Below are 115,343 nucleotides of genomic sequence, written 5' to 3'. Positions count from 1 at the left end.
CTTCATATCGTTTGCCTGATCAACTTCAAATTTGCAAATATGTGTGTACCATTGATTGATTTTTACACCTACTTCGGAAGATGGTATTTTGTGTGCCATCCACTTCAGCCCCATTCTATCATATCAAACTGATAACTATTATTTTACATAATTTATGATTTTAAGGCAAATTGTCATTTATTTCATATTTTATGTTGATTTTGCACATTTCTATCTTTTTTACCAAGTTTAAAGAGAGTACTTTTGCCCATCAAAACCTTTTTTCTACGAAGAAGGGTCGAATTCTCTAAGCACTTCTTTTAAACCACTGACATAGCGACTAAATGCTTTTTTCTTTCCTTTTCTCGTATCAAAGTTGTCAAAAAAGGCTTTTCTCTGCGCCGTACTAATTTCTAATTGGACACTTTCGCCACTTGCATTTTGATTATTAATGTTGTTTGGATCCGTACCAGAGAGGCGCTCACCTTTTTGCACGAGCTCTGCAGAGAAGCCCCGGTCTTTTAGTTCTCGCACAACCGCTTCTTGCATTTTTTCGTTTGTCCCGCCCACAAGTGTATGTCTTCTATCACTTTTATAGCCGTGGATTGATATAGAAAAGGGATATGTTTTAATCATTTGAACCAAAATCGGTTCATCGAATTTTGTACTAGTGATATGCAAGTCACGATTGTTATCTTGTTTTGTCCCTTCAAATAAATACGTAGAGTACTTCTTTTCAAATGCTTCTACAATTTCACTTGTTCCTGGTTCAATTTCGCCGCCGTGAGGAGAAAAGACAAGTAAGTCACTTCCCCCTTTTTCATGAAACTCTATCTCATAGCCGTCTCTTTCATGCCGTATAAGCTGTTTAAAACTTTCATATTGATCCCCTTTTTTTCGCTCTTTCTTATACTTTTCTACTTCTTCATGATGTTGTTTTTGCTCTTTATTTTCTTGGATAGAATGGCTGCATTTCACCATTAAAAGAGCACACAGGATGAGAAAGATGAATCCACTTATGAGTAGTCTTTTCATTTCACCGCTCCTTTTCATTCTCTTCGATGTCATCTTATCGCATTATTTTACTATCAATCGCTAAAAGAATTCAAAGAATGTCCGGCTCCTTTTCATGAATCAGGAGAACTTACCTGTTTTATTATGTTGCCCTAGGTATTTTCGGCTTCTTTAAAACGGTTCTTGTGCAAGTAAAAACTAAATCCTATGACCTCATTTTAGTTTTAGTCAAAAACACCTACAAAATTGGGAATTTTCAGCTTTTTTCAAATAAAAAAGCTGTAAACAAAAGGAATATCTCCTTCTGTTTACAGCCAGTCTCTGTATATCCAGCATTAAACTCTTAATTCATTCTCTAATGCTGTCAGCACTTCATCTTGCGACATGCCTTGTGCAAGTGAAATTTCGCTCACTAACATGCCCCGTGCATCTTCAAGCATCTTCTTTTCACTAGAATTTAAGGCTTTTTTCTGATTACGTCTCATCAGATCTTTGACAACGTCTGCGCCATCTTCAATCGAACCTGTTTTTAGCTTTTTCAGATTTTCATCATATCTTTGCTTCCAAGTAAGCGTGTCGTCGTTTGTTTCTTCTGCAAAATTGTTCATCACAACTTTCAGCGTAGCTTGATCAGCTACCGGACGTATACCTAGTTGATTGATTCTGCCTTTTGGGACCATCATCTGCATATTCGGCATTTGAATCAGAAAATATTCCTGCGTCTTACCTAAAATCTCTTTTTCTTCCATTCCTTCAATCACACCGGCTCCATGCATTGGATAAACAATTTTATCACCTATTTGAAACAAATCCGCCACCTCCGAAAGTATTCACAATATCATTATAACACATTTCAGCAGAGGATAAAAATTTATATTTTATCATGTTAATTTAGCACTAGTCAATTCTTTTTATTTGAGTTTTTAAAGAATTAGCCTTTTTTTACAAAAGGAGCGCCACCATCCAGTCCTCGTACACCTTTCTTGCATATACTAGCATTGAGTCACATTTAGGAGGGATGACAATGTGCAAATGCAAGAGCAAACATTCCCACTCAAAATGCTATAAAAAGCATGACGATCATCACCATATTGATCCGTGTGAAAAAAAGAAGTTTTATCATAAAAAAGATGATTGGTTTGAGAGCGATTTTTGGGATACTTCAAGAAGCTACGATCCCCATTATTTTCCTAAAAGTGTCTGCAGCAGATGTAAGAAGCGTCGCAGAAAAAGACATAGCTTCTCATTTTAGTGTTTGACGCTACACCTGCTTTTTGTTTTCCCGGCTGAAAAGCCGGTTTTTTTTGTTACATGTTGTTCTTTTCTTTCATATGGATAGGCTCATGAAACAGGTGCAGCTCATAAGATATGGCAACCTGAAAAAAAGGATGAGATACAAAATGAATAATATGAATAACCAAACAAACCATTACCATCAAGAAAATCCCTATCACACGTTTGAAAATGTGTATACAGCCAATCATGAGCATATGATCGCACCAAACATGCATGACCCTATGAATATGCCAAATCATTATCATACCGGTAAAAAAGATGCTTATAGCGGACACCACCCGCATCATCATTCAGCCTATTCTCCTTTTACGAAGCAGTATGATCCCTATTCAAATGTACAGATGAACGATCACCATCACTTCGGTCACTACGGCGGTTATGGTATGGCTCCCCACCAGCCATACGGCTATCATGATATGCAAATGATGATGCCGGCAAATCATCATTTGACAGGAAATGCTTACGGAATAAACCAACCAAATGCATTCCTACCTCGTTATTACTAAAAAACAAGCAAAATAAGGGTATAAAATACCATTTAATGACATATAGAAATATGGTAACCTTATAGGTAAATAATGGATGTAATCATCTATTATTTACCTATAATCAACCAAGGGGGAAGGAAGAAATGAAGAAAACATGGACAATCATTATGATGGGGATGCTGACATTGGTCATGGCACTCTCAGTACCGCTAGCCGCATCAGCTGAAGGGGCTAAAACAGAGGAAAGCAAAGCTTCAACGAATGCAAGGCCAGCTGCACTTTATGCAAAAATCACAGGAGCAAGTAAACAGGAATGGTCTTTTTCTGACATTGACCTGACTTACCGTCCAAATTCTGTTCTAAGTATTGGTGCAGTTGAATTTACTTTACCAGCAGGTTTTCAAGCCACAACAAAGGATATTATCAACGGAAAAGCTTTAAAAGACAGTTACATTTTGAACAATGGAAAAACTGTTCGCATTCCAGCTCGTTTCGATTTATTCGGAAGTTCCCAATATACATTACAACTTTCTCATAAAGTACTTCCTGCTGCAGGTACATATACGTTCCGCGCAGAAAATCGTGCGATCAGCATCGGTTCCACATTTTATGCAGAGGATACGATTGATATTAATAAACGGCCAGTTGTCGTCACACCGCCAAATCCTTGCGGATGCTAAACAAAAAAGCGCTCTTAGAGCGCTTTTTCTCATTTATCACAACTATTGCCGCTGTGCTTACTGCACTTTATATAATTGTTACACCATATCTCATGATGGACTGTCATCATTTAGTTGGCAAACCCATATATGGCGTTTTTTATTGTTATTTTTGCTCTTTTAGTTTTTTAAAAATCACAAATTGATATACGCCAAATAGTAAGGTTAGGATCATCATTGCGGTAAATAGTTGGTCGACTGGAAGCAAAAAATATACGACAAAAAAAGATAAGAGCAAAACAAAGTAACCTATATTGAACGCTTTTTTGAATGTCATCATATTCCCTCCTTTTTACAATCATATCACGCTTCACCTAATCGTATAACCAAATAACAAAAACCCCTATCCATTTGAGGAAAGGGGTTATCCTTACAACATGACAGCGGATGTTTATCTTCACATCACAACAACACGAAACAGACTATCGGATTGAAAAATTAATTGGTGGGCAAACCGATTCACCCACCAGCTAAAATCCTGCTACATCACCCGTTTAAACATTTTTTCCATTTCGTATGTAGAATGATGAATCATAATCGGCCGGCCATGCGGACATGTAAATGGGTCTTGTGTTTGCCGGAGTTCATCTAATAAGGCTTTGATTTCATCGTGACGCAAATGACGATTTGCTTTAATTGAGCCTTTACAGCTCATCATAATCGCCGCTTCTTCTCTCAGTTTCTTGATATCCACACGCTTTTCATCAAGTACTTGCTGAATGATTTCTTCGATGAGTTCAGCCTCTTCCCCTTTAGGAAACCACTGCGGATGTGATCGAACGATATAGCTACCTGATCCAAATGGCTCTAAGAAGACCCCTACTTTTGCTAAAATATCGATATGCTCTTCAATAATCAACATATCATTTTTTGAGTAGTGAAAGGTTAATGGAACAAGCATTTCTTGCACTTCCTGTTCAATGTCTCCTACCTTTTCACGAAAGTACTCATACTTGATTCGCTCTTGGGCAGCGTGCTGATCGATGATATAAAGACCGCGTTCATTTTGGGCCAAAATATATGTTCCATGCATTTGTCCAATCGGATACATCACAGGGACACGTTCACTTTCAGCCTGATGCTGGGCTGCACTCTCTTCCAGTATCACTTCGTCATGTTGTTCATGCGAAGCTGCAGATTCCTCTACATATACATGGTCAAACGTTTCTTCAGACGATGCTGGTAAAGGCGCTTCCGTACTTTCCGGTTCACGCACCCCGTATGTGTCGTTCTGACTAGTCTCGTATACAGCCGATGCGAGTGAGTCCGGCTCATAGGAAACAGGTGTTTCCATTCGGCTTTTCATTGTTTGTTTAGAATCAAAAGATAAGGACTGTTGCTCATTTTTCACTGCTGGCATTGGTGCTTTTTTTGACACTGAAGCACTTGGAATGAGCTGTTGCTTTTGAAAGACGTCCTTAATCCCTTGTTTGATCAACTCATGAAGTTCTTGCTCTTTACTTAGTCTGACTTCAAGTTTAGAAGGATGTACGTTCACATCGACTAAAATGGGGTCCATCTTCATCTCAATAAATGTAATTGGATGGCGTCCGATCGGGAGCAGTGTATGGTATCCTTCATGAATGGCTTTCACCAGCGGGAAATGCTTGACATATCTACCGTTGACAACAGAAGACATATAATTACGTGATGCCCTTGTCACTTCTGGTAAGGAAATATAGCCTTTCACTTCAAAATCAAGTGATTGTACATGTAGTGGCAGCATTTTTTTGGCCACTGCCGTTCCATAAATGGCCGCAAGCACATGCCGCACATCTCCGTTTCCATTTGTTTGAAGCAGCACTTTTCCTTGATGTCGCAAACGAATCGACACTTCTGGATGAGCAAGTGCAATTCGGTTCACAACATCAGAAATGTTGCCAAGCTCCGTATGAACAGTTTTCATGTATTTTAGACGGGCTGGCGTATTATAAAATAAGTTGGTGACCACAATTTCGGTGCCGCGACGGCCAGAGGTTTTTTTCTCCGAAATGATCTTCCCGCCTTGGAGAGCTAAGTGTGTTCCAGCACCTTCACCGGTACTTGTCTTCATTTCTAAGTGAGAGACAGAGGCAATACTTGGCAGCGCCTCCCCCCTGAAACCGAGCGTCCTGACACGAAACAGATCATTTTCATCTTTGATTTTACTCGTCGCATGACGCTGAAAGGCGAGCTTACAATCTTCAGCATCGATTCCCACCCCATTATCAATAATTCTAATAGAAGAAAGTCCTGCTTCTTCTACATCGATTTCAATGACAGTACTACTAGCATCGATCGCATTTTCCACGAGCTCCTTCACAACAGAAGCCGGACGTTCGACCACTTCACCAGCTGCAATTTTATTTGATAGGTCATCGGATAACTGAATAATCTTTGCCATTTCTTGCTCACCTCACCTTACATTATAATTTCTTTTGCAATTCATATAGCTTTGTCATCGCTTCAAGCGGTGTCATATCCATTAAATTAAATGACTTCAATTCTTCGATCACTGCTTGATCTTTGTTTTTCAGCACAGGTTTTGTTTGCGGTTTTTCTTCCACTTCAAAGAAAGAAAGCTGCTGTTTTTCCTCAGCCATTTCTTTTTTCGGGGCTTTAGAGACGCGCGGAATCACTTCATGTGATCCGCTCTCAAGCTCCGTTAAGATGGTCTGGGCTCGATCAATGATCGCATCAGGCAGTTCAGCAAGCTGCGCTACATGGATGCCGTAGCTTTTATCCGCTGCACCTTCTTTGATTTGATGTAAGAAAACAACTGTTCCTTCATGCTCTTCAGCTCGCACGTGGACATTTTTCAGTTCGCTTAATTGGGATTCCAGTACCGTCAGTTCATGATAATGAGTGGAGAAAAGGGTTTTGGCACCAATATGATCATGCACAAATTCAATGATTGCCTGTGCAAGAGCCATTCCATCATAAGTGCTTGTCCCGCGTCCAATTTCATCAAATAAAATCAAGCTGTTCTTTGTCGCATGTACCATCGCATTTTTTGCTTCGAGCATCTCTACCATAAAAGTACTTTGACCAGAAATCAAATCATCTGCCGCCCCAATACGTGTAAAGATTTGATCAAAAATCGGAAGGGTTGCCTTTGATGCTGGCACAAAACAGCCAATTTGCGCAAGAATCGATATCAATGCCATTTGTCTCATATATGTGCTTTTCCCTGACATATTCGGACCAGTAATGAGCAAGGTTTGTCTCCCTTTGCCCATTTGGCAGTCATTCGGCACATACTCTTGATGATCCATCACTTTTTCAACAACAGGATGACGACCATCAATGACTTCCACTTCATCTGATGAAAATTCAGGGCGAACATAACGCCGTTTTTCACTCACAGTGGCAAAGCATTGCAGCGCATCAAGCTCACTCATTTGTTTTGCGAGCAACTGTAATCTAGGAATATAGGCTTTTACTTGTTCCCGAAGCGCAGAAAATAGTTCATATTCCAATTCACTAATATTTGATTCCGCCTCAAGAATAAGGGCTTCTTTTTCTTTCAATTCAGGTGTAATATACCGCTCTGCATTGGCAAGGGTTTGTTTTCTTTCATAACGGCCTTCTTCTAATAAATGCGTATTTGCACGGGTCACTTCGATATAGTAGCCAAACACTTTATTAAAGCCGACTTTCAACGATCGAATGCCTGTATATTCTCTTTCTTGCTGTTCAAGACGAGCGATCCAGTCTTTCCCGTTTCGGCTCGCATCACGATATTCATCTAATTTTGCATTGTAGCCGTCTTTAATCAAATTGCCTTCTTTTAACGTCATCGGCGGATTCTCATAAAGAGCATCTTCTAATAAATTAAGTAAATCACCGCATGGGTCAATGTCATTTGCTCTAGATTTCGCCATTTCCTCCGGGAGAGAATGGACAAGCTCTTTAATAGCCGGCACTTGCTTGAGAGATTCTTTCAATTGAATAAGATCACGAGCATTCACATTTCCAAATGCCACACGGCCTGCTAGACGTTCAAGATCATACACTTGCTTTAAACGTTCTCGCAGATCCTCTCGCTCAAAGAAATGTTCCATCAGAATTTGCACCATTTCCTGGCGTTCTTTGATTTGTGAAAGGCGGATGAGCGGACGATCAATCCATTGCTTCAGCAATCTTCCACCCATTGCCGTTTTTGTTTCATCTAAGAGCCATAATAAAGAACCCTTCTTGCTTTTTGAACGGATGGTTTCTGTTAATTCAAGGTTTCTTTTTGAGTAAAGATCAATTTTCATCGTTTGTTCAAGCTCAAATACTTGAACTTGCTGAAGATGATCAAGACTCCTTTTTTGCGTTCTTCTTAAGTATGCATAGAGTGTTAAAAATGCTATTTTCAGATGCTCGTCAAGATGAGAAACGAGTCGTTCCGCTTCATCTATTAATTCATCGCTATCTTCGTATGAGATGGTCGCTTGGCAGCGTTCCTTCAGGGTTTTTACCGTTTCTTCATCGAGCTGCTTTGATACCACAATCTCTTTTGCACCGACAGAATAAATTTCAGACACAACTTCCTCTAACCGTTCAATGAAAGCCGCCATGTTTTCACCTGTTGATAAATCGGAAAGCGCAAGACCGTAGCCATTTTGAAAGCTGGAAACAGACGCAATAAAGTTATTTTCGTTTTCATTCAGTCCTTTGCCATCCATGACCGTACCTGGTGTAATCAGTTGAACGACCTCTCTTTTGACCACACCTTTTGCTGTTTTAGGGTCTTCCACCTGCTCACAAATGGCGACTTTATAGCCTTTTTCTATCAGTTGTTCTATGTATGCAGACGCAGAATGATATGGAACACCACACATTGGAATCGTGCCGCCATCCCTGCTTGTTAACGTAATTTCTAATTCTTGTGCTGCTTCTTTTGCATCATCAAAAAACATTTCATAAAAATCGCCTAAGCGAAAAAATAAAAAGGCATCTTGGTAATCTGCCTTGATCTTTAAATATTGCTGTATCATGGGCGTATAACTTGCCATATTTCTAATCCCTCACTATATTACTTTCGAATTCATACCATCTTTCATTATAGCATAAAAATTCACCTTTTTTCCCTAGATCAAGGCACAAAAAAACTAGGGGGATATGCGCCCTAGTCATCAATTACTCTTCTGGATCACCCGCGAGGAATTCTGGATGAATATCTTCTAATTCCTCATCCACTTCTTCTTCCCATTCGTGATCATCTTTTTCTTTCCAGCTTGAATTGACTTCTACAACAATTTTGGTTTCCCCTACTACTTCAGCAATGAATTCACGCTCTGCTTGAACGACAATTTTATTGCCATTTGGAGAAATGGTGACTTCTAAGCAATTGGGCTGCTGTAAGACTTTCGCAATCACTTCGTGCTCATCATCAAGAAAGTTTTTATCTTTATATCTCAGTTTGATGATATCTACATATTTTACACGTTCTGTGACCACTTCGGTTTTCGTGTTGTCTGCGTAAGAATACCACACGTTAATATCAAATGTACCTTCAATCTCAACTGTTTTACCGACCTTTTCAGCATCATACTTATGATTAATGATCCAACCGCCTAGGATGCTGGTTGGTTTTTGCGATGGAGAAATGGTGTGTGTGCTTTGGGTAAATTTCCTCCCTTTTGCAACCACCGCTTTTGTAATAATTTCTCTGTATTCAGACATTCCGGCATGCCTCCTTGTTCTTGATCGTTTTATCTTATGCTGGGCATTCGTCTAGTGTGTCACGATTTTGAGTCTCATGTTCAATTAAATTCATTTCTGTTTCAGTGTATGCATGGTCGCCCATAAACTTGCCTTGAAAATTGGAAAAGTTGGAGAGTGAGAGATTGAGGTTGATGGAAGCTGAAAGATGTGATTTAATAATGAAGTCACAGTCCCTTTAGGAGTGGCTATATATAAAAATTAATATAAATTTTCGTTTAGAATTAAAGATTAAAATGAATATCAAAAAATTTTTACTTTTTTTAACTCGTATTAGGTATTTCATAAAGAAATAAACTAACCATATAAAATAAAATAGGGGCTGTGGCGTCAACAAATTGTTGATGTCACAGCCTTTAAACTACAAATAACAAATATAGATAAGAATACACAAACAAAAAACCCCGCATCTGCGGGGTTTTCTCATTTAATGGAGCAACTTGGGGATGAGTTTTTCACTTTTGAACCGGTTTCTCCTAATAAGAGGTCACCGCCGGTTGAAAGAATGATTTCATCCGTTACTTGATTAGAAATTGTGTGCGCTACAAGCTGAAGCAGGGAATTAACCTCTGTTTGTGATTCTTTGAATTCTTGAATCACTGGGATCTCATCCAGTTCTTCTTGCAGGGCATCAATTTTTTCTTCCACTTGTTTTAAGGCTTCATGTTTGCCATAATGCTTTAAATTCACAGCTTGCTTTTGAAGCGCCTTAATTTGATTAATGATCGCGGCAATTTTTGTATTTTCATTGATTTGCGCTTCTGCTTTTTTGAAGAAATCAACTTCTTCTGTTTCAGAAATCATTTTCGCGAGCTCTCTTGCGCGCTCGACAATCTCTTTCTTTGAATAAAGCGTCATTTTAATTCACCTCGATAGCTTCTCCAACCATTTCTCCGTCAAGAGACCAAGTTTTGGCTTGTGTGATTTTCACTTTGACGATGTTGCCAACCGCTTCTTTTGGTGCTTTAAAATTCACAAGCTTGCTTTTACTTGTATATCCGGCTAGGATCTCAGGGTTGTTTTTACTTTCACCCTCTACTAATACTTCGACAGTCTGCCCTTCATATTCCTTCATTTTTTTCGCAGAAATTTCATTTACGAGTGCATTCAGGCGCTGCAGACGTTCTTTTTTTACACGCATTGGCACGTTGTCTTTCATATTGGCTGCTGGTGTTCCTTCTCTTGGAGAGTAAATGAACGTATAAGCCGCATCAAACTCAACCTCACGATAGAGGGAAAGCGTCTCTTCAAACTGCTCATCTGTTTCATTTGGGAACCCAACGATAATGTCCGTTGTTAATGAAGCATTTGGCATTGCCTCTTTGATTTTGCGCACTAGGTCAAGGTAACGTTCACGATCGTATTTTCTTGCCATGAGTTTCAGCACAGAAGAACTTCCTGATTGAACCGGCAAATGAATATGGTCGAGAAGGTTTCCGCCTTTGGCAAGCACTTCAATTAAGTGATCATCAAAGTCACGCGGGTGGCTTGTTGTAAAACGGATACGTGGAATATCGATTTTACGCAGCTCATCCATTAGATGACCAAGACCATATTCCATGTCTTCAAAATCTTTTCCATACGCATTCACGTTTTGACCAAGAAGGGTAATTTCTTTATATCCTTCTGCTGCTAAGCGTCTGACCTCTTGAATAATTTCATCCGGACGGCGGCTTCTTTCCTTCCCGCGCGTGTACGGGACGATACAGTATGTACAGAATTTATCACAGCCGTACATAATATTCACCCAGCCCTTAATTTTTCCTTGGCGGGCTCTCGGAAGATTTTCAATCACATCGCCTTCTTTAGACCAAACCTCAATGACCATTTCTTTTGAAAGGTAGCATTCAGATAATAGTTCTGGCAGGCGGTGAATGTTGTGGGTACCGAAAATCAAGTCAACAAATGGGTGTTTCTTTAAAATACGGTTAACGACAGATTCTTCTTGCGACATGCATCCGCAGACGCCTAAGATTAAATCTGGCTTTTCACGCTTTAATGCTTTTAAATGACCAAGCTCTCCAAACACTTTGTTTTCTGCATTCTCACGAATGGCACAAGTGTTTAATAAGATGACATTCGCATCTTCAGTCGAATTTGTTGGTTCATAACCAAGCGCCATAAAAATACCAGCCATCACTTCTGTGTCATGCTCATTCATTTGACAGCCATATGTGCGAATATAAAACTTGCGGCCGTTCCCTAACCCTTGAAACCGCTCGTCAATTTGAAATTGATTGTATTCGACTTCTTCTTTACCCCGTTTTTTTGCATCTTTTAAGGAAGGCGGAATGTACACAGCTTCAAAATATTGGCTGTAGTCCTTCTCGGATTTTTTGTCCGATGAACTTACTTGTCCGCTCGCTTTTCTCTGCTCTTCATTCATGAATTTGTACTCCTTTCAAACCAAGCTCCACCCTACAGTATAGACTATTTTGTCGTGAATTGAAAATAAATTCATATGTGTTTTTTCTATGAAAAATGTCTATTCATCTGGACAGTCATCAATACTCTTGATCAAAAGAAAAGAGAGCCTCAGCTCTCTCAATCAAGTATATTCAGTTTTTTTGCTTCTTCTTCGATGATTGTCAGTGCACGGTCAAGCTCTTCTTTTGTGTGCTCTGCTGTGATGATGGCTCTAATTCTCGCTTTTCCTTTCGCTACAGTTGGGAAAGCAATGCCTTGAGCGAAAACGCCGCGCTCGATTAATGCTTTTGAAAAACGGAAAGTAAGTGCCTCGTCTCCAATCATCATTGGAATAATAGGCGTTTCTGTTGGTGCCACCTCAAATCCAAGACCGATGACTTTTTCTTTAAAATAGGCAGCGTTCTCCCAAAGAGTTTCAATTCGCTCCGGTTCGTCTAACAGCACTTCAATAGCTTCTTCACAGGCTCTTGTGACAGCCGGCGGATGTGAGGTGCTGAATAAAAATGGTCTTGCTTTATGCTTTAAGTAGTCGATTAAAACGGCAGAACCAGCGACGTAACCGCCTAGCACACCAACTGCCTTACTAAGTGTGCCAACCTGAATATGCACTCTGCCGTCAAGTTGAAAATGATTCACTGTTCCGCGGCCATTTTCACCAAGTACTCCAGACGCATGGGCATCGTCTACCATCACAAAGGCATCATATGCTTCTGCAAGTCTTACAATCTCAGGAAGGGGTGCAATATCTCCATCCATTGAGAACACACCATCTGTCACGATAAGACGGACGCGGTAATTCATCGATTTCTTTAAAATTTTCTCAAGCTCTTCCATATTAGAATGAGCATATACTTTTTTATCTGCCTTTGTTAAGCGAATCCCATCGATGATTGATGCATGGTTCAGCTCATCTGAAATGACAATATCATCTTTTGTGAGAATACTAGATAAGACGCCTTGGTTGGTCGTAAAGCCTGATTGGAATACGAGGGCTGCCTCTGTCTTTTTAAAAGCTGCGAGCTTTTTTTCAAGCCGTTCATGCATTGTCATCGTTCCAGCAATGGTTCGTACAGATCCTGTTCCAGCACCGAATTCATCAATCGCCTCTTTTGCCGCTTTCATCAGCCTTGGATGTGAGGTGAGACCTAAGTAGTTATTTGAAGAGAGTTGTATGACGGATTGTTCATTTAATGTCACCGTAGATGATTGTTTGGAATCGATTTCTTTCAGTGTTTGATGGGTGCCTTGCTGCTTCATTGTGTCTAATTCATCTTGTAAATACGTAAATTCTTTCATCATTTCGTCCCCCTTTGATATGATGGCATGATCAGTACGACCTTCCCGCACATACCATTTCTCATGAGTTCAAATCCCTTTTCAAAATCTTCAAACGGCAGCGAGTGAGTGATAACCGGCTGTACATCAATGGTATTCGTTCTTAAAAGTTCAGATACTTGACGCCACGTCTCAAACATTTTTCTCCCCGTGATCCCTTGCACGGTTAATCCCCTAAAAACAATTTGATTCGTAATGTCAATGGTTACCCGCCGCTCTGGCAAACTTAGTATATTCACTTTCCCTCCATTTGCACAAGCTTCGAGTGCTTGATTAATCGCAACGGGATGTCCTGACATCTCACACATCACGTCTGCCCCTTCCATCCGCGTGAGCTGCTTGATCATGGCAACAGGATCATCTTTTCCGATATCCACGATATGATCTGCACCCATTTTACGGGCAAGATCCAGTCTGTATTCATTTTTATCAACAGCGAACACTTGGACAGCCCCGGAGGCTTTTGCAACCGCAATCGCCATTAAACCAATGGGCCCGCAGCCAAAAACCGCCACTGACTTTCCTGAAACAGGTGTATGCAGAACTGTATGAACAGCATTTCCAAGCGGTTCTTGAATAGATGCAAGTTCCACTGGCATTTGAGCTGGATTATGCCACACATTTTGTTCTGGTACTTTGACATATTCAGCAAAACAGCCATCAATGTCGACCCCTAAAATTTTCGTTTCGCTACACAAATGCTGCTGACCCGTTAAACACATGTAACACTGATTACAGACAATATGCGTCTCAGCCGATACAAAATCCCCTACTTTTGCTCGAGAGACTTGGTTCCCCGTTTTGACAACTTCCCCTGTGAATTCATGACCAAAAATGTACGGTGCTTTGACTCTCCGCTTCGCCCAATCATCCCAATTATAAATATGCACATCCGTTCCGCATATTGATGTAGCCTTTACCTGGATGAGCACTTCATGATCACTTATTTCTGGAATCGGCATTTGCATCATCGTTGCTCCGTAAGCGCTTTCTTTTTTAACAATCGCTTTCATCGTTCCACACATGACGTACAACCCCTTTGTTAAAAAACTTCTCCCAATCCGATCTTATCATGTCTTATTTTAGACGTAAATACCGATGTCTTTCAGGAGAAGACAAATGAACACTCCACATATTTTTTCAGATATTTTTCTAAAAAAAAAGCAAATCTCCTTTTATTCGGAGATTTGCTTTTAAGTTGTCAGCGTTTTTTTGAAACGGCCACATATAAAGCCGGCACAATCAGTAGTGTCAGAATCGTTGAGAAAAAGACACCTGATACGATGCAGATCGCTAGCGGCTTAAAGAGTGGGTCATTACTTAAAGCAACGGGCATAAGAGCGACAAGTGCTGTAAATGCTGTCAGCAAAATAGGTCTAATCCTTGCTCTCCCCGCTTCAATCACAGCTGCCTGTTGATCGAGACCTTGCTTGCGCCGCTGTTCAATAAATTCAAACAAAACGACTGCATTTCGGACAACAATACCTGCCAATGATACAATCCCCATTGTGGCCATAAAGCTAAACGGCGTTTGAGTGACAAATAGTCCAATAATGGCGCCGGATATCGCTAAGTAAACCGTTCCAAGAACTAAAAGCGGAAGCAGGAGTGAATTGAACTGGAAAGCGATGGTCACATAAATGAGCAGAAGGACTACCCCAAATAAGAGACTAATTTCAATAAAGAATTGAGTTTGATCTTCATTTTCTCCGCCCTGAGAAATGGTCAAATTCTTCGCCGCATCGCTTTTCCCAACTTCATTTACGACTTCCGTCATATCGTCTTTAAACGTATCTGATGCACCAGGATATGCCTTTAACGTGATCGTCGGCATCCCGTTTTCATGAGGAATGCTTTCAAATTGCTCTGTTTCTTTTTCTTTTACGTATCGGCTAAGCGGCTCAAGCTGAGGCATGCCCTCCTCATTTGCACTCACAGGCACCTTGATGTCTTTTAGCTTCAGTCCGTTTTGATGTGTGCTCATGTCTTGTTTCACTACGAGGTCGATGTCATCTGTTCCTTGTTTAAAGGTGCCTAATGGAATTCCTTCTGTAACAAGGCCGAGCTGTCTGCTGACAAACTGAGCAGTGAGCCCATCCTCTGCCATTCGGTCACGATTTAATTCAAATGAGATGGTTTTCACCGGCTGATTGACATCGTCTGTGATCAGGCTCGCTCCGCTTTCTTTCATTTCTTTTGTGAGCTTCTCTTTCACATCAACGAGTTTTGAAAATTGTTCTCCTGCAACAGTGACGGTCACAGGCGCTCCCGTTGGTGGTCCTTGAACAATGGTTTTCATAAAGATATCAGCATCTTTAAATTTCTTTCGCAATGGCTCTGTCATACGATCGATCAATGCCTTGCTTGTCATCTGCTCATTGTCTACTCTGACAACAACCTGACCCGTATGATCACTTGCGTTTGAGATACTTTCATTAAACAAGTTCGGCACTCCGCCGCCTGCAAAAATGGCCGTCTCTTCAATGCCTTTTTGCTGTTTGATCTCTTGTTCAATTTTCTCTAATGTTTCATTCGTTTTATCTAAGGTTATTTCACTTGGCAGTGTCACAGTGACAACCACCTCTTTCTTATTCGCCGCAGGGAAAAACTCAAATGGTGTGGCGAAAATAAGCAAAAAGGCAAGTGTGGCAACGAGCAAACCACTTAATCCAATGAGAAGTGGTCGCTTCACGATGTTTGTCAGTATTCGATCTGCATAAAAATCGGCTAATCTTTTTAATGGTTTGCCTAAAAAGCCCGGTTCTTTTTGAATCTTCTTGTTCTTTCTTTTTCGGTTTGCTGTATATTGATACACGGGCACAAGTGTCAATGAAATGACCATTGACGCAAGTACAGTTGTGACTAGAACAGACGGTAACGCTCGAATAAATGAACCGTTCGCACCAGAAAGGAAAACAAGCGGCAAGAAGGCAAAGACAACAGCCAGTGTTGACGTCAAAATGGATCCAGCCACTTCTTTTACACCTGCAATTGTTCCTTTAAGCGGACTTTCGTATTTTTTCATCTGCCTCAAAATATTATCGTTGACGACAATGGCGTCATCTACAAGTATCCCTAGCGCAATGATAAAGCCAATAATTGAAATTTGATTAAGGTCCACTTGTAAAAACGGTAGCGGGATGGTTCCGATCGTTATGGATAGCGGAATCGCAAGTGAAACGATAAACGCACCACCAATGGTTAGACCAAGTGTGGTGACGACAATGACGGCGATGACGGCCACGATCGCTTCTTTGATTAAATCGTTAAAAATAGCATCTACTTCACTTTTTTGTGAATAGTAGTCTATCCAATCCACACCATTTGGCAGCTCTTTCTCTTTTTCAATGACCGCACTGACTTTGTCATACATTTTAGGAATATCCAGTCCCGGCTTGATATTGACTGTAAATGAATAGGCTGGCTTTCCGTTATATGAAACGATATCACTTTTCTCTTTTTCTACTTCTTTTAAACGACCAAGCTCACCGATTGTAACAGGCTCTCGGCTCGTTTTTGAGAAAATCTCAATCTTTTTCATTTGATCTAAACGATCATAAGCATCAATGGACAGCTTGACCTTTTCTCCATCTGCCTGGACGTCACCTAGAGGAGATGTGTCAAATTCTTGATTGATGGCATTTGTGACATCAGTCACGTTTAACCCGTTATCCTCCAGTTTACTTGAATCCAAGTTCAATATTGCTTGTTTGTCATTGAACCCTTTGATGACGACACCATCAACACCTTTGATGTCCTCCACTTTTTCTTTTAACGCACGCAGCGATTCCTGACTTTTTGCTAAATCAGATGAGTTACTTGCTACAATCATATAAGAACCAACTGGCACATTGCCAAACTCATCCTTTACATCTGGCTCCATCACACCATCTGGAAAAGAAGAGGCGGCATTTGTGGTTTCACTCTTGATTTGACTTGCCACCTTTTGAAAATCGGCTTGATCATCAATTTCAAGCACAATATTTGAGAAACCAATAGCAGAAACAGAGCTTGTCTTCTCTACACCATTGATATCAGAAATGGCCGACTCGAGCTTATTGGTGACATCACTTTCTACCTGTTTTGCATCAGCACCAGGGAAAACAGTCGAAATGGTTACAATATTTGCTTGAAACTCTGGCAGTTCTCGTTTAGGAAGCTGTGTAAACAAATAACCTCCAGCAATGAGAACGATAAAAAATAAAATAAAAACAAGCTTTCCCCTTTTTAAAAAAGCTTCAATCATTATTTCACCTACTTAAATATTTATTTTTGATGAAGTATTTTCAACTTAATCTTAATTTATCATCATGGTGAAAAAATGCAAGCTCTAATATGTCATTTTCTATCTATTTTGTGAAAGAAATATGTTATATGAGAAATGTATAGCGGTAAACAAAAACAACCTGCTTACATGATGTAAGCAGGTTGAAAATAATAAAATTAGAATTATCGTGGTTCAACAATCAGTTTGATTGCTGTTCTTTCTTCTCCATCGATAAGAATGTCAGTAAAGGCTGGTATGCATATCAAATCCACTCCGCTAGGCGCAACAAATCCCCTTGCAATGGCGACAGCCTTGACCGCCTGATTCAGTGCTCCAGCGCCGATAGCCTGTATTTCCGCTGCACCGCGTTCACGTAAAACGCCGGCTAATGCTCCTGCTACTGAATTTGGATTTGACTTTGCTGAAACTTTTAAAATTTCCATTTTTGCTCCCCCTTAAATTTACAATGGATAAGTGAGTGTTCATTAGAACAATCTTTGTTAGATGTTGCTATTTTTTTGAAAATCCATCCCCAAAATGTTTTTCAAAAATAGCAGGCTACCTACCATTTTTACTATATTCACGATAGAGGGCGCATATTCCTTCTTTCTGATTAATATTTTTCTGAAATAAATATGTGAACATTTATTCAAAGAAAATATGGTCATCATTTATCAAAATTCGATCAATTTTGACAGCTTTTTTCGACGGTTCGTCAATTTCTACGATCACTGCACTTAATGTCGTGCGGCCTTCTGCAATTTCAAAACGGACAGGGAGGCTCGTTTTAAATCGTTTAATAATCGTTTCCCGATCAACACCTAAAATACCGTCATAAGGACCAGTCATGCCAACATCCGAAATATAAGCAGTTCCTTTTGGCAAGACGCGGTTATCTGCTGTTTGAACATGTGTATGCGTTCCAACGACACATGATGCACGGCCGTCTGTATACCAGCCCATTGCTTGCTTTTCACTTGTGGCTTCACCATGAAAATCAATAAAAATAAATGGTGTACGTTTTGAAGCTTCTGCTATGAGCTCATCTACTTTTTGAAATGGGCAGTCAATCGGAGGTAAAAATGTGCGGCCTTGCAAGTTGATGACAGCTAGTTCTTTACCTTGTTTTTTAATAAAAGTGAGACCTTTCCCTGGTGTACCTTGCGGGAAGTTTGCCGGACGAACAATATGGGGTGCATCATCGATGAAATCGAAAATGTCTCTTTTATCCCATGTATGGTTCCCCATCGTGAGCACATCAGCCCCAGCTTGAAGCAGCTCGTGATAGATTTTCTCTGTGAGTCCTTTCCCATGAGCCGCATTTTCTCCATTGACAATCGTAAAGTGTGGCTGGTATTTTTTCTTTAGCTTTGGCAAATATTCTTTCAGTGTATCTCTGCCAGGTGAACCAACGATATCTCCAACAAATAATATTTTCATACAATTTTGAACCCTTTCTCTTATAAAATGATCTTCTTATCAGTGTTGCATATTTACACAAAAAAATAAAGCGGCGCTAAGCGCACCGCTCTATTTTGCATACTCTACTGCGCGAGTTTCTCGAATAACTGTCACTTTAATGTGACCAGGGTAATCGAGCTCGTCCTCAATCCGCTTACGAATATCCCTTGCTAGACGGTGAGCTTCAAGATCATTAATTGAATCTGGCTTCACCATAATACGCACTTCACGTCCAGCTTGTATCGCAAACGATTTTTCAACACCTTCATAAGATTCAGAGATATCTTCTAATTTCTCAAGTCTCCGAATGTAATTTTCAAGCGTCTCACTTCTTGCACCAGGGCGTGCTGCAGATAATGCATCGGCTGCCGCAACAAGAACAGCGATAATAGATGTCGGTTCTTGGTCACCATGGTGAGATGCAATACTGTTGATGACAACAGGATGCTCTTTATATTTCGTCGCAAGCTCAACGCCAATTTCCACGTGGCTTCCTTCTACTTCATGATCAATGGCTTTTCCAATGTCATGCAGAAGACCTGCTCGTTTTGCAAGCTTTGCATCTTCTCCAAGCTCTGAAGCCATGAGACCTGCAAGATGTGCAACCTCAATTGAATGCTTCAGGACATTTTGTCCATAACTTGTACGGAATTTTAAGCGACCGAGAATTTTGATGAGATCCGGATGCAAACCGTGAACTCCGACTTCAAATGTCGTTTGCTCACCCATCTCGCGGATATAATCATCGACTTCACGGCGTGATTTTTCCACCATTTCTTCAATTCGTGCAGGATGAATACGTCCATCCTGGACTAGCTTGTCCAGAGCTATCCTCGCTGTTTCACGTCTTATCGGATCAAAGCCCGATAAGATGACAGCTTCAGGTGTATCATCAATGATCAGGTCAATACCTGTTAACGTTTCTAACGTACGGATATTTCGTCCTTCACGTCCGATAATACGACCTTTCATCTCATCATTTGGAAGATTGACTACAGATACCGTTGTTTCAGCTACATGATCAGCTGCGCAACGCTGTAACGCAAGTGAAAGAATGTTTTTCGCTTTTTTATCAGCCTCTTCTTTCGCCCGGTTTTCAGATTCTTTCGTCATGACTGCAATGTCGTGGGAAAGCTCATTTTCAACTTGATCCAGAATGATTTGTTTCGCTTCATCTCGAGTTAGACTAGAAATACGCTCCAACTCAGCTTTCTGCAAACGAATCATATCATCCACTTTGCTTTCCATCTCTTCAATATGTTGTTGTCGTTCATTCAGAGAATGATCTCTCTTCTCCAACAGGGACTCCCGTTTATCTAAAGATTCGTCCTTGCGATCAAGGTTTTCCTCTTTTTGAAGTAAACGGTTTTCTTGTCTTTGAAGCTCATTACGTCTTTCACGAACTTCTTGCTCCGCCTCTACACGAAACGAATGAATTTCATCTTTCGCTTCTAAGAGTGCTTCTTTCTTCAATGCTTCCGCATCACGCTTTGCATCCTCAACAATTTGTTCGGCCATGTTTCTTGCGCCGGATATTTTTGCTTCTGCAATGGTTTTACGAACAAAGTAGCCAACAACTAAACAGATTAGGCTCAGCAAAATGGAGATGATCGTAAACATCGTAGGCGACATATTTTCACCTCCTCTTGCTATGAACTTGGTTTTACAAATAAAGTGTCGGCATGTACATTGTTTTGTGTCTCAACATACAGGGCCTTCACAGGGAATGAGATCCTCACTGCCCTTGTCAAGTTTAAATTAGTTATCAATCATGTTAAGAAAAACAAGTGATACATTCCCATTGTAATTGTGTCGGAAATACTTGTCAAGCTAGTCAGACTAAGGCGTAAGTCGTTATTTCAAGCAAAGACAGAACTTTTGACCCGCTAGCTGTCATGTAATTGTAAAAAAAAGACGCTTTTCAGCGTCTTTTTAGTCATTCAATTCCAATTCTTCTTGTCCTTCTTCGTCAGTTGATTTCACTCCGTTTGTATCCAAACCGTAGTGCTCCCTGATCTGCTCTTGAATCATAAGAAGAATGTCTTTATTCTCTTTTAGGAATTGCTTCGCATTTTCACGTCCTTGTCCAAGACGTTCCTCTTGATAAGAATACCAAGCCCCGCTCTTTTGTACGATATCTAGTTCGCTTCCAAGGTCGATGATTTCTCCCTCTTTCGAGATACCTTCACCGTACATAATGTCTACTTCGGCAATACGGAATGGCGGTGCCACTTTGTTTTTCACAACTTTAATTCTCGTTTTGTTCCCCATAATGTCGTTCCCTTGTTTCAACTGTTCAGCACGGCGTACTTCTAAACGAACAGATGAATAGAACTTAAGTGCACGTCCACCAGGCGTTGTTTCAGGATTACCAAACATAACCCCTACTTTTTCACGAATTTGGTTAATAAAGATCGCAATTGTTTTTGATTTGTTGATAGCACCAGATAGTTTACGAAGTGCTTGAGACATCAAACGTGCTTGAAGACCAACGTGTGAATCTCCCATGTCTCCTTCGATCTCTGCTTTTGGTACAAGAGCAGCTACTGAGTCAATGACAACAATATCAACTGCACCACTACGAACAAGTGCTTCTGCAATTTCAAGTGCTTGTTCTCCTGTATCCGGCTGAGAAAGCAATAACTCATCAATGTTGACACCTAATTTTTGAGCGTAAACTGGATCTAGCGCATGCTCCGCATCGATAAATGCAGCTTGTCCTCCCTGCTGCTGAACCTCAGCAATCGCATGAAGCGCTACTGTCGTTTTACCAGAACTCTCTGGACCATATACTTCAATAATACGGCCGCGAGGGTATCCACCTATTCCAAGCGCAGTATCAAGTGCTAACGAACCACTAGGTACTGTTGAAATACGTGTATCTGTTTGCTCTCCTAGTTTCATAATAGAGCCTTTACCAAACTGTTTTTCTATTTGTTTAAGAGCCATATCTAAGGCTGCTTGACGATCACTCATTCTATTGTTTCCTCCTTTATCAATTCCACTATCTATACTATACCTTGTTTTACGTCATTTGCCAAGAAAAAAACGAACACATATTCGATTTTTTCTTGGCAGATTATTTAAGAAAAGAGCTGTTTCTATTAGAAAAAACGCTCTTTTATAAAGGAGTAAACCTCATAAAAACCAAAATTAACTTTCTTTTAATAATTTGAGAAGGTGGTGCAAACCATATTTCACAGCACGCTTGCGAATGCCTGATCGACTGCCAGTAAACATCCATTCAAACACGTCTGTCTGATCTTTTGTCGATAGCCCGATAAATACTTTTCCAACCGGCTGTCCTTCATGTGGTTCAGGACCTGCCACACCTGTAAAGCTAATACCGATATCGCTTCCCGTCAGTTTTCTAACGCCTTCTGCGAGCTCTAACGCACACTCTTTGCTGACAGCACCATGAGAAGACAATGTTTCTTCACGGCAGCCCAGCACTTGCTGCTTGACTTGATTTGTGTAACAAACCACACTACCGTTTAAAATGGATGATGCCCCTTCGAGATCTGTCAGCCACTCTGAAAACATACCACCAGTCAGGCTTTCAGCTGCTGCTACTGTTTTCCCGTGTTCATGCAAGGCCTTTGAAGCTTCAAAGGCAAGAGATGTATCACCATATCCGTAGAAGTACTCGCCGACCCGTTCTAAAATTTGTGCTTCTGTTTCTTTTAACAGACGCTCTGTTTCTTTTTCATCCTCATGCTTGGCTGTCAGCCTTAGCGTCACTTCCCCGTCAGCTGCAAGCGGTGCAATCGTCGGATTGGTCTGTGCATCAATTAAATCTTCAAGATCTGTTTCCAGCTGAGATTCACCGATGCCAAAGAAACGCAAGACAACAGACACGATTTTTTCCTTTAGGCCGAGTTTTTCAGAAATAAGCGGCTTCGCTTCGTTTTCAAACATCGGATGCAATTCACTTGGCGGTCCAGGGAGCAGAATGTAAAACGTATCTCCCTCTTGTATAAACATACCAGGTGCCATTCCGAAACGGTTTACGAGCACATCAGATCCCTCTAGAACGAGCGCCTGTTTACGGTTGTTCGGTGACATATCACGTCCGGTTTTACGGAAGTATTCTTGAATAGACTCAAATGCTTCTTCATTTAGCACAAGCTCTTTACCGAGCGTACTCGCAATGGTTTCTTTTGTTAAATCATCTTTCGTTGGTCCAAGACCCCCTGAGAAGATAATAAAATTCGATCTTTCCTGTGCCACTTGAATGGCCCTTTTTAAACGCTCTGGATTGTCACCAACTGCTGTGTGGTAATAAACATTCACACCAATTTCAGCTAGTTGTTTGCTGATGAATTGTGCATTCGTATTCGTAATTTGCCCTAGCAAAAGTTCGGAACCGACTGCAATAATTTCTGCTTTTCTCTCTGACTTCAAAGCGTACACGTCCTTTTTAGTTAGAATTCTTTAAGGCTTCCCAGTTTTTCGCAAAGTAATCCCAGCCTGAGACAACAGTGAAGAACACCGCTACCCACATAGCAAGATCACCAAATGGGAATGATACAAGTTCAAACGGCAGGTTATGCAAAAGAAGTGCCGAAATCGCAATGATTTGCGCCCACGTCTTCACTTTTCCAAGCATATTGGCTGCGACCACTTCACCGCCTCCAGCTAAGACAAGCCTTAGACCTGTTACAGCAAATTCACGGCTAATGATTACAATTGCCATCCATGCCGGTGTGAGATTGTATTGAACAAGTATAATTAAAGCCGCTGAAACAAGCAATTTATCTGCAAGCGGATCTAAAAACTTACCAAAGTTTGTGACTAAATTGAGCTTACGTGCATAGTAACCATCAATCCAGTCGGTTGTCGAAGCGACAATAAACAAGATCGCTCCAACAAGGTGAGTGACTTCGATGCTGACGTCACCAAAGCGCGCAACACCCCAATCTAATGGAGCAAGCATAATCAACATAAACACAGGAATCAAGGCGATCCTAGAAAGAGTAATTTTATTCGGTAAGTTAAACATGAATTCCAATCCTCCAATAAAGCATTTTTTTATGTATATAATAGTAGGAACAAAAGAAAAGTCATCTACTTGCTTAAGATGACTTTTCCTTTCCTTTATTCACAATCACAATGTTTTGTGTCATGGTGTTTTTAGGGTCTAATTCGTACTTCAGCGTTTCGTCATTGACTTTAATATCGATTCCCGATGCATTTCCTAAGCGGATATCGACTTGGGAAAGATCAGTCAAGTCTGTTTTAAACGATTCGCCATCTTTCAATTCACCCATCTTCAGCACTTTTCCAGATTCGTCTCTCACACGAAGCCATGAAGCTTGTGAGGCAGAAATGGTTAGCTCCATCTCTTCTGCACCTGATACTTCATACGTTGTCGTAGAACCCTCTGTATTCGTCGCCTTCAAAGAAACATCTTTATCGTCTTTAGATGAATCCTTTGAGGAATCGTCTTTTTCAGATGATTTTTCTTGATCATCTGACGAAGCTTTTTCCTTTTTCTTTTGATCCTTTGCAAGCGATGAATCCTTAGACACTTCGTATTTTGATTCTGATTGCTGAGGAGCCGCCTGATTATTTTTCTGTCCGCTATCATGATTAACCGCTTGAACGATCACATAAATGATAGCGATCACCACAAGGATCCCTCCAATGATTAAAATCGTCGGAAGCAGCTCCAGTACCTTTGAGGCAGGCTTTGGCAGCTCTCGTTGCGGTTTAATATTTGATAATTTATCAGACACTTCATCGTTATACGTGCTTGGTACATCTTTACGAAACTCTTCGAACAATTGTTCAGGATTCAGTCCAACGGCTTCAGCATATTGTTTAATAAACGCTCTGACGTAAAATTTACCTGGAATGATATCATAGTTTCCTTGTTCTATTGCTAGCAAATAGCGCTTTTGGATTTTGGTAGCCGCCATCAAATCCTCCAGCGACATCCCTTTTTCCTCTCTGGCCTCAACGAGCCGTTTTCCCAATTCAGTCAAAACAAACACCTACCATTACCATATTAAAAATCGAAGCCAGAAAAACCAGAATGATCAAACACTTGTGGTTCTTCAGCGTGCTCGTATGTAATTTCTTCGTCTGCACTATTACGCAATTCAATGATGTAGTCGAAATCATCCATTGTATATTCTGAATTTTGAATAAAGATATCTGGATGCTCTACCACCTTTGTAGCAGGCAGTCTCATAATTTCTCTTAAAAGCTGCAAGTGCTTTTCAGAACCTCTTCTTGTCGACACAATCCCATCAATAATAAAGACGTTATCTGGGCTGTATTCATCTGCAATCAGCTGACTGCGAATGGTCTGTTTCAAAAGAGTCGACGATACAAACAGCCATCTCTTACTGGCACATACACTTGAAGCAACAATTGATTCTGTTTTTCCAACCCGCGGCATTCCGCGAATTCCAATCAATTTATGTCCTTCTTTTTTAAATAATTCAGCCATAAAATCGACAAGTAGACCAAGCTCGTCCCTTTCAAAACGGAACGTCTTTTTGTCATCCGCATCACGCTGAATGTATCTTCCATGACGAACAGCTAAACGGTCACGAAGTTTTGGCTGTCTTAGTTTCGTTACTTTTATCGTTTCCATTGTATTTAAAATTGATTCAAGCCGCTTAATTTGATCTGTGTGGTCACATCGAAGAAGCATGCCGCGTCTTGATACATCAACACCATTAATTGTCACAATATTAATTGAAAGCATCCCCATTAAAGAAGAAATGTCTCCTAAAAGTCCGGGACGGTTCACCTGTATCTCATATTCAAAATACCATTCGAGCTTTGCCAAATGATATTACCCCCTTCATTGTGGCAAATTTTTACCTTCCTTTATCATAAAGCATTTTCACATTTTTAGAAAGCACAATGTTGTGAAACGGTTAAAATAAAAAGAGAGGCACAAACGACCTCTCTTTTTGTTTAGTGCGAGCTATTATTTTCAACTAGCTTGACCATCATGTTTGCAATGGCACGCTGTTCATCTTCTGATGCAACGCTCCAAAGGTCAGAAAGTACTCTTTCTTGCTCATTCTTTGCTTCAACTTCATTAGCCAGGTATCCGCCAATTTCATACGCAAGGTTATTGATGGTATCATCTGATAAACCTTTATCCTGTGCATGATTTAAACGGTCACCTAAAAAGTTTTTCCAATGGTCCCAGCTCTCAAGTACAGACATGTCGATTCCTCCATTCGAAAAGATGAATTACAGCCATAGCTTTTGTCATGGAGAGACGAATTATACACGTTTTTTAACAGTACCAGCCGCCATTCACAGATAAAATTTGACCTGTGATATAACTTGACTGCTTGGAGGCAAGAAACCAAATGGCATCGGCTATCTCTTCAGGTGCGGCAAGACGGCCGAGTGGAATCTCCTCTTCCATCATCGCAAGGTCTTCTTGTGTGAAGCTTTTCATCATATCAGTCTGAACCGCACCTGGTGAGACTGCATTTGCTCTAATTCCACTTGGGGCAAGCTCTTTGGCAAGCCCCTTAATGAAGGCATTTTGAGCACCCTTGACCATACTGTACAGTACTTCACACGAGGCACCCGTTTCCCCCCATATTGAGCTAACCGCAATAATATGTCCTGACTTTTTTTGGATCATGGCAGGCAAAATGGATTGGGTAAGCTCATATGGACTTGTCACATGAAGCTGCACCATGCTGGCTAGAACTTCTTTTTCAGTATCTGTCACTAAACCAACATGACTCTTTCCGCTATTTAAAACAAGAATATCTGGATCAAGCGGCAGGCGGCTGACAAGCTCTGCTGCTCCGCCTGTTTTCGCTAAATCAGCTTGAACGACGTACGTTTCTACTTGATATGTTTCTTTGAGATCGGCGGAAAGACGACTAGCCGCTTCTTCATTTTGATGATAATGGAGCATCAGATGGCAGCCTTCTTGGGCAAGCTTTTTGGCTGTCGCCTGCCCAATTCCGCCACTGGCACCAGTAATCAGTGCCCAACGACTCATACTTTGTTCCTACTTTCTTTATGGAATCCTTATTCTTTTCGTTTAAATGGGAACCAATTCGCTGATCCGAACAATTTGACCATCACAGGTACGAACAATGGTAGCACAACGAGTGCATACAATAAAAGTCCAGTTAGAACAAGTGTTGCAATTTGTAAGAGTGACAATACACCTGATGGCAGCATCGCTGCAAATGTTCCTGCCAAAATGACGGCAGCAGACATAATAACAGATCCCATATTTTTCATTGATTCAGTCATGGCAAACTGGATGTCTTTTGTTTTGTATTCATTGAACCGTTCCATTAAGAAAATCGAATAATCGACTCCAAGCGCCATTAAGATGACAAAGCCAAAGAATGGAACAGCCCAGTTGATGCCTGGATATCCAAAGAAATGGGTAAAAATAAATTCTGTTACACCAATGGCGGTAAAGTACGTTAAAATCAGCGAGCCTACTAAGTAAAGCGGCATCACGAGAGAACGGAACAGAATCACTAGTATCAGGAAAATACCGATCATCATGTAAAGAACCGTCTTATTGAAGTCTTGGTCTGACAGCTGTTTTAAATCAGCGTTCATACTTGAAACACCAGATACGCCAAATGAAACATCTTTTAGGTTTGTTTCAGGAAGTGCACGTTTGACCGAAGCTTCTACTTGTTTAATTGTTTTCATGGCTTCGTTTCCATATGGATTGTCTTCTAAAATGACATCAATCTTTGTCATCTTGCGGTCATCCGACATATAGGAATCGAACACTTGCTTGAATGCTTTATTTTTTAGGACATCTTTTGGAATAAACCAACCGGCCATGTCTTGATCTGGCGCGTTTTTCAGTTCATCTAAGTAGTCTCCTGCACCCATTAAGCCGTTTGAAATTTTCTCAAGGCCGTCTACACTTTTGTTTAGACCATCCGTCAGCTTGGTCAGATCGTCACCAAAGCCGCCAATTTTTTCTTTCATTTGTTTTTGACCATTAATGATGTCGCCGGCTCCATTTGCAAGTTTAGGCATACTATCAGCTAACTTTCCTTGGCCTTTAGACGTTTGATCTAGCCCGTTTTCAATGGCTTCTAAGCCAGCAATCAGCTCATCAATTTGATTTGTAAACACTTTTTGCTGCTCTGAAGCTTTTGCGATAAAAGCATCTGCTGCTTCAAGCTGTTTTTTTGCTTCTTTTGCTTGTTTTGCATAGCTGTCAGCCTGTTTGGCTCCTTCTTGCAAGGTAGTAGAAAGTTCCTTATATGAAGCTTTGATGGCTTGATATGATTGATTTTCTTTCACTTGCGGAATTTGCTGCTCAAGTGTACTGAATTGTTTATTCGCTTGACTGATCAAAGCTTTCACATCCGCTGCGGCAGAGGATGACGTATCGACTTGTGCCAATGCGGCTTTTAATTCTTTGGAAATGCTTTTATACAGTGCCACTTGCTGATTCACTTGTGCGACTTGATCTGTTAATTCCTTTTTCGCACCCTTTATTCTTTCTTTAATTTCAGAAACGCCTTTTTTGTTTTGATCGATATAGGTTTGCAGTTCTCTCATCGTTTTTTCGACGTTTTGAATACCTGATTTTACGGATTCGGTTCCAGAAATCAATTTGTTAATGCCTTTTCCTGATGCTTTAATTTGTGGTGTTTGATCCTCGATGGATTTACTCATGGTTGTAAGAGCATCTTGGATCTTTTTCAACCCTTCGTTACTTTTATCAAGCCCGCTATTTAGCTCTTTGGCTTGAGATTTCACGTACAGATCATTCAGCCCTTTACCAACAGGACGAGTGGCACTTCTCACTTTACTCACGCCATCTGTTTGTTCAATGGCGCGGCTTAGTTTTTCAACAGCAATCAGACCTTCGTTATTGTCTAAAAGATCGGATGATTTCACGACAACGGTTGCTGGAAGAGCTTCACCTGGTCCAAATTTGTCAGAGATCGTATTAAATGCATTGACGGATTCGTATTTATTGCCGATTTCGTCTAGGTTGTTATATGAAAGTGTTCCTTTATACATAAGAATCGCTGGAAGGGTAATAATTGCAACGATTAGCAAGCTGAGAAGTGGTTTCTTAAATGAAAAACGACCGGCTGTTTCCCACATTTTCGATTGTGGGTGGGCAATATCGCCTTTGATCGGCCAAAATAACACTTTTCCTAAAACCGCCATAAAGAATGGAACGACAGTGAGCAGTGCCACAATTAACACGGCAACACCAACCGCCACGGCGACAGCTGATTTATACAGTTGGAATTCAGCTAAACCGATACATGTAAAACCAATGAGGACAGCAATTCCGCTGAATAAAACGGTTTTACCTGCCGTCTTATATGTTGTAATAATCGCCTCAATCTTATCTTTTCCGTGAGATAGTTCTTCTTTAAACCGGCTTAGCAACAGGATGCAGTAGTCGGTTCCAATCCCAAACATGATGGCGACCATAAAAATTTGGGTAAAGGTCGAGAGCGGAAAATCAACATACTTTACTAGGTAAGCCACAATGGATTGACTGACCAAATAGGAAAGCGCCACGGCCACTAAAGGAACGAACGGTGCCACTGCGGATCTAAAGACAAGCACAAGAACAATTAAAATAAACCCAATTGTAATGAATTCTGTTTTTTTCAGACCTTCTTGTGAGCTTGTGATGACATCATCGTCGATTAGCGGCTGCCCTGTCATTTCAAATTTCAGGTTCAGGCTCTTAAGCTTTTCATTGACTCTTTCTTTAAAATCGGATGCTTTGATTTTGTTCGAGTCGTATGTAACTGGAACAAGAAGTGTTGTTTGATCTTTAGAGAGCATCTGTTTTTTAATATCTTTGTTTGCATCAAAATAAGAAGTGATGTCTTCAACATGGAGATCTTGATCCTTTTCTAAAATCTCCATCGCTTTCTTTAAAGAGGCTTCTCTTTCTTTGACGATATCCTTACCTTGAAAGACAATGACGATCGATTTTTCCGTATCCCCATTTTCAGACATGTTCTTTAATAATTGATCGGCGTAGGAAGAAGGATAACCATCAGGAACAGAAATCTGCCCTTTTTCTTTTGTTAATTGCGCCATATTAGGAGCGGTGATTAATAATACAGCCGCTAGTACGACCCAAAGGATCGTGATCAGCCATCTACCCTTTATGATTGCTCTCATTACTATGTTGTGCCTCCTCTTCGATGATAATTTGATAAATCTTTTCATATGTTTGAATAAATGATTCGATTTCTTTTTCATCAAATTTTTCTAAATATGACCGAACAAGATCCTGAAGCTGCTTTTCCATTCGGCTGACTACATCTTTTCCTTCGGGCGTTACATAGAGATGAACGTTTCTTCGGTCAGCTTGATCATGCTCACGATAAATATAATCTTTATTAAAAAGACGATTGGTCATGGATGTCACAGCACTTTTGTTGACATTACATTCGATGGCAAGGTCTGTTGATGTACATCCTGGGTGTAAATTGATGTATCGAAGCGAGTAATATTGATCAAGTGTCAGTTCTTTATCGAGCTTTTCCGTGATCATACTCGATACTTTTTTCTCCATCATGAGATAGACGTCCGCATATCTCTGGATGAGCTGGGCAATTTTATTTTGTACCATATGCTGCTCCTTTAGTTTGATTGTTTAACTATTAAAGAGTTTAACTAATACCCAAAACAATTGTCAATCAATATCTTCGCATATAAAGCGCTTTCTTTAGCTGGACACAAAAAAGACAAACTCTTATACGTTGAGTTTGTCTTTTTTTCATTTATTTTGCTTTCGGTACGACTTTAAAAACTGACATTCTTTCTTCATCAATTTCTTCGTCTAAGATTTGCTGAATATCTGTTAATTGGATTTGCTCCAGTACTGGCACGACATCAAATAAGCTCATTTCTAAGAATGCGTATCGAGTGAATTGATTGGCGATGTACTCCGGGGAGTTCATCGCTTTTAAAAAGCTGCCAATTTTTTTCTTGCGAGCAAGTTCAATCTTTTCTTCTGTGATCAGGCTTTTTGCTTGAAGAAGCGTTTCTTTTAATTCATCTGCGAGTTGATCAGGGTCATTTGTGTCTCCGCCAACTGAAGTGAAGCCAAAACCGCCTTCTTCCGTATAATCGTAACTGAATGTCTCATCAATCAAGCCTTTTTCATACATACGCTCATATTGCAGAGAACTTTTACCAAACAATGTCTCTAAAATAAGATTCATGCCAAGCTCATGTTTGAGGAGCTGTTTTCCTTTTTTATGCGGGTTTTTCGTTTTCAAACCAAACATACATTTAGAACCTTGTACATTCATTTTCAGTTCGTATTCTTTTCGGTATACACGATCAGGTTCATTGATCTCTTTCCGATGAATATCCGGCTGATCGGTAAATGGTTTTTTTGCCTGATTCGCTCTTACTTGGTCTAAAATTTGCGCCGGATCAACAGGACCCACTACAAAAAGAAGCATATTGCTTGGGTGATAGAACGTTTCGTAGCATTCATATAAATGGTCTTTCGTAATTGGCGCAATGCTTTCAACGGTTCCAGCAATATCAATTCTCACTGGGTGCTCTTGATAGAGGTTTTCGATCAGACCAAAGAATAAACGCCAATCTGGATTGTCATCATACATGTTGATTTCTTGACCAATGATGCCTTTTTCTTTTTCGACCGTTTTTTCAGTAAAATAAGGCTCTTGCACAAAATCAATGAGTGTTTCAAGATTCTGTTCAACATTGGCCGTACTTGAAAATAAGTAAGCCGTTCTCGTAAACGTCGTAAATGCGTTTGCGGCTGCTCCCTGTTTACTAAATGTATGAAACACATCTCCATCTTCTTTTTCAAACAGCTTATGCTCTAAGAAATGGGCAATTCCATCAGGCACTCGGATCATGTCTTCTTTGCCAAGCGGCACAAATTCATTGTCGACAGAGCCATATTTTGTTGTGAAGGTTGCATATGTTTTGTTAAACCCTTGCTTTGGCAGCACATAGACGTCTAGTCCGCTGTCCATTTTTTCGTGATATACCGTCTCTTGCAGCTGATCGAATTGAATTGTTTTCACTGTCATGAAGCACCCTCCGTTCCTTTAAGAAAATAGGTCGTATCCCATTCGATTTTTTGACCCACTTTGATGATGTCCTCTTTTGTCACTCTGTCTAACGCATCTAAAAAGGAATCGAGGCTCTCCCCTGTTGGCACGACGGCATGCTGATATAAGTATTCCGCTGTTCCATAAGACGTATCAATGGTTTCAAGCAACTGGTTTTTGACGACAGCCTTTGTCTGTTCAATTGCTTCATCAGAAAAATCGCCTTTTTGCATGGCATCAAATTGTTCTTTGATGATGTCTACTGCTTGCTGATAGTTGCCGACTTCAATTCCTGACATGACCATCATCAAACCTTTAAAGCTCTCAAGTCTAGAAACAGCATAGTACGCAAGACTTGCTTTTTCCCGCACATTGATAAATAGCTTTGAATGAGAGAAGCCGCCGAATATGCCATTAAACAAATGCAGCGCCGGATAATCTTCATCCACTATCGTTGTATGTGTGCGAAAGCCAATGTTCAGCTTTCCTTGTTTTACGTCCTCTTCATCAATGACTTCTTTTGGCTCTATTTGTGATCTTGATGATTCGGTATTTTGTTTGACCGGCTCTCTTTCACTTGTTTTAAAGTATTGCGAGACCATTCGATTAATGTCTTGTTCATCAACGGCTCCCACAACATAGAGATCCAGCTGGTTGGACTGAAGTGCATGCTCGTATGCTTTAAAGAGCGCTTCTGACGTAATCGCTTCTACGTCTTCCATTTCACCATTGACGTGCAGTGCATATGGCTCACCTTTACACATTTCCTGCACAAGTCTTAAGTTTGAATAGCGCATTTTGTCATCATAAACGGCTTGAATACGCTGTTTCAATGTTCTTTTTTCTTGCTCAACGTACAATTCATGAAATACCCCGTTTTCCACGTACGGGTGGAATAATAGTTCAGAAAGTAAGGCAATCCCTTTTTCTAGTAAAGGGGTTTGATCCTTTAAATATTTTTCATTCGCCATTTCTAGACGGAAGGTAATGATGTGATTTTCACCTTTTTTCGCCATGTCTGCGGAAACGGTCGCTCCATAGAGCTCGTCGAAATAAGCACGAAGCTCTCCCGTTTTCGGCATTTTTTCTGTTCCTCTTAAAAGCACATGCGGGAAAAGAGAACGCATGGTGACGTCATCTTTGGATAAAGGCGCAAGCATTTTAAAAAGGATCGTCACGGTTTTAAATTTTTCTGTTTTGACAATATGAGTATGAAGACCAGGTGTATCAAATGTCTTCTCTTGTAAGTACGTCATGAGAAACCTCCTTTGTTCATCCTATTTATTATGTATTAGAACATAGCTGATATATACGTGAAACAGCCATTTAATAGTCATTATATCAATCAGAGGAAAGGATAGGAAATAAAAACGCCTCTGCAAAAAGCAGAGACGCAAGTTTGTTATTTCATTCTAAACGGCCACCAATTCCATTTTCCAAAGACGCGGACCATGACCGGGATAAAGAGTGGTAGAACAACAAAAGCATATAATAAAAGTCCAATGAGTACGACCGTTGCAATTTCAACTAATGATAATACACCCGATGGCAGCATCGCAGCAAAAGTACCCGCTAAAATAGCAACTGCTGAAATAATGACCGACCCCATATTTCTCATCGCTGATATCATGGATGCTTGAACATGCTCTCCCTTCCATTCATTAAAACGATCCATGAGGAAGATCGAATAATCAATGCCGAGGGTCACAAGGATCACAAAGCTGAAAAATGGAACAGCCCAGCTAACACCATCGTAGCCAAAGAATGTTTTGAAAATCCATTCTGTTAAGCCAATGGATGTAAAATACGTTAATATGAGTGACAGTGTTAAGTATATCGGCATGACGATTGACCTTAATAATATAACTAAAATAATAAAGATACCAATTAACATGAAAATAACCGTTCTAATAAAGTCACCGTCTGACGTTTCTTTTAAGTCAACATTTAAACTGGAGATACCAGATACACCGTAGTTGGCGTTTTTCAAACCACTTACAGGTAAATATTGATCAAGGGTTTCTTCAATTTTTGCTACACCTTTCATTGCTTCATTGCTGTATGGATTTACATTTAAAATCACTTCAAAGGTTGTTAATTTACGATCTGGGGACATATACGTATTAAATATTTTCTTAAATTCATGGCGTTTCAGTACTTCTTCTGGTATAAACCAGCCCGTTACTTCTTCATCTGGTGCTTCCTGAAGTTGTTTTAAATAGCTGTCCGCCTCGGTAAAGCCGCTTTTTACTTGCTCAAGTCCGGAAATACTTTCATCTAATCCATCTGTTAATAGTGAGAGTTTAGATGATAGCTGGTTAAACCCTTTTTTCACGGCTTTTTGGCCATCTGTCAGCTGATCTGCGCCATCTTCAATTTTAGGCATTTCTTTGATGAGCTGTTTTTGGCCTTTATTCGTTTCATCAAGACCATCATAAATTTGATCTAGACCTGTCATCAGCGCCTTTACTTGTTGTTTGATTTCTTTTTGCTTGCTTGAGAACGTTTGAATGACTTGATCTGCTTTCTTGATCTTTTGTTTAAAGGCAGATGCTTCCTCTTCATAGACGCTCATTTGCTCTCCAGCTTGATCGAGCATTCCTTTTGTGTCTTTGAATACTTTTTTGATTTCTTTATATTCATTCATATCTTTGATTTCTGGAAGCCGGTTTTCAAGTCCTTCAAATGATACGTTTTCATAGGATTGTTTCACTTTCTTAATCGTTGTCATCAGTTGCTCATTTGATGTTGCGTGACCTTCGAGTGTGCTTACGACTCGTTCAAGGTCTTGAATCATGGTTTCACTTCTGCGGTATTCTTGCTCTAATTCTTTTTTCGCTTGTTTGATTTCAGTGCGAATGGTTCCTACGCCCTCTTTACTGCGCCTCACACCATCCTCTAAAGAAATGAGTGATTTCCTCACTTCTCCGATCCCGCCTTTGATGGCTTTTGTCCCATCAATCAATTGATCAATCCCTTTAGCGGATTCTTCAATTTTTGGTTTTTGTTTGAGAAGTGCTAAGTTTGTTTCGGTCAAGCCATCTGTAATTTTCCCGATGCCCTCATGACCTTTCCCAAGCTCTCCTCCCAGCTCTTTCGCTTGAGAGGTAACGTAGAGCTGACTTAACCCGTCTCCAACTGGGCGAGTGACACTGCGAACCGCTTTTACTTCCTCAATGTCACTTAACTTACGGGTCAGTTTTTCAATCATGACGATCTTTTCTTGATTATCGAGCTCATTGTCACTTTCGACAAGCACATTCAGCGGCAGCGCTTCACCAAAGCCAAATTGCTCAGATATCGTATTAAATGCAGACACTGACTCATACTTTGTCCCAATCTCATTTAAACTATTATAAGAAAGAGTGCCGTCATACATCAGAATTGGAGGAACAGTGATGAGTGCAACTACCCCTAAGCTGATGAGCGGTCTTTTAAATGAAAAGCGCCCAGCCCATTCCCAAATCTTACTTTGTGGATGACGAATGTTTTCTCTTTTAGACGGCCAAAAAAGGGATTTTCCGAAAACCGACATAAAAAAGGGAACGATTGTGACAAGTGCAATGAGCAGAATGCCAACGCCTACGGCAACGCTGACGGCTGATTGGTACAATTGGAATTTTGCGAAACCAATACTTGAGAAGCCGACTAACACAGCTAAGCCGCTGAAAAAGACCGTTTTCCCTGCACATTGATACGTGATGATAATTGATTCTTTGACATCACGCCCCTGACCAATCTCCTCTTTAAAACGGCTTAAAAGTAATATACAATAATCCGTTCCTATACCGAACATAATAGCTACCATAAAAATCTGAGTGAAATTAGACAGAGGAAATGGTGTATATTCTACGAGAAAAGCCACAATACACCGGCTGACAGCATAAGAAATGCCAATCGTAATAAGCGGAACAACAGGTGCCAGTATCGATCTGAATACAATTATTAAAATAAAGAAAATAAAAATCATCGTAATAAGTTCAGTTTTCTTCAGACCTTGTTGAGAGCTTTTAATGACATCTGAGTCCACAAATTTTTGACCTGTCATTTCATATGAGACGTTGTAGGGCTTTAAAACTTCCTCAATTCGTTCTTTAACCTTCACAGCTTTTGTTTCGTAGTGGTCGAATTTGAATGGAACAAGAAGTGTACTTTTATCCTTTGATAAAAGTTGTTTTTGAATGTCACGTTCTACATGAAAATACGAAGTAATTCCGTCAATGTGGAGTTCTGGGGCATGTGTCATGAGTGCAGCTAAAGCCTTTTTTAATTCCTGCTCTTTGGCAGGGAACAAATGTTGTTCGGAGAATACAATCACACCAGTATCTTTTTTCCCATTATGATCTGAAAGCTTATCCAATAAGTGAAGTGCCTCAGCTGTTGGTGTCCCCTCTGGAACCTTTAACTGCCCTTTTTCTCTTGTTAATTCCTCTAAATTGGGCGCAGTAATAAACAGAATCACAGCTGTTATCATCCACACCATTAATACAATCCATCTTGCTTTAATTATTTGCAACATAGCTGCTTCAAGCTCCTTCTAGTTCATCAATCAATTTGCTGTTTTTGAGCGTGTCTGAAGTGCTGACTTCGTCTCCTTCAACGTGCTAATGGCAGGATGACCTATTCAATTGTCCTTTCGTGTTGAAGAAACGCATATCCATCATCAGCCACGAGCTCAATTTCTGCCTTAAAACAAAGACAGAAAATGAATGTTTTTGAACACCTCCTATTTGGGATAATTTAAAAGATATTACTATACATTAGTTTAACTATCAAAATTTTACATGTCAATTTATAAAAAAGAAAAAAGATGGCAAAATACCGTCTTTTTTCTATGTTTAAACCGTTTTCAATTGTTCACTTTCATCCTTTTCATCTGGCTGGATAAAAAAGAGGACCAAAAATAATGAAATGAGACTACATATGGTCGATAGAATAAAAACGATGGCGTCTCCTTTATCCATCAGAAATGCGTAAATTGGAGGCCCTAAAGCAACACCGATAAACCGCATGCTGCTATAAAATGACGTAATGGTTCCGCACTGCTCTTTTTCAATCCCTTCTGTTATCAACGCATCAAGTGCTGGAAGCACAATGCCAATCCCTACGCCGCCAATACTTAAGCAGACAAACAACACGTAAAAACTGTGATTCCACCATAAAAATATATACGAAAGTGATAAAAGAGCCATACCAACGATGAGAAATATCCTCATTTTCCCCTTTTCTTTCCCGATTGTTTTCCCCGCAATGTACGAGCTGATTGATAAGAAAAGGAGCGGGATACTTAGCAGTAAGCCTTTTTTGACACCCGTTATTTGATACGCTGCTTCTAGGTTATCTGACAAATAAAAGAGCACGCCAAAAAGAAGAAACATAATAAAACCACCAATAGCAAAAATGGCATAAAGCCAGCGTCCTTCATGCTTAAAAATCGTCTTTGTTGATTTTAAAAACTCTTTAAATGTAGGCGGATCTTCCTCTTTCTTTGCGGATTCAACCATAAACAGTACCATCACAAAGCTGATGATTGAAAAGAATGGAATGAACCAAAACGGTACAAACCAAAACCAAGAAGCGAGAAGTGCCCCAATAATAGGACTTAGTACCTTTCCAGCTGTATTAGAAGTTTCAATGGCTCCAAGTCCCGCACTTACCTCTTCATCATCATGAAACAAATCGCCAATAAACGGCATAACGACAGGTGCTGCCCCGGCTGAGCCAACTCCTTGAAGGACCCTGCCAAATAGAATCCACATATAGGGTTCTTTCATGATGGTTGAGGCAACAGCTGCCACAGCTCCTCCAAGTCCTGCGATTAAAAGACACGGCAAAAGTACCTTTTTCCGCCCAATTCGGTCAGATAAATAACCGGCAATCGGAATACACAAAATCGCCACAACGGAGTATACCGTAATAATGAGTGACACTTGAAAGGAAGTGATTGAGAGTTTCTTTTCTATCTCTGGTAATACGGGTATTAGCATCGAGTTCCCAAGTGTCATGATTAGAGGCACTGATGATAATGCAATAATATTCTTTTTACTGACAGTTTTCTCGCCCAACATCATTCACCCAATTCTATATACTGTTACGTTTAGTGTGGCATGTTTCACGGGTTTTATGTATGGGCAAACAAAAAGCAACCGCCTATGGAAGCGACTGCTTTGTTAAAATCGTTTACGTATGACATGGAAGCTGAATTTATCCGCTCGAAAATAATTGAGCGAGTATAAGACCGGCTGATCATCTTGATCATAGTGCATTTGTTTCAGTAATAGTAAGGCTGTTTCTGGGTCACATTCTAGTATCGGTGAAACCTGATCGTGATAACCAATCGGTTCGATGTCTGCCACTGCATATTTAATTCCGCTGTGCGGTTCTCTGCCAAACAGCTCAAAAAGCGATTCTTCCTCATGAGTAAAAGAAGCGGGAAGATGTTTGACCGGAATTTTATCTAAACAATAGACGACTGGCTGTCCATCTGCTGTTCGAACGCGCTCCATTGAAAAAACCTTCTCGGATTCATCACACTGAAAACGAATGACATCATTCTCTGTCGGCTCTCCTTCTTGTGAGGACAAAAAGATGGTACCTGGCGTCATATTGACCTGTTCAATCATTTTTGTGACACTTGTCAGCTGTTCAATGCCAGTAGAAAAAAGCGGTCTTGAGTTGACGAAAGTTCCCACACCATGCCTTCTAATTAAATACTTCTCTTCTTCTAATATACGAAGGGCTTCACGAAGGGTCGCTCTGCTCACGCCTAAAAGCTTTGAGAGCTCAAACTCAGAAGGGAGCTTTTCTTTTTCGGCATATACACCTGTTTGAATATCTTCTTTAATACGGTCAATCACTTTCAAATATAAATGGCGATTGTCTGTTTTGGTCGACATGTTTTCCCTCCGTCTAATCAATGCAAATGATAAGATGAGAAATCTCTATTCCGAGATAAGATGAACATAACTATATCACGTTTTTGCAAATAAATAAATAGTCTGACATCCAGTTAACATAATCAATATATCGTTAACTTCATGTTAGGAAAGCTCTCTTCGAATTATGAAGAGAGCTCGTCATGTTGTTCTTTTGAGAGGAGGACTTCTCTCGGTTTACTGCCTTCATATGGTCCGACAACCCCGCGCTCTTCCATTGCGTCAATAAGACGTGCGGCACGGGTATAACCGATGCGGAACCTCCTTTGCAGCATAGAAACAGAGGCCGTCTGCATGCCAATGATCAGTTCAACTGCTTCATCATATAAGTCGTCGTCCACAGCCCCAAGCTGATCTTGCGTTTCTTCACTCGGGATCATTTCTTCTTGATATTGTGCTTTTTGCTGCGTGATGACATGATCAACGACATGTTCCACTTCTTCATCTGATAAAAAGGCGCCTTGTACACGAACTGGTTTGTTCGCACCGACAGGTAAGAACAACATATCCCCTCTGCCCAGCAATTTTTCTGCGCCTCCCATATCAAGAATGGTCCTTGAATCGGTTTGTGACGATACGCTAAATGCAATGCGGGATGGAATATTGGCTTTAATGACACCTGTAATGACATCAACAGAAGGTCTTTGTGTAGCAATAATTAAATGAATCCCCGCAGCACGTGCCATTTGAGAAAGCCTTGTAATGGAATCTTCTACATCAGAGGAAGCAACCATCATTAAATCAGCAAGCTCGTCTACAATGACGACAATATAAGGTAGTTCTGGCTGCTTCGCCTCTTCTGATTGATTCATTCGTTTAATGTAATCATTGTACCCTTCAATATTTCTTGTGCCCGTATGAGAAAACAATTCATAACGGCGCTCCATTTCACTAACCACTTTTTTAAGTGCCTGTGAGGCTTTCTTAGGATCAGTCACAACTGGAGCCAACAGATGAGGGATGCCATTATAAACATTTAATTCAACCATTTTCGGGTCAATCATCATCATCTTCACTTCATGAGGTTTTGCTCTCATGAGAATGCTTGTGATAATGCCATTGATACATACGCTCTTTCCGCTTCCTGTCGAGCCAGCCACAAGTAAATGCGGCATTTTGTTCATTTCAGCCAGCACAGCTTCACCAGAAATATTTCGGCCCAGTCCGATGAGCAGCTTGGCATTTGGGCGGTCATTTTGTTTCGATTCTAAAACCTCTTTTAAAGAAACCATTGCAATTTCTGCGTTGGGAACTTCAATTCCGATGGCAGATTTACCAGGAATCGGCGCTTCAATTCGAATGTCTTTTGCTGCTAATGCAAGGGCTAAATCATCACTCAAGTTGACGATCTTACTTACCTTCACGCCGACATCAGGGTATACTTCATATTTTGTGACGGCCGGCCCTAAATGAACTTGTGTCACTTTTGCTTTTACACCAAAGCTTTGGAAGGTCTTTTCAAGCTTTCTTGCATTTTCATAAATATTCTTCTTATCTGTTTGCTGACCTGAATGCTGCGGCTCAGCTAAAATATCAAGCGATGGCAGCTCATAATCCTTATTTTCAAGCTCCGTAAACGTCATAGGCGGAGCTTCTTTCGGTTCATCCCCTGTATCATGAGACGGAGTGCCTTGTACAGTTTCTTGAAGAGGATCTGGCTCTTTGACCGGCTGATCTTTTTGAACCGGCGGTGTGAGCATGTCATCTCGATCAGCAAAACTTGAGATAATCGGCTGACGATTGTCAGAAGCCTGCTCTTCTTCCTCGATCAAGATATGATCATGATCTTCTTCGGCCTCTTCTTGCAAGCGTGAACGCTTTTTCTTTTCACTTGTTTTCTGCGCAGGTGCATTCTTTTTCGCCTGCCTTATGCCTTTCATATCTTCAATAAATGCTTTCCACTGCTTCACCAAAAATTGTGATACAGGCAGCGTCACTTTTTTGACCATTTCTTGCAGTGACCGGTTTGTCATCAGCACAATGCCGATCAGCATTAGCACAATGGCCATGATTTGCGACCCTGCTTGTGCAAACAAGAAATAGGAGGCCGCAAATAATACAGCACCGATCATACCGCCTCCTAAATCGGGCGAGCCTGTCTCACCTTTCATATCCATTAAGAATAACTCAAACGTATTTCTGATTACACTTTGAGAACCTATCACGCCTGCAGCTGAAAGATGCTGAAAAAGCTTCACATGGGACAAAAGCAAGATACTCGCAATGATGCAGTATAAACCTGCTTTTCTTCTTGTCAGTAAATCAGGAATTTGTTTTTTCCAAAAGATCGTCACACCAAAAAGAAATAATCCGATAAGGCAGAGAATAAACCATTCACCTGCAAAGAATCGGAATAGATGTACAAAGGTTTGTCCAACTACACCTAGCTGTAAAATGGCAATGATCGCTATGGCAATACAGACTAACCCATTTAGTTCATATTTCAGTTTTAGCTGTTTATTTTGTTTTTTTCTTGTTTTACGTTTTCTCTTTTTCGCCATACTCATCACCTTACTACAAAAGAAAATATAACCTACGAAAAGATCAGAAAGAAAGCAGCCTGGTTTTGGCTGCATCTTGTTGTAAGTTTTCCCTTTATTATAGCATAGAATCATTCATATGAGTCGGTTTGATTGGTGCCTAAATGTAACTTCAATCGCTTACCTGGTGCAAGCTCCTGATTCAAAAAGTCCATTGGATTCGTACTCATTACTTGAACGATTTCCGCTTCATCTTCTTTCATTTCAACCATCACTGGCACACCCTGAATGTTTACCTGCTGGAGTTTGCGTTCTCCTTGTTCCTCAGCGTAAATGGCTTCATAAGGCATAGGTGTATATAAAATCATTGGATCAGCCCCTCGTTTTGTGCAGCCCGTTCGCCAATAAGCTCGTTCAGCTTTTTAATCGCTTGTCCAACGCCGCCGACTTCATGCATCAGTCCGTATTCAGCCGCCTCATGGCCAACGACATTTGTCCCGATGTCTCTTGTTAGATTGCCTTTAGAGAACATAAGCTCTTTAAATTTCTCTTCTGTAATGTTTGAGTGACTCGTGACAAAATTAATGACTCTTTCCTGCATTTTATCTAAGTATTCAAAGGTTTGCGGAACACCGATGACTAGACCGGTTAAGCGTACAGGGTGAATGGTCATTGTTGCTGTTTCGGCAATGTATGAATAATCACACGATACGGCGATTGGGACCCCAATAGAGTGGCCGCCGCCAAGCACAATGGATACAGTCGGTTTGGATAAAGAAGCGAGCATTTCCGCAATGGCTAGTCCTGCTTCTACATCGCCGCCGACTGTATTTAAAATGATTAGAAGTCCTTCAATTTTTGGGTTTTGTTCAACTGCTACGATTTGTGGAATGACATGTTCGTATTTGGTTGTTTTATTTTGTGGCGGCAGCTGCATGTGCCCTTCAATTTGTCCAATAATGGTGAGGCAATGTATGTTTGTATCTTGTGACAACTGCGGGACGGCTGTTTCACCAAGCTGTTGTATTTTGCTCATAATGCTATCTTTTTCTTCTGGTTTTCGCTCAGGCTGCTGTTCATTCTGTTCGTCCATTTGTCTCCATCCTTTCCTAAAAACTCTCCTCCTATTATGAACAAGATCGTCACATTCCATCCGCATTCATCATGTCACATCAAAAAAGCCCAAAGAGCTTATGCTCTTTGGACTTTTCTCATCACACTTCCATAATAATTGGAATGATCATTGGCTTGCGTTTTGTTTTTTCATATAGGAATTGATTTAGTACATCGCGCATGGATTGTTTCAGTGTTGACCATTCAACAATTGAGTTTTCCGTTTGCTCTTTCACAATCCCTTTGACCATTTCTGTTGCTTTCACAATCAGCTCTTCGGATTCTCTTACATAAACAAATCCTCTTGTGATGATCTCAGGTCCAGAAATTAATTGTTTCTTTTGTTTATCGAGCGTAATGACCACAATTAAGATGCCATCTTGAGACAATAGGCGTCTATCACGTAAGACAATATTCCCAATATCACCAACACCAAGACCATCGATCAAAATGTTCCCTTGATGTACTTTTTCACCGATTTTGACGTTTTGACCTCTAAATTCCACAACATCCCCTTTATCAATTAAGAAAATGTCGCTTCGTTTCATGCCCACTTCTTCAGCAATACGAGAATGTGCTTTTTGCATGCGATATTCGCCGTTTACTGGAATTAAATACTTTGGCTTCAGTAAGTTCAGCATAAGCTTTAACTCTTCTTGACAGCCATGTCCAGATACATGCACACGTTTTTGAGCAAAAATCACTTGTGCTCCGCTTCTTGTAAGGAAATCCACCGTTTTTGAATAGGTAAGTTCTTGTCCTGGAAGAGGTGTAGACGCAATCACAACCGTGTCATCTTTTTCAATATGAAGCTGTTTGTGATTTTGTTTCGCCATTTTTGTTAAAGCAGCGAGAGGCTCGCCGTGGCTTCCTGCTGTGAGAATGACCACACTGTTTTTCGCCATTTTTTTCACTTCTTGGACTGGAACAAATAATTCTTCGTCCGCTGTCACATAACCAAGTTTGATCGCAAGCTGAAGAGTTGTCATCATATTTTTCCCTGCTACTGCAAGCTTACGGCCATTTTGGTTTGTGGCATTAATGATTTGCTGTACACGGTTAATATTTGACGAAGATACAGCGACAATCACACGGTTTTCAGCATTGTACATCGCATTTGAGATTTCGTCTTGGACGAGCGCCTCAGAAGGTGTATAGCCTGGTTTTTCAGCATTTGCACTGTCTGAAAGAAGTGCTAAAACGCCATTGTTTCCAATTTTCGCAATCTCTCCAATGTCACAGGCTTGGTTAAGCGCTGGGGTTTGATCAAATTTAAAATCACCTGTGCATACGATTGAACCAAGAGATGTTTTGAAGCTGATTCCGACTGAATCAGGAATACTGTGATTCGTTCTAAAGAATGATACCTTTGTTGTTTCAAATGTAATGACTGACTTTGCATGAACCTCTCGCAAATCAGCTTTTTGATTGAAGCCGTATTGCTTTAACTTTTCTCGAAGTAACGCAAGGGTCAGCTTCGTGCCATAAACTGGTACAGACAATTTGCTTAAGCAATGGAATACGCCTCCGATTGCTTCATCATGTCCGTGGGTAAGAAAAATTGCTTTCACCCGATCAGCTCGTTCTGTTAAATAAGAGATATCAGGAATGACCACGTCAATGCCTAGCATTTCGTTTTCTGGATGCATGAGTCCTGCATCTACAACATATATGTCGGAATCAATCTCAATGACATATAAGTTTTTCCCGATTTCTCCAACGCCTCCCAGTGCAATAATTCTTACGTTCTCTGTATTTTTCTTTTTCAAAATTCTTATCCTCCTAGTCTCAAGCCCGTCCATCATCGCTTAATGCTATTATAACTGAATCTAATTTTAGAAAACAAGATGAAGTCACATTTTAAGAAAGTGTTTATGTATAAAAAACGGTCATACTCAGGGACATCTGAGAATGACCGCTTACGAATTTTTTTGTTTTGATCAGCTGTTTAATACGCTGCTTAAATTCAGTCTCTCTTCTTCTGATAAAGGTAAAAGCGGGAGTCGAACGGATCCGACATCTAATCCTTTCAGCTGAAGAGCTGTTTTGACAGGCGTTGGATTTGGCGCTGAGAACAGCTGGTTCATGATCGGCACCAGCTTTTGATGAATCAATGCCGCATTCGCTGTTTGTCCTGAAGCGTAGCTTTTTAGCATTTGCTGCATATCAAGGCCTACAATATGAGAAGCCACAGAGACAACTCCTTTTGCACCAATCGCAACCGCAGGAAGCGTTAGGCTGTCGTCACCAGAGTAAACGTCAAAATCTTCTGGTGTCTCTGCAATGATTTTTGTCATGGCATCTAGATCACCGCTTGCTTCTTTGATTGCGACAATGTTCGGTATTTGCGCAAGCTTAATCGTTGTTTCTGGTGCTAATGAAGCAACCGTTCTTCCTGGTACATTGTAAAGCATGACAGGAAGAGATGTAGACTCGGCAATTGCTTTAAAGTGTGCATACATGCCTTCCTGTGATGGCTTGTTGTAGTAAGGTACGACAAGCATCACTGCATCAACGCCCGCTTCTTCTGCTTTTTTCGTTAGTTTAATAGACGCATTTGTGTTATTACTGCCTGTTCCTGCAATGATTTTACAACGACCATTTGCTAATTTCACCGATTGCTGAAAAAGAGCGACTTTTTCTTCAGTCGATAAAGTTGGCGATTCGCCTGTTGTCCCTGCAACGACTAAAGAGTCACTGCCGTTTTTTAACAAGTAATCAATGAGAATTGATAGCTTTTGGAAATCAATGTTGCCCTTTTTATCAAAAGGTGTAATCATAGCTGTTGCGATATTTCCGAAATTCATTTTTTTCACCTCATCATGATTCAATCACATTTATCTTGAAAGTTCAAACACTTCATGAAGGGCATTAACAGCCGCTCTCATGTTTTCTTCGTTCACTAACACCCAAATCGTCGTATGACTGTCAGCGGACTGTAAGATCGGAATATTTTGCTCAGATAGTGCAGATACAATTTTAGATGTGACACCTGGTACACCCATAATGCCTGCTCCAACAGCTGATACCTTTGCACAGTTTGTCGTGACAATCGGCGTATAGCCCAGATCTTTTAGGATCGCCGTTGCTTTTTCAGTCATTGCACCTGTCACCGTATAGACGATTTCGCTCGGTGTAATGTTGAAGAAATCGACACTAATTTGGGCATTTGCCATTGCTTTAAAGACTTCTGTTTGTACGCTGTACTGTCCCTCTTTAGCTGGGACTTTGATTTGTGTGACATCATTGACATGTGCAATACCCGTAATCAGGCGGTCGTACACATCATGACTCATTTTATCTGAGTAGTGTGATGTCACGAGTGTGCCCTCATCATCAGAGTATGTTGAACGGACCCTCATTGGTACTTTTGCTTGCATGGCAATTTCAACAGCTCTAGGGTGAATGACTTTTGCCCCTTGGTATGCGAGGTTACAAATTTCTGTGTATGTCACGACTCTCAGTGGTTTTGCATTTTCTACGATACGGGGATCTGCTGTCATGACCCCTTCTACATCTGTAAAAATATCGATGAAATCTGCCTGCAATGCAGCGCCTAACGCAGCAGCTGACGTATCACTGCCGCCTCGTCCGATTGTTGTCACGTCTCCATTTTTTGCAGCGCCTTGGAATCCAGCAACGACAACCACATCATGCTCTGAAAGTGCCGCCTCAAGACGTTCACACTTCATGTCAATAATTTTCGCATTTGTATGCTCTTTATCTGTCACAAAGCCTGCCTGTGATCCAGTCATCGCAACAGCCTTTAGCCCGTTTTCATTCAGCATACTTGAAAAAACAACAGCTGAAATATTTTCTCCGCAAGACACGAGTAAATCTTTTTCTCGGTTTGTCATATGCTGCGCACTGCCGTAAAGCAGACCAAGCAGCGTATCTGTCGCATAAGGATCGCCTTTTCGTCCCATCGCAGACACGACAACGACCGATTTATAGCCTTTCTCTTTTGCAGATAAGATATGTGCAAGTGCCCTTTTTCTTCCTTGATCATCTTTGACAGATGTACCGCCAAATTTTTGGACAATTATTTTCACTGTTTTCACTCCAAGTTCATTCTGACGTAACAGAAGAGAGCAGGCGAAAGATGCCTAACTCTCTTCTATTCGTCCTCATCATCCATTGAATGTTAAACTAATTTTAATGCTCGTAAGCTTTCTGCAATTTGAACGGAGTTCCATGCAGCGCCTTTTAGCAGGTTATCAGATACAATCCACATATGGAAGCCATTTGGACGATCCAAATCCTTCCGAATGCGGCCGACAAATACGTCGTTTTTACCAACAGCATCTGCAGGCATTGGATAAATTTGCTGAGACGGATCATCTTGTAATGTGATGCCTGGTGCATCTTTTAGGATGGACTTGATGTCATCAACCGTTGCGTCATTTGATTCAAGTTCAACGTAAACCGATTCTGAATGACCCGTTTCAATTGGTAGTCTCACACATGTTGCTGCTACTTCCAGCTCTGGCAAATGCATGATTTTTTTCGTTTCATTGATCATTTTCATTTCTTCAAATGTATAGCCATTATCTTGGAATTTATCAATTTGCGGAATCGCATTAAAGGCAATTTGATAAGGCATGACTTCTGGTTTCACATCTTCTTTATTTAAAATGGCTTGCGACTGGCTGTACAGTTCGTCTATGGCTTCATGTCCTGCACCTGATACTGCTTGGTAAGTAGACACAATGACTTTTTTCATGCCATACGCTTGACGAAGCGGTTCTAGCGCCGCCACCATTTGAATCGTTGAACAGTTAGGGTTTGCAATGATCCCTTGATGGTCATGCAAATCTTTTTCGTTTACCTCTGGTACGACAAGAGGGGTATTTTCGTCCATACGAAAAGCACTTGTATTATCGACAACAATTGCACCTCGTTTGACTGCTTCAGGAGCTAGCGCTTTGGAAACATTTCCTCCCGCACTGAATAGTGCAATATTGACCCCTTCAAAGCTTTCAGGTGTTGCTTCTTGAACGGTATACTCTTGACCTCTGAATGTCACTTTTGTTCCAGCAGAACGTTTTGAGGATAGTAGGGTAAGTGTATCCATTTCAAAATCTCTGTCAGCTAGTGTTTTTAACATTTGTTGACCGACAGCTCCAGTCGCTCCAACTACAGCTACATGCAATCCTCTTCCCATCAGTAAAACTCCTTCCGACCCATCCATGATTCTTTTCTTTCGGATGGCCATCCTATGACTTTTTACATTTTATTTTACCATAGAAAAGCAAGGCTTGAAGTACCTTTTTTGAATCTTTCATGATTTTCTAGTGAATCTATTATTCGTTTGCTCCAATTAAAATGGGCTGAATTTGTCTATGCTCGAGCGCCTCTTCTACCGTTTTCGTCAGTAGATCCATATGCGCTACCATGGAAGTCGGTTTTTTGAATGGATCATCTTGGCCGAATGGAATAAAGAAAATGTTCTTTGTCGACATGAGTCTCATGAGATTTGTACCATTTAAACCTAATGCATCATTGGTGGAAATGCCTAAAACGACAGGGCGGTGATTACGAATGGTCGCCTTAGCAGCCATTAAGACTGGACTGTCTGTCAGTGCATTTGCAAATTTCGCCATTGAATTGCCTGTTAAAGGTGCAATGACCATACAATCAAGTGGAAGTTTTGGTCCGAGTGGCTCTGCTTTGACGATTGAGTCAATCGCTTGAAATCCTGTCAGCTTCTCAATCCGCTCAATCCAGTCCGCTCCTTCTCCGAATCTCGTATTCGTATTTTGCACCGTATATGACACGACAGGACGCACTTCTGCCCCTTCTTTCACGAGTGATTCGATTTGCGGAAAAACGGCTTCGTACGTGCAGTGAGAACCTGTTAAACCAAAGCCGATTCTTTTCCCTTTTAGTGTAGTCATGATTTCATCCCCCTTTTTTCCTCCGCAAGTTCACATAAGAGACCAGAAAGCACTTTTGCAATGATCTGCCCGGCTGTCTTTGGTGCCACAATCCCTGGAAGTCCTGGTGCAAGAAGTGCCTTCACTCCATGCTTTTGTGCAAAGTCAAAGTCTGTTCCACCTGGGCGGGAGGCGATATCCAAAATGAGTGTCTTTGGTGTCATGCTGACGATGACAGATGAATCTAATACTAAGCTTGGAATCGTATTGATGATGATGTCGACATCCGTTACTTCATCTTTTAAACGGTCCATTGAAAATGGATCAAGTCCCATCTCAAAGGCTCGCGCTAAATGGGCTGTATCCGCAGCACCAACTTTCACTTCCGCACCTAGCGCCCGAAATGTGCGGGCAATGGTGAGCCCTGTTCGACCAAGTCCGAGAACAGCGACATGTGACCCATGAATCGTATAGTCCGTTTGCTGAATAGCCATCATGATAATCCCTTCAACTGTTGGAATAGAGTTATATATGGCAATATCATCTCGCTCAAACAGCTTCACAAGCTTCCGGTTCACCTGCTTTGCCATATTGTCTAAGTACATATTAGAAATACCTGAGTACAAGGTACAATGTGCAGGGGTTCTTTCTAAATATTTAGCTTCTAGCACGACCTTCTCATTTGAAAAAACGGTGGCAACGACCCCTTCGTCTGTAGCACCTGATACCGGAAGGATCATACTGTCTACCTGCTCAAATGGAAGCTCTGACATTTTCAGCTTTTCAGCACCAATAAATCCATGATCCAGCTGATCAAAACCGACCAAAAACACTTTGGCATGCTGCTGTGACAGCTTGCGAATGATTTCAAGCTGCCTAGCATCTCCCCCGATCACCGCAACCGTTAAACCGCTCAACATACTGACCGTTCACCTTCTTTATTTAAAAAAGTCTGTAATATTTTCCGAATCTCCCTTTCAGCATATGAGGAGAGGATTCAGCCTGTGAACAAATCGGGAAGAGAAAAGAAAAAGAGCACCCTTTTATGATGGGTGCTCTTTTTCTCCGTGCGGCTGAAGTTCTTCAGGCACATCGAGAATGATCATATCTGATCCTATTTTTTGAATGTGATTCCACGGAACGCGGATGTCATTTCCTTGTTTTCGAAAGCCAAACCATTTGACGGAAGGTATGATGAGTGCTGTAATTTGACCGTCCTGTTCATTTATTTCAAGGTCGGTTTGTCCAAGCACGCCAAGCCGCTCCGCTCTTTTAATATCGACGATCTCTTTTCCTGACAGCTCACTCAGCCTCAAAATCGCATCACTCCCCTTCCATATCATATATGCAGCACAGAGGGTGAATAGACCGGGCCATTCTATAGGTCACGAATGAAGCCTATCTACATACCAAACTGGTATAAGTTGAGTAAAACGATTATGGTCTGACAGTATTCTCTCCACTCGATTCACCATATCTTTTACATGTCCCGGATCATAGGATAACGTCCAAACAATAGAAGAAAAGCAACTCATTGCTGTATAAATGGAAAAAAGAAGCCAAAAATTACGTGTTACCTGCGTGGTGCTTAAATAGGCATCCAATTGCCCGGCTGAAAATGGAATGCTGCTTTCTCGACTAAATAAAGACAGTTTATAAAAGTCATGAATCGGATCACCCCAGTCGGATTGATCAAAGTCGATCGCCCCAGCATATTGATGACGCTGTATAATGATATTCCCTAAATGAAAATCATCATGCTGGAACTGGTTTGGCCTCCCTTTTACCGCATCAGCATGTGACTGAATAAAATCTAATACGAACTGATCATGGGAAAAGGTCACTCCACTTGATTGATAGGCATGTACATACCGTTCATGTTTCGCTAATACCTTCTTATCCCAGGGGGCTGCATAAAAAGGGGCATCGAATGTATGCATGATACTCAAGTCTCTGCCTGCCCGCCTTCCGATTTCATACTGCTCTTCTTCTGTGAGCAGATGAATAGATGCTCTAGCAATCTCTCCTTCGATAAATGGAAAAATACGAAAAGTACAGTTTTGTTCAGCACTCACTCCGACCTCCATCACTTCAGAACAAATAACGCCTCGATTTTTTAACTTCTGCTGAATGGACGCTTTCTTTTTCAAACTGGAATATTTCTGAATGTCTGATAGCTTGAGTACTAGCTTTTCACTAGGCGTTGTGACCAAAAAGGTGCGGTCTCCCGAAAATCCAGATGTCATCGGCCGGAAAGAGATGGCTTGTTTAAGAAGCGGAGATAGCTGTTTCAGTTTTTCGTGTTTCATGAACGCAGAGCCCCTTTCTTCTTGGTATACAATAAACGGCAGACCTCTTGAGAAGTCTGCCGTGTTGTTTACATTATGATGGCTGATCACCCGTTGGACTAATAAGCGAGAGAGCATAATCTTCTGTAAAGATTCTTTTCGATAAATTGTTCACGCCGTCTAATGAGACGCGATTGATTTCATCAATAATTTCATCAAGCGTACGATGTTTGCCAAGGAGTAATTCATTTTTACCATTTCGGCTCATCTTGCTGTTTGTGCTTTCAAGACTAAGCATGAGGTTGCCTTTCATTTGCTCCTTAGAGTTTTCAAGTTCTTTCTGCGTAATTCCCTCACGTTTTAAGACGTCTAATGTTTGTAAGATGGTTTCAGATAGCAGGTTCAGCTGCTTCGCTCCAGTTCCACCATAGATCGTCAGCATTCCGTTATCTGCAAATGAACTATGATAGCTGAATACAGAATACGCAAGTCCTTTATCTTCTCTTACGTCTTGGAACAACCGGCTGCTCATGCTACCGCCTAGAACATTATTTAAGACGATTAAGTCATAGATGCCCTGATCTCCAGCAGGAAGTCCGTTAAAGCCCATGCAAAGGTGCGCCTGTTCTGTTTCCTTTTTGCGTGTCAGTTTGTCATAGTGGAATTGCGGGGCTTCGACAGGCTGCTTTTTCCCCTTTCCTTCATACGAGCCAAATAATGTTTCTACCTCACGAATGAAAGTGTCATCGACGTTCCCTGCAACAGAGATGACGACGCGATCCGGCGTATAGAATTCATCCATATATTTTCGAAGGGAATCACCGTTAAAAGTAGAGAGTGTTTCCTCTGTCCCTAAAATCGGATAACCTAATGAATGATCACCGTAAATGGCTTTGCTTAACAAATCATGAACGATGTCATCAGGAGTATCTTCATACATTTTAATTTCTTCATAGACCACATTTTTTTCTTTCTTCAGTTCTTCTTCGTCAAAAGCAGAGTTGAAAAACATGTCACTCAATACATCGAGGGCATACCCAGCATGTGAATCAAGTACCTTTGCATAATAGCAAGTATATTCTTTTGACGTAAAGGCATTCACTTGACCACCAATGCGGTCAAAGGATTCTGCGATATCACGTGCAGATCTCGTCCTTGTTCCTTTAAAGAACATATGCTCTAAAAAGTGTGAGATCCCATTTACTTCTGGTGTCTCATGTCTAGAACCTGTTCCAATCCAGACGCCAATTGCGACAGACCTTACAGTGGGATTGTTTTCAAGTACAATTCTTACTCCGTTTTGGCATGTATACGTTTTGACCAAGTTTTGCTCCTCCTATTCAACAAACAGATCGCATCACGGATGTCTTTTTTCACTTAGAAGGTCAGAAACCGTTCCTAATTCATATCCTCTTTCTTTGATTTGAGTGATAAGTGCGTCAAGACTTCTCGCTGTTGCGTCTGTTGGATGCATTAATATCATCGCCCCATTGTGAATTTTCCCAAGCACTCGTTTTTGTAATACAGCTGGTGATGGTTTTTGCCAGTCGATCGTGTCTACTGTCCACATAATGGTTTCCATTCCTTCTTGTTTCGCAAGCTTTACTGTTTCTTCTTTAAAGCTGCCGCTTGGAGGCGCAAACCATATCGGTTTTTTCCCAAGGGATTCTTCAATTTGGCGATTTGTTTTAATCATCTGCTCTAATGCTCGTTCTCTTGTCAGTGTGCGCATATCCGGGTGATTGTATGAATGATTTCCAATTTCATGACCATCTGCCACGATTTTTTTAGCAAGGTCTGGACTGTTTTTCACCCATTTGCCTTCTAAGAAAAAGGTTGCCTTCACTTGATGCTTTTCTAGTGTATTCAACATCTTTGTTAAATGCTCGTCGCCCCAAGCTACATTGATCAGGAATGCATTCATCTTTTTGTCTGGATGTCCCTTATAGATAGGTTCAGCACCAAGTTCATGCAAATGGACAGATGGTTTTGTTTCTTTAAAAACAAGCAGCTTTTCATCGAAAGAGCCCTGTTTTTTCATTTTTTCGTAAGAAGCATCGATATCGACTGTCTGTCCATTTAAACCAGGCATCTTTTTCCACACTTTATCAATCTTAGCATTTTGCGGCTTCTCTTCATAGTCAGAAGACTTCGATTCGATCTCTTGATATAGAATATCTTTTGAAACAGATGCTACCTCGGCGTGCTCTTTCATTGAATTCATATATGTAACAGCAGCCGGCTGCTTCATCGTTTGATATGACACGAGCAGTAAAAATACAAACACAAAGAATGGTATCGTTTTTTTCAATGGTTGTCCCTCCCCTTTACCACAAATTATGATGGGGAGAAACAAGCTAGAACTATTGTTACGCGCAAGAAAAGAAAGAAGCCTGGCACGGATACCTGGCTTCTAACACATTTTATTTGTTCTCATTAAGACTGCTTTTCTTCTTTTTCCTTTTCTTCACGTAAAACAGCTTTACGAGAAAGGTTTACACGGCCTTGTTTATCGATCTCAGTGACTTTGACGAGTAGTTCGTCACCAATCTTCACGACATCTTCTACTTTGCCAACACGTTCAAGTGCAAGCTCAGAAATATGAACAAGTCCATCTTTGCCGCTGAAGATTTCAAGGAAGGCACCGAATTTTTCAATTCGTTTCACTTTACCTAAGTAAAGTTGGCCAACTTCAACTTCTCTGACAAGATCTTCAATGATTTTCTTCGCTTTTTGGTTCATGTCTTCTTCAGTAGAAGAGATAAAGATTGTACCGTCTTGTTCAATATCAATTTTCACACCGGTATCTTCAATGATTTTATTGATTTGTTTACCGCTTGGTCCAATGACATCGCGAATTTTATCTGGATTGATTGTCATCGTTAAGATTTTTGGTGCATAACGTGACAATTCTCCTCTAGAAGCTGGAATCGTTGACAGCATGCTATCTAAAATTTCCATTCTTCCTTTTTTCGCTTGTTGAAGTGCTTCTTCTAAAATGTCTTTTGATAGACCATCGATTTTAATGTCCATTTGAAGCGCTGTTACACCTTTAGATGTACCTGCTACTTTAAAGTCCATATCTCCAAGTGCATCTTCCATTCCTTGAATGTCTGTCAGCACTGTGTAGTATTCACCAGATTTAACAAGTCCCATTGCAATCCCTGCAACTGGTGCTTTAATTGGAACACCTGCATCCATCATCGCAAGTGTGCTCGCACAAATACTTGCTTGTGAAGTAGAACCGTTTGATTCTAACACCTCAGATACAAGGCGAACCGTATAAGGGAAATCTTTTTCAGATGGAATGACTGGCTCTAATGCACGTTCGCCTAGCGCACCATGTCCAATCTCACGACGGCCTGGACCACGCATTGGGCCGGTCTCACCAACACTGAATTGCGGGAAGTTATAATGGTGCATGAATCGCTTAGACTCTTCAACACCAAGACCATCAAGAATCTGTACATCACCAAGTGCACCTAATGTACAAATACTGAGTGCCTGTGTTTGGCCTCTTGTAAACAATCCTGAACCGTGCGTTCTTGGTAGAAGTCCTACTTCTGAAGAAAGTGGACGGATTTGATCGACGCCGCGTCCATCTGGACGTACTTTCTCTTCAGTAATAAGGCGGCGAACTTCGTTTTTCACAAGCTTATTTAAGACATCCTTCGCTTGTTTAATCGTTGCTTCGTCACGCTCTTCTTCTTCAAATTTTTGAACGACAGCTTTTTTCACAGCACTGATGGCATCTTCACGAGCATGCTTCTCATGTACTTGAATCGCTTTCAGTAGATCCGCTTCAGCAAGTTGTTTTACTTCCTCTGCTAATGCTTGATCGACTTCATATAAAGGAATATCGATTTTTTCTTTACCGACAGCTTTCACAATTTCTTCTTGGAATTCGATTAAGCGTTTGATCTCTTGATGTCCGTACATGATGGCTTCAAGCATTGTTTCTTCTGGTACCTCATCAGCACCAGCCTCTACCATGTTGATTGCATCTTTTGTTCCAGCTACAACAAGGTTGATATCGCTTTGTTCAAGCTGCTCAACATTTGGGTTGATGATGAGTTTTCCATCTACTCGTCCTACTGTCACGCCAGCGATTGGTCCCTCAAATGGAATGTCAGACACACATAAAGCTAAAGATGAGCCAAACATTGCAGCCATTTCAGATGAACAATCTTGATCCACACTCATGACAATACTAATGACTTGTACTTCATTTCTAAATCCGTCTGCAAATAGTGGACGGATCGGTCTGTCAATTAAGCGGCTCGCAAGGATTGCTTTTTCACTTGGGCGGCCTTCTCTTTTAATGAAACCACCAGGAATTTTACCAACTGCATATAATCTTTCTTCGTAGTTTACAGTGAGCGGGAAAAAATCAAGTGGTTTTGGTTCTTTAGAAGCTGTTGCTGAGCTAAGCACAGCCGTATCTCCGTAGCGTACGAGAACCGCTCCGTTTGCTTGCTTTGCAAGCTGGCCAGTTTCAACTGTCAGTTGACGTCCAGCCCAGTCTATGGTGAAGACTTGTTTCTCTTGTCCCATTCTGAGATAAACTCCTCTCTCGTCGTAAAGTTTTTAGGTTATTTCTTATTATGAACAAAATGATTTTCACATATCAATGTGAAAGCTGTATGTAGAAGGGTTTTTGCCATTCTTTCAACATTTTAACCATAAAATATTAGTGATTATACGATAAAAAAGCGGGAATCCTCCCGCTTTTTACGATTATCGACGTAAGCCTAGTTTGTTAATTAACTCACGGTAACGAGTTACGTCTTTATTACGTAGATACGTAAGAAGATTACGACGTCTACCTACCATTTTCAAAAGACCGCGACGTGAGTGGTGATCTTTCTTATGAGTACGTAAATGCTCGTTCAAGTTGTTAATTGATTCTGTTAGGACAGCGATCTGAACTTCTGGAGATCCAGTATCAGATTCGTGTGTTTTGAACTCATTAATTAATTGAGTTTTACGCTCTTGAGTAATAGCCATCCTGTTTCACCTCCAAATCATGTTAGCCCCATCTACCTCGCAACCGTCGGTGAAGTCGGCCTGCCAAGTAAGTGGTTTTAAAGCTACAGGAATTATCATACTAAAAATATGCCGATTTTGCAAATGATAGAGCGGTTTTTCTGCGATTTTTTTGTTTAATGAAGATGATTTTGAAAAAACTGAATCGCTTCTTCTTTATCTTGACTAATTTGAGCCGTTAATTCTTGGATACCGTTAAATTTTTGTTCACTGCGAATCCGTTTGTACCACTGTAATTTAATCGGTTCACCATAAATTTCTTCGTTAAAATCAAAAAGGTTCACTTCAATCGCAGGCTGATCAGGACGTTTTTCATAAAATGTTGGTTTGTAGCCAACGTTACAAACACCGTCATACACCTTGCCTTTCACTTCCGCTCTCACTGCATATACGCCTGTTGGCGGGATGATGTATTCAGCAGATAAACCAACATTGGCGGTTGGAAAGCCAATCGTGCGTCCTCGTTTATCTCCATGAATCACAATGCCTCGCAGCTGATACGGTTTGCCTAAAAGCTCACTCACATATTCAACGTCTCCATTTTTCAATGCGGAACGTATCAGGGTCGAGCTGACTTTCCGGTCTTGGTTGGAAAGCTTAGGTACAATGGTCGCAGCAATCCGCCCTTTCCCGTATTCGTCAAACGTTTCCATTGTGCCTGCGCCAAACCGGCCGAATGTAAAATCGAAACCAGCGACTGCATGCTTCACATTCAGTTCGTCCAAATATTGATCGACAAAGTCTTGAGGAGACAGTGCTGCAAAGCTTTCGCTGAATTGCACAATGTATAAGTAGTCAGCACCTAATTGTTCGATAAAATCAATCTTATCCTCAAGCGGTGTGATTAAGTCTTTTGGTTCACGTGCTTTTTGCAGAACATGTGATGGATGCGGATGAAAAGTCATGACAGCTAGAGCTAAACCCTCTTTTTCCGCAATGTTTTTCGCTGCATCAATCACTTTTTGGTGTCCGAGGTGAACACCGTCAAAATACCCTAAAGCCATCACAGACGGGACTTGATCCTTTTGATTCAATGTATGTGGGTGTGAAATATGTATAGTCTTCACGAGATGGTCACCTTTTCTTTAAGATTGCTTGTCCTGTGATAAAATCTTCGCCGGCTTCATCAGGTTCTGTTTGGTCGGGTGCTTCATATAAATCGCCATACAACGGCCTGAAGGAGCAAAGACAGCGACACGATCTTCCTCTGCAAAATGAGCAAATTCATCAGGCATAGGTAGGACTGCACCGTTTTCCACTTTACTTGCTAATGTATCATTTATCTCCCATTTCGGCAAATGATTGAGCGCACGCTCGATCGGCACAAGATGTTCCTCAACCGTTCCTTTCTCGCTGATCTCCCGCAACTCATCAAGAGTGATACATTCATCTAACGTAAAGTCACCAGATCCTATGCGAATGAGGTGAGACATGTGGGCTGGAAACCCAAGTTTTTTTCCGATATCGACGGCTAACGTTCTCACATATGTGCCTTTTGAACACAGTACGGTGAATCTAAATGATACTTTACCATTTTCAAATGTGACAGGTGTTGTCCGCTCGATGCGATGAATGGTAATTTCACGGCTTGGACGTTCAATTTCAATGCCTTGCCTCGCATATTCATAGAGCTTTTTTCCGCCAATTTTCACAGCAGAAAACATCGGAGGGATCTGTTCAATGGTTCCTTCAAATTGTTTCAACGCAGCATCAATGTCATCTTCTGACATCGGTACCGGCACCTTTTTTTCTTCTACTACTTCACCTGTTTGGTCTTCTGTCGTTGTAGAAAATCCAATGGTGATTTCCGCATCATACGTTTTCGATTTATCTGTTAAGTACTCCACAATTTTTGTCGCTCGTCCAATACAAATAGGCAGAACACCTGAAACCTCTGGATCGAGTGTCCCTGTATGTCCCACTTTTTTTGTGTGTAAAATCTTTCTCACTTTAAACACACAGTCGTGAGAGGTCATGCCTCTTTCTTTATGTAATAAAAGAACACCGTTTTGCACCTGCGTTCTCTCCTTTCATAAACGATGAAAAAGGACAGACGATCATCGCCTATCCTTATTTCAACGTCTTATTCGTGATCTTTTGTGTTTAGTTCAGCAATCAGGCTTTCAATTCGGTTACCGTAGTCTACAGACTCATCGAATTCAAAGTGAAGCTCTGGTGTTTTGCGAAGTCTGATTCGATTGCCAATTTCAGAGCGGATATACCCTTTCGCCTTTGCAAGGCCTTTTAAGGTTTCCTCTCTTTTCTTCTCGTCGCCAAGAACAGAAATATAGACTTTAGCAATTTGCAAATCACCGGATACTTCAACATCCGTTACAGTCAAAAAGCCGATTCTTGGATCTTTTAGCTTTCTGCCAAGGATGTCGCCTAATTCTTTTTTCATTTGCTCACCCACACGGGTTGCTCTCATACTCATGATCTTATCACCTCTAATTAAAACCACTCAGTTTTCGTGATCGTTCGTTCAATTTCCGGAAAAGAATCAATAAAGCTTAACACACGCTGAAGTTCCTTTTCCACTTGAACCCGGGAGGAGGAAATGACGGCGATTCCGATCGAAGTACGCTGCCATGTATCCTGATAGTCCATTTCAGCAATGGTCACATTGAATTTATGGCGCGTTCTTGTCATGATACGCTGCAGAACCGCACGTTTTTCCTTCAGTGAGGATGCATCATAGATCATACACTCACACTCGGTATAACCGATCATTTTCTTTCGATTTCTTGCATAACGAATGATTCCATGACATCACCTTCACGGATATCATTGTATTTCTTAATGGTAATACCACATTCATAGCCTTGTGAAACTTCTTTCACATCGTCTTTGAATCGTTTTAATACGTCGACTTCACCTTCAAAGATGACGACGCCATCACGAATTAAGCGGATACCACTGTCTCTAGTAATGGTACCTTCAGTGACATAGCCACCAGCAATTGTACCGATTTTTGATACTTTAAACGTTTGACGAACTTCAACTTGACCGATGACTTTTTCTTCATATTCAGGGTCAAGCATCCCTTTCATCGCAGCTTCAATTTCATCGATGACTTTGTAGATGATGCGGTGTAAGCGGATATCTACGTTTTCTGTTTCAGCTGTGCTCTTCGCATTGCCATCAGGACGTACGTTAAATCCGATCACAATCGCATTAGAAGCACTTGCTAAAATGATATCAGATTCTGTAATCGCTCCAACACCCGTATGGATAATTTTCACTTTTACGCCTTCTACTTCAATTTTTTGAAGAGCTGCCGTCAGTGCTTCAGCAGAACCTTGTACGTCTGCTTTTACGATTAAGTTGATATCTTTCACATCACCTTGTTTGATTTGCTCAAATAGGTCATCGAGAGATAATTTCGCTTTGTCTGAACGCTGTTCATCAAGTTGTTTAGATGCACGCGCCTCACCGACTTGACGAGCTGTTTTTTCATCTTTGAATACGAGGAACTGATCCCCTGCATGCGGTACATCATTTAAACCAGTGATTTCAACAGGTGTAGATGGTCCTGCTGTTTTCACGCGGCGTCCGATGTCATTGACCATTGCACGTACACGGCCAAATGTATTTCCGACAACGATTGGGTCACCTACTTGAAGTGTACCAGTTTGAACGAGAAGGGTTGCAACAGAACCTCTTCCTTTATCAAGCTCAGCCTCGATCACAGTTCCTTTTGCCGCACGATTTGGGTTGGCTTTTAGTTCTGCTACTTCGCTGACAAGAAGGATCATTTCGATCAATTCGTCAATGCCTTCGCCTGTTTTTGCAGATAAAGGAACGAAAATGGTTTCGCCGCCCCAAGCCTCAGGTACAAGACCATGCTCAGTTAATTCCTGCATCACGCGGTCAGGGTTCGCTGTTGGTTTGTCAATTTTATTGACAGCCACAATGATTGGCACCTCTGCCGCTTTTGCGTGGTTGATCGCTTCAATCGTTTGCGGCATGACACCATCATCTGCTGCAACGACCAAGATCGTCGTATCTGTTACTTCAGCACCGCGTGCTCGCATCGTAGTGAAAGCTGCGTGTCCTGGTGTATCAAGGAACGTGATTTTCTTACCGTTTTCTTCAATTTGGTATGCACCAATATGCTGCGTAATTCCACCCGCTTCGCCTTCAACAACTTTCGTTTTACGAATGCTGTCAAGAAGCGTTGTTTTCCCGTGGTCAACGTGTCCCATGATCGTTACGACTGGAGGGCGTACTTGCATATCTTCTTCTTTATCTTCAACTTCATACTTTTCAAGTTCAGTTTCTTCTAAAATGATGACTTCTTCTACTGGAACACCATATTCAGAAGCAATTAATTCGACTGTATCTTTATCGAGCTCTTGGTTGATCGTAGCCATGACACCAAGCATCATCAGTTTTTTGATGATTTCAGCAGTTTCTTTGCCAAGCTCGTCAGCAAGCTGGCCGACTGTCATTGAATTTGTAAATTCAATTTTTTCAGGAAGCTCTTTTTTCGGCTTCACAGGTCTTGCTTGCTGATGCTGCGCCTTGTTGTTGCCGCCGCGTTTATTTTTGTTTTTGTTTTGGTTGTTGTTTTTTTTGTTTTTATTAAATTGATTATTCTGCACGTCATTCTTCTTTCTATCATTGTTTTTGTTAGATGATTGTTTTTTTTGTTCTGCGGGTTTCTCGTTAGCTGTCTCTTTTGCTTTGGCTTTTTTATAGATAGCGTCTAGCTTTTTCACAGTGTCGTCTTCAAGCGTCGCCATGTGGTTGTTCACTTCCACGTTCATATCCTTAAGCGCTGCTATAATATCTTTACTTGAAACATCTATGGCTTTTGCGTATTCATATACTCTCACTTTAGCCATTCGTTCACCCCCAAATAAATTAATCGAGCAAGCTTATGAGCTTCTTAGCGAAGCCTTGGTCAGTGACAGCGACAACTACGCGAGCTTCCTTCCCTATAGAACGTCCGAGAACGGAACGGTCTTCAACTTTTCTAACCGGAACATTGTAAAATTTGCATTTGTCAGATACCTTTTTCTCTGTGTTGGATGAGGCATCTGCTGCAAGAAGAACCAGCTTAGCACGCGCATGTCTAATTTCTTTGATCACCAGATCTTCTCCTGACACGACTTTACGAGCTCGATTTGCTAGACCAAGCAAAGGATACCATTCAGATTCAGTCATTAGGTTTTTTCACCTTTTCAGCTAGTTCTAGTAATTCTTCAAAAATGTGTTCGTCAATCTGTGTCTGAAATTGCTGCTGTAAACTACGTTTGTTCTTCGCCGCAAGAATGGTTTCTTTATCGAGAGAAAGGTAAGCGCCGCGCCCGTTCATTTTTCCGGTTGCGTCAACAGACACTTCACCTTCTTTTGAACGAACAACGCGAATCAGTTCTTTCTTTGGTTTCATTTCTCCCGTCACGACGCATTTTCTAAGCGGGATTTTTTTTCGGCTTTTCACCTTTTATATCACCTCTTATTCGTCAGATTCCTCAGCTACTGGTTCAGCCTCTAAGAAAAGAGATTCAGAGTCTTCAGTTCTTGGGAAAATACCGAGTTCTCTTGCATCTGTTTCGCTTTTAATGTCAATCTTCCAGCTCGTTAATTTCGCTGCAAGACGCGCATTTTGACCTCTTTTACCAATGGCTAATGACAGCTGATAATCAGGGACAATGACAGTTGTCGCCTTATCTTCTTCATTTACAATGACATCAAGAACTTTTGATGGACTTAACGCATTGGCAACAAATTCAACCGGGTCATTCGACCAATGAACAATGTCAATTTTTTCGCCTTTCAGCTCATTGACAATTGCTTGTACACGCTGACCTTTAGGTCCAACACAAGAACCAACTGGATCAACATCAGGATCATCTGTACGAACAGATATTTTAGAACGGTCCCCTGCTTCTCTAGCGACAGATTTAAGCTCTACAGTACCATCATAAATTTCTGGCACTTCGATTTCAAATAAACGCTTTAAAAGACCTGGGTGTGTTCTTGATACATAAATTTGTGGTCCTTTTGTTGTTTTTTCTACTTTCGTAATGAACACTTTAATGCGGTCATGTGGTTTGTAGTCCTCATTTGGCATTTGTTCGTTGACCGGAAGAAGGGCTTCGATTTTGCCAAGTGACACGTAAATGAATTTACTGTCAATTCGCTGAACGATTCCCGTCATGATGTCTTCCTCACGATCGATAAACTCAGTGTAAATCACACCTCGCTCTGCTTCTCTCACTCGCTGCGTCACGACTTGTTTCGCTGTCTGAGCTGCAATGCGTCCGAAATCTTTTGGTGTGACTTCAATTTCAACCACGTCACCAACCATGTAATTCGGGTTGATATTTGCTGCATCATCTACAGAGATTTCAAGGCGAGAATCATACACTTCATCTACAACATCTTTTCTTGCGAATACGCGAATCGTTCCCGTTTCACGGTTTAAATCAACACGCACATTTTGTGCTTGATTAAAATTACGCTTGTATGCAGAAATGAGTGCAGCTTCTATCGCTTCAATAATAATTTCTTTACTAATGCCCTTCTCTTTCTCAAGAACAGTCAGGGCATCTAACAACTCACTACTCATTTTTATGGTTCCCCCTTATATCAATGAAAAGGTTAATTGAACGAAACTGCTAATCTTGCGTTAGCAATTTTTTCGTATGGAATATTGATCTCTTTCTTTCTTGTCTTGATCTTCACTGTCACTGTTGCAATCTCACCATCAAAGCTTGTAAGCTCACCTTCAAATGCCTTTTCACCATCAATTGGTTCGTATGTTTTCATGAAAACATTTTTTCCAAGTGCTTTTTCAAAATCAGCTTTTTTCTTTAATGGGCGCTCCGCTCCAGGAGAGGACACTTCAAGAAAGTAGTTTTGGCTAATTGGATCTGCCTCATCAAGCTTTTCGCTCAAGGCTTCGCTCACTTTGGCACACTCCTCGATATCGACGCCTTTATCAGAGTCAATAAATACGCGAAGGAACCAGTTTTGACCCTCTTTGACAAATTCAACATCAACGAGTTCAAGCTGTAAGCCATCTAAAATTGGCTGCACCATGTCGCTTACGATATCCACTACTTTTTTGCTCATTCTCTTCCTCCTTGTGCTTTCGATAAACGCTCTTATCAATCATTCTGCATAAAAACCCTGCTTTATTGTGAGCAGGGGGAGCAGAAAACGGATGAATAATGTCGAGACAAAAATTGCCTGTTCAATACAAAAGAGCGGGTTTCCCCACTCTTGTCTCGGTAATCGTTAGCATTTCCATAAAAACTATACCATATCCAATTTTTTTATGCAAATGAAGTTCCTTATAAACAGGCATTCTTCATCAGTTCTTTTCATTCATTCTTTTGGCGTGTTCACGAATAATTCCTGCCTCCCGGCTCTCCTTTAAAACTCGAAAACCATCATAATCCGGGTAGAGGGAATCATCGTCTTGAATGCTTGTTAAAATCCAAAATTGGCTACCTGCGCCTCCGAGCTGTTCAATTGTCTTCAGCCAGCTATCATATACATCAGGACGGGCTGCTTGATTTTGATAGCCAAACTCTTCTAATACAACAGGTTTTCCGATTGCGTTTCCTCGGGTGATATGATCTTTGATCCATTTCACTCCCCATGCAGCAGACTGATTCCAGTGATCTGGGTATAAATGATAGGTTCCATAATCAATATGAGGGAGAGCAGTCAAACGATCCCAATCAACACCTTCTCCTCCACTGTAAAACCAATCATCATGACCTGTCATGCGAAAGAACCCTTCGTCTCCTACAGCAACAAGATGATTCGAGTCGATTGATTTGATCCATGCACTCATTTCATCTGCCCAGTTTACTAGTATATCTCCCGAAGGGTCTGACTGAGCGCGCGGCTCATTGGCGAGCTCCCATGTCATAATAGCAGGATCATCTTTATATTGAACACCTGAGTACGTATTGGTTCTCTCTAATACATAGCGCACATAGTTTTTGTAAGCTGTTTTAATCCGAGGATCTGTATAAAAGTGATCATGTGACCCTGCCTGAAACCACTTCACATATTGATTCATCCCGCCAAAGTCATCCCAATTGTTCACGAGTGGGATGACCAGCTTGATTCCTTCCTGCCCTGCTTTATAAATCGCATAGTCTAGTTTTTGAAAACCGGATTCTTCATAAACACCTGGACGAGATTGTAAGACTGAGTTTTCTTGAGGGGTACCATCGTGAAATCCCCAAATACGAATAACCTTTAAATCCATTGCCTTCATATCGTCAAAAACAGCATCTACCATCTTTTTTGATTTGTAATGGAAATAATAATTATTTGTGCCAGCAAAGTAAAATGGGTGGTTGTTCAATACAAAATGTGTACCAGATGTTTGCACATAGGAGGAGGCCTTTACGGTCAGAGTGAACCAACCCGCCCATAAAGTGATCAGCAGCATAAAACAAGCCACCTGTTGAACCCATTTTTTCATTTCATTCTCCTCACAATCTCTTATTCTACTGGTACGATGATATCTAGTTGAAGCGGTGTTTGTTTAGTTGAATCAAGTTCAATCGTCTGCTGCTGCAACATTTTACTTTCTTCACCAATTCGAATCTCATACGTCCCGTGAAACGCTGGACATGTCACTTGGCCATTCGCATCTGTTTTTTCCACTCTTTGTGTCGTCCACTCCTGTAGAAGCTTTTCATAACGCCTGCCTGCTTCATTTAACGACCAATCATGATTCACGATGGCTGCGTGCTCACCTCTCCAATGAGCACCCGCCCAAAATCCCCACATCAGCACACCTTTTACGGCTGGATGACTAAAGGCAACCCGATATAAAGCTTCTAAGTTATCCGCTCGTCTATTGGCATCCGGATGAACAGAGTCATACTCTGTCACCCATATCGGTAGACCAAGCTCAGCAAGCACATCTAGTCTTTGTTTTACAACAACTGGATCCACTCGATCTTCAAAGTGACCTTGAACTCCAATGGCCTCAACTGGTGCCCCCAACTGACGAAGTTCATTGATATGTGCTTTATATGCGTGATGTTCGCCGTATGAGATTACATTATAATCATTGACAAACAGCAAGGCTTGAGGATCAATTTTTTTCGTTTCTTCATACATCCATTTCCAAATCTGTTTCCCAAACCGGTCTTTAAAAAATGAACCATGCATCATTTCGTTGTTTACATCCCAATGACGGAATTTCCCTTTGAAATGATTGCCTGCATGCTCAAGCCGCCTTTTCATGGCTTCATATACTTCATGATTCGGTAATGATTTCAGCCAGTTTGGATTGGCATCCTCTACTTCCCAAAATAAGGCGTGCCCCCTCACTGGAATTTGGTGTCTATTGGCAAAATTCAGCATGGCATCTGCTTTTTCGTAGGTTATTTTCCCTCGTTCAGGCTCATTTGCATACCATTTTGCCTCATTTTCAAACACAGCCCAATTAAAATGTTGGACAAAAAAATCAGCATACGTTTGATTGAATAGTACTTGGTCATTCATTGCTGAACCAAATGCAAATTCATGTCTGATTTGTTTTATTTCAACCTCTATTCCGGCTAAGGGCTTTTTTTCTTTATCGATGACATTTATGACAAGCTCTCTTTGTCTATGTTGTAAGATTCGATCATTTGCTTCTTTTCTCCAGCTTTGATCTTCTTGTTCCTGTGATCCGCCATTCGATGAATGATTCATAAATTCTTTCTTTTTAACCATAATGACATCACCTTTGCTTTCACTTCATTTATCTTATGAGAAGACCGCCGACTAAAAAAGCCGGCAGCTGTACTACGTTCTATTCGTTTATGAGACGATGGTATTCTGCATAAGCCGTAGCCATATCAACTTGCGACCAGAAACGGTGATAGGTGAAACTTGGCGCTCCGTTTTCCCATTTGCCTGTTGCTTCATTAAAAGATGCTTGATATTTACTCTCCAGTGCTGACCAAGCTGGGTCTTGCTTGATTTTCGGACGAAGATCTGCAAAGCTCGTATACACTCCGTTACCTCCTCGCTGCGGGTCAGAAGGAATGGTGCTGGAACCAGGGATCTGATTTCCTTGACCAAATGTTCCGTTCCAGCCATTTGGGAAGTACACTTCTTTTTTAAAGAAACGGTGGTAGTCTTCTCTGTCTTCCTCTGTCACAATCCCTACACCATCATTGTAATTCCAAGCAACCTCAAGGAGCTGTGCCGCTGTCTCTTTTGCTCTTATGCCAAGTGCTGTGTAGTTTCCTGTCTCTTTCTGTGTTGCAGCAGCAAAGAATGTGAGTGCTTTGATGAGACTGCCCAGTACACCAGTATCTTGAGTAGGATCTTTTGTAACTGCCGTTAAATTTGGATTACCTGTTGCAGATTGGAATCCGCTCCAAGTGTCAGGCTGACCGCTCCATTCTATATTCCCAGGAATCCAAAACTCTCCAGGTGCACTCGTCGTAGCAACAGCAACATTTGTCCCCCCTAGAATCCTTTGACCCTGACCATCTAAAAAATACCCATCTTGATCCGACACAGGACGAGTGCCAATAAAAATATAATCTAGTGAATAGTTGACCCATTTTGTGATGACAGATTTGGCCATTTGGAAATTTTCAGATGTTTTGTCGCCATCTTTTGCAAAGATATAATAAAGCTCTGCTACACGCTCAATCGGCCATGCTTGCATTCCAAACCAGTTATTGGACGGAGGATCATGGTAAACAGGCGCATCTTCATAAGCCATATCATAAAATGTGCTTCTTCCTGCTGGATAAGCGCTATAGTCTCCATTCCAGCTGTTGGTAGCACCTCCTGCAATCGCTCCCTCTTTTGATTGAAGCCAGACGTAAAATTCAAGCTGTCTCTTTAACGTCTTTTCCCAATCACTTGCACCAGTCGGTGACGATGGCTTTAAGCCTCCCTTATCTGAGGATAAAGCGTAGGCAGCGACTGGGTTTTGATACCCTTGATGACAATGGCTCGCTCCGATACGCCATGACCAATTCGCATATTCTCCAAGTCCCCCGCCCCAAGAGGTGTACCATGCCATTAAGTGATGACATGCACTTTTTCCATTTCCAGGATACGGATTACCTTGTTTGCCGCTTCCAATTGTTTGAAAATATTTATCGTACATTCCGTAACGAAGGAAATCACCCATCTTTTTCGCTTTATCAAGATAGGCTGACCCATTATAGCCAAGTTCCTTTGCCCAATACATTGCCTGTATCGCACGTGCATCAGCATCCGTCGCATTTGTGTAGCGCCACTGGGCGGCTGGCGCTTGATTTTCTTTTGTGAACAAGCTCATGAAACCTTCATTGGGCTTTCCGGCCGTTTTATCATCTTGTGATGGATGAGGGATGGCCTCCCATACGGATTCTTGCGGACCCCGCTGGAATGTGTTTACATATGCGGCTGTATGTGATGGATTGAGCAAATTCCCATATTCATACCAGTTGTCTACATCAAGAAGCCAGTGCATTAAATACGTTTCATTCGTTCCGTAAGTTGACTTCAGTTCACCATCAATCGGATCTTGACCAGCAGGGCGAGCACCCGTCAACTGGCTCGGATATTGATCTGGATATGGTTTTTCTGAAGCGTATGTGGCTGGGCTAGATGGATTGTAAGAACTCATATGCGGCTGTTCGTCATGTCCATCTTCGTTTACTGGAATGATAAACTTCTCCATATTATCCCAAGCCGCTTCTAGTTTGCTCCAATCGCCTGTGTAGTGACCATACAATGCTTCAAGCCATAACCAATAGCTGTAAGCTTCTGAAGTGGTCATATGCCCGTAATCAGGTGCCTCACAAATGAGTGTCTCAACGGAATGATACGGAATGCCTTCTTTTGAAAAATATCCATTCGCATCGTTTTTCATTTGATGATAAAGCGTTAAAAACCGTTCTTTATTTGTCATGTCCTCACCCTTTATATTTATTTATTCGGAAGCGTACCAAATTCTAAAATACCTTGATCAAAAACAGGAATTCTCGCTGTTTTCTGCATATTGGATGTTAATCCTTGAAAGGAATAATCATTTGAGGCATCCCATATATTCGCACCATTTGGCGCAGATAACCGGAACTGTATTTCCTTCTTATGAAGCGATTCACCTCCTGGAAAAATAGCTACGCCAGTAAAATCGATTTCTGTAAAATAGATATGGGATGATGCGTCATACACCGTTAACGGAGTTAAGGAAGCGCCTTCATTGTAAACAGCTGTCACTTGAATATCTTTATCAGTGAATCCCTTCGCAAATATCTCACTTAGATTGACATAATATCTAAAAGAAAGTGATTGACTACTTCTTGCCGGCCAGCCTGATCGATTGTATAGAATGGCTTTGATCTGAGTAGATGTTGTATCGTTACTCATGACAGCTGCCTCTACAAAAAACTCATCTTCCACTTTTTCTTTAGGCGGAAAATTCGGCAGCTTTGACTGCCCCTGACCAAACAACTGCACCATTTTGGCTACATTTCCAGTAAAGGCGGCATTATAGTCTGTTGCTACCTCGTTTGATACATAGTCAGAGATGTCATCGGTATACTGATCCTGTGCATTAGGCCCCCCAACAAGCGCTCCATAAAGCGTGTGCCGATGAGAAGAAGGAGTTGTCAGCTGATTAGACCATGAGCCATGTGCAGTTCGATGGTGTGGATGCATCGGCGGATTTTTGCCAAACCCAACGACATAGCTTCTATTTTGCGGATTATCCCCTAACATATAGTGTGTTTGCCTGATCGCAAACGTTTGGTATCGATTCTTTTTTTCTTGATCAGAGACCCAATCTGCGTACACAAACGCTAAAAATGCAGCATTTGCTGTATAACGAAGTGAACCCCATTGATCTAACCACGCTAGTCCGCCAGGCGTATAAGTGATTCTTTCTACTTTTCCATTTTGAACAAAACCCGTCGACCAGTAATCGAGATTACGCTCCGTCGATTCGATAAACCTTTTCTCCTTTGTGATTCTCGCAAGTAAAATTTGCGAAGCAAAAAAGGTATTGTCCCACGACATCGTAAACGTATAATCCCAATCCTTCGGCCATTCTTCTACTGCTTTTAGTGCTTTGTTTAAATAGGTCTGGTCATTTGTCGCCAAGTACAGCCATATTCCACCCCAAATGAGCTCATCAATATAGCCGCTCCAGGAATTATAAAATGGCTGAGCATTGGTGACACAATCTGTATACTCACCGCGATATTGGTCAGCAAATGCATAAAGCTGCTTTGCATGGGTGAGAAGCTTTGCTGCATAAGGCGCGTCTGTTTCTTTAAAAATAATTGAACCTGCTGCTAAAGCGGCTGCCGTTTGGGCGGCTACTTCTGTTCCTGGACAATGTTCATCAATTTTAAATGCTGGCCGGTTCATCGGCATCACTTCTGCTGGACCCCACCAGCCATGATCCGCGTTCCCATCGCCTACTTGTGCCCAAAATTCATTTGGACCTGTATGGGCTTTCAAAAAATAATCGGTTGCCCACTTGATTTGATCTAACATATCATCAAGCAGCTCTGCTTCTTCGTAAGCTTCTCGGTACTCATAGACTGTCCATGCAAGCACGGCTGCCGAGTAAGCCATCGGAAGCCCGAACTTCACATGATCACCAGCATCGTACCAGCCGCCTGTTAAATCATGACCAACATCTTTCCCATCCTCTAGTCCAGAATCCCCTCGCCAGTTAAGACGATTGCTTTCAGGAAGCTTTCCGGAACGCTGGGCTTCGTAAAACAAAATGGATTTTTGAAGCACCTCTACATAGTTGTAATCTGACATGTACCTACTTCTCACCCCTTCTTTTTTTAAAACGTGAAACATTGAACAAGAAATGACCACCTCCTTGTCATTCCGTACGTGTTTTGTACAGTGTTGAAAAGAATCAAGCGTGTTTCAAAAATGTGCATAGTAAACAGCCATCAGCTTGACGCTCACCGAGGGTTTTCTCCTGATTCTTCATGTGACTGTACCCAAAATGATCATATGTCGTATGAGAACATTTCAGACGGCTAAATTCTCTTTTTTGCTCTATTTGGGTAGAAAGAATGACATACAATCTCTTCTCTCAAAACACGACGTTAAATCAAGATATATGAACCAACAAGAAAATAATTCCAGTTAAAATATTTTAGTTTACATAATAATTTTATTGTATATAAAAAGAACGCCCTTTAAGGACGCTCTTCTTTTTCACATTAGAACAAAGAAAGCTGGTTTTGATCAGGAAGTGCTTCTAAGCAGCCTTGACGATCCAAATACTCAAGGATGGTCTTAGACACTTTTCCTCGTTTTTGTAAATCTTCTTTTGAAAGGAATTCGCCATCTTGGCGTGCGCGTACAATATTTAACGCAACGTTTGTTCCGAGTCCAGGGATGGAGTTGAATGGCGGGATTAGCCCGTCTCCATCAATGATAAACTCAGTGGCACTTGATCGGTATAGGTCTACTTTTTTAAAGTGATAGCCTCTTTCACACATTTCAAGTGCAAGCTCTAGTACAGTTAATAGGTTCTTCTCTTTCGGTGATGCATCAAGACCTTTTGAGTTAATATCGTCCATGACCGCTCGAATCGCATTCGATCCTTTTGTCATCGTTTCGATATCAAAATCATCAGCACGAACGGTAAAATAAGCCGCATAGTACAGAAGTGCATGGTGCACCTTGAAATAAGCAATCCGAACAGCCATTAATACATAAGCAGCCGCATGGGCTTTAGGGAACATGTATTTAATCTTTTTACAAGAATCAATGTACCAGTTCGGTACGTTATTATTCTTCATTTCTTCTTCCCATTCAGGAGGAAGTCCCTTCCCTTTACGAACAGATTCCATAATTTTAAAGGCAAGTGACGGCTCTAACCCTTGATAAATCAGATAGACCATAATATCATCACGACATCCAATCACTTCGCTTAGTTCACACGTTTTATTATGAATCAGCTCTTGGGCGTTGCCGAGCCATACATCTGTACCGTGAGATAGACCAGAGATCTGAACAAGCTCCGAGAAGGTGGTCGGTTTTGTATCTTCAAGCATCTGACGAACAAACCTTGTGCCAAACTCTGGTATCCCAAGTGTTCCCGTTTTACATCCAATTTGTTCTTCTGTGACACCGAGAGGTTCCGTTCCTTGGAAGATTTTCATGACCTCAGGATCATCTGTCGGAATCGTTTTTGGGTCAATTCCGCTCAAGTCCTGTAGCATCCGAATGACCGTTGGATCATCGTGTCCAAGAATATCTAGTTTCAGCAAGTTATCATGGATTGAATGGAAATCAAAATGCGTCGTTTTCCAATCAGAACCTGTCGCATCTGCTGGATATTGAATCGGTGAGAAATCGTAAATGTCCATATAATCCGGCACTACGATAATACCGCCTGGATGTTGGCCCGTTGTCCGTTTGACCCCCGTACAGCCCTGTACGAGCCGGTCAATTTCAGCACCTCTCATATGAAGGTTATGATCTCCTGCGTAGCCTTTCACATAACCATATGCCGTTTTTTCTGCAACGGTACCGATTGTACCTGCGCGGTATACATACTCTTCACCAAACAGCTCTTTCGTATAGTTATGGGCAATCGGCTGATATTCTCCTGAGAAGTTCAAGTCGATATCGGGCACTTTATCTCCTTTAAAACCTAAGAACGTTTCAAACGGAATATCGTGTCCGTCTTTTTTATACGGCGTCCCGCATTCAGGACAGTCTTTATCAGGAAGGTCAAATCCTGAGCCAACCGATCCATCATTAAAGAACTCAGAGTGCTTGCAACTTGGACATACATAGTGCGGCGCAAGCGGGTTCACTTCTGTAATCTCTGTTAATGTCGCAACGAGAGATGAACCAACTGATCCCCTTGAACCAACTAGATATCCATCATCAAGTGATTTCTTAACAAGCTTATGAGAAATTAAATAAATAACAGCGAAACCGTGACCAATAATACTCTTTAATTCTTTCTCGATCCGGTCTTCTACAATTTTCGGTAAATCGTCACCGTAGATGCTGCGAGCCATGTTATAGCTCATTTCCCGAATTTCTTCATCTGCACCTTCGATTTTTGGTGTATAAAGATCGTCTTTGATTGGTTTAATACTTTCAACCATCTCAGATACTTTTTGCGTATTCGTCACGACAATCTCTTTCGCCTTCTCGTCTCCAAGAAAAGAGAAGGCTTCTAGCATTTCATCAGTTGTTCTAAAATGAACTTTTGGCAGTTCATGACGATTAAGCGGATTCGCCCCACCTTGTGATGAAATTAAGATTTTGCGATAAATTTTGTCTTCTGGATGCAGGTAGTGCACATTTCCAGTCGCCACGACTGGTTTATTCAGTTTTTCACCAAGTTTTACAATGTTTGTGATGATCTCTTTTAATGCACGTTCATCCCGAACAAGCTCCAGCTGGAGTAAATGCTGATACACTTCTGGCGGATGAACTTCTAAATAGTCGTAAAATGCGGCAATTTCTTCTACCTCATCAGGTGACTTCTGCATCATCCCTTCAAACACTTCACCCTTATCACAAGCAGACCCAACAATTAAACCTTCTCGATACTTCTCAAGCTGTGAGCGAGGGATACGCGGCACGCGGTAGAAATAATGAATATGAGAAAGTGAAACAAGCTTAAATAAATTCTTTAGACCCGTCTCATTTTGTGCAATCACGGTTGCATGGTAAGGACGTGAGCGCTGATACGCATTGGACTGCCCCATGTTTTCATTCAATTGATCGTGGTAGGCAATCTCTTTTTCAGCCGCATCCTTTAGCATCTTCAGCATGAGGTACCCAGTTGCTTCTGCATCATAAATCGCCCGGTGATGCTGCGTGAGTTCAATATCGAACTTTTTACACAGCGTGTTCAGCCGGTGATTTTTAAATTCTGGATAAAGGAATCGGCCAAGTTCTAGTGTATCAATGACAGGGTTTGATGCTTTATCTGTTTTTAGCAGACGCTTATATGCTGCATTTAAAAAGCCCATATCAAAGCTCGCATTGTGAGCAACAAGGATATCTTGGCCAATCCACTCTTTGAAATCCCGAACAACATCGACCACATCTGGTGCATCTCTCACCATGTCATCCGTGATACCGGTTAGTTCAATGGTTGTTGCTGATAACGGATGATGAGGGTTTGCAAATGCCTCAAAGCGGTCAATGATTTCCCCGCCTTTGATTTTCACGGCTGCAAGCTCAATGATCGTATCATAAACAGCAGAGAGTCCTGTTGTCTCAACATCAAATACGACAAACGTCGCATCTTCTAATAAGCGGTGCTCTAGATTATACGCAATCGGTACCCCGTCGTCGACTAAATTGATTTCCACCCCATACATCATTTTGATGCCATGCTTTTTACTTGCTGCATACGCATCTGGAAAGGATTGTACAACGGCGTGATCTGTTAGGGCAATGGCCTCATGCCCCCATTTTTTTGCTTGTTCAACAAGTTTACCGATGCCAGTGACAGCATCCATCTGGCTCATTGGAGAATGCAAATGAAGCTCAACACGCTTTTCTCCCTCAGGTGCAGTATCTTCTTTCAGCTGAGGTTTCATTTCATTGACGTCATTTGCGATCATGACAAGATCTCTCACAAACGTATCGTTTTGAATGCTTCCTCTTGCTTTAACCCACATCCCTTTTTTCAAGGATTTCATGAGCTGAGCATCTTCTTTTTCTCTCGCAAACATTTTGATCAAAATACTATTCGTATAATCGGTAATTTTAAAGATACAAAGGGTTCTGCCGCTTTTTAGTTCGCGCGTTTCTGCATCGAACACGTACCCTTGGACGGTGATTCGTCTTTCTTCGTCCATAATACTATCAAGCGTACGTATTTCTTCATTGTCTTTGATTTGATAGCCAATCATCAGAGGGCCAGAAGGAGCTTCCTCTTGATCCTCACTTTCCTTCTTCTCCATCTCAACAAGGGCTTGCATGGCTCTTTCTTGATCTTCAGCAAGTTTTTGTTCTCTGAACTTCTGAATCTCTTGATCTGATACAAAAATTTCTGTATCAAATTGAAGTTCTGGAAAACCAACTTGTTTAAATGCAGCCTGAAGCATTGGGCTATATTTCTTCTTGATGGCTAGAGCCTCAGTTTCGCTTTTTGTTTTGATGATGATCTTATGTCCAGACAGGGCTGGTTTTTGCTGTTGAAGCAAGCTGATGATTGGGGGAGAAATCCCTTGAAGCTCTTCCACACAATGGGACCAATACGATTGAACGAGCTCTTCAGATATGTGCGGATCATTGACTTCAATCGTACAAGTAACTTGTGCAATATGAGAAAATGCATTTGTCAGCCTGCTTAAAAACATTGCATATACTTGGTAAGGCAAAAGCGCCTTAAATTTAAAATGGAAATGCCACGTTTTTGCCGCCTTATGCACCGTCAATTTGACGATCTCGCCTTCTTCAAAGTAACGACTGAGGTCATCATCTGTCATTTGAATCTGATTGAGTAATATATGAAATTGCCGCCGGGTAATCGGTAATTGTTCATCCAAGACAGGACCCTCCTTTTGCAAATCAGAAAGGTACCTCTTTTTTGCAGGAGGTACCTTCATTTTTTTGTTCGTTTTTTATGCTTGGCGTATAAATGAAATCAGTTCATCAACAGATACTTCGTGTGATTCACCTGATTTTCTGAATTTCACTTCGACAATACCTTCTTCTGAACGTTTCCCGCAGCTAATGCGAATTGGCAGTCCAATTAAGTCACTGTCGGCAAATTTAACGCCTGCACGCTCTTGGCGGTCATCGAAAAGGACATCATAGCCCTCTTCCTGTAAACGCTCATACAGCGTTTCAGCCAGTTCCTTTTGTGCATCGTTTTTCATATTTAAGGCAAGTAGATGAAGATCATATGGCGCAACTGTTTCTGGCCAAATAATCCCCTTGTCATCATGATGCTGTTCAACAATCGCAGAAAGGGTTCTAGAAATTCCGATGCCATAGCAGCCCATGATCATTGGCTGCGCACGTCCCTTTTCATCGAGGTATGTTGCATCCATTGCCTCTGAATAACGCGTGCCTAGCTTAAAGACTTGTCCTACTTCAATTCCTTTTGCGAACTGAATCGTACCTTCACCATCTGGAGAAACGTCTCCTTCTTGAATCAAGCGAAGATCTGTATATTCCTTCACTGACAGATCACGAGCAGGATTAACATTGACATAGTGATAATCCGATTCATTTGCACCTGCAACTGCATTTGTCATGCCTTTTACAGCGTGGTCTGCATAAATCGTTACTTCCGCTTCAAGCTTCATTGGTCCAACAAATCCTGGTTCTGTTCCGATCACGTCTAGTACTTCCTCACGTGAAGCAAGCTCTACAAGCTGTGCTCCAACTAAGTTTTTCACTTTCACATCATTTACTTCATGATCGCCTCTTGTCAGGACAAGTACATACGCATCATCCGCTTTAAACAAGACAGATTTGATACATGTAGAAGGAGCCACTTCAAAGAATGACGCAACATCTTGTATCGTCTTCACCTGCGGCGTGTGTACTTTCTCGAGTTCTTTGAAGTCCGCAGGGTTTGCTTCTTCTCCGTGATACACAGCCTCAGCCATTTCAATGTTCGCAGCGTAGGAAGATGTGTCAGAGTATGCGATTGTATCTTCTCCTACTTCTGACAGTGCCATAAACTCATGTGTATCTTTTCCTCCCATTGCCCCAGAATCGGCAATGACGGGTCTAAAGTTAAGACCTACTTTTGAAAAGACATTCGAGTAAGCTGTAAACATTTTGTTGTATGTGTCATCAAGGCTCTCTGGTGAAGAGTGGAATGAATAGGCGTCCTTCATAATAAATTCACGTCCGCGCAATAACCCAAAGCGAGGTCTTTGTTCGTCACGGAATTTAGATTGGATTTGATACAGTGTCAAAGGAAGCTTTTTATACGATTTGACTTCACTGCGTACGAGTGATGTGATCACTTCTTCGTGTGTTGGGCCAAGTGCAAACTCGCGGCCGTGGCGATCTTTCATACGCATGAGTTCTGGACCGTATGTATACCATCTTCCTGACTCTTGCCACATTTCTGCTTGCTGCAGCACTGGCATTAACAGCTCAGCTGCTCCCGCCTTTTCCATTTCCTTGCGAACAATGGCTTGAATGTGCTGAATCACTTTATGTGCTAGCGGCAAATAATGATAGATACCGCTCGTGTTTTGTCTAATAAATCCAGCTCTTACTAATAGCTGATGACTTTTTGCCTCAGCATCTGCCGGCACCTCTCGAAGAGTTGGAATGAAAGTCAGGGATTGTCTCATGTCGTTACACCTCATTTAAGAAATAGGACTTCTCACAAAAACTCTTGTTTCCCATAATGAGAAACAAGAGACAATGGTTTTTATAAAAATAATCGCTGGATGTCATTCCATGTCACTACTAGCATTAATAGCATGAGGAACGCAACACCAATGAAGACAACAAGTGCCTCTTTCTCACGATTAATTGGTTTGCCGCGAATGGCTTCAACGAATAGGAAAAGTAATCTTCCTCCGTCTAATGCAGGAATCGGTAATAAATTCACGATCCCTAAGTTGATACTAAGAAACGCAGCAAACTGCATTAATGTTAACACACCTTGTTTCGCTACTTCTCCTGTCATGTCATATATTCCAACAGGACCTGCAAGCATATCTAACGAAAATTGCCCTGTGACAATCTTTTGCAAGTTCGTTAAGATGAGACCTGCTGTAGATATCACTGTAGTGCCTGAGGATGAAATGACTTTGAGAAAGCCATTTTCCGTTGGCGGATAAGAGCCAAAACGGCCAATGGTTTTTCCTTCTGCCTTCACAGCTTCCGGTACAACCTGAATGGTGCTTTCTTTGCCATCTCGGTCAATGACGACATTCATTTTTTTATCTGGGTTTTTTTGAACCGTTTGAACAACGTCTGTCCAAGAATTCATTTTATCCCCGTTAATTGAAACGATATGATCTCCCTGCATAAGCCCAGCTTGCGCTGCCCGGCCGTCTTTTGTCAGCTTACCAAGTACAGGATCATCCACGGTTACACCTTGAATAAATCCTAAAGCCACAAGAATCACATATGCCAAGATAAAGTTCATAATCGGTCCAGCTGCAATGGCTTTAATGCGCTGCCATACTGTTTTTGAACCAAACTGACGGTTGTATGGTGCAATTTGAATTTCTTCACCATCTGCAATATAGAAGCTTGTTTGGCTTACATTGTAGCCAGTAAGGATGTCTTCATTTCCAGCCTCATATCCTGAAATTCTCATCGCATGATCTAAATCAATTTGTTCAACTTCAATGACAAGTGCATCAGGATATTTCTCTTTATCATTTAAAATGATTTTTTCTACTTCATTTTGCTCATTGAATAAGAGCCCCACTGTATGACCCGGTTTAATTTCAATGACTTCAGGATCTTCTCCAGCCATTTTAACAAATCCGCCGATTGGCAGAAGTCTGATGGTATAGACGGTTTCTTTTCGTTTAAAGGAGAAAATCTTCGGTCCAAAACCAATTGCGAACTCGCGGCATAAAATGCCTGCGCGCTGCGCCATAATTAAATGGCCAAGCTCGTGGAAAAAAACGAGCGTTCCAAAAATAATAATAAACGCAATCACTGTATTCACGAACATACCACCTTATGCGAGGATTGATTGAACAAAGTCTCGTGTATCTTTGTCCACTTCATGGATATCTTGCAAACTAGGCGTTGAAATCACATGATGTCTGTTCAGTGCCTTTTCAATCAATTCTTCAATTTGCAGGAACGTTACTTTGCCTTTTAGAAATGCATCAACAGCAATTTCATTGGCTGCATTAAGCACAGTAGGCATTGTCCCTCCTATTTTACCTGATTCATAAGCAAAATGTAAGCAGCGATACCTGTCAAAATCCGCTTTTTGGAAATTTAATTGTCCAATCTCCCAAAGGTTTAATGATTTCGCTTCTTTTAATGGCGCTCTATCAGGATAAGTGAGCGCGTATTGAATCGGAACCCTCATGTCAGGTGTACCTAACTGAGCCATGACACTTTTGTCATGGAATTCCACCATGGAATGGATGATGCTCTCTTTATGTAACAGCACATCAATTTGATCGTATGGGATATCAAACAGCCAATGCGCCTCAATCACCTCAAGCCCCTTATTCATCATGGTCGCTGAATCGATCGTGATTTTTGCGCCCATGGACCAGTTCGGATGATTCAGCGCTTCTTCAACCGTTACACCTTCAAGCTCCGTGCGTTTTTTATCTCGGAAACTGCCGCCTGAAGCTGTGACGATTAAGCGTTCAATGTTTTTAGCTTGTTCACCTTGCAGGGATTGAAAAATAGCGGAGTGTTCACTATCGACAGGAAGTAAAGGCACGTCATACTTTTTGGCGTACTCTTTTACTATATGACCAGCTGTCACAAGTGTTTCCTTATTTGCAAGTGCGATCGTCTTTTTTTGTTCAATGGCTTTTAATGTCGGCACAAGTCCGACACTTCCTACCAGTGCATTGACCACAACATCCACTGCATCATAGGTCGCTGCTTCGATGTTCGCTTCATCACCCGCAGCCATTTTGACATCGTATTGAAATGAATGACCTTTTAACGTGCGATAGGTCGCTTCGTCTACACATCCAACAAATTCAGGCTGAAATTGTTCAATGATAGGGATGGCCTTGTCTATATTTCTGCCAAACGTCATCGCTTTCAACTTGAATTTGTCTGGATGCTGCCTGATCACATCTAATGTTTGTTCTCCAATTGATCCTGTTGCGCCTAATAGCGAAATATATTTCAAATTGCCACTCCTTCTCTCGTTCAATTAGTTTCTATGAGGTTAGCTAGCAAACGTGGCCAGCAATAAATATAAAAACGGCAGAACGAATAAAAAGCTGTCAAACCTGTCCAAAATTCCGCCATGACCTGGGAGTATTGTCCCTGAATCCTTCACATGGTAATGACGCTTTAAAGCAGATTCCACAAGGTCGCCAAGCTGTCCAAAAATACTGAGCAAAAGAGTAATAAACATAACAAGCAGATATGATGGCAAAAATCCTGTAACCGCCTGGAACACAAGTGACAGCACGACCGCTGTGACGATTCCGCCGATAAATCCTTCTACTGTTTTGTTTGGGCTGATCTCTGGCCAAAGCTTTCGTTTCCCCATAGATTTCCCAATAAAATAGGCACCTGAGTCAGTGGACCAAATAATCACCGCTGCGAAGAAGATCGCACTCATGCCATACAAGCCTCTAATTTGAATAAAATAATAGAAACTAACGCCAATATATAATGTGGCTAATATAACAAAAGCAACCTCATCGAATGTGAAAGAGTTTTTGCTCAGAACTGTATAAGTTAAAAGGATTAAGACTGCAAATAAAGCAATCTGCATTTTTGATGCGTCTACGTTCGGGAAGAAGCTATTTTCTCCGCCCATTAAAAGCCAAAGCAATATTAAGCTGACAATGCCAGGAAAGCTGAAAATCGAAATCTTTTTCATTCTAAGAAGCTCAAAGAGAGCGACACTTCCCATTAAATAAATCAGCAGGGTAAATGGCATTTGTCCATAAATCACTGCAAGTAAAAACACTGCAGCTGCCAGAACACCCGTCAAAATTCTTTGTTTCATCTGCACCACCCTCTAAATTCCACCGAACCTCCGGCCGCGGCGCTGGTACTCTCCGATAGCGCCTATGAGATGCTCATCAGAAAAGTCAGGCCAAAGCACATCCGTAAAGACAAACTCGCTGTATGCAATTTGCCAAAGCATAAAGTTGCTTAATCTAATTTCTCCACTCGTACGAATAAGCAAATCCGGATCTTGAAGAGATTCTGTCATTAAATAAGCTGAAAACATCTCTTCTGTGATGTCTTCTGCTCGAAGCTTGCCTTCTTTGACTTTTTCAGAAATTTGTCTGCATGCAGAAATAATTTCTGTCCGTCCTCCATAATTGAGCGCAAAATTTAAAATGAGTCCGTCATTATTCGCCGTACTCTTCACTGCGTTCTCTACCGCTTTTTTCGTATGCTGCGGGAGGCCGTCTGGATCACCTGTTAAACGTACACGGACATTTTCCTCGATGAGTTCAGGCAGATAGATGTTTAGAAACTCTTCAGGAAGCTTCATTAAAAAATCTACTTCTAGTTTTGGACGTTTCCAATTTTCTGTAGAGAAAGCATACAAAGTCAGCACTTTGACATTCAGCTCATTTGCAAGCTTGGTCATGCGCTTGACAACTTTCATTCCTTCATGATGTCCTGCTACCCGTGGAAGCGCACGTTTCTTCGCCCATCTTCCATTCCCATCCATGATAATGGCGATATGTTCAGGAATTTCTCCATTTAATATGTCTTCTTTTGTCAGGCTTTCTAAGTTGGAAGCTGCTGTTTGCTGATTCTTCCAATTTTTGAGTATATTGAGCATGAGATTCCTCCATCACCCAAAAAGGTTGCGTTCCCGCTAATAATATAGTCCTCAACAGTATTAACAAAAAAACCCCCTGTAAACATGAAGAGGGTCTTTTCACTATTATCTATTGTACATAGTTTTTTCTTAAACTTCCATGATTTCTTTTTCTTTATCTTTTGTCACTTCATCAATTTTAGCGACATATTCATCTGTCAATTTTTGAACATCCTCTGTAGATGATCTTAATTCATCTTCAGTGATCTCCCCATTTTTCTCTAGCTTTTTCAATTCATCGTTTGCATCACGACGAACGTTACGAACAGCTACTTTTGCTTCTTCTGAGTATTTTCTCACAACTTTTACAAGTTCTTTACGTCTTTCTTCTGTTAGTGCTGGGATCGCAATACGGATCACGTTTCCGTCACTAGTTGGTGTGATACCAAGATCAGACTTTTGGATCGCCTTTTCGATATCACCAATCGCTGTTTTATCGTAAGGTGTGATAATCAGCATACGTGCTTCTGGCACTGTAATTGACGCAATTTGGTTTAGTGGTGTTTGCGCACCATAGTAATCCACTGTTACTTTGTCTAAAAGGGAAGCATTAGCTCTGCCCGCACGGACAGTTGCTAGTTCACGTCCGTATGCTTGAACGGCTTTTTCCATTTTTTCTTTTGTTTGGTTCAACACTTCTTTTGACACGTTATTTCCCCCTCACGATCGTTCCGATTGATTCGCCATTGACGGCACGTTTAATATTTCCTTCTTCCATAATAGAGAAGACGATTAATGGAATGTCATTGTCCATACATAATGAGGACGCAGTAGAATCCATTACAGCAAGCCCTTCTTTTAGTACATCAAGATATGAAAGCTTATCATATTTTACTGCATCCGCATCTGTACGAGGATCAGCACTGTAGACACCGTCTACATTGTTTTTCGCCATTAAAATGACATCTGCTTCAATTTCAGCTGCACGAAGTGCTGCTGTTGTATCAGTAGAGAAATAAGGGTTACCAGTACCTGCAGCAAAAATCACGACACGTTTCTTCTCAAGGTGACGGATCGCTTTTCTTCTTATGTATGGCTCTGCAACCTGTCTCATTTCGATAGAGGTTTGTACTCTAGACTGAATACCAAGCGTTTCTAGGCTGTCTTGTAATGCCAATGAATTCATCACTGTTGCAAGCATCCCCATATAGTCTGCTGTTGCCCGGTCCATTCCTAAGTCACTGCCTGTCTTACCACGCCAAAGGTTTCCTCCACCTACAACGACTGCAACTTCAACATCAAGTTCTGCAATTTCTTTTACTTGCTTTGCAATTGATTGAATGACAGTTGGGTTAATTCCATTTCCAGCATCACCAGCTAGTGCTTCTCCACTTAGCTTCAGTACAATGCGATTATATTTCGGTTTGCTCATGATAACCTCCAAGTGTAAACTATACCGTCTCTTATTATGCGTAAGAAACCGCCTTTTGTAAATCAATATCCTCTAAAAAATAGGGAACACAGTGCTTGTGCTCCCTAAAAAAGCCCCAGAGAGCTTTTCAAACATTATTTTTTCACTTGGCTCATAACTTCTTCAGCAAAGTTGTCTTGACGCTTTTCGATACCTTCGCCCACTTCATAGCGAACATAAGTTTGAACAGTTGCGTTTTTCGCACCTACAACTTGTTTCACTTTTTCATCTGGGTTTTTAACGAATGCTTGGTCAAGTAAGCAAATTTCTTCGAAGAATTTGTTTAGACGGCCTTCTACCATTTTAGCAACGATATTTTCAGGCTTTCCTTCTTGAAGCGCTTGTTGTGTTAATACTTCACGCTCACGGTTTGCTTCTTCTTCAGACACTTGGTCACGAGAAATGTATTTAGGGTTTACAGCAGCAACGTGCATTGCGATGTCTCTCGCAAGCTCTTCATCAGTTGTTCCGTTAAGAACCGCTAATACACCGATGCGTCCGCCCATGTGTAAGTAAGAACCGAATGCAGCGTTATCTTCTTTTGTGATGACTGAGAAACGGCGCAGCGTAATTTTTTCTCCGATTTTCGCAATTGCAGAAGTAATATGTTCTTCAACTGTTGAACCATTTTCCATTTTAGAAGCATGTGCTTCTTCAATTGTTGCAGGTTTCGCAGCAAGTAAATGATCAGCAAGTTCGTTAAGAAGATTTTGGAATCCTTCGTTTTTCGCAACGAAATCAGTCTCAGAGTTCACTTCTAGGATAACGCCAGTGTTGCCGTCAGTTTTAATAAGAGTTAATCCTTCTGCCGCAATACGGTCTGCTTTTTTCGCAGCTTTTGCGATCCCTTTTTCTCTTAGAAGATCGATTGCTTTATCGATGTCACCATCAGTTTCTGTTAACGCTTTTTTACAGTCCATCATACCTGCACCAGTTTTTTGACGCAGTTCTTTTACTAATTGAGCAGTAATTGCCATTTTACATTTCCTCCTTCTATGTTAAAACACGGATTACTAGGTGAAAAAAAGGTGATAAAAGGCAGTTCCCTCTTATCACCTTTTGAATAGGTTACGCAGTTGTTGTTTCAGTTTCTGTCGTTTCTTCTACAACAGCTTCTTCTTCGCCTTGTTTAGACTCAAGAATCGCATCTGCCATTTTAGCAGTTAGAAGTTTTACAGCACGGATTGCATCATCGTTTGCAGGGATCACAACATCAATTTCGTCTGGATCACAGTTTGTGTCAACGATACCGATAATTGGGATATTCAATTTACGAGCTTCTGCAACTGCAATACGCTCTTTACGAGGGTCGATAATGAAAAGTGCATCTGGAAGACCCTTCATGTCTTTGATTCCGCCTAGGAATTTTTCAAGACGTTCTAATTCTTTTTTCAGTTGAACGACTTCTTTCTTAGGAAGAACTTCGAACGTACCGTTTTCTTGCATTTTTTCAATATCTTTTAAACGTTTGATACGTTTTTGGATTGTTTCAAAGTTTGTTAACGTTCCACCAAGCCAGCGTTGGTTTACATAGAACATACCAGAACGGATTGCTTCTTCTTTCACTGAATCTTGTGCTTGCTTTTTCGTACCAACGAAAAGGATTTTTCCTCCATCAGCAGCAAGGTTTTTCGTGAAGTTGTAAGCTTCCTCTACTTTTTTCACCGTTTTTTGAAGATCGATGATGTAGATACCGTTACGCTCTGTAAAGATGTAACGCTTCATTTTTGGGTTCCAACGGCGTGTTTGGTGACCGAAGTGAACACCAGCTTCTAGCAATTGTTTCATAGAAATAACTGACATGTTGTTGCCTCCTAATATAATGGTTTTTTTTCCTCCGCTTAAGTCATGTTCACATAAAACTGCGCCACGGCAGCACCTTCATACGAATCATTAAGCGTGTGTATTTAACACCAAGAAATAATATAACACATGATGGACTGACAATCAAGAATCCTTTACAGCTTTCCGCTAAATTTTAATAAAAGTTCGATTTCTGTCTTGCCCGTTTTTAATTCTTTCGCTATTTCTTCTAATGATAGCCCTTGATCATATAAGGCCTTTACTTGTTCCTCGAATGTTTCTTCTATTTCACTTTCAGAAGGCGTAGAAGCTTCTGTTTCGAGACTTGAAACGGGTTCGTTTACCTTCTCTTCCTGCACCTCAACTTCGCTAAGGAGAGTCGACAGGTGCTCTGGAACTGGATCTTCACTTTCTACCGATTGCAGGGATTCAATTGGTGGTTGTGGCTGCTTTGGTGTCTGAAGATCCGATTTCAGCTCTTCAGCAGAAAAATCAGGGGAAGTGGCTGCAGCTTTTGATAGTTTTTCATTCTCTTCTTTGACTTCCATCAAAAATGCAGCCAGGGTATTTTCCGTTTCTTCTAAAAGCTCTCGCTGCTTTTGTTCTGTTGCCTTCAGCGAATTCATTCTCGTGTATAAAATGATCACAAAATAAATAAGTGCAGCATGAAGCATAAAGCTAATCAGCCATAGCATATTTTTTCACTCACTAACTCTTTAAGATTGAATGGCTTTATCAAGCAGATGCTTAAGCTTGAACAATGCCTTTGAATGAATTTGCGAAATGCGGGAGGTCGATAAATTAAGCACTTGACCAATTTCCGTTAACGTCAATTCCTCTTTATAGAAAAGACTTATCACAAGCTTTTCTTTTTCCGAAAGCTCTGTCATTTTTTCGGCAAGCTGTTCAATTAATTCATCTTTCAGCATTTTTTCTTCAGGTGTCACAGTCTTTTCGTCGCGAATCATGACTTGAACGTTTTCTCCGTCTTCTTGATCATGCAGCTTCTCATCAATCGAGAGCAAATTCGCAAAGAACCCTTCATTCATCGTTGTGACCACATCTTGTTCACTCATGCCGAGTTCTTCAGCAACCTCTGTTGGTGTCACATTTCGTAAATATCGCTGTTCAAGCTTTTCAATTGCCGCTTCTACTTTTTTTGTTTTTTCTCTTGATGTACGAGGCAGCCAGTCCTCTTTACGAAGACCGTCGATGATGGCCCCACGAATTCTGAAGGATGCATATGTATCAAACTTCAGATCTCTTCCGGGGTCAAATTTTTCAAGGGCATCATATAAACCGAGCATCCCTAGACTGATCAAGTCTTCTTTGTGCACTGACTTCGGGAGACCGATGGAAATTCTTCCAACATGATATGTGACGAGCGGCATATAGCGGCGCATAAGATCATCTCCAGCAGCTGGGTCCTTCCACTCTTTCCATCTAGCCCATAGCGCCTGATCTTCGTAATTTAAGGATTGCATCTTTCTCCCCCTATACTTCCTTAGTTATATCTTCATAATGCCTTGTTTCACAGTGCGGATCTCAAGTTCTGTTGTAAGCGGATCGAATTCAATCGTGCGTCCATTGTTTCCGCCCGTGTCCTCACTAATGATCGGGATATGATGAAGAGACAGATGTTCTTTCACAGCTGATACATTTCTAGGTCCAATTCTCATCAGATCATTGGTTGACTTAAATTTAAACATTTCTGCGCCGCCAGCAAGCTTCGCTTTTAGCGCATGTTTGCGCGCTCCTTCTTTTAAGAGCAGATCAATTGTATGCTTGACACCTGTATCTGCATACTTAGCCAAGTTCTCTACCGCTCCTTTTGAAAGAGAGGAGTCTGGAAGCATGACATGGACAAGTCCTGCCAGTTTTTTTTCTTGGTCAAAAAGGACAAGTCCTACGCAAGAACCGAGACCGGATGTCCGAATACGGTCCGGTGTTTTCACAAGCTGAACATCCGCTATACCAACCTTTACAACTGCCGGAATCTGCACGTTCATTATAGGTTACCTAATGCTTTGAACAGTTTTTCAAACGATTCAAAGTCTGGTAATAGAAACATATTTCCTTTCAGCTCTTGCTGATTTTGATCATCAAAAATAGATGTATCAATCACAATCGCCTGATCGCCGAGAGGGCTAAACTGCATTAATCCTTCACTAATGACAGCCCCAAACATGTCGAGCGTGACATCTGGAACACTTGGGTGAAGCTGCAGTTTTGTTAAATCGGCAAGTGCTGATAAATAAGAGCCTGCTAAAATATTTCCTAACTCATGAAGCGCTGATGTTCCTAGCATGTGTTCATGAATCGTATCAATATCAAATGCTGGGTCCTGAACAAGCTCTCTTACAAATTGTTCAGCTTGTTCAAACGGCATAATGAAAAAGATTGAACCGGTAAGATCACCCTCCATTCGCAAAAAGATACTGGCAACTGGAAGGTCTGCTCCACCAAAGAAATCCATTAAATCTTCAAACGAGAGAACTTTGACAAAAGGAACAGCCATATCAATTTTGCGATTCAATAGGCTGGCAAGAGCAGACGCTGCATGGCCTGCTCCGATATTCCCAACCTCACTTAATATATCTAGCTGTTCATCTTTAATTTCATTGAAAATGCTCATCTCACATCCCCCTTAATGAACAGGTGCATCTTGCACGCTCTTGTCGAGGACCGCACCAGCATGAATGATATTGAATAGACGCTGATCATGCTTAATAATACCTGTCACCCATGACAGTCCTTCTTTTTCAGCTGTATCAGTAGAAGATTCTACCTCTTCCTGATGAACAGTAATGACATCATTTGCTTCATCAACAATCCAGCCGACTTCAATGTCACCAACTTGTACAATAATCATTCTTGTTTCGTCTGTAATCTCGTTGTCAGTTGATCCAAGTCTCACTCTAAGGTCAATGACAGGTGTCACGACACCACGTAGATTAATGACACCGCATATATAAGGGGCAACGCCAGGAACTCTTGTCGGCTGCTGCCATTTTTCAATGGACTTTACTTCTGATACTGAAATGGCGTATTCTTTTTTGTTTACGATAAACACAATCATCTTTTCGCCAGTTTTGATATCTGTACTCATTTCAGACCGCTCCTCTATTGTTTTTTACTTAATCAGTGCATTACAGTCAACGATGAGTGCAACCTGACCGTCACCTAAGATTGTTGCGCCTGATATCGCAAATACGTTTGGTAGGTAATCTCCAAGTGATTTCAATACAACCTCTTGCTGACCGATAAACGAATCGACCACAAATGCTGTTAGCTTGTCTCCTTTACGGACAACAATAATGTGCAGTTCTTCTTCTAAATCATTCGCATTTGGTACGTTGAACTGTTTCTTCAAGTACACAACCGGTACGATAAATCCACGGAAATCAATGACTTCACGATCATGCGTTTGAAGGATGTCACTCTTCTTAATGACAGCCGTTTCTATAATAGAAGAAATCGGAATAGCAAATGTTTCTTCCTCTAGTTTCACAAGAAGGACGGAAATGATCGATAATGTGAGTGGAAGCTGAATTGAGAACAGTGAGCCTTGACCTTCTGTTGAGTTAATACTCACAGAACCACCTAATGATTCCAGCTTGTTTTTCACAACGTCAAGACCTACACCTCGGCCCGAAATATCAGAAATCGTATCAGCTGTAGAGAACCCTGCTGCAAAGATCAATGAATCAATTTGGTGATCTTCAAGCGTTTCCGCTTCTCTTTCTGTAATAACCCCGCGCTCTAATGCTTTTTCAAGGACCTTTTTACGGTTAATCCCGCCGCCATCATCTTCTACTTCAATGAAGACATGGTTTCCGCTATGATACGCTTTTAATAGAACGGTTCCTTTTTCTGGTTTGCCTTTTTTCACACGTTCTTCTGGTGATTCAATCCCGTGATCGAGACTGTTTCTAAGTAAGTGTAAGAGCGGATCGCCAATTTCATCGATCACTGTTCGATCAAGCTCTGTCTCAGCACCTTCAATGATCAGTTCAATTTTCTTATTGAGCTCTTTCGTCAATTGACGAATCATACGTGGGAATCTGTTAAACACCGTTTCTACAGGTACCATTCTCATGTTCAAGATGATCGATTGCAGGTCTCCAGAAATACGGGACATTCTTTCCACTGTATCCGTGAGTTCGTTGTTTTCAAGTTCTTTGGCAATCTGTTCTAAACGTCCTCTATCTATGACAAGCTCTTCAAACAGGTTCATAAGTGAATCTAGACGATCGATGTTGACACGGATCGTTTTCGTTCCGCCGGCAGCTGCACCGTTATTGCCATTTGCTTTTGGCGCATCGTTTGCTGGCGCTTTAGTGGCAGGAACTGTGGCTTCTTCATTTTTCTGCTCAGGTTTCGCTGCTTTTGTTTCAGCCGGAGCCGCTTCTTCAAAGGCAGAGACTTCAGAAATCTCCACTTGTTCAACCTCTGAGATCGCTGTCACGATTTTTTTCACTTCTTCCATCGGCTGTTTCGATAAGTAAGAAATGCTGAATTCAGATTCAAAATCTTCTGATTCTAAAAGTTCTGCATTCGGAACCGTTTTGACAACTTCTCCTGCTTCGTTCAGTCTTTCAAAAATCATATAGACACGAACGGCTTTTAATAAGCATGCGTCGCTTAATGTCACGGTCAGCTCATAACATTTAAAGCCTTGTTCTCTTGCTTCATCAAGAACTGTACGCTCAAATTCGTTATAATTTAGGTCGCTTGCAGCTGATGATGCTTCAGCTGTCTCAACGGCAGATGCTGTTTCTGCATGGCTTCCTGTCACATCTAGTTTTTTACTAATCTCCGTGACATCACGTTTTCCATCCCCGCCCTCTGCAATCGATTGAACCATTGCTTCAAGGTGATCGAGTGCTTCAAACATCGTATCCATTGATTCAGGAGTGACAATCATTTGTTCGTTTCTGATGGCATCAAACATGTTTTCTAAATGATGTGTTAATTGAGCCATATCATCATAGCCCATCGTTGCACTCATGCCTTTCAGTGTATGAGCGGCTCTGAATATATCATTCACTAGCTGCAAGTCTGTTGGGTTCTTTTCTAATTCAAGAAGTTTTTCATTACAAGTTTGTAAGTGTTCTCTGCTTTCATCTAAAAAGATATCTAAGTATTGGTTTACATCCAACGTGTTCACGCCCTCTCTTTTTTCATGGAGCTTATAATTGCATGTGCGATGTCATCCACATGCCTTGTTTCATGTGCAAGGCCTGCTTTAATGACTGATTTAGGCATTCCGAAAACAACACATGATTCTTCTTTTTCTGCAATGACTTTTGTATGACCACTTGCGACCATTTTTTTGACACCTTCTGTGCCGTCACTACCCATTCCTGTCATAATGACAGCGATTTTCTCGTAACCTTTTATGTTGCTGATGGATTCAAATAAATAGTTAACAGAAGGTTTGTGACGGCTGTCAGTGTCTTCTGTGGACAGCCTGATCACTAAAGCTGCCCCTTGTTCATGAAGTGACATATTCAATCCACCAGGAGCTATGTAAGCCACTCCATTTTTAGCGATGTCTCCATCTTGAGCTTCTTTGATCGTAATTTGTGATAAATGATCTAATCTAGTAGCCAGCGATGCCGTAAATCCTGCCGGCATATGCTGCACAATCAAAATCGGCGCCTCTATGTCTTTTGGCAGCTTCGTGACGACTCGTTGAAGCGCCCTAGGCCCTCCCGTAGAAGTTCCGATTGAAATAATCTTTCGGAGTGATGAGCCGCTTCTTACTTCTTGCAGACGAGGAGCGGCCGCTGGAATTGGACTTGGCGGCTTCATGAACGGCTTAGGAGAAACTTGTTTCTCAGTACGTTTTCTAGACAGGCCTGCCGCAAGTACCCGCTCTACAATTTGACCTCTTACTTTGTGTAAATCGAGCGAAATACTTCCTGAAGGCTTTGTCACAAAGTCAAAAGCACCGAGTTCTAAGCAATGGATGGTTAATTCCTTCCCTTGCTTCGTCTGGCTTGACACCATAATCACAGCAAGGTCGTGTTCAGCCAGAATTTGTTTTAATGCTTCTGTTCCATTTAGAACAGGCATTTCCACATCAAGTGTGACAACATCTGGATTCAATTCCTTAATCCGTTTTAAGGCATCTTCTCCATTTCTCGCCGTTCCGACGACTTCAATTTCTTGCTCGGCACTTAGGAAATCACTGATGAGTTTTCTCATAAAAGCCGAGTCATCTACTACAAGCACTCTAATCATGAGTCCACTTTCCTCCTTTTAAAAAAAGAGGACAACTTATCTATAAACGTATGCTGCTCTCTCTGTGCCTCTCTTATCTGCTGATGATAAAGTGTTTCAGCCAGCATTTTAATGGTTTTACTTAGCCTTGAATGAGGCTGCTTCATATAAAATGGCATTTGTTCAGTGACTGCTTTAGGAACAGCTGGATCATCAGGTACCGCACCAGCAAATACAAGCTTTCGGTGTAGAAAGGACGTCACCACTCCTGCTAATTTCCGGTACGTTTCAGACCCTTCTGACGGGGTTTTACACCGGTTGACGATGATTTGAACAGACTGTTCAAACTGATGAATGGCTAAGTGCTTAATTGCGCTGTAGGCATCCATGATGGATGTTGGTTCTGGCGTTGTCACAACGACCACTTCTCCTGCCGATAAAACAAATGGGAGTTGATCTTTTGACAAGCCTGCACCCATATCAAAGAATATACAATCAAAGTCATTCAATATTTTCTCCATCTCTTCTAAAAAGAACGACCATTGATCTTTGTCTAAAGAAAACAGCTGGTCAAGCCCGCTTCCGCCAGAAATGTAATACAGATTGTCCGTTCCTTTTGTCATAGCCGCTTGGAAGGATTTTTTTCTAACAAGCACGTCTAATATGGAGCTGGTCGATGTTTTCCCTAGTAAAATATCAATATTCCCCATGCCAAAGTCGAGGTCGATGATGAGCACTTGCTTGCCCGTACTTGCGATAGACAGTGCCATATTCAGCGTCAAATTCGATTTACCTACTCCGCCTTTACCGCTCATGACAGCAATGGTTTTCGCCTGTCCATTCGCATGAAGAGAGTTCGGTACAATCAGTTGATTCTGCTGAACAAGCTTTCTTAAACCTTCGGCTTGGTCAGGCTTCATCATTGTAAGACCATCCTTGTCAAATCAAGGGGGGAACTCTCAAGAATATCCTCAGGTACATTTTGACCATTTGTTAAAAACCCGAGCCCGATTTGAGATTCTGCAATGATTTGAAAGATCGTTCCCATCGTGTCTGTTTCATCAACTTTTGTAAAAATAAATTGATCGATTGGAACGTGTTCAAAACGTTTGACCATGGCTTTCATATCTTGATATTTCGATGTCGCACTCATGACGAGAAAACTTTGAATGCTTTCATCAAATGGAATGATATCTGTCAGCTCTTTGATGTACGCCTCTTCTTTAAAGTTACGGCCTGCTGTATCGATGAAAATATGATCATAGTCTTTAAAGGTCTGCTGTGCTTTCACAAAGTCCTCTCTTGAATAACAAACCTCAAGAGGTGCATTCAGCAGTTCAGCATATGTTTTTAGTTGTTCAATCGCTGCAATCCGGTACGTATCTGTTGTGATAAAAGCAATTTTCTTTTGCTGCTGAATAGCCGTTTTCGCAGCAAGCTTTGCAATCGTTGTCGTTTTACCAGCACCAGTTGAACCAAACAGCACAATGTATTTCGAACGAATCATCGGCTCATCAGAAGTGTGAGCCGGCAGCATCCCTGTGAGTAGTTTTTCAAGCTCTTTTTCAATCTGCTCTTCTTTCACAGCACCTTTTGTTAAAAGACCCTTTAAGCACTCATCTCGAATCTCATCATCAAGACCTTGATCCTTTAGCTTTTGATCCATTTTCATGAGAGAATCCGGCAAGATCCCGGCATGGCGTTCGTTTCTTGCATATTCTATAGGCTGAGAATGAGAAGGCGCTGCTTTGACTGCTTGAGCAGCAGCCGGCAGCTCTTGTGTAAGGTGTTGAGTCTGCTCCTTTTTCGGTAACACCGGGATAGGCGCAGCTGCTGGTTGTAATCCTTTACCAGCTCTTTCTTCAAAATCTTGATCCAGCACTGCAATCACTTCGACCATTTGCTGTTTCTTTAAACCGAACAGCTTTCGTTTGACAACGGTTTTCGAATTTAATATGACGGCATCTTTCCCAAGCTGCTGCCTGATTTGAATCGTTGCCTCCTGCATAGAATTCGCTGTGATTTTTTTCATTTTCATTAGATATCCACCACTCCGATGCTCTGTACTTCCACATTTGCTTCTAGTTCGTTATAAGATAGTACCGGTAAATCTGGGAAATATCTTTCTAACAACTGTTTGACGTACATTCTTATAGGAGGTGAGCATAATAGAACCGGCGTTTCCTGACGAAGCGAAAGCTGTTCAATTTCTCTCGCCACTGATTGAATCACACTTTCAGAGGATTCTGGATCTAACGATAAGTAGTTCCCATGCTCTGTTTGCTGCACGCTGTCTGCAATCACCTTTTCGACTCGGCCTGAGCATGTCACGACTTTCAGTGATTCATTTTCTCTTGCATACTGTGCAGTAATCTGTCTTGCAAGTGCCTGTCTAACATACTCTGTTAGCAAGTCAGTATCAGTCGTTAATTTTCCGTAGTCTGCAAGTGTCTCAAAAATGGTCACAAGGTTTCGAATGGAGACCTTTTCTTTCAGAAGCTTTGCAAGTACTTTTTGGATATCCCCGACCGCTAGTGGATTCGGTGTTACCTCATCTACTAGAACTGGATAACTTTCTTTCAGATGATCGATTAATTGCTTCGTTTCTTGGCGTCCAAGCAGTTCATGGGTGTTTTGTCTAATCTTCTCTGTGATGTGGGTAGACACAACAGATGCTGGATCGACCACTGTATAGCCAAGCATTTCAGCCTGATCTTTTTCTGCTTCTGATATCCATTTTGCCGGCAGACCAAAGGATGGTTCGATTGTTTCAATTCCTTCAATCGGATCATCATCAGGCGTTGGAGACATCGCTAAGTAATGATCGAGCAGCAGCTCTCCTTTTGCCACTTCGTTCCCTTTTATTTTGAGCCTGTATTCATTCGGGTTCAGCGCAATGTTGTCTCGAATACGGACAACTGGAATGACAAGACCTAGTTCAAGAGCAAGCTGCCTTCTGATCATGACAATTCGGTCTAGCAGGTCTCCGCCTTGATTGGCATCTGCAAGCGGGATCAACCCGTAGCCAAATTCAAATTCAATGGCATCCATTTGCAGGAGATGAATGACGCTTTCTGGACTTTTCATCTCTTCTACCTCTGCCTGTTCTTCCAGTACTTCTTCAATCTCTTCTTGATCCTGTTTGTTTTTCGACATCATGTACGCACCGAGTGCAAGTAAACCTGCGATCGGCCCTGTCAAAAGTACGCCAATTGGCGTAAACAATCCAAGCAGGAAGATCGTACCTGCTGTGACGTAAAGCATGGCAGGGAAGGCAAAGAGCTGACCCGTAATGTCTGAACCAAGGTTTCCGTTAGAAGCCGCTCTCGTGACAACAATCCCTGTCGCTGTTGAAATAAGAAGTGCAGGGATCTGGGAAACAATTCCGTCCCCTACTGTTAACAGAGTAAAGTGGGAAGCTGATTCTTGAATTGACATTCCTTGCTGAATCATCCCAATAATGATGCCAAAAATAATATTGATAATGACGATGATAATACCTGCGATGGCATCCCCTTTAACGAACTTACTTGCACCATCCATCGCACCATAAAAGTCTGCTTCTCTGGCTACTTTTTCACGGCGGTTTCTAGCTTCACTTTCTGTCAGCATTCCTGCATTCAAATCTGCGTCAATACTCATCTGTTTACCTGGCATCGCATCGAGTGTAAATCTGGCCGCAACCTCTGATACACGCTCTGCCCCTTTGGTGATGACAACAAACTGAATGATGATCAGAATAAGGAAGACAACCAGACCAACGAGTATATTGCCCCCAACAACAAATGATCCAAACGTTTCGACAACCTTACCAGCATCTCCAGTTGATAAAATAGAACGGGTTGTAGAGATGTTAAGCCCTAAACGAAACAGTGTTAAGAGCAAAAGCAAAGATGGAAAAATGGAAAATTGCAGTGGTTCTTGCATGTTCATTGTGGTGAGAAGCACGATAAGCGCAAGAGAAATATTAATAATAATTAAAATACTTAATAGGACGGGCGGAAACGGTATGACCAGCATCGCCACGATTAAAATAACACTGAATAAAACAGATAAATCTCTTGCTGACATGCCTGTTCTCTCCTTTTAAAACCAAAAATTCATAAAATCTTTTGTTTCGTTTTATATACGTAAGCCAAAATTTCTGCGATCGCCTTAAAATATTCTTCCGGCACCGCTTGGTTGATATCCACTTGATCATAGAGGGCACGGGCGAGCGGCCGGTTCTCTACAGTCATGACATCGTGTTCTTTCGCAATTGTTCTAATTTTCAAAGCCAAAATATCTGTTCCCTTTGCCACAACAAACGGCGCGTCCATCTTTTCTTCGTCATATTTCAAGGCAATTGCGTAGTGGGTCGGGTTTGTAATGATGACGTCCGCTTTTGGGACTTCCTGCATCATCCGTCTCATGGCCATTTCCCTTTGCCGCTGTTTAATTTTTGATTTTATGAGCGGGTCACCCTCTGATTTTTTATACTCATCTTTGATGTCTTGTTTAGACATCCGTAAGTTTTTTTCATAATCAAATTTCTGATACATGTAGTCAAGCCCGGCTAAGATCAGAAGAGCACCTGCTGCATATAGCCCCATAATCAAGGTCATATTTGCCACGAAATGAAGGGTTTCCTCTGCAGTGAGTAGAGGGAGCCGCAAGATTTCGTCAAAGTGCATCCATAGAGCGATAAATGTCGCAAAACCAACAAAACCAATTTTCAAAATGGATTTTAATAGCTCAACGAGTGCTCGAATACTGTATATTCGTTTAAACCCTTTGATTGGATCGAGTTTTTCTAATTTCGGTTTGATTACTTCTGTCGAAAAGAGAAAGCCAACCTGCAAATAGTTACTAATGATCCCTGCAAGCATCCCAACACCAAGAATTGGCATGAGGAGGAGACCTGTCTCTTGAAGCAATTCCAAGAATAACTGGTGAATATTAGATGTGCTAACCTTCATTAGCATCGTTGTTGAATAAAAACGTTCAATGAGCGCAATAATACGCTCTTTCATAAAAGGCCCAATAAAAAAGAATGATAAAAAGATTAGTAGAAATGAGATGGCTGTATTGACGTCGGTACTTTTGGCAACCTGCCCTTTTTTACGTGAATCCCGTCTTTTTTTCGGTGTTGCTTTTTCTGTTTTTTCACCTGCGAAAAATTGCAAGTCGAGTCTAAGTCTTGTCGTCATGACGAACCACCGACCAATGCTAAGAAATTCCTCATGGTGAGCACAATCGTTTCAAATGTATTTTGTACGACCCCGAAGATGACACCCATACAAATGATGATCATAATAAAACTCACGCCCATTTTAATGGGAAGTCCAACGACAAATACGTTCATTTGTGGAACTGTACGTGCCACAATTCCTAATGCCAAATCGACTAAAAACAAACTAGCCACAACAGGTGCTGAGATTTGAAAGGCTATGATGAACATTTGGTTGAAGCTCTTTGCAATAAAGTAAGCAAAGGATTCACTACCGAAGTTCAGCGCATACTGATCAACTTGAATATATTGAAAACTGTAATAGATTCCATCAAGCAGCAAATGATGTGCATTTGTTGCCAGCATCAGTAGCAAGGTCACCGTATAAAAAAACTGCCCCATCAGCGGCGTTTGCGCCCCTGTTTGTGGATCAATAATATTGGCGATTGCAAAACCCATTTGAAAATCGATGAATGAGCCGGCAATTTGAACTGCGGACACCATGATATATGCAATCAGTCCAAGAAGAAGTCCGACCATTGCTTCTTTCACGGCAAGCATCATGTAAAGACCGTCGATATCGAGTGCTGGCGGTTCTTTAATGGTGCTAAAACTAATGACAGCCAAAAACAGCGAAAAACCAACTCTGTGAACTGCTGGTATCGTTCGATGCGCTAATAGCGGCACTGTCACGAAAAAAGCGGTGATCCGAATGAAAACGAGAAGAAAGGCAGGAAATAATTCTATGATTGACATCTCTGATTAACCTGCAAATCGATCTAAATTCGAGAACAGCTCTGTTGTAAATGACACAATTGTTGAAAGCATCCACGGACCAAACACAACAAGTCCAATGAGCACCGCAACAATTTTTGGAATGAACGCAAGCGTCTGTTCTTGGATTTGGGTTGTCGCCTGAAACACACTGACAATTAGTCCCACGATTAGTGCGAGCGCTAGAAGCGGCCCGCTGACAAGTAATACAACATACACTGATCTTTCAGCCATCGTAATGACAAATTCTGAACTCATGTTTTAAGCACCTACTCTAAAAGCTTTGCAGCAAAGATTTAACAATCAAATACCATCCATCAACTAATACAAATAACAATATTTTGAAAGGGAGCGATATCATAACTGGCGGAAGCATCATCATCCCCATCGACATCAGGACACTTGCGACCACCATGTCAATAATTAAAAATGGAATAAAAATCATAAAACCAATTTGAAATGCCGTCTTTAATTCTGAAATTGCAAATGCTGGTACCATCGCCGTTAAGGGAATATCTTTAATCGATTCAGGGGTATCCATTTTTGCGTAACTAAGAAATAAAGCCAAATCTTTCTGTCTCGTATGTTTACTCATAAACTCTTTAATTGGCACTTCGGCTTTTTCATAGGCCTGATTTAACGTAATATCATCATTTAACAGCGGCGTGAGTGCCTCTTTATTAATCTCTGAGAACGTGGGTGCCATAATAAAAAATGTGAGAAACAAAGCAAGTCCTACAAGCACTTGGTTTGGCGGCATTGAGTTGGTTGCAAGTGATGTTCTGACGAACGAAAGAACAATCACAATCCGTGTAAAACAGGTCATTAAAATAAGAATGCCTGGTGCAACTGAAAATACAGTTAACAATAAAAGAAGACGGACAGATGTGCTAATATTTCCTGCGCCACTGGAATTAAATAAATCGATAAACTCATTCATTTTGTTTCGGGCCTTTCTTTCTGACTTCTGATTGGGTCTTTTTCAATTCGGCTAGCTGCGCCTTTAAATTGGCTGAAAAAGAAGAAGTGGTCGGCTGATCGTGTTTCTTCACTTGCGATGTTAATTTTTGCATCATTTTCGGTAAGTCAGTCTTACTTTCCATCGCTTCTTCGTATTGTTTCACAATCGCTTCGCATTCTTGTTCATCATCGATTTCTTTTAGCAGCTGGATTGAGTCTGCTACGCCGACAACTAATACTCGTTTGCCCACTTTGATCAGCTGAACTGAACGATTTTGACCAACCGTCGTTCCGCCAATATTTTCAACATAGCGAAATGGCTTGAGTAAGCGGTTTTGCTTTCCAACAAATCTCACCAATCCGTAAATGAGCAGGATGACAAAAAGTAAGGCACCAATCATTTTGACAAAATCCATAATGGAGACAGAAGAAGAGGGAACTTCTTCTGCCGGATTCGTTTGATTGTCAGTGGTTTTCTTTTCTGTATCCTTTTTGCTTTCTTTCTCATCTTTGAGCCAGTCATTCACTGTGCCATTTTCAGGATCTTTTGTTTCAGCAAACAGTGAGGCGGGCTGCGCTGTCAAGAAAAGCATAAAACTGATCATTGCTATACATATCAAACGTTTTTTCAACAAGTCTTACACCCTTTTTTAGCCTAACGTTTTATTAATTGCTTCAAGTACACGGTCTGCCTGGAATGGCTTCACGATAAAGTCTTTTGCACCTGCTTGAATGGCATCAATAACCATTGATTGTTGTCCCATCGCTGAGCACATAATGATTTTTGCAGAAGCATCGATTTGTTTAATTTCTTTTAATGCTGTGATCCCGTCCATTTCTGGCATTGTGATATCCATTGTGACTAGATCAGGAGATGTTTCTTTATATTTTTCAACAGCTTGTGCGCCGTTTTCTGCTTCTCCTACTACATCAAATCCGTTTTTTACAAGAATATCCTTAATCATCATTCTCATGAATGCTGCATCATCTACGATTAATACCTTAGTAGCCATTTACTTATTCTCTCCCTATATGTTTGTTTATTTTAAATTAGAAAGTCTTTCAGACTGACTTAAAATGTCAGTCACACGCACACCAAAGTTCTCATCAATGACAACAACTTCTCCTTTGGCGACGATTCGTTTGTTGACCAGAATGTCGACTGGCTCACCTGCAAGTTTGTCCAGTTCAATGATACTTCCAGCGGAAAGTTCAAGTACTTCTTTCACACTGCGCTGCGTTCTTCCAAGCTCCACTGTAATGGAAAGTGGAATATCCATCAGCATATCAAGATTACCGAGCTGACTTGTTGTATGCTGAGGCTCACTAAATGCCTCAAATTCAACTGGCGCCACATTGACAGGTTCTGCCGGCTTTGGCTTCGCCTGTCTTTTCGGCGGTGCCGATTGCTGCATAGGAGCAGATTGTGCTTGCGGAGCAGCCTGCTGTGGTTCAGGTGCACTCTGAGGTGCTTCTTGAACCGGCTCTTCTTCCGCTGGGTCTGTTAATTCTGCAATCAAATCTTTCGCAAACGTAATAGGGTAAAGCTGCATAATATTTGAATCTATGAGTTCACCTATCGTTAATCTAAAGGACACTTTGACAAGCATCTCTTCAGCTGGAATGCGGTCTGTGCCTTCTCCTTCTTTCACATCAAGCAGCTCAACGCGAGGCGGAGAAATATCAATCTTTTTATTAAAGACTGTTGACATGGACGTCGCTGCTGAACCCATCATTTGGTTCATCGCTTCTTGTACTGCACTTAAGTGAATTTCACTTAACGACGGGTCAGCATTTGTTCCATCTCCGCCCATCATTAAATCCGCAATGACTGCCGCATCGGTTTGCTGGATGACAAGCAAGTTACTAGCGCTGAAGCCTTCCGTATAATTCACTTCAATTGCGACATACGGATGAGGAAATTCCTCATTCAGCTTGCTTTTTTGAATCACTGTGACAGTTGGAGTTGTAATCTCCACTTTTTGACTTAATAGGGTTGAAAGTGCTGTTGCAGAGCTTCCAAATGATATATTTCCGATTTCCCCAATGGCATCTTGTTCCATTGCAGAAAGGAGTGTATCAGGCTCTATATCGTCATTGCTGCCTCCTTTAAGGAGCGCATCGATTTCATCTTGTGATAATTTACTTCCGTTATTCTCCATCTTCTTCACCTCTTATGTCGTGATCTAGAATTTGAATCGCCTGTTTCCGATTCACGCGGCCGGCCTGTCCCAAGAATTTCGGTTTATTTCCGACCATAACAGTAAGAGGCGCATTTACTGGTTTGTCCAAGGCAATACAATCACCAATTTCCAAATTCAAAAACTCTTCCACCGTCATTTCCGATTGTCCAAGCTCTGCGACTACCGGTATTTTCGCCGTCATAATCCGTTTTTCAATGGCCTTTGTTTCTTCTTGTTTCGGTTCATTTCGTTCCGATTGCATCCAGTAGTGTACAGACAGCTTCGGAATAATAGGCTCTAATACTACGTGAGGAATACAGAGGTTAATAACCCCGCTTACCTCACCAATTTGTGTATTAAGAGAAATGACGACAACTGTTTCGTTTGGTGACACCATTTGAACAAACTGGGGATTTACCTCGAAATCTGCCATTTCTGGCTCGATGTCGGTTATGGACTGCCACGCTTCTCTGTAGTTTTCCAAAGCTCCCTCAAACATGTTTGAGATAATCTTTGTTTCGATTTCTGTCAGTGATTCTGTCTTATTATGACTAATGCCAATCCCACCCATCAGCCTATCCATCATGGCATAGCCAATCGTTGGGTTCACTTCAAGCATGATTCTTCCTTCAAGCGGGCTGACGTAAAATAAGTTTAATAATGTCATATTAGGAATCGAACGAATAAATTCTTCATATGGCACTTGGTCAACCGAGCTGACAGAAATTTGAATATATGATCTTAGCTGCGCTGAAAAGTGTGTGGTAAGCAGTCTAGCGAAGTTATCATGAATTCTTGTTAAACTTCGAATCTGGTCTTTTGAAAAGCGCAGTGCACGTTTAAAGTCATACACTTTCACTTTTTTCGTCGTTTCTTCTTTTTTCAGCTCTTCTGCATCCATTTCGCCTGTTGATATGGCGGATAATAATGCATCGATCTCATTCTGGGAAAGCACTTCTCCTGACATTTCTTCACCTCCATCGTGTCAATTAATCGCCTCTATTGCAGATTAAAGGAGGTTATATAAACTTCTTTCACCTTGCCATCTTGCAAATAGTTATTCACTTTGTTTTTGACCTGTGTTTTAAAATGTTCTCTGCCTTTTTTGCCATCAAGTTCATCTGCATTCGTGTCTGATAAAATGTCGATCACAGCATCCTTCACTTGGAAGCTTCTTTTTTCAAGCTCTTCTTTGGCTTTTTCTGAATCTGTTTCAATATTTAGTACAAGTTTGACCGCATTTCCTTCAGATTTTAAATTGGTCACAATCTCAGGAATTTCAACAGAAGCTTTTACGACTTCATCTGCTGTTGGCTCTTTTTCTGCTTTTGCTTCGTCTGACCCATTCACCAGAAAGACAATACCTGCTCCAATTCCGACGATAGCAATAATCATGATTAGCATTACTACGACTAATTTCTTCTTCATTCAAACTCCTCTATTCCTTGATTCAATGAAATGACTTGGATTTTTCTATAGAAAGAAATGATTTTCTCCTGAAGCTGCTCTTCATCTTCTTTCACAACGAATTTCTTTCCATTGGCGAGTGTAATGGTCGTGTCTGGAAAGCTTTCGATTTGCTCGATATGGAGAGCGTTGAGCATAAATCCTTTGCCATTTAATCTTGTCACTTCAATCATATTAAGCAGAGAAGCGATAAACCGCTCCTCCTACCTCCTATCGTTTCAGATTCACAAGTTCTTGCAGAATTTCATCAGATGTTGTGATCGTCTTTGCATTCGATTGGAATCCACGCTGTGCGATAATCATTTCTGTAAACTCATCTGTTAAATCAACGTTTGACATTTCAAGTTTACCTGTTTGGACGACGCCCGTTCCTTGTTCACCTGGTACGATTGGATTACTTGGAGCACCTGAGCTTAACGTTTGGCGGTAAAGGTTGTCACCAACTTTGTCTAGCCCTCCTGCGTTACGGAAAGATACGAGTGATATTTGACCAACGGTTCTTGATACATTGTTTTCAACAACCGAAATCGTTCCATCTGGACCAACACTTACACTTGAAACACCGTCTGGAATCGTTATCTTTTGTCCATTCATTCCAAGTAGATAATTTCCATCAGGGGTGACTAAGCTTCCCTCTGAATCAGTGTCGAAATTTCCTGTTCTTGTATAAAGAACTTCTCCTTGAACTTCAATACGGAAAAACCCATCTCCATTGATATAGAAGTCGTAAGGTTCATTTGTATTTTGAGAAGATCCCGCTGACATGATTTTATCGATTGAAGATAAAGATGACCCTAAACCAATTTGCTTTGAGTTGATTGAACCAGAGTTGTTCGTTGGCCCACCAGAACTTCCAATGGTTTGGCTGACCATATCTTTAAACGTGATACGGCTTTTTTTGTATCCGTGTGTGTTGACGTTGGCTACGTTGTTGGCTACAACATCTAATTTTGATTGGAAGTTTTTCATTCCACTAATTCCTGAGTAAAGTGAGCGTAACATTTATTTTCCTCCTCGATTTGCTTACGATTTTTCTCCAACAGTTGTAACGTCCCAAGGGCTGATTTTCGTTCCATCTTCTAAATATAGGAAGTATTCATTGTTTATGTTTTTCACAGACTTCACAGTGCCAGATATGTCTTTATCATCTTGTTTACCCGCTACTTCTTTACCAATCCAGCCTACATATGTCGTAAATGGATCTTGGTGTGCAACAAATGTAGACATGATCTGATTCATTTTGGTGATTGATTCATTCATATTCATTTGCTGTTCTAAAGAAGAAAATGTTGCAAGCTGTGTGACAAACTCACGGTCATCAATCGGGTTTGTCGGATCTTGGTTTTGAAGCTGCGTAAGCAAGATTTTCAAGAACTGATCTCGGCCAAGTGTATCTGTTTTCTTTGCTGCGTTTGAAGAAGTGTCCGCTTGTGCGGCTGTTCTATTCGTCGCATCAACAGTTGCCATTAGATCTCCTCCTCTTCTTCTTCTTCTGATCCAACAAGCGCATCTAGTACATCTTGGAATTCAGCTTCCTGTTCATCAGGCTGCTGGAAACTTTGTCCTTTTGATGGCTGCTGCTTGCCTTCCTCATTAAATTGTCCAAAAGACGGCTGCTCATTTGACTGAAGCGGTATATGGAAACGGTCAACTTGAACCGACATATTCGGTAGCGCCTGCTTGAGTTGCGGCAGATGATGCTCGAGCAGCTCTTTAGCTGCTTGCGTTGAAGCTGTAATTTTACTCGCATACATCCCGTTTTGTTTCGTTAGCTGGATGGTAATAAACCCGAGATTTTCTGGATTTAATCGTACGGTAAACCGTCCGCTTGAATTGCCAAATGGTGTGAACTTCATTTGTTTCCACGTATTTAAAATCTGCTGATCAACCGTGCCTGGCTTTTCGTCAGTTGTTTGCGTCTGCTGCATAGGAGCAGCTGATTGCAGTTGGAAAAACTGTTTATGCCCTGGAAGCAGCGTATGGGTGATTGTTTTTTCAGAAGCAGGTGCCGCAGTGCCTTGACCTTTGATGACTTCTTTCTTCATAAGCCATTCAAGTGAGGCAGCACCTTTTGCTGGAGATGAGAAGGAAGATTCTTGCCTTGGAGCAACCATTTCTTTTAACTCTCCTAAGGAAATTTTCCATTCTTTATCTGACCCTTTCGCATTCGCCATCATATGATCGATTAACTGATTAAAGTGTTTCAGCTCGCTTTGCGACATATTATTCAGCTTAGGTGCCGATCCTTGCGAGAAGAACTGCTCTTTTACTTGTTGAATGAGCTTTTCATCTGCTCCGTTTTTCGTTAGAAACTTGATGAAATCTTCACCTTTTGCTTGAATATCCTGTACAAGTTTTGCATCAAAGCTCACCGGCTGCTGATTCAGTATTTGATATAAGAAAAAGTGGACTTGTATGAGCTGTTCACTATGTTCAGCAACTGGCTTCTCATCCTGATCGCCATAGATAACCGATTCCATCTTTTGAAATAGCTCTTCAAGTGACTTTAAGTCAGCCCCTTCAAGCTTTTGACCTTGCAGCGCCTGAAGTGCCGCAAGAAGATCTCCATCTATTCCTTCTTCAGGTGATTGCATCCATCTTTCAATGATTTGCATCGCATCATTCATGGATAGAGTGATTTCCGCTGGCTGAGAAATAGCTGGACCACTTTGAATACCTGCGCCATTTAACAATTGTTTAAACAGGCCGCGAGCAGATACTGCCCCCTCTCCCTTTAGTCCCGAGAGACTTTGGGAAGATTGCTGTAAGGCTCCAATGTCCAATAGCTTCACTTATTGTCCACCCCCATTTTCACTTTCTTCTTTTTTGGCAAGCTCCTTCGTGAACGTTGCTGCCTTCTGAGGTGTCAGTTTTGCTAATATGTCCGTCAGCTTATTTTTACTCAGCTCTTCAAGGATCTTCAAAGCTTCTTTATCACTTAGCTCTGATAAAATTTTGGCAGATTTCCCTGCATCCATGCTTTCATAAATGCTGGCGACCTTTCCTTTTGATTGCTGATTAGAAGATGCTGACGAATCAGAGGAAGATCCTGATGCGTTATTACTTGATGATGTACTGTTTGATGAACTGTCACTTGCTGACGTGTTCTCTTTATCAGATGTTTTTTCAAGTGAATTGATTTTTTGATTCAATCGTTTAATCTCTTCATCACTTGTCTTCAAGTCTTTTTGAGCAATTTCAAGTTCATTCTCTTGTTCTTTAATCGTCTTTTTCAACGCTTTCAACTCTGTATCACGTTGATCGTTATTTGAAGATGACGTTTTTGATGTGTCATCTGATCCAACCAAGCTGCTAATCCCCGGAATGTTTTGGAGCGGTTTCTTTAGATCATAACCCGCCATATAAAGGATTGTGCCCGTCACGATCACAAGCACAACCAATGGGATAATGACAATAAACAAGATCCATTGAAATTTACCGCCGCCACTTGATTCCTTTGTTTTTTCCTTCTTAGGCATTCATCTCGACTCCTAATGTCCTTGAAACATGAATTGGCTGATAGAGATATCATCCATTTCTTTCATTTCAATTGCCTTATGTTCAAGGGAGAACTTTTCAAATTGCTTTTCTTTCATTTTTTCAAACTTTTTAAACTCAATATTTTTTTCTGTTAAATCAGATTGTTTTTCATTCATTTGATGGCGTTTCATGATCACAAGCTGCTGATAATGATGAATGGTGTTATCTAAGTTCGTCACAAATTGCTGGTAATGACGCATTTCTTGAACACTCATCCCACTTCTCAGCTTTTCTTCTTTGCTCTTTTCCATTAGCTCTTTTTTACTCATATTTTCATAGAGTTTTTCAGCGGCTTGCTCAAATGCCGAAACGGATTGTTGATACGCTGCGAGTGATTTGTCTTTTTCACTTTCTTTCAATTCTAAGAGCTTTTGAAATTTGTATTGATATCTCACTGTTTTTGTCAATCCTCTCTATTCATCAAACTGAGCAATATCCTCACGCTGTCTTCAATCGATACAGCCTCTTCAACGTCCTGCTTCAAAAATGAAATCAGTTGTGGGTAAGCTTGCATAGCCTCATCAATATCTTTAGAGGAGCCTTTTTTATATGCTCCAATGTTAATGAGGTCTTCAGCGTTTTGATATGTGGATAAAAGCTGGCGGAACCGGTTAGCCGCTTCCTTATGATCATGACTTGCGATATTACTCATGACACGACTGATACTTTTCAGAATATTGACAGCTGGAAACTGTCCTTTGTTGGCCAATGCACGATCAAGTACTATGTGGCCATCTAAAATCCCCCGCACTGTATCAGCGATCGGCTCATTCATATCGTCACCATCAACAAGCACTGTGTAAAACGCTGTGATGGAACCAAGTTGATTTGTACCAGTTCGTTCTAGCAATTTTGGCAGTATAGCGAACACTGAAGGCGTATATCCTTTTGTTGTTGGCGGTTCACCGGTTGCAAGTCCTATTTCCCGCTGTGCCATGGCGACCCTTGTGACAGAATCCATCATAAACATGACATTTTTTCCTCTGTCTCTGAAATATTCGGCAATAGCTGTTGCTGTATAGGCTGCTTTTAATCTTGTCAGTGCGGGCTGATCTGAAGTTGCGACAACAACAATCGAACGCTTCAGTCCTTCAGCTCCTAAATCTTTTTCGATAAACTCGCGAACTTCACGTCCACGCTCTCCAACAAGTGCAATGACATTGAGATCCGCTTCTGTCTGCTTGGCAATCATCCCCATCAAGGTACTTTTACCAACACCGCTTCCCGCGAATATGCCAATTCTTTGACCAGTGCCGACTGTGAGCAAGCTGTCGATCACTCTGACACCAACGCCCATTTTTTCACGAATAGGCGGTCTGTCCATCGGGTTTGGAGGAGATTGTTCTGTTGAGACAGGTGCAAGTCCTTTAGGAAGCATGCTGCCGTCCAGTGGATCACCGAAGGCATCAACAACCTGCCCGATTAAACCAGTTCCTACTTTGACCTTTAACGACTCACCTGTTGCTTCAACAAGACTGCCTGGTGAGATGTTAGAGGCTTCTACATAGGGCATGAGCAGAATGTTTTCATCTTTAAAACCAACGACTTCTGCTTTGATCGGATGATTCTTACTCCCTTTTTTGTGAATAAGACATACATCACCGATTGAGCTTTCTGGCCCCTTGGACTCGATCATCAGTCCAACAACTCGATTGACTTTACCAAAACGTTTATAAGGATCGGCGGTTTCAATCGTTTCTTTTAGCACATCTATGTTCATTTGTGATCACCTGAATCAATGACTTCTAATAACTTTTCTTTTAACTGATTCATTTGGGTATCAACACTCGCTTCCACTTTTCCAAAGCTTGTTTCGACGTAACAAGTACCTTTTGGTGCTTTTTCATCCGAGTAAATGGCAAGATGTGTATTCTTTTGAAGGATTCTATTTAATTCGTCTTTATATTCCATCACATGTTCGTAATGTGCAGGGTCGACATAGATGGAAATATCGTCATATTCTTTCACTTCTGAAATGACCTGCTTCACTAGCGTTAAAAATTGTTCTTTTGTATCCTCAGCTGCATTCCATACTCGTTTAGCGAGCTCAAAGGCAAGTTCGACAATTTCTTCAGCAGAGCTTTCAATTTTTGCTTCATAGTCCTGCTTTGCAAGGCTGACAATGTCATTCGCTTGATCAAGAATCGATTGATACTGTAAAGTCGCATCTGCTTCGCCCTTTTGAAAACCATCTTGATATCCTGTTTGTTTCGCTTCTTCAATGAGCTGTACTCTTTCTGCTTCAAAATCAGCTCGCCGCTGATTGATTTCAGCCATTGTTTGTTCCAGCTCACGATTTGCTTGTTCTAAAATACGGCTTGCTTCATCTTGTGCATCACTTAATACAAGTTGAGATGCTTCTGTTTCGTTGACAAGCTCTTCTTCGTGATGTTCTCTTTTGAATTCCACTTGCTGCAAGGGAATGGTTTGACGGCCTTGTTCAGGAATAACAGATGTTTCATGTTTGATAATCCTAGACAATGATATCGTCTCCTCCACCTCGAGCTATGACGATTTCTCCAGCCTCTTCAAGTCGTCTTACGATGCTGACAATACGAGTCTGTGCTTCCTCGACATCTCTAAGCCGGACAGGTCCCATAAACTCCATTTCTTCTTTGAACGTTTCGACCATACGCTGCGACATGTTGCGGAAGACAATTTCTTTGACTTCTTCGCTTGCCACTTTGAGTGCAAGTAGTAAATCGTCATTTTCAACATCTCGAATCACGCGCTGAATGGCTCTGCTATCAAGAGTGACAATGTCTTCAAAGACAAACATACGTTTCTTAATTTCATCAGCAAGCTCAGGATCTTGAATTTCCAGTGTATCTAAAATGGTTTTCTCCGTTGCACGGTCTACACCATTCAGGACTTCGACTACCGCTTCGACTCCGCCCGTTTGGGTATAATCTTGCGTAAAGGTTGAAGAGAGCTTTTGTTCAAGAATACGTTCCACCTCATTGATGATCTCTGGAGATGTGCGGTCCATTAAAGCAATTCTTCTTGCAACCTCGGTTTGTACTTCCTCGCCTAACTCAGATAAAATCTGTCCAGCCTGTACTGGATCTAGGTAGGAAAGAATGAGCGCAATGGTTTGTGGATGCTCATGCTGGATAAAGTTTAAAATTTGCTCTGGGTCAGCCTTTCTAGCAAAATCAAATGGTTTCACTTGAAGTGAGGATGTTAAGCGATTTAAGATGCTGTCCGCTTTGTCCTCACCAAGCGCTTTTTCAAGCACTTGTCTTGCGTACATAAGGCCGCCTTGTGATATGTAGTCCTGCGCGATGGCAATGCTGTGAAATTCTTCGATGATCTCATCTTTTTTAGCAGTATCTACACTTCTTACATTTGAAATTTCTAATGTTAATTTTTCTATTTCGTCTTCAGACAGATGTTTGTATACAGATGCTGACACGTCTAGCCCTAAGGAAATCATTAGGATTGCTGCTTTTTGTCTGCCTGTTAGTCGATTTGGATCTTTTCTCGACATGTGTATTCCTCCTAATCCTCGGACAGCCAGCTGCGTAGCAATTTAGCAAAGTCTTCTGGTTTATCTTTTGCCATTTTTTCAAGCTGATTTTTTCTCACCATTTCTTCTGTTTCTGGCTCAGTATCGATATCAGGAACATGGATTGGTGTACGTTCATCAAACTCAAACTCTTCTTCCTCTTCTTTTCTTCGCTTACGTACGAGAAGAATGATGAGAGCGATAATGGCGAGTAGTAGCACACCGCCAACAATATAAACCCAAATCGGAATATTGTTTGAAGGGTTTTCTGCTGCCGTTTGCTGTTTACCGTCTAATTTTGATACAGATAAAACGATTTTGTTATCTAAGTCAGCTTGAGTGAGTGCTTGACCGTTTGTGTATTCTTTATCAATCGATGTACTGATGATGGTTGAAAGAATTTTTTTGATATCATCCTGCCTTTCAGCAGTTAATGAGTTCGGATCGTTTGCAGTAGGCGGTTCAACTAGTGCCTGAATGCCAACGTCTCTGATTTTATAAGGACTTTCTTTGATATCTTTATGAATGCGGTTGACTTCATAATTGATACGATCTTCGCTCTTTTCGTAATCTCCGCTTCCATTCGTTCCATCGGCACCTTGATAATTTGTGACATCATCGTCACCTGTTCCAGCGGTGCCTCCAGCTGCTGCGCCATTACCTGAATAAGTTTCAGCAATCTTTTCAGCGCTGACAGCAATTCCTTGCATGTTTTCTTGATCAACTGGTTCGACAAGATCTTCTTTTCTTTTTTCTTCAGTAAAATCAATGTCTGTAGTGACCGATACGGCAACTTTCTCTTGACCCATCATCGTTCCAAGCAGCTGTTGAATTTTTCGTTGAAGATTCTTTTCAATCTCCTCTTTTTTCTGCTGCTGTGCATCCATTCCACTTGCATAGGAATCTGAGCTGCTGTTTAAGTCATAGTAGTTGGAATCTTGGTCCATAATGACAATGTTTTCTGTTTTTAAATTCGGTACACTTTTTGAAATAAGATGATAAAGGCCTTTTACTTGTTGCTGAGTAAGCGTGTAGCCTGGTTGAACTTGCAGCACAATTGATGCTGATGCATTACTTTGCTCTTCTCCAACAAAAACGGAATCTTTTGGCAGGTTAATCATAACCTTTGAATCTTTAATCCCATCAATCGTGTTGATCAGATTGGATAGTTCTGTCTGAGTTGCGTCTACTTTCAGAACATCAAATTCATTATCTGTTAAACCGAAGCCGGAATTGTTCGCAAAGAAGGAGTAGTCAATATTCCCCGTTTTAGGAAGTCCTTCTGATGCGAGTGTGACTTTTAAAGTGTCTGCTTGCTTTTCTGGAACTAAAATCGTCGTTCCGTTATTTGCAAGTTCCGATTTAACGTTTTTGCCATCCAGTTCCTGTTTGATTTGTCCTGCTTCTGCCTCAGACAAATCTCTAAACAACGGAACCATTTTTTCAGAAGAAGCAAAGATGCTAACAACCGTAATAATGATTGCTAGGGCAGCTACGCCGCCAATCATGAGTATTTTTTGTAATTTTGATCGATTTCGCCAAAACTCAACTGTTTTTGTTCTTAATTGCATTAAAGTACGATTCATCTTAACCCCCGGTCATTCCATTCAGTCTATTTTTTGTCCACCAGCACCTCCTACATCTGCATTCTCATAATCTCTTGGTACGCTTCGACTGCTTTATTCCGAAACTCGGTTGCAGCTGTGAGTGTCACACTCGCTTTTTGTGAAGCAATCATGACTTCATCGAGATTGACATCTTTCCCTTGTGCGAGAGCATTCGTATACTGGTCTGATTTCAGCTGTGATTGATTTAATGCCTCAATGGAATTCTTCAGCACATCAGAGAAATTCGTTTGACTTTTAGGTGCAGCCGCCTGCACAGACGACGCATTCGTCAATTCACTTGCTTGCTGAGCGGTTTGAAGCTGGAAAGGAGATATTGCGTTAACCAATTCTTTTCACCTTACTTTCCTATTTCTAAAGCTTTCATCAGCATGCTTTTATTCGCATTCAGCGCAGTCACGTTTGCTTCATATGACCTTGAGCTGCTGATGAGATCAACCATTTCCTTTAATGGATCAACGTTTGGTGTTTGAACATATCCATTTTCATTGGCATCGGGATTTGTAGGATCATATTGAAGGTTGAATGGAGTTTCGTCTTCAGTAATTTTTGTTACTTTGACGCCGTTTCCTAATTTGCCGCTCGAATTCATGCTTGAGTTCAATATAGATGAAAATGATTCACCTGACGGCTGTAATGTGACGAGCTTGCGTCTATAAGGCTCCCACTTGCCATCAACCTGTTTAGCTCTTGTTGTATCCATATTCGCAAGGTTCGAGGATACAACGTCCATTCTGAGCCTCTGTGCTGTTAATGCTGAGGCCGAAGCGTTAACGCCTGAAAAAATTGACATCACTTACCTCCTGTCAAAACTGTTTTAAGAGAATTGAACTTTCCGCTCATTCTTTCAACCAACGCATTATACTGAATTTGGTTTTTAGCGAGTTCACTCATCTCTTGATCAATATCGACATTATTTCCGTTTTCTTGATAAGAAGTACGGTTACTCGAAACAACTGAATAATTAGACCCTGTTTTAGAAAAATCAATGTGACCTTGGTATGTTTTTTTAGCATCTAATTTGATTGACGCATCATTTAGCATGTCGTGGAATGCAACTTTTTTAGACTTGTAGTTCGGTGTGTCTATATTCGCGATATTATTGCTTATGACTTTTTGCTTAACATTCGCTCTGCCCAAGGCATTCTCAAGGTTGCTTATCGTTCCAGAAAATATATCCAAAACCATATACCTCCAATCATATGTATTTCATTCCATTTAATCATGTCGAGATTTGTAAAACCATATGTTCATTGTAAGAAATAATAGGATTAAAGTCTATGATGTAATTGTAAAAAAAACTCGTAATATATATCTATTTTACGAATAGGTATAAAGACCTAGATTCAAAGCACTACAGAATTGTAAGGGGTTTCTTGGAAAAAAGAGTGTCATTTTTCGGACAAATCCTCTTTTTTTATACAAAAAAACCCTTTTCAGCGTTTATTTCGGCCGAAAAGGGTTTTTTGATTAGTGAGATTTTAAATTTTCAAGTTCAATTAAAAATTTGTTGTTTAATACTTTGATGTATGTTCCCTTCATTCCAAGAGAACGAGATTCAATAACGCCTGCACTTTCTAATTTACGAAGTGCGTTTACGATCACTGAACGAGTGATTCCTACACGGTCAGCAATCTTGCTTGCCACAAGCAGCCCTTCGTTTCCATCAAGTTCTTCAAAGATATGCTCAATCGCTTCAAGCTCACTATATGAAAGAGAGCTGATCGCCATTTGAACAACCGCTTTACTTCTTGCTTCTTCTTCAATTTCTTCCGCTTTCTCGCGAAGAATCTCCATTCCAACAACTGTTGCGCCGTATTCAGCAAGAATTAAATCATCATCTGTGAATGTATCTTGCAAACGAGAAAGGATTAACGTCCCTAAGCGGTCTCCGCCTCCGATGATTGGCACAATCGTTGTCAAACCTGATTGGAATAAATCACGGTTCTCAATCGGGAAAGCTGTGTACTCACTGTTGATGTCAAGGTTTGAAGATGTTTCAGGGACATTGAATAAGCTTTTTGTATATTCTTCAGGGAACTGACGATCTTCCAGCATTTTTTTCATACGTGCATTTTCAATCTGCTGGTTAATGGAGTAGCCAAGAAGCTTCCCTCTTCTGCTTAATACGAAAATGTTTGAATCAATGACATCTCTCAGTGTTTCTGCCATTTCTTTAAAATTAACCGGTTTCCCCGCTGCATCTTGCAGCATCGAGTTAATAATCCTTGTTTTTTGTAGTAACGCCATAATAATGATCCTCCTAGATTACTTTATTCATTTGTTAAAGTATAAATTGACTTAAGTCTTTGTTATTTGCAATCTTTCCTAGCTTCTCTTCTACATACTGAGGGGTAATAGTCACTGTTTCCATTGTAATATCAGGCGCCTCAAATGAGAGCTCTTCTAGCAGCTTCTCAAGTATGGTGTGAAGCCTTCTTGCACCGATGTTATCCGTCTCCTGATTGACGTGATAAGCCACTTCGGCAATCTTATGAATAGCATCGTCAGAAAATTCAAGAGATATACCTTCTGTTTCAAGTAAAGCCTTATATTGCTTTAATAACGCGTTATCTGGTTCCGTTAAGATTTTCACAAAGTCTTCTATACTTAATTTATCTAATTCTACACGGATTGGGAAGCGCCCTTGAAGCTCTGGAATCAAATCCGAGGGTTTCGCCATATGAAAAGCGCCTGCTGCTACAAATAGAACATGATCTGTTTTCACAGCCCCATACTTCGTCATCACAGTGGAACCTTCTACAATCGGTAAAATATCACGTTGAACCCCTTCACGAGAAACATCTGCAGACGATGCACCACCGCTTTTGGCAATTTTATCGATTTCATCGATAAAGATGATTCCTTGCTGCTCTGCTTTTTGCACGGCTTCCTGACCGACTTCATCCATATCAATCAGTTTTGAAGCTTCCTCAGCAGTTAACGCTTTTCTCGCTTCTCTGACGGTCAGCTTTCTGCGTTTTTTCTTTTTAGGCATGAGATTGCTAAGCGCATCCTGCATGTTCATACCCATTTGCTCCATACCCGAGCCTTGAAGCATATCAAACATGGAAGGCTGCTGCTCTTCAACTTCAATCGTGACGTAATGGTCTTCAAGTTCACCCATCGCCAGCTGGTGCGCAATGCGTTTTCTCGTCGACTCAAGCTCTACTTCTTCACTTGAGTGATCTCGATCACTTTCATCAGCATCAGAACCACCAAACAGCATCTCAAAAGGATTTTTCACAGACTGACTTTTTTTCTTTCCAGGAACAAGTAGATGAACAAGCCGTTTGTTTGCTTGTTTTTCCGCTTCTTCTTGAACATCCTTCATTTTTTCTTCTTTGACTAGTCTGATTGCTGTTTCCACTAAATCTCTGACCATTGATTCTACGTCACGTCCGACATATCCAACTTCAGTAAACTTCGTCGCTTCCACTTTAATGAAAGGTGCACCAGAAATCCTTGCAATTCTGCGGGCAATTTCTGTTTTCCCCACACCTGTCGGACCAATCATTAAGATGTTTTTAGGAACGACTTCATCCTTTAGCTTATCATGTAAAAGACTTCTTCTGTAACGGTTTCTTAAAGCCACCGCCACTGCTTTTTTCGCATCAAGCTGACCAATAATGTACTGATCGAGCTTTTCAACTATCTCTCTTGGGGTGAACGGCTTTTTCTCCATACGTCTCATGTCCTTTCTATTCAAGCTCTTCTAAAGTGATTTGATCGTTCGTGTAGACACAGATTTCTCCGGCCGTTTCAAGAGCCGCCTTTGCAATCTCTCGAGCTGAGAGATGGTCACCTGCATGTTTTTTGAGTGCTCTCCCGGCGCTAAGCGCGTAGTTGCCGCCTGACCCGATAGCCAAAATGCCATCGTCTGGCTCGATGACCTCTCCTGTTCCAGATACGAGCAGGATGCTTTCTTTATTCATGACGATAAGCATGGCCTCAAGCTGTCTGAGCATCTTGTCACTTCGCCATTCTTTCGCCAGTTCTACAGCTGCTCGTTTTAGGTTACCACCGTATTCTTCAAGCTTCGTTTCAAACTTCTCAAAGAGTGTAAATGCATCTGCAACTGAACCAGCAAAACCTGCGAGTACTTTGCCTCCGAAAAGACGGCGCACTTTTTTTGCTGTGTGTTTCATGACGACAGCCTGCCCAAAAGTGACTTGACCGTCTCCAGCCATCGCACTTTTTCCTTTATGTTGAACGGCAAAGATTGTGGTTGCATGAAATGATGACATGAAAAAACCTCCTTTTAGGATCGTTTAAAAGCCCTTGGGTGATGAGACATGTACGTTTTTCTTAAAGAATCTTTTGATACATGCGTGTACACCTGTGTTGATGATAAATTTGAGTGACCGAGAAGTTCTTGAACACTTCTTAAATCCGCTCCCTCGTTTAAAAGATGCGTAGCAAAGGTGTGCCTTAACATGTGTGGATGGATATGTAATGTGCCAGACGCCTTTTTCATTAATTCAGTTAGAATGAATCGAACGCCTCTATCTGTAAGAGGAGCTCCGCGCTGATTCAAAAACACATGTGAATCAGCACGATCCTTTCCCTTCACTTTCAGCTTCTGCCTTCCATCCTCTAAATATGTGGAGAGCGCTTCATGTGCATAAGATCCGAAAGGTACATACCGCTGTTTGCTGCCTTTCCCATGTACAAGCACTGTATCCATCGATAAATCAAGATCAGATTCTTTTAATGAACATAACTCACTGACCCTCATACCTGTTGCATAAAGTAGTTCTAAAATGGCTTGATTTCTTTGACCAAGCGGTGTATTTACATCAGAAACTGTAAATAGCTCTTTTAGTTCCTCTTCATACAAAAATGAAGGAATTCGCTTATCCTGCTTTGGTAAGCTAACGAGTAAAAAAGGATTTTCTTTCACAAGCTGTTCTCTTAATAAAAATTTATAAAAGCTGCGAAGTGCAGAGACTTTCTTACTAATCGTTCTTCTTGTAAGGCCTTTTTCATAAGCTTCTGTTAAATAAATTCTCGTATCTTGATAGGATACCTCTTCAAAACCGTCTATTCCTTGAATGTTCATAAATCTGACAAACTCTTCAATCGCCTCAGTATAACCTGAGATCGTTAAAGCTGAATAGTTCTTTTCAATCTGCAAATATTCAATGAATAAGTGGACAAGACGCTGTTTATCTGTCATTTTTACACCTCTTTAAGGCTTTTAAATGGTATCACATATCTTGCTTTCCGTGCAATGTTTTACTACAGAGATTTCGAAATAGTTTGAATAGTTTCGATTGCGCGTTTAGCGTACTCTGCATAGCGCTCTTGTTTGTTTTTAATTCGAACGCCAAGATCTTTCAGCAATCCAAAGTTTGCATTCATCGGCTGGAAGCTTTTCTTGTTTGTTGATGTGATGTAGTAAGCCATACTGCCAATCGCTGTTTCTTCTGGAAGTGTCACAAGCTCTTCTCCTTTAACAAAACGAGCTGCATTGATTCCAGCCACTAGTCCTGAAGCCGCGGACTCAACATATCCTTCAACACCAGTCATTTGTCCGGCAAAGAATAAGTCATCTCTATTTTTAAATTGATACGTCGGTTTTAGAAGGCTTGGCGAGTTAATAAATGTATTACGGTGCATCACACCATAGCGAACAATCTCTGCCTCTTCAAGACCTGGAATCAAACGGAATACTTCCTTTTGATCGCCCCACTTTAGATGTGTTTGGAAACCAACAATATTATATAAAGTACCTGCTGCATCATCCTGTCTTAATTGAACAACAGCGTAAGGTCTTTTTCCTGTTTTTGGATCTTCAAGTCCAACTGGTTTCATCGGGCCAAAGAGCATGGTTTTTTTTCCTCTTTTGGCCATGACTTCAATGGGCATACAGCCTTCGAAGAAGATTTCTTTTTCGAACTCTTTTAACGGCACAGTTTCAGCAGAAATGAGCGCCTCATAAAAACGATCGAATTCTTCTTCTGTCATCGGACAGTTTAAATAAGCCGCTTCCCCTTTATCATAACGTGATTTCAAGTACACTTTATCCATATCGATGCTGTCTTTCTCGAGGATAGGCGCTGCTGCATCGTAGAAATATAAATACTCTTCACCTGTTAAAGATTTTAATTCTTTTGAAAGTGCTTCTGATGTAAGAGGACCCGTTGCGATAATCGTCGGACCTTCTGGAATGCTTTGCACTTCTTCTTGAAAGACCGTCACATTCGGGTGATTTTTCACGCGGTCTGTGACGTTAGCTGCAAATTCATGACGATCTACTGCAAGCGCTCCACCAGCAGGAACCGAGCTTTCATCTGCTGCTGCGATGATTGCTGAATCTAAATGACGCATTTCTTCCTTTAAAACACCGACTGCGTTCGTTAAAGCATTCGCACGCAATGAGTTACTGCATACGAGCTCCGCAAATTTATCTGTGTGGTGAGCTGGTGTTTGTTTGACAGGTCTCATTTCATACAGATGGACTTTAATTCCGCGCTTGGCAATTTGCCATGCCGCTTCACTTCCTGCTAAACCTGCTCCGATCACATTTACAAATTGACTCATTGTACAACTCTCCTATTTCGTAAGTTCTATTTGATGACATAAAAAAGCAGGTGAACAAGGCTGCTCACCGCTATTTTTGTTGTTCCTCTTTATAATCACAGTTCACACATTGAACTTGAATGCCTTTTTTCAGCTTTTTCTCTACAAGCATATTTTCGCATTTTGGACACTTTCTTTCAA

General features: G+C 41.2%; 107 protein-coding genes (2 of these 107 cut by a window edge). 2 read left to right on the top strand and 105 right to left on the bottom strand.

The annotated features are described in order from the left end of the window. The 3 genes from V7L95_RS15200 to V7L95_RS15190 form a co-directional block, all read right to left on the bottom strand. A protein-coding gene (locus V7L95_RS15200; RefSeq protein WP_017359041.1) for a Rap family tetratricopeptide repeat protein crosses the window boundary here: on the bottom strand, positions 1 to 99 show its 5' portion. 1,050 nt of this gene lie to the left of the window's left edge; the window shows 99 of its 1,149 coding nt (coding positions 1-99); the start codon lies at positions 97 to 99; its stop codon lies beyond the left edge, outside the window. Positions 100 to 264: 165 nt separating this feature from the next. Continuing rightward, positions 265 to 1,014 carry a poly-gamma-glutamate hydrolase family protein gene (locus tag V7L95_RS15195; protein ID WP_008344021.1) on the bottom strand — a complete coding sequence of 250 codons (750 nt, stop codon included), beginning with the start codon at positions 1,012 to 1,014 and terminating at the stop codon, positions 265 to 267. A 314-nt stretch (positions 1,015 to 1,328) separates the two neighbouring features. Beyond that, complete coding sequence (locus V7L95_RS15190; RefSeq protein ID WP_007499456.1) at positions 1,329 to 1,802, bottom strand: CarD family transcriptional regulator; 474 nt, start codon at positions 1,800 to 1,802, stop codon at positions 1,329 to 1,331. Between the two features lie 591 nt (positions 1,803 to 2,393). Here V7L95_RS15190 and V7L95_RS15185 point away from each other — a divergent pair. Together V7L95_RS15185 and bslA are read left to right on the top strand one after the other, a co-directional pair. Next, positions 2,394 to 2,795: a hypothetical protein gene (locus V7L95_RS15185; RefSeq protein WP_340967072.1), complete on the top strand. Its 402-nt coding sequence runs from the start codon at positions 2,394 to 2,396 to the stop codon at positions 2,793 to 2,795. Positions 2,796 to 2,920: 125 nt separating this feature from the next. Beyond that, positions 2,921 to 3,457, top strand: a complete 537-nt coding sequence (gene bslA, locus V7L95_RS15180; protein ID WP_017367279.1) for a biofilm surface layer hydrophobin BslA — start codon at positions 2,921 to 2,923, stop codon at positions 3,455 to 3,457. Between the two features lie 145 nt (positions 3,458 to 3,602). On the opposite strand, the gene V7L95_RS15175 is transcribed toward bslA, so the two are convergent. From V7L95_RS15175 to topA, 102 genes are all read right to left on the bottom strand, one after another. After that, positions 3,603 to 3,776, bottom strand: a complete 174-nt coding sequence (locus V7L95_RS15175; RefSeq protein ID WP_158082758.1) for a hypothetical protein — start codon at positions 3,774 to 3,776, stop codon at positions 3,603 to 3,605. A 201-nt stretch (positions 3,777 to 3,977) separates the two neighbouring features. Next, complete coding sequence (gene mutL / locus V7L95_RS15170) at positions 3,978 to 5,879, bottom strand: DNA mismatch repair endonuclease MutL (protein ID WP_182489161.1); 1,902 nt, start codon at positions 5,877 to 5,879, stop codon at positions 3,978 to 3,980. A 22-nt stretch (positions 5,880 to 5,901) separates the two neighbouring features. Continuing rightward, the gene (gene mutS, locus V7L95_RS15165; RefSeq protein ID WP_340967063.1) at positions 5,902 to 8,478 is read right to left on the bottom strand and encodes a DNA mismatch repair protein MutS; all 2,577 of its coding nucleotides are present in this window, start codon (positions 8,476 to 8,478) and stop codon (positions 5,902 to 5,904) included. A 124-nt stretch (positions 8,479 to 8,602) separates the two neighbouring features. Beyond that, complete coding sequence (gene cotE / locus V7L95_RS15160) at positions 8,603 to 9,148, bottom strand: outer spore coat protein CotE (RefSeq protein ID WP_007499466.1); 546 nt, start codon at positions 9,146 to 9,148, stop codon at positions 8,603 to 8,605. Between the two features lie 462 nt (positions 9,149 to 9,610). Further along, entirely contained in the window at positions 9,611 to 10,045 is a 435-nt protein-coding gene (locus V7L95_RS15155; RefSeq protein WP_008344661.1) for a RicAFT regulatory complex protein RicA family protein, read from the bottom strand. A 1-nt stretch (position 10,046) separates the two neighbouring features. Beyond that, the gene (gene miaB / locus V7L95_RS15150) at positions 10,047 to 11,573 is read right to left on the bottom strand and encodes a tRNA (N6-isopentenyl adenosine(37)-C2)-methylthiotransferase MiaB (protein ID WP_113747385.1); all 1,527 of its coding nucleotides are present in this window, start codon (positions 11,571 to 11,573) and stop codon (positions 10,047 to 10,049) included. Between the two features lie 158 nt (positions 11,574 to 11,731). Beyond that, entirely contained in the window at positions 11,732 to 12,913 is a 1,182-nt protein-coding gene (locus V7L95_RS15145) for a glycine C-acetyltransferase (protein WP_007499472.1), read from the bottom strand. Continuing rightward, entirely contained in the window at positions 12,910 to 13,974 is a 1,065-nt protein-coding gene (tdh, locus tag V7L95_RS15140; RefSeq protein ID WP_206116203.1) for an L-threonine 3-dehydrogenase, read from the bottom strand. Before tdh ends, V7L95_RS15145 begins: the two co-directional genes overlap by 4 nt. Before the next feature lie 176 nt (positions 13,975 to 14,150). Then, positions 14,151 to 17,195 (bottom strand): efflux RND transporter permease subunit, encoded by a 3,045-nt coding sequence (locus V7L95_RS15135; protein ID WP_046343561.1) that lies wholly within the window; start codon positions 17,193 to 17,195, stop codon positions 14,151 to 14,153. A 203-nt stretch (positions 17,196 to 17,398) separates the two neighbouring features. After that, the gene (spoVS, locus tag V7L95_RS15130) at positions 17,399 to 17,659 is read right to left on the bottom strand and encodes a stage V sporulation protein SpoVS (protein WP_003211281.1); all 261 of its coding nucleotides are present in this window, start codon (positions 17,657 to 17,659) and stop codon (positions 17,399 to 17,401) included. A gap of 202 nt (positions 17,660 to 17,861) precedes the next feature. After that, positions 17,862 to 18,656, bottom strand: coding sequence for a TIGR00282 family metallophosphoesterase (locus V7L95_RS15125; RefSeq protein ID WP_019744184.1), 795 nt, complete (start codon positions 18,654 to 18,656; stop codon positions 17,862 to 17,864). A 90-nt stretch (positions 18,657 to 18,746) separates the two neighbouring features. Next, the gene (gene rny / locus V7L95_RS15120; RefSeq protein WP_003211958.1) at positions 18,747 to 20,309 is read right to left on the bottom strand and encodes a ribonuclease Y; all 1,563 of its coding nucleotides are present in this window, start codon (positions 20,307 to 20,309) and stop codon (positions 18,747 to 18,749) included. 300 nt (positions 20,310 to 20,609) lie between these two features. Continuing rightward, positions 20,610 to 21,653: a recombinase RecA gene (gene recA, locus V7L95_RS15115; protein WP_007499478.1), complete on the bottom strand. Its 1,044-nt coding sequence runs from the start codon at positions 21,651 to 21,653 to the stop codon at positions 20,610 to 20,612. 177 nt (positions 21,654 to 21,830) lie between these two features. After that, complete coding sequence (locus tag V7L95_RS15110; protein WP_007499480.1) at positions 21,831 to 23,081, bottom strand: competence/damage-inducible protein A; 1,251 nt, start codon at positions 23,079 to 23,081, stop codon at positions 21,831 to 21,833. Positions 23,082 to 23,097: 16 nt separating this feature from the next. Further along, a complete protein-coding gene (pgsA, locus tag V7L95_RS15105; protein WP_008344688.1) occupies positions 23,098 to 23,679 on the bottom strand; it encodes a CDP-diacylglycerol--glycerol-3-phosphate 3-phosphatidyltransferase in 582 nt (193 codons plus the stop codon). Between the two features lie 73 nt (positions 23,680 to 23,752). Beyond that, entirely contained in the window at positions 23,753 to 24,664 is a 912-nt protein-coding gene (locus tag V7L95_RS15100; RefSeq protein ID WP_072367246.1) for a helix-turn-helix domain-containing protein, read from the bottom strand. Positions 24,665 to 24,687: 23 nt separating this feature from the next. Then, on the bottom strand, positions 24,688 to 25,479 hold the full coding sequence (locus V7L95_RS15095) for a DUF3388 domain-containing protein (RefSeq protein WP_003211480.1): 792 nt from the start codon (positions 25,477 to 25,479) through the stop codon (positions 24,688 to 24,690). Positions 25,480 to 25,610: 131 nt separating this feature from the next. Beyond that, positions 25,611 to 25,868 carry a DUF3243 domain-containing protein gene (locus V7L95_RS15090; protein WP_008344693.1) on the bottom strand — a complete coding sequence of 86 codons (258 nt, stop codon included), beginning with the start codon at positions 25,866 to 25,868 and terminating at the stop codon, positions 25,611 to 25,613. Positions 25,869 to 25,941: 73 nt separating this feature from the next. Then, on the bottom strand, positions 25,942 to 26,670 hold the full coding sequence (locus V7L95_RS15085) for an SDR family oxidoreductase (RefSeq protein WP_017359052.1): 729 nt from the start codon (positions 26,668 to 26,670) through the stop codon (positions 25,942 to 25,944). A 29-nt stretch (positions 26,671 to 26,699) separates the two neighbouring features. Then, the gene (locus tag V7L95_RS15080; RefSeq protein WP_340967052.1) at positions 26,700 to 29,819 is read right to left on the bottom strand and encodes an MMPL family transporter; all 3,120 of its coding nucleotides are present in this window, start codon (positions 29,817 to 29,819) and stop codon (positions 26,700 to 26,702) included. After that, positions 29,797 to 30,273, bottom strand: a complete 477-nt coding sequence (locus tag V7L95_RS15075) for a MarR family transcriptional regulator (protein WP_007499493.1) — start codon at positions 30,271 to 30,273, stop codon at positions 29,797 to 29,799. The genes V7L95_RS15080 and V7L95_RS15075 overlap by 23 nt, the downstream gene beginning before the upstream one ends. A gap of 151 nt (positions 30,274 to 30,424) precedes the next feature. After that, entirely contained in the window at positions 30,425 to 31,717 is a 1,293-nt protein-coding gene (locus V7L95_RS15070; RefSeq protein ID WP_340967049.1) for a pitrilysin family protein, read from the bottom strand. Continuing rightward, a complete protein-coding gene (locus tag V7L95_RS15065; protein WP_326114447.1) occupies positions 31,714 to 32,994 on the bottom strand; it encodes a pitrilysin family protein in 1,281 nt (426 codons plus the stop codon). The genes V7L95_RS15070 and V7L95_RS15065 overlap by 4 nt, the downstream gene beginning before the upstream one ends. Before the next feature lie 146 nt (positions 32,995 to 33,140). Then, positions 33,141 to 36,257 (bottom strand): MMPL family transporter, encoded by a 3,117-nt coding sequence (locus V7L95_RS15060; RefSeq protein ID WP_338335243.1) that lies wholly within the window; start codon positions 36,255 to 36,257, stop codon positions 33,141 to 33,143. 319 nt (positions 36,258 to 36,576) lie between these two features. After that, the gene (locus tag V7L95_RS15055) at positions 36,577 to 37,809 is read right to left on the bottom strand and encodes an MFS transporter (protein WP_170861566.1); all 1,233 of its coding nucleotides are present in this window, start codon (positions 37,807 to 37,809) and stop codon (positions 36,577 to 36,579) included. A 99-nt stretch (positions 37,810 to 37,908) separates the two neighbouring features. Beyond that, positions 37,909 to 38,634, bottom strand: a complete 726-nt coding sequence (locus V7L95_RS15050; RefSeq protein WP_008344706.1) for a GntR family transcriptional regulator — start codon at positions 38,632 to 38,634, stop codon at positions 37,909 to 37,911. Between the two features lie 164 nt (positions 38,635 to 38,798). After that, positions 38,799 to 41,174 (bottom strand): DNA translocase FtsK, encoded by a 2,376-nt coding sequence (locus V7L95_RS15045; protein ID WP_340967040.1) that lies wholly within the window; start codon positions 41,172 to 41,174, stop codon positions 38,799 to 38,801. Between the two features lie 110 nt (positions 41,175 to 41,284). After that, positions 41,285 to 41,521: a YlzJ-like family protein gene (locus V7L95_RS15040; RefSeq protein WP_008344712.1), complete on the bottom strand. Its 237-nt coding sequence runs from the start codon at positions 41,519 to 41,521 to the stop codon at positions 41,285 to 41,287. After that, positions 41,518 to 42,246, bottom strand: a complete 729-nt coding sequence (locus tag V7L95_RS15035; RefSeq protein WP_008344713.1) for a ClpP family protease — start codon at positions 42,244 to 42,246, stop codon at positions 41,518 to 41,520. Before V7L95_RS15035 ends, V7L95_RS15040 begins: the two co-directional genes overlap by 4 nt. A 121-nt stretch (positions 42,247 to 42,367) precedes the next feature. Further along, positions 42,368 to 44,035, bottom strand: coding sequence for a ribonuclease J2 (gene rnjB, locus V7L95_RS15030; protein ID WP_008344715.1), 1,668 nt, complete (start codon positions 44,033 to 44,035; stop codon positions 42,368 to 42,370). Positions 44,036 to 44,206: 171 nt separating this feature from the next. Next, positions 44,207 to 45,073 (bottom strand): 4-hydroxy-tetrahydrodipicolinate synthase, encoded by an 867-nt coding sequence (gene dapA / locus V7L95_RS15025; RefSeq protein ID WP_039166632.1) that lies wholly within the window; start codon positions 45,071 to 45,073, stop codon positions 44,207 to 44,209. 30 nt (positions 45,074 to 45,103) lie between these two features. After that, entirely contained in the window at positions 45,104 to 46,318 is a 1,215-nt protein-coding gene (dapG, locus tag V7L95_RS15020) for an aspartate kinase (RefSeq protein ID WP_025207348.1), read from the bottom strand. A 92-nt stretch (positions 46,319 to 46,410) separates the two neighbouring features. Next, complete coding sequence (gene asd, locus V7L95_RS15015; RefSeq protein ID WP_041090413.1) at positions 46,411 to 47,430, bottom strand: aspartate-semialdehyde dehydrogenase; 1,020 nt, start codon at positions 47,428 to 47,430, stop codon at positions 46,411 to 46,413. A gap of 139 nt (positions 47,431 to 47,569) precedes the next feature. After that, positions 47,570 to 48,163, bottom strand: coding sequence for a dipicolinate synthase subunit B (dpaB, locus tag V7L95_RS15010; protein WP_008344723.1), 594 nt, complete (start codon positions 48,161 to 48,163; stop codon positions 47,570 to 47,572). Continuing rightward, positions 48,160 to 49,062 carry a dipicolinic acid synthetase subunit A gene (gene dpaA, locus V7L95_RS15005; RefSeq protein ID WP_007499517.1) on the bottom strand — a complete coding sequence of 301 codons (903 nt, stop codon included), beginning with the start codon at positions 49,060 to 49,062 and terminating at the stop codon, positions 48,160 to 48,162. The genes dpaB and dpaA overlap by 4 nt, the downstream gene beginning before the upstream one ends. A gap of 123 nt (positions 49,063 to 49,185) precedes the next feature. Further along, positions 49,186 to 49,458 carry a YlmC/YmxH family sporulation protein gene (locus tag V7L95_RS15000; protein ID WP_008344726.1) on the bottom strand — a complete coding sequence of 91 codons (273 nt, stop codon included), beginning with the start codon at positions 49,456 to 49,458 and terminating at the stop codon, positions 49,186 to 49,188. 69 nt (positions 49,459 to 49,527) lie between these two features. Then, positions 49,528 to 50,451, bottom strand: a complete 924-nt coding sequence (locus V7L95_RS14995; RefSeq protein WP_058213772.1) for an aminoglycoside phosphotransferase family protein — start codon at positions 50,449 to 50,451, stop codon at positions 49,528 to 49,530. Between the two features lie 73 nt (positions 50,452 to 50,524). Further along, entirely contained in the window at positions 50,525 to 51,754 is a 1,230-nt protein-coding gene (locus V7L95_RS14990) for a pitrilysin family protein (protein WP_017359067.1), read from the bottom strand. A 33-nt stretch (positions 51,755 to 51,787) separates the two neighbouring features. Then, entirely contained in the window at positions 51,788 to 52,681 is an 894-nt protein-coding gene (locus V7L95_RS14985) for a polysaccharide deacetylase family protein (protein WP_223255630.1), read from the bottom strand. A 185-nt stretch (positions 52,682 to 52,866) separates the two neighbouring features. Then, positions 52,867 to 54,984 (bottom strand): polyribonucleotide nucleotidyltransferase, encoded by a 2,118-nt coding sequence (gene pnp, locus V7L95_RS14980; protein ID WP_007499522.1) that lies wholly within the window; start codon positions 54,982 to 54,984, stop codon positions 52,867 to 52,869. 183 nt (positions 54,985 to 55,167) lie between these two features. Beyond that, positions 55,168 to 55,437: a 30S ribosomal protein S15 gene (gene rpsO, locus V7L95_RS14975; RefSeq protein ID WP_008354438.1), complete on the bottom strand. Its 270-nt coding sequence runs from the start codon at positions 55,435 to 55,437 to the stop codon at positions 55,168 to 55,170. 155 nt (positions 55,438 to 55,592) lie between these two features. Then, on the bottom strand, positions 55,593 to 56,543 hold the full coding sequence (gene ribF, locus V7L95_RS14970; RefSeq protein WP_025207344.1) for a bifunctional riboflavin kinase/FAD synthetase: 951 nt from the start codon (positions 56,541 to 56,543) through the stop codon (positions 55,593 to 55,595). Positions 56,544 to 56,561: 18 nt separating this feature from the next. Next, complete coding sequence (gene truB, locus V7L95_RS14965) at positions 56,562 to 57,491, bottom strand: tRNA pseudouridine(55) synthase TruB (protein ID WP_008344736.1); 930 nt, start codon at positions 57,489 to 57,491, stop codon at positions 56,562 to 56,564. 68 nt (positions 57,492 to 57,559) lie between these two features. Continuing rightward, positions 57,560 to 57,910: a 30S ribosome-binding factor RbfA gene (rbfA, locus tag V7L95_RS14960; RefSeq protein WP_007499525.1), complete on the bottom strand. Its 351-nt coding sequence runs from the start codon at positions 57,908 to 57,910 to the stop codon at positions 57,560 to 57,562. 17 nt (positions 57,911 to 57,927) lie between these two features. Then, complete coding sequence (locus tag V7L95_RS14955; RefSeq protein ID WP_017359071.1) at positions 57,928 to 58,206, bottom strand: DUF503 domain-containing protein; 279 nt, start codon at positions 58,204 to 58,206, stop codon at positions 57,928 to 57,930. After that, a complete protein-coding gene (gene infB, locus V7L95_RS14950) occupies positions 58,203 to 60,323 on the bottom strand; it encodes a translation initiation factor IF-2 (RefSeq protein ID WP_007499526.1) in 2,121 nt (706 codons plus the stop codon). Before infB ends, V7L95_RS14955 begins: the two co-directional genes overlap by 4 nt. Before the next feature lie 19 nt (positions 60,324 to 60,342). Then, on the bottom strand, positions 60,343 to 60,645 hold the full coding sequence (locus V7L95_RS14945) for a YlxQ family RNA-binding protein (RefSeq protein ID WP_007499528.1): 303 nt from the start codon (positions 60,643 to 60,645) through the stop codon (positions 60,343 to 60,345). After that, positions 60,638 to 60,922: a YlxR family protein gene (locus tag V7L95_RS14940; protein WP_008344742.1), complete on the bottom strand. Its 285-nt coding sequence runs from the start codon at positions 60,920 to 60,922 to the stop codon at positions 60,638 to 60,640. Before V7L95_RS14940 ends, V7L95_RS14945 begins: the two co-directional genes overlap by 8 nt. A 15-nt stretch (positions 60,923 to 60,937) precedes the next feature. Beyond that, positions 60,938 to 62,053 (bottom strand): transcription termination factor NusA, encoded by a 1,116-nt coding sequence (nusA, locus tag V7L95_RS14935; RefSeq protein WP_007499530.1) that lies wholly within the window; start codon positions 62,051 to 62,053, stop codon positions 60,938 to 60,940. 32 nt (positions 62,054 to 62,085) lie between these two features. Beyond that, positions 62,086 to 62,559: a ribosome maturation factor RimP gene (gene rimP, locus V7L95_RS14930; RefSeq protein WP_008344744.1), complete on the bottom strand. Its 474-nt coding sequence runs from the start codon at positions 62,557 to 62,559 to the stop codon at positions 62,086 to 62,088. Between the two features lie 241 nt (positions 62,560 to 62,800). Then, on the bottom strand, positions 62,801 to 63,931 hold the full coding sequence (locus tag V7L95_RS14925) for a cellulase family glycosylhydrolase (protein WP_019744171.1): 1,131 nt from the start codon (positions 63,929 to 63,931) through the stop codon (positions 62,801 to 62,803). Positions 63,932 to 63,951: 20 nt separating this feature from the next. Beyond that, positions 63,952 to 65,178 (bottom strand): endo-1,4-beta-xylanase, encoded by a 1,227-nt coding sequence (locus tag V7L95_RS14920; protein ID WP_046526657.1) that lies wholly within the window; start codon positions 65,176 to 65,178, stop codon positions 63,952 to 63,954. 79 nt (positions 65,179 to 65,257) lie between these two features. After that, positions 65,258 to 67,366, bottom strand: coding sequence for a glycoside hydrolase family 48 protein (locus V7L95_RS14915; RefSeq protein WP_017359074.1), 2,109 nt, complete (start codon positions 67,364 to 67,366; stop codon positions 65,258 to 65,260). Positions 67,367 to 67,383: 17 nt separating this feature from the next. Further along, positions 67,384 to 69,276, bottom strand: coding sequence for a glycoside hydrolase family 9 protein (locus tag V7L95_RS14910; protein WP_017359075.1), 1,893 nt, complete (start codon positions 69,274 to 69,276; stop codon positions 67,384 to 67,386). A gap of 374 nt (positions 69,277 to 69,650) precedes the next feature. Further along, positions 69,651 to 73,904, bottom strand: a complete 4,254-nt coding sequence (locus tag V7L95_RS14905; protein WP_340969061.1) for a PolC-type DNA polymerase III — start codon at positions 73,902 to 73,904, stop codon at positions 69,651 to 69,653. A 135-nt stretch (positions 73,905 to 74,039) separates the two neighbouring features. Continuing rightward, positions 74,040 to 75,737 (bottom strand): proline--tRNA ligase, encoded by a 1,698-nt coding sequence (locus V7L95_RS14900; protein WP_340967018.1) that lies wholly within the window; start codon positions 75,735 to 75,737, stop codon positions 74,040 to 74,042. Positions 75,738 to 75,817: 80 nt separating this feature from the next. Next, positions 75,818 to 77,083: an RIP metalloprotease RseP gene (gene rseP, locus V7L95_RS14895; protein ID WP_007499546.1), complete on the bottom strand. Its 1,266-nt coding sequence runs from the start codon at positions 77,081 to 77,083 to the stop codon at positions 75,818 to 75,820. Positions 77,084 to 77,089: 6 nt separating this feature from the next. After that, positions 77,090 to 78,241, bottom strand: a complete 1,152-nt coding sequence (gene dxr / locus V7L95_RS14890; protein WP_017359078.1) for a 1-deoxy-D-xylulose-5-phosphate reductoisomerase — start codon at positions 78,239 to 78,241, stop codon at positions 77,090 to 77,092. Positions 78,242 to 78,280: 39 nt separating this feature from the next. Beyond that, complete coding sequence (locus V7L95_RS14885) at positions 78,281 to 79,075, bottom strand: phosphatidate cytidylyltransferase (RefSeq protein WP_007499550.1); 795 nt, start codon at positions 79,073 to 79,075, stop codon at positions 78,281 to 78,283. A 12-nt stretch (positions 79,076 to 79,087) separates the two neighbouring features. Then, complete coding sequence (locus V7L95_RS14880; protein ID WP_007499552.1) at positions 79,088 to 79,870, bottom strand: isoprenyl transferase; 783 nt, start codon at positions 79,868 to 79,870, stop codon at positions 79,088 to 79,090. A gap of 129 nt (positions 79,871 to 79,999) precedes the next feature. After that, entirely contained in the window at positions 80,000 to 80,557 is a 558-nt protein-coding gene (gene frr, locus V7L95_RS14875; RefSeq protein WP_008344764.1) for a ribosome recycling factor, read from the bottom strand. Position 80,558: 1 nt separating this feature from the next. Further along, positions 80,559 to 81,281 carry a UMP kinase gene (gene pyrH, locus V7L95_RS14870; RefSeq protein ID WP_008344767.1) on the bottom strand — a complete coding sequence of 241 codons (723 nt, stop codon included), beginning with the start codon at positions 81,279 to 81,281 and terminating at the stop codon, positions 80,559 to 80,561. Between the two features lie 134 nt (positions 81,282 to 81,415). Continuing rightward, positions 81,416 to 82,297, bottom strand: coding sequence for a translation elongation factor Ts (tsf, locus tag V7L95_RS14865; protein WP_007499558.1), 882 nt, complete (start codon positions 82,295 to 82,297; stop codon positions 81,416 to 81,418). Between the two features lie 91 nt (positions 82,298 to 82,388). Next, positions 82,389 to 83,123 carry a 30S ribosomal protein S2 gene (gene rpsB / locus V7L95_RS14860; protein ID WP_007499561.1) on the bottom strand — a complete coding sequence of 245 codons (735 nt, stop codon included), beginning with the start codon at positions 83,121 to 83,123 and terminating at the stop codon, positions 82,389 to 82,391. Positions 83,124 to 83,278: 155 nt separating this feature from the next. Next, positions 83,279 to 83,818 carry a hypothetical protein gene (locus V7L95_RS14855; protein WP_017359079.1) on the bottom strand — a complete coding sequence of 180 codons (540 nt, stop codon included), beginning with the start codon at positions 83,816 to 83,818 and terminating at the stop codon, positions 83,279 to 83,281. A gap of 21 nt (positions 83,819 to 83,839) precedes the next feature. Next, a complete protein-coding gene (locus tag V7L95_RS14850; protein ID WP_007499565.1) occupies positions 83,840 to 84,607 on the bottom strand; it encodes a FliA/WhiG family RNA polymerase sigma factor in 768 nt (255 codons plus the stop codon). 24 nt (positions 84,608 to 84,631) lie between these two features. Next, positions 84,632 to 85,132, bottom strand: coding sequence for a chemotaxis protein CheD (locus V7L95_RS14845; RefSeq protein WP_007499566.1), 501 nt, complete (start codon positions 85,130 to 85,132; stop codon positions 84,632 to 84,634). Further along, positions 85,132 to 85,758, bottom strand: a complete 627-nt coding sequence (locus tag V7L95_RS14840) for a chemotaxis protein CheC (protein ID WP_007499567.1) — start codon at positions 85,756 to 85,758, stop codon at positions 85,132 to 85,134. The genes V7L95_RS14845 and V7L95_RS14840 overlap by 1 nt, the downstream gene beginning before the upstream one ends. A gap of 12 nt (positions 85,759 to 85,770) precedes the next feature. Further along, complete coding sequence (locus V7L95_RS14835; protein ID WP_007499568.1) at positions 85,771 to 86,232, bottom strand: chemotaxis protein CheW; 462 nt, start codon at positions 86,230 to 86,232, stop codon at positions 85,771 to 85,773. Positions 86,233 to 86,256: 24 nt separating this feature from the next. Next, a complete protein-coding gene (locus tag V7L95_RS14830; protein ID WP_017359080.1) occupies positions 86,257 to 88,284 on the bottom strand; it encodes a chemotaxis protein CheA in 2,028 nt (675 codons plus the stop codon). A gap of 5 nt (positions 88,285 to 88,289) precedes the next feature. After that, positions 88,290 to 89,372: a chemotaxis response regulator protein-glutamate methylesterase gene (locus tag V7L95_RS14825; RefSeq protein WP_017359081.1), complete on the bottom strand. Its 1,083-nt coding sequence runs from the start codon at positions 89,370 to 89,372 to the stop codon at positions 88,290 to 88,292. Beyond that, the gene (locus V7L95_RS14820) at positions 89,369 to 90,274 is read right to left on the bottom strand and encodes a MinD/ParA family protein (RefSeq protein WP_025207333.1); all 906 of its coding nucleotides are present in this window, start codon (positions 90,272 to 90,274) and stop codon (positions 89,369 to 89,371) included. The genes V7L95_RS14825 and V7L95_RS14820 overlap by 4 nt, the downstream gene beginning before the upstream one ends. Further along, complete coding sequence (gene flhF, locus V7L95_RS14815) at positions 90,271 to 91,389, bottom strand: flagellar biosynthesis protein FlhF (RefSeq protein ID WP_017359083.1); 1,119 nt, start codon at positions 91,387 to 91,389, stop codon at positions 90,271 to 90,273. Before flhF ends, V7L95_RS14820 begins: the two co-directional genes overlap by 4 nt. Next, positions 91,389 to 93,422, bottom strand: a complete 2,034-nt coding sequence (flhA, locus tag V7L95_RS14810) for a flagellar biosynthesis protein FlhA (RefSeq protein WP_007499573.1) — start codon at positions 93,420 to 93,422, stop codon at positions 91,389 to 91,391. Before flhA ends, flhF begins: the two co-directional genes overlap by 1 nt. 29 nt (positions 93,423 to 93,451) lie before the next feature. Beyond that, positions 93,452 to 94,540 carry a flagellar biosynthesis protein FlhB gene (gene flhB / locus V7L95_RS14805; protein WP_007499576.1) on the bottom strand — a complete coding sequence of 363 codons (1,089 nt, stop codon included), beginning with the start codon at positions 94,538 to 94,540 and terminating at the stop codon, positions 93,452 to 93,454. Then, a complete protein-coding gene (gene fliR, locus V7L95_RS14800; protein WP_007499578.1) occupies positions 94,537 to 95,316 on the bottom strand; it encodes a flagellar biosynthetic protein FliR in 780 nt (259 codons plus the stop codon). Before fliR ends, flhB begins: the two co-directional genes overlap by 4 nt. A 6-nt stretch (positions 95,317 to 95,322) precedes the next feature. Continuing rightward, complete coding sequence (gene fliQ / locus V7L95_RS14795) at positions 95,323 to 95,592, bottom strand: flagellar biosynthesis protein FliQ (protein ID WP_003211206.1); 270 nt, start codon at positions 95,590 to 95,592, stop codon at positions 95,323 to 95,325. Positions 95,593 to 95,608: 16 nt separating this feature from the next. Beyond that, positions 95,609 to 96,274, bottom strand: coding sequence for a flagellar type III secretion system pore protein FliP (gene fliP, locus V7L95_RS14790; protein WP_007499580.1), 666 nt, complete (start codon positions 96,272 to 96,274; stop codon positions 95,609 to 95,611). Beyond that, a complete protein-coding gene (gene fliZ, locus V7L95_RS14785) occupies positions 96,267 to 96,926 on the bottom strand; it encodes a flagella biosynthesis regulatory protein FliZ (protein ID WP_024720357.1) in 660 nt (219 codons plus the stop codon). Before fliZ ends, fliP begins: the two co-directional genes overlap by 8 nt. A gap of 18 nt (positions 96,927 to 96,944) precedes the next feature. Beyond that, on the bottom strand, positions 96,945 to 97,307 hold the full coding sequence (locus V7L95_RS14780; protein ID WP_007499584.1) for a response regulator: 363 nt from the start codon (positions 97,305 to 97,307) through the stop codon (positions 96,945 to 96,947). Positions 97,308 to 97,334: 27 nt separating this feature from the next. Next, positions 97,335 to 98,456, bottom strand: a complete 1,122-nt coding sequence (gene fliY, locus V7L95_RS14775) for a flagellar motor switch phosphatase FliY (protein WP_007499588.1) — start codon at positions 98,454 to 98,456, stop codon at positions 97,335 to 97,337. Beyond that, entirely contained in the window at positions 98,446 to 99,444 is a 999-nt protein-coding gene (gene fliM, locus V7L95_RS14770) for a flagellar motor switch protein FliM (protein WP_008354483.1), read from the bottom strand. Before fliM ends, fliY begins: the two co-directional genes overlap by 11 nt. Positions 99,445 to 99,476: 32 nt before the next feature. Beyond that, positions 99,477 to 99,905 (bottom strand): flagellar basal body-associated protein FliL, encoded by a 429-nt coding sequence (fliL, locus tag V7L95_RS14765; protein WP_007499592.1) that lies wholly within the window; start codon positions 99,903 to 99,905, stop codon positions 99,477 to 99,479. Then, positions 99,902 to 100,117, bottom strand: a complete 216-nt coding sequence (locus tag V7L95_RS14760; protein WP_008344794.1) for a flagellar FlbD family protein — start codon at positions 100,115 to 100,117, stop codon at positions 99,902 to 99,904. Before V7L95_RS14760 ends, fliL begins: the two co-directional genes overlap by 4 nt. 37 nt (positions 100,118 to 100,154) lie before the next feature. After that, entirely contained in the window at positions 100,155 to 100,946 is a 792-nt protein-coding gene (gene flgG, locus V7L95_RS14755; protein WP_017359086.1) for a flagellar basal body rod protein FlgG, read from the bottom strand. 21 nt (positions 100,947 to 100,967) lie between these two features. Continuing rightward, positions 100,968 to 101,411 (bottom strand): flagellar hook assembly protein FlgD, encoded by a 444-nt coding sequence (gene flgD / locus V7L95_RS14750; RefSeq protein ID WP_017359087.1) that lies wholly within the window; start codon positions 101,409 to 101,411, stop codon positions 100,968 to 100,970. Further along, the gene (locus tag V7L95_RS14745) at positions 101,411 to 102,736 is read right to left on the bottom strand and encodes a flagellar hook-length control protein FliK (RefSeq protein WP_017359088.1); all 1,326 of its coding nucleotides are present in this window, start codon (positions 102,734 to 102,736) and stop codon (positions 101,411 to 101,413) included. Before V7L95_RS14745 ends, flgD begins: the two co-directional genes overlap by 1 nt. Next, a complete protein-coding gene (locus V7L95_RS14740) occupies positions 102,737 to 103,423 on the bottom strand; it encodes a MotE family protein (RefSeq protein WP_017359089.1) in 687 nt (228 codons plus the stop codon). A 12-nt stretch (positions 103,424 to 103,435) separates the two neighbouring features. Continuing rightward, a complete protein-coding gene (gene fliJ / locus V7L95_RS14735) occupies positions 103,436 to 103,879 on the bottom strand; it encodes a flagellar export protein FliJ (protein ID WP_024720352.1) in 444 nt (147 codons plus the stop codon). Positions 103,880 to 103,887: 8 nt separating this feature from the next. Continuing rightward, positions 103,888 to 105,204 carry a flagellar protein export ATPase FliI gene (gene fliI, locus V7L95_RS14730; protein WP_008344803.1) on the bottom strand — a complete coding sequence of 439 codons (1,317 nt, stop codon included), beginning with the start codon at positions 105,202 to 105,204 and terminating at the stop codon, positions 103,888 to 103,890. After that, on the bottom strand, positions 105,201 to 105,965 hold the full coding sequence (gene fliH, locus V7L95_RS14725; protein WP_017359090.1) for a flagellar assembly protein FliH: 765 nt from the start codon (positions 105,963 to 105,965) through the stop codon (positions 105,201 to 105,203). The genes fliI and fliH overlap by 4 nt, the downstream gene beginning before the upstream one ends. Then, the gene (gene fliG / locus V7L95_RS14720; protein ID WP_008344808.1) at positions 105,958 to 106,974 is read right to left on the bottom strand and encodes a flagellar motor switch protein FliG; all 1,017 of its coding nucleotides are present in this window, start codon (positions 106,972 to 106,974) and stop codon (positions 105,958 to 105,960) included. The genes fliH and fliG overlap by 8 nt, the downstream gene beginning before the upstream one ends. Before the next feature lie 11 nt (positions 106,975 to 106,985). Continuing rightward, entirely contained in the window at positions 106,986 to 108,578 is a 1,593-nt protein-coding gene (gene fliF / locus V7L95_RS14715) for a flagellar basal-body MS-ring/collar protein FliF (protein WP_017359091.1), read from the bottom strand. 50 nt (positions 108,579 to 108,628) lie between these two features. Then, the gene (gene fliE, locus V7L95_RS14710; protein WP_007499609.1) at positions 108,629 to 108,946 is read right to left on the bottom strand and encodes a flagellar hook-basal body complex protein FliE; all 318 of its coding nucleotides are present in this window, start codon (positions 108,944 to 108,946) and stop codon (positions 108,629 to 108,631) included. 11 nt (positions 108,947 to 108,957) lie between these two features. Beyond that, positions 108,958 to 109,410 carry a flagellar basal body rod protein FlgC gene (gene flgC / locus V7L95_RS14705; protein ID WP_007499610.1) on the bottom strand — a complete coding sequence of 151 codons (453 nt, stop codon included), beginning with the start codon at positions 109,408 to 109,410 and terminating at the stop codon, positions 108,958 to 108,960. Beyond that, positions 109,410 to 109,799, bottom strand: coding sequence for a flagellar basal body rod protein FlgB (gene flgB, locus V7L95_RS14700; protein ID WP_017359092.1), 390 nt, complete (start codon positions 109,797 to 109,799; stop codon positions 109,410 to 109,412). Before flgB ends, flgC begins: the two co-directional genes overlap by 1 nt. Before the next feature lie 288 nt (positions 109,800 to 110,087). Further along, a complete protein-coding gene (gene codY, locus V7L95_RS14695; protein ID WP_007499612.1) occupies positions 110,088 to 110,867 on the bottom strand; it encodes a GTP-sensing pleiotropic transcriptional regulator CodY in 780 nt (259 codons plus the stop codon). A gap of 34 nt (positions 110,868 to 110,901) precedes the next feature. Then, on the bottom strand, positions 110,902 to 112,302 hold the full coding sequence (hslU, locus tag V7L95_RS14690) for an HslU--HslV peptidase ATPase subunit (RefSeq protein WP_008344818.1): 1,401 nt from the start codon (positions 112,300 to 112,302) through the stop codon (positions 110,902 to 110,904). Between the two features lie 16 nt (positions 112,303 to 112,318). After that, a complete protein-coding gene (gene hslV / locus V7L95_RS14685) occupies positions 112,319 to 112,864 on the bottom strand; it encodes an ATP-dependent protease subunit HslV (protein WP_007499614.1) in 546 nt (181 codons plus the stop codon). A 14-nt stretch (positions 112,865 to 112,878) separates the two neighbouring features. Further along, positions 112,879 to 113,796: a tyrosine recombinase XerC gene (xerC, locus tag V7L95_RS14680; RefSeq protein ID WP_007499616.1), complete on the bottom strand. Its 918-nt coding sequence runs from the start codon at positions 113,794 to 113,796 to the stop codon at positions 112,879 to 112,881. A 62-nt stretch (positions 113,797 to 113,858) separates the two neighbouring features. Next, on the bottom strand, positions 113,859 to 115,163 hold the full coding sequence (trmFO, locus tag V7L95_RS14675; protein WP_007499618.1) for an FADH(2)-oxidizing methylenetetrahydrofolate--tRNA-(uracil(54)-C(5))-methyltransferase TrmFO: 1,305 nt from the start codon (positions 115,161 to 115,163) through the stop codon (positions 113,859 to 113,861). A 70-nt stretch (positions 115,164 to 115,233) separates the two neighbouring features. After that, positions 115,234 to 115,343 carry the 3' portion of a type I DNA topoisomerase gene (gene topA / locus V7L95_RS14670; RefSeq protein WP_046526653.1) on the bottom strand. Its footprint extends 1,966 nt past the window's final position, so only the last 110 of its 2,076 coding nucleotides appear in the window; its start codon lies beyond the right edge, outside the window; it ends in the stop codon at positions 115,234 to 115,236.

Source organism: Bacillus sp. PPSBB_11 (assembly GCF_038023285.1).
Lineage (GTDB): Bacteria > Bacillota > Bacilli > Bacillales > Bacillaceae > Bacillus > Bacillus altitudinis.
Note: the sequence above shows the minus strand (reverse complement) of the source record. Positions and strands in the feature narration are given on the sequence as shown.

Excerpts from the sequence above, each read along its gene's own strand:
- V7L95_RS15085 (WP_017359052.1), bottom strand. The coding sequence starts at position 26,670 with ATGAGTCGTTGGGCACTGATTACTGGTGCCAGTGGCGGAATTGGGCAG.
- flhB (WP_007499576.1), bottom strand. The coding sequence starts at position 94,540 with ATGACGACAAGACTTAGACTCGACTTGCAATTTTTCGCAGGTGAAAAA.
- V7L95_RS15080 (WP_340967052.1), bottom strand. The coding sequence starts at position 29,819 with ATGAGAGCAATCATAAAGGGTAGATGGCTGATCACGATCCTTTGGGTC.
- V7L95_RS14845 (WP_007499566.1), bottom strand. The coding sequence starts at position 85,132 with ATGAACGTGCAGATTCCGGCAGTTGTAAAGGTTGGTATAGCGGATGTT.
- dpaB (WP_008344723.1), bottom strand. The coding sequence starts at position 48,163 with ATGACTACACTAAAAGGGAAAAGAATCGGCTTTGGTTTAACAGGTTCT.
- V7L95_RS15075 (WP_007499493.1), bottom strand. The coding sequence starts at position 30,273 with ATGGTACAAAATAAAATTGCCCAGCTCATCCAGAGATATGCGGACGTC.
- rny (WP_003211958.1), bottom strand. The coding sequence starts at position 20,309 with ATGTCGCCTACGATGTTTACGATCATCTCCATTTTGCTGAGCCTAATC.
- dpaA (WP_007499517.1), bottom strand. The coding sequence starts at position 49,062 with ATGTTGAGCGGTTTAACGGTTGCGGTGATCGGGGGAGATGCTAGGCAG.
- V7L95_RS15065 (WP_326114447.1), bottom strand. The coding sequence starts at position 32,994 with ATGACGTACTTACAAGAGAAGACATTTGATACACCTGGTCTTCATACT.
- V7L95_RS14955 (WP_017359071.1), bottom strand. The coding sequence starts at position 58,206 with ATGATCGGTTATACCGAGTGTGAGTGTATGATCTATGATGCATCCTCA.
- trmFO (WP_007499618.1), bottom strand. The coding sequence starts at position 115,163 with ATGAGTCAATTTGTAAATGTGATCGGAGCAGGTTTAGCAGGAAGTGAA.
- V7L95_RS14925 (WP_019744171.1), bottom strand. The coding sequence starts at position 63,931 with ATGAAAAAATGGGTTCAACAGGTGGCTTGTTTTATGCTGCTGATCACT.
- V7L95_RS15175 (WP_158082758.1), bottom strand. The coding sequence starts at position 3,776 with ATGATGACATTCAAAAAAGCGTTCAATATAGGTTACTTTGTTTTGCTC.
- V7L95_RS14945 (WP_007499528.1), bottom strand. The coding sequence starts at position 60,645 with ATGACTGAATCTGAATGGTATCCTTTGCTTGGTCTAGCAAATCGAGCT.
- fliY (WP_007499588.1), bottom strand. The coding sequence starts at position 98,456 with ATGGAGAATAACGGAAGTAAATTATCACAAGATGAAATCGATGCGCTC.
- V7L95_RS15040 (WP_008344712.1), bottom strand. The coding sequence starts at position 41,521 with ATGATTTTATATACACCTATGCCTTATGAAGCCATTTACGCTGAGGAA.
- fliI (WP_008344803.1), bottom strand. The coding sequence starts at position 105,204 with ATGAACATAGATGTGCTAAAAGAAACGATTGAAACCGCCGATCCTTAT.
- xerC (WP_007499616.1), bottom strand. The coding sequence starts at position 113,796 with ATGACAGATAAACAGCGTCTTGTCCACTTATTCATTGAATATTTGCAG.
- V7L95_RS14885 (WP_007499550.1), bottom strand. The coding sequence starts at position 79,075 with ATGAAACAAAGAATTTTGACGGGTGTTCTGGCAGCTGCAGTGTTTTTA.
- tdh (WP_206116203.1), bottom strand. The coding sequence starts at position 13,974 with ATGTGTGGAACGATGAAAGCGATTGTTAAAAAAGAAAGCGCTTACGGA.
- codY (WP_007499612.1), bottom strand. The coding sequence starts at position 110,867 with ATGGCGTTACTACAAAAAACAAGGATTATTAACTCGATGCTGCAAGAT.
- V7L95_RS15055 (WP_170861566.1), bottom strand. The coding sequence starts at position 37,809 with ATGATGTTGGGCGAGAAAACTGTCAGTAAAAAGAATATTATTGCATTA.
- V7L95_RS15135 (WP_046343561.1), bottom strand. The coding sequence starts at position 17,195 with ATGATTGAAGCTTTTTTAAAAAGGGGAAAGCTTGTTTTTATTTTATTT.
- miaB (WP_113747385.1), bottom strand. The coding sequence starts at position 11,573 with ATGAATGAAGAGCAGAGAAAAGCGAGCGGACAAGTAAGTTCATCGGAC.
- V7L95_RS15185 (WP_340967072.1), top strand. The coding sequence starts at position 2,394 with ATGAATAATATGAATAACCAAACAAACCATTACCATCAAGAAAATCCC.
- cotE (WP_007499466.1), bottom strand. The coding sequence starts at position 9,148 with ATGTCTGAATACAGAGAAATTATTACAAAAGCGGTGGTTGCAAAAGGG.
- rimP (WP_008344744.1), bottom strand. The coding sequence starts at position 62,559 with ATGAGCAAAAAAGTAGTGGATATCGTAAGCGACATGGTGCAGCCAATT.
- fliG (WP_008344808.1), bottom strand. The coding sequence starts at position 106,974 with ATGTCGAGAAAAGATCCAAATCGACTAACAGGCAGACAAAAAGCAGCA.
- pnp (WP_007499522.1), bottom strand. The coding sequence starts at position 54,984 with ATGGGACAAGAGAAACAAGTCTTCACCATAGACTGGGCTGGACGTCAA.
- fliM (WP_008354483.1), bottom strand. The coding sequence starts at position 99,444 with ATGTCAGGAGAAGTGCTTTCCCAGAATGAGATCGATGCATTATTATCC.
- V7L95_RS14820 (WP_025207333.1), bottom strand. The coding sequence starts at position 90,274 with ATGATGAAGCCTGACCAAGCCGAAGGTTTAAGAAAGCTTGTTCAGCAG.
- V7L95_RS15070 (WP_340967049.1), bottom strand. The coding sequence starts at position 31,717 with ATGACAGTGAAAACAATTCAATTCGATCAGCTGCAAGAGACGGTATAT.
- V7L95_RS14780 (WP_007499584.1), bottom strand. The coding sequence starts at position 97,307 with ATGGCTACTAAGGTATTAATCGTAGATGATGCAGCATTCATGAGAATG.
- flhF (WP_017359083.1), bottom strand. The coding sequence starts at position 91,389 with ATGAAAATGAAAAAAATCACAGCGAATTCTATGCAGGAGGCAACGATT.
- V7L95_RS15045 (WP_340967040.1), bottom strand. The coding sequence starts at position 41,174 with ATGGCGAAAAAGAGAAAACGTAAAACAAGAAAAAAACAAAATAAACAG.
- rseP (WP_007499546.1), bottom strand. The coding sequence starts at position 77,083 with ATGTTCGTGAATACAGTGATTGCGTTTATTATTATTTTTGGAACGCTC.
- V7L95_RS14985 (WP_223255630.1), bottom strand. The coding sequence starts at position 52,681 with ATGAAGCAGCCGGCTGCTGTTACATATATGAATTCAATGAAAGAGCAC.
- flhA (WP_007499573.1), bottom strand. The coding sequence starts at position 93,422 with ATGTCAGCAAGAGATTTATCTGTTTTATTCAGTGTTATTTTAATCGTG.
- hslV (WP_007499614.1), bottom strand. The coding sequence starts at position 112,864 with ATGTCATCATTTCATGCAACCACAATCTTTGCCGTTCAACATAAAGGA.
- V7L95_RS15050 (WP_008344706.1), bottom strand. The coding sequence starts at position 38,634 with ATGTCGACCAAAACAGACAATCGCCATTTATATTTGAAAGTGATTGAC.
- V7L95_RS15090 (WP_008344693.1), bottom strand. The coding sequence starts at position 25,868 with ATGTCTGTACTTGAGAGCTGGGACCATTGGAAAAACTTTTTAGGTGAC.
- V7L95_RS14900 (WP_340967018.1), bottom strand. The coding sequence starts at position 75,737 with ATGAGACAATCCCTGACTTTCATTCCAACTCTTCGAGAGGTGCCGGCA.
- V7L95_RS14850 (WP_007499565.1), bottom strand. The coding sequence starts at position 84,607 with ATGCAATCCTTAAATTACGAAGATCAGGCGCTATGGGCTAGATGGAAA.
- V7L95_RS14825 (WP_017359081.1), bottom strand. The coding sequence starts at position 89,372 with ATGATTAGAGTGCTTGTAGTAGATGACTCGGCTTTTATGAGAAAACTC.
- V7L95_RS14840 (WP_007499567.1), bottom strand. The coding sequence starts at position 85,758 with ATGAGCATTTTCAATGAAATTAAAGATGAACAGCTAGATATATTAAGT.
- V7L95_RS15060 (WP_338335243.1), bottom strand. The coding sequence starts at position 36,257 with ATGTTGCAAATAATTAAAGCAAGATGGATTGTATTAATGGTGTGGATG.
- pyrH (WP_008344767.1), bottom strand. The coding sequence starts at position 81,281 with ATGAGCAAACCGAAATATAATCGCATTGTACTGAAGCTAAGTGGAGAA.
- rpsO (WP_008354438.1), bottom strand. The coding sequence starts at position 55,437 with ATGGCTATTACTCAAGAGCGTAAAACTCAATTAATTAATGAGTTCAAA.
- rbfA (WP_007499525.1), bottom strand. The coding sequence starts at position 57,910 with ATGAGTATGAGAGCAACCCGTGTGGGTGAGCAAATGAAAAAAGAATTA.
- V7L95_RS14740 (WP_017359089.1), bottom strand. The coding sequence starts at position 103,423 with ATGCCTAAGAAGGAAAAAACAAAGGAATCAAGTGGCGGCGGTAAATTT.
- V7L95_RS14905 (WP_340969061.1), bottom strand. The coding sequence starts at position 73,904 with ATGACAGATGATGACCTCAGTCGTTACTTTGAAGAAGGCGAGATCGTC.
- V7L95_RS15195 (WP_008344021.1), bottom strand. The coding sequence starts at position 1,014 with ATGAAAAGACTACTCATAAGTGGATTCATCTTTCTCATCCTGTGTGCT.
- flgC (WP_007499610.1), bottom strand. The coding sequence starts at position 109,410 with ATGTCAATTTTTTCAGGCGTTAACGCTTCGGCCTCAGCATTAACAGCA.
- hslU (WP_008344818.1), bottom strand. The coding sequence starts at position 112,302 with ATGGAGAAAAAGCCGTTCACCCCAAGAGAGATAGTTGAAAAGCTCGAT.
- V7L95_RS14880 (WP_007499552.1), bottom strand. The coding sequence starts at position 79,870 with ATGCTCAATATACTCAAAAATTGGAAGAATCAGCAAACAGCAGCTTCC.
- V7L95_RS14915 (WP_017359074.1), bottom strand. The coding sequence starts at position 67,366 with ATGACAAATAAAGAACGGTTTTTAACGCTTTATCATCAAATGAAAAAC.
- bslA (WP_017367279.1), top strand. The coding sequence starts at position 2,921 with ATGAAGAAAACATGGACAATCATTATGATGGGGATGCTGACATTGGTC.
- infB (WP_007499526.1), bottom strand. The coding sequence starts at position 60,323 with ATGGCTAAAGTGAGAGTATATGAATACGCAAAAGCCATAGATGTTTCA.
- mutS (WP_340967063.1), bottom strand. The coding sequence starts at position 8,478 with ATGGCAAGTTATACGCCCATGATACAGCAATATTTAAAGATCAAGGCA.
- V7L95_RS14995 (WP_058213772.1), bottom strand. The coding sequence starts at position 50,451 with ATGAAACACGAAAAACTGAAACAGCTATCTCCGCTTCTTAAACAAGCC.
- spoVS (WP_003211281.1), bottom strand. The coding sequence starts at position 17,659 with ATGGAAATTTTAAAAGTTTCAGCAAAGTCAAATCCAAATTCAGTAGCA.
- flgD (WP_017359087.1), bottom strand. The coding sequence starts at position 101,411 with ATGGCAACTGTTGATGCGACGAATAGAACAGCCGCACAAGCGGACACT.
- fliL (WP_007499592.1), bottom strand. The coding sequence starts at position 99,905 with ATGAAGAAGAAATTAGTCGTAGTAATGCTAATCATGATTATTGCTATC.
- V7L95_RS14910 (WP_017359075.1), bottom strand. The coding sequence starts at position 69,276 with ATGTTTCACGTTTTAAAAAAAGAAGGGGTGAGAAGTAGGTACATGTCA.
- nusA (WP_007499530.1), bottom strand. The coding sequence starts at position 62,053 with ATGAGTAGTGAGTTGTTAGATGCCCTGACTGTTCTTGAGAAAGAGAAG.
- asd (WP_041090413.1), bottom strand. The coding sequence starts at position 47,430 with ATGGGAAGAGGATTGCATGTAGCTGTAGTTGGAGCGACTGGAGCTGTC.
- fliQ (WP_003211206.1), bottom strand. The coding sequence starts at position 95,592 with ATGAGTTCAGAATTTGTCATTACGATGGCTGAAAGATCAGTGTATGTT.
- V7L95_RS15145 (WP_007499472.1), bottom strand. The coding sequence starts at position 12,913 with ATGATGAAAGAATTTACGTATTTACAAGATGAATTAGACACAATGAAG.
- rpsB (WP_007499561.1), bottom strand. The coding sequence starts at position 83,123 with ATGTCAGTTATTTCTATGAAACAATTGCTAGAAGCTGGTGTTCACTTC.
- V7L95_RS15125 (WP_019744184.1), bottom strand. The coding sequence starts at position 18,656 with ATGAAAATATTATTTGTTGGAGATATCGTTGGTTCACCTGGCAGAGAT.
- V7L95_RS14920 (WP_046526657.1), bottom strand. The coding sequence starts at position 65,178 with ATGGTTAAAAAGAAAGAATTTATGAATCATTCATCGAATGGCGGATCA.
- tsf (WP_007499558.1), bottom strand. The coding sequence starts at position 82,297 with ATGGCAATTACTGCTCAATTAGTAAAAGAACTGCGTCAAAAAACTGGT.
- V7L95_RS15155 (WP_008344661.1), bottom strand. The coding sequence starts at position 10,045 with ATGACGCTTTATTCAAAGAAAGAGATTGTCGAGCGCGCAAGAGAGCTC.
- recA (WP_007499478.1), bottom strand. The coding sequence starts at position 21,653 with ATGAGTGATCGTCAAGCAGCCTTAGATATGGCTCTTAAACAAATAGAA.
- pgsA (WP_008344688.1), bottom strand. The coding sequence starts at position 23,679 with ATGTTTAACTTACCGAATAAAATTACTCTTTCTAGGATCGCCTTGATT.
- V7L95_RS14855 (WP_017359079.1), bottom strand. The coding sequence starts at position 83,818 with ATGCTATGGCTGATTAGCTTTATGCTTCATGCTGCACTTATTTATTTT.
- fliP (WP_007499580.1), bottom strand. The coding sequence starts at position 96,274 with ATGAATGAGTTTATCGATTTATTTAATTCCAGTGGCGCAGGAAATATT.
- dapA (WP_039166632.1), bottom strand. The coding sequence starts at position 45,073 with ATGAATTTCGGAAATATCGCAACAGCTATGATTACACCTTTTGATAAA.
- fliR (WP_007499578.1), bottom strand. The coding sequence starts at position 95,316 with ATGTCAATCATAGAATTATTTCCTGCCTTTCTTCTCGTTTTCATTCGG.
- V7L95_RS15035 (WP_008344713.1), bottom strand. The coding sequence starts at position 42,246 with ATGGACGAACAGAATGAACAGCAGCCTGAGCGAAAACCAGAAGAAAAA.
- V7L95_RS14835 (WP_007499568.1), bottom strand. The coding sequence starts at position 86,232 with ATGAGTACAGATATCAAAACTGGCGAAAAGATGATTGTGTTTATCGTA.
- mutL (WP_182489161.1), bottom strand. The coding sequence starts at position 5,879 with ATGGCAAAGATTATTCAGTTATCCGATGACCTATCAAATAAAATTGCA.
- V7L95_RS14760 (WP_008344794.1), bottom strand. The coding sequence starts at position 100,117 with ATGATTGAAGTGACAAGATTAAATGGCAAAGGATTTATGCTCAACGCT.
- fliF (WP_017359091.1), bottom strand. The coding sequence starts at position 108,578 with ATGAATCGTACTTTAATGCAATTAAGAACAAAAACAGTTGAGTTTTGG.
- flgG (WP_017359086.1), bottom strand. The coding sequence starts at position 100,946 with ATGTTACGCTCACTTTACTCAGGAATTAGTGGAATGAAAAACTTCCAA.